Source organism: Gordonia jacobaea, assembly GCF_965344965.1.
GTDB classification, from domain to species: Bacteria; Actinomycetota; Actinomycetes; order Mycobacteriales; family Mycobacteriaceae; genus Gordonia; species Gordonia jacobaea.
The window spans coordinates 917,408-1,032,750 of the sequence record NZ_CBDRLS010000002.1 but is presented as its reverse complement, the minus strand read 5'-3'; the positions used below and the strand labels follow the sequence as shown (position 1 = coordinate 1,032,750).

Sequence of the window (115,343 nt, the reverse complement as noted above, 5' to 3'; positions counted from 1 at the left end):
AATGTCGCCAAGCAGGTGGAGATTCTGAGTCGCCATCACCTCGTCGGGCGGGCAGCGGCCGAGGCGCGCCTGCGAATCATCGGACTCTACTTCGATATTCGTACCGCACAGGTCTACGAGGTCAGCCAGACCGGTATCCACCTGGCAGGCGTCGGCCATCACGTGAGTGGTTTGCTGGACCGCGAAGTCGCTAGAACATCACCGAGCGAAAGTGTGTGATCAGCCGTCCGGCGTCGTCGAGGATGTGAAAGGCGATGCCGGGCGGCTGGCCGCGGTTCACGATGTCGTGGCCCTCGAAGGGCAGGTTCAGCGTCGACGAGACGCCGGGTGCGACGCACAGCGGGCGGTCGGCGAATCGGGTGACCGCCGGTGTGTGTGCGTGTCCACACAGGAACGCGACGATGTTGGGATGCGTGTCGACGAGGGCCGCGATGCGCTCCTCGCCGGTCTGGCGGATGCTGTCCATGAACGGCATTTCCAACGTGACCGGCGGATGGTGGAATGCGACGAACACCGGGGTGTCGGGTCCGTGCGCGGCGATCTCCGCAGACATCCACGCGAGCGTGTCGTCGTCGATGTAGCCGTCGTTGCGGCCCGGGATGGAACTGTCGACCACGACGAACAAGACGCCGTCGACGAGGCTCGACGAGTTGATCGGCGCAGATGATTCGGCCCGCAGAATGCCTGCGTTGAACGCAACGCGCTCGTCGTGGTTGCCCTCGGTGATGAGGATGGGCAGCGGGCTGTCGATGACGAGCGATGCCTCGCGGTACTCGCTCGGGCTGCCTTCGTCGGCTACGTCACCGGTGATCAGGAGGACATTGATGCCGTCCGCACGCGCGTTGATATAGCTCAACGTCGATTCGATTCGGGCGCGATTGAATCGGGTGCCGTTGAAATGCAGGTCGCTGATGTGCGCGACAACGAACACTGGCTCTCCCGGGGTTGGACACCACTGAACATAGCCAACAGAGTTCCCGATCGCGAAGCGAGGTCGGTGGGCGTGGCGAGAGACTCACTTATGGCGCCCATATGACCGATGACGGCGATCGTGTGCAACGTGGCATTCGGTGCAAAGTTCGCATTCGGGGCAGCGTTGCCATTCAGTGCAGCGTATGTGCGAACAACTTCCGAAGCTCGGCGAAGTGGTACTCGGAGGCGTCGTGGTTGTACGACGCGGTGTCGGCCATCGTGTAGCCGTGTTCTGCGCCCGGATAAACGGTTGCGGAGTGAGTGACGCCCGCGGTGATGAGAGCGTGCTCGAACTGGGCGATCGCTTCGGAGGGAAGCGAACGGTCGCGGTCGGCGTGCACGGCGAGCACCTGGGCGTCGACGTCCGCGAGGCGCAGATGCGGACTGCCTGACGACTGTGTGACCAACCCGCCCGTGTGGAACATGCCGAGAGCTGCGACGTCGTCGGGCCGGGTCGCCGCGGCGAGCAGGGCGAGTCTGCCGCCCGCGCAGTACCCCGTCACGCCGATCGGGCCTTTCGAGACGCCGGGTGTGGCCTTCAAGGCGTCGATATATGCGGAGAGGTCGGGTTCGGCGAGATCGTCGGTCAGAGCATGCACGCGCGGCATGGCCACGCTGAAGAACTCTTTGCGCGCGTCGGCGTCGAGGAGCTCGTCCTCCGGCGATGTTTCCTCCGCGGTGCCCCAGCGGTAGAAGACATTCGGAACCAGCACGACGTAGCCCCACGATGCGATGCGGTCGGCCATGCGGCGGGTCTGTGGGCGCAACCCGATGGCGTCGATGATGAAAAGCACGCCGGGGTAATCGGTTTCCGGGTTTTCACCGGCGGGATCGTCACCGGCGGGTCGGACGAGGTATGCCTCCGCGTCGCCGTCGGCGGCCGCGACGGTGATGTACTTCCCGACGGTGTCGTGGGTGATGGTCATCTTCGGTGTCCTGTCGCTGGTGCGGGTGGGCCTGTCATCCGGTGTTTGTCAGAAGTTGTTTGTCAGAAGGTTCTGTCAGAGGTTTTTGTCAGAGGTCGCCCGGAAGCTTGTCGCGGCGGATTCCGCGCCAGCTCGGGTGGCGGAGGTGGCCGGTGCTCGTCCAGTCCATGAACCTGACCTCGCCGACGATCTTCGGTAGCACCCAGGTCGCGGTGGACGCGACGGGGCGGTCGAGCTTCTCCAGGAACGGACTTCGTGAGATCTCCAGTGGCTTGAGTTCTTCTGCAAGGCTTTTCAACGACGCCTCGGTGAATCCGGTGCCCACCCTGCCGACGTAGCGCAGCCCGGTCTCTTCTGGCAGCCCGACCAGCAGCGACCCGATGGCACCCTCACGATTGCCGCGACCGAGTCGGTAGCCGCCGATGACGACCTCGATGTCGCTCCAGTTCTTCTGCTTGCGCCACTGGCTACTTCGTCGCCCCTGTTGATATGTCGACGTCTTGCGTTTGGCGATGACGCCCTCGAGTCCGTGGTCGCGACTATGACGCACGGCAGCCGAGCCGGGAGCGGGTAGAAGCGGCGGAATCTCAACGTACGCAGACTCTTTGAATGCGGGCGCGAGAGCCTCCAGGAGTTGTCGACGCTCCGACCACGGTTTACGCAATAGCGATGTGCCGTTGAGATAGAGGATGTCGAAGAGGTACAGCTTGAGCGAGTACGCCTCCGCGGTATTGCTGCGTGAGGCAAGCAGGGTGAAGTTGGTATGCCCGGAGGAGTCCACGGCAACGACCTCGCCGTCGAGGACGACGTCGATGAGGCCGAGTTCGTCTGCCGCTGAGCGTAATTCGGGGAAGTCGTCGGTCATGTCGATTCCCGATCGCGAGGTGAGGCGAAAGTCTCCATCGATGGAGCGCAACAGAATTCGATACCCATCCCACTTGCCCTCGAACGCCCAGTCCCTGCCGTCGAGACGTTCAACAGGTTCGTCGGTGGCCAGCATCGGGCGCGGGTGTGTGAGGCTGTCGGGGAGGATGGGCCGCGGCTCGTCGCTCATCAGGTGCGCGAGCCAGTTCTTGTCGCCGGTCTTGATGAGCGCGTAGCGGCCCTGGATTCGCTCGCCGTGAAGGCGGACGATGACCTCCGACTCGCGCCACTTCTCGGTCTCGTATGTGCCGTGATCCCAGATCTCAACGTGCCCGGCGCCGTACTCCCCGCCGGGGATGTCGCCGGAGAAGTCGGCGTAGTCGAGCGGGTGATCCTCGGTGTGTACAGCCAGCCGGTTCTGACCCGAATCGGTCGGCAGGTTCTTCGGCACGGCCCAGGAGACGAGCACTCCGTCGCGCTCGAGCCGGAAGTCGTAGTGCAGGCGGCGAGCGTGATGTTCCTGGATCACGAAGATCGGTCCTGCCGACGCCGCGCTCACCGTGTCGTCGGAGTCCTCGGGGTCGCTCTCGTCGTCGCTGTCGGACGACTGCGCGCGGCGTCGACGATGCTCCTCATCGCCGAAGGGTTCCGGGGTTTTCGACGCATCGCGCTTGGCACGGTAGGTGCTCAGGTCGACGACCGGGCGCGCGCCGGCGTCCTCGACTTGCTCCTCGGAGTCGTCTGCGGAGTGCGCGGCGCCGCTGGTGTTTGTCGTCGCGTCGTCGGTGTCTGGTGAGTAGGGGTCGTCGAGGCCGTCGAGCAGATCGCCGTCGGCGGCGCGCTCGAGCACCTCGCCGAAGTGCAACTGTGTCAGTCCCGGACCGGCGAGTTCGTCCCACGTCCGCGGTGCGGCGACCCAGGGTTCTTCGCGTCCGCGCATGGAGTACGGCGCCAGCGTCGTCTTCGACGCGCTGTTCTGGCTCCAATCGATGAAGACACGGCCGGCGCGTTCGGACTTCGACATCGTTGCGGTGATCGTCTTCGGATGTGCCGCCGCGAGTGTCGAGGCGATCTCACGTGCAACAGTGCGTGCGGAATCCGGCGCAACGGGTCGGTCGAAACGCGCGTAGACGTGAATTCCCTTGCCGCCGCTGGTCACCGGATACGACGCAAGGCCCGCGCCGTCGAGCATCTCGTGCATCATCAGGGCCACCTGCGCGCATTCGTCGAGTGACACGTCGGGGCCCGGATCGAGGTCGAGGACGAGTCGATTCGCGCGGATCTCGCCGAGTCCCTTGGGGCCGGACTTCTCCGGATCGGCCTGCACGCCGGGCGGCGGGACGAGCCACTGGGGCGTGTGGAGTTCGAGCGCGGCCATCTGTGCCAGCCATACGAGAACGGCTGCAGAATCGGCCATCGCGTAGGTGATGGTGCGTCCGCTGTGTGCGACGGCGTGGCGGGGAATCCACTCGGGAACGCCGCTCGGTAGATCTTTCTCGAAGAAGGGCGTCGACTCGACGCCGTTGGGCCAGCGTTTGCGGGTGATCAGCCTGCCGCTCAGATGCGGAAGCATGGCGTCGGCGATGCGGGTGTAGTAGTCGACGACGTCGACCTTGCGCGTGCCGGTCGCGGGGTACAGCACCTTGCCCAAGTTGGTGAGAGCGATCGTGTGACCGTCGATCTCCAGGCTCTGGGAGGGCGCCATGAGTTCATTGTGCCCAGAATCTGGTCGCGTGCCCATATCCGGTGTTGGTACGCGGCCACTTTGCGACGTGACCGATGGCACAATGGTGCCCATGCGCTCGATCTGGAAGGGCGATCTGAGCTTTGGCCTGGTCAACGTGCCCGTCAAGGTGTATTCGGCGACGGAGAGTCACGACCGCAAGTCGTATCAGGTCGATTCGTCCGACGGCGCCCGCATCCGTTATCGCAGGGTGCGGGAGGGAACCGATACCGAGGTCGACTACTCCGACATCGCCAACGCCTATGAAACCGACAGTGGCGAGTCGGTGATCCTGACGAAGGACGACCTTGCGAGTCTGCCGGTGCAGAAGAGCCCGGAGATTTCGATCGTCGAGTTCGTACCCGTCGACCAGGTCGACCCGATCTACTTCGACAAGCCCTACTATCTCGAGCCGTCGTCGAAGTCTCCGAAGGCCTACGTGCTGCTGGCGAAGGCGTTGCAGGAGACCGACCGGTTGGCGATCGCGTCGTTCACCCTGCGCAACCGCACGCGCATGGCGGCGCTGAGGGTCATCGAACCCGGCGTGATGACCCTGCAGACACTGCTGTGGCCCGACGAGGTGCGCAAGCCCGACTTCGACTTCCTCGGCGACGACGTGCAGATCCGCGACCAGGAATTGAAGATGGCGTCGTCGTTGATCGACTCGATGGCCACCGACTACGACCCGGACGAGTTCTCCGACACCTACCAGGACGAACTGTCCAAGCTGATCGAGGCGAAAGCCGAAGGCGGCGAGGCATTTCCGGAGAGTGATGAGAAGGAAGAATCCGCCGACGAGGACTCCGACGTCGCGGATCTTCTTGCCGCACTGCGCGCTTCGGTGAAGGACAAGGGAGACGCGAGCGGCGGTTCATCGGACGCTGCAGACAAACCGCCCGCAAAGAAGGCCGCGGCGAAGAAGGCGCCGGCAAAGAAGGCTGCCGCCAAGAAAACTGCAGGCAAGAAGGCAACAGCCGACAAGGCAACGGCCGAGAAGTCCACAGCAGCCAAGAAGACGACCCGAAAGCGAGCGGCAAGTTGAGCGACGTACTGGATTTGCTCATCGTGGGAGCAGGGCTGTCGGGGATCGACGCCGCTTACCGGGTGACGGAGCGGAATCCGGGCTTGCGGTATCGGATCGTCGAACAGCGTGAACGTATCGGTGGCACGTGGGATCTGTTCCGCTATCCGGGAGTGCGGTCGGACTCCGACATCTTCACACTCAGTTTTCCGTTCCGGCCGTGGCGCGGAACGAAGACCATGGCGTCGGGTGCCGAGATTCGTGACTATCTCGAAGACACCGCCCGCGACACCGGGATCTACGACCAGATCGACTTCGGCGTCACGGTCACCGCAGCCGACTTCGACACCGCGTCCGACACCTGGACTGTCACGACCAGCGCGGGCGGCGAAAACCGCACGTACACAACGCGATTCCTCTATCTGTGTACCGGCTACTACCGATACGACGAGGCCTACACCCCCGACTTCGCAGGCGCCGAGGACTTCTCCGGAACCATCGTGCACCCGCAGTTCTGGCCCGAGGATCTCGACTACGCGGGCAAGAGCGTCGTCGTGATCGGCAGTGGCGCAACGGCTGTCACCCTCATCCCGAGTATGGCCGACCGCGCCGGTCATGTGACGATGCTGCAGCGTTCGCCGACGTACCTGTTCCCCGTCGGCTGGCAGGAGCCGACGACGCCCTGGATTCAGCGGTTGCTGCCGAGGCAGTGGGCACACGACGTGATCCGGTACCGCAACGCACTTGTGACGCTGTCGATCTACCTGTTCGCGCGGCGGTTTCCGCGTACGTCGCGAAAGCTGCTGCGGCAGATCGCGATCCGCAACCTGCCCAAGGGATACGACGTCGACACGCACTTCCGTCCGCGGTACAACCCGTGGGATGAGCGATTGTGCATCATCCCCGACGCCGACTTCTACAAGGCTCTCGGCTCCGACCATGCCGACGTGGTCACCGACCAGATCGACCGGTTCACGCCCGGCGGGATCAAGCTGGTGTCGGGCCAGGAGTTGCCCGCCGACATCATCGTGACCGCGACCGGACTCGAACTGCTCGCCTTCGGCGGCGCGCAGCTGTCGATCGACGGCGTCGAATTCAAGCCGCACGAGAAGTTCGCCTATCGCGGGTACATGCTCAACGACGTACCGAATCTGGCGTGGTCCATTGGCTACACCAACGCGTCGTGGACGTTGCGCGTCGATCTGACCAGTAAGGCGGTCGGTGATCTGATCGCGTACATGCGGACGCACGGATACACGTCTGCGGCGCCGACCGTCGGGTCGGCGACGCTGCCGGAGCACATGCTGTTCGCACTGGATGCGGGCTATGTCCGACGCGGTGCCGTCGCTCTCCCCAAGTCGTCGGATCAAGCGCCGTGGCAGGTCCGGCACAACCTGGTACTCGATGCCATCGATTCGCGTCGCTACGAGGTCACCGAAGCGATGGAGTTCCACACCGTCGGCGAGTCGGCGGCAAAAAGCGCTGGCTGAACGGGTGCGCTGACGGGCATCCTCGGGAGGTGACCATCACCGCCAGCGAGTCCCGGCTGCCGCGCGCTCTACGGCCATTGGCCGGCGCGCAGTTCCGTCGGCTCGTGGCCGGCCTCATCTTGGCGTTGTTCTCCGACGGCGTCTGGGCCATCGCACTGGTATGGCAGATCATCGAACTCGGTGGCGGCCCGACGCAGGTCGCGTGGGCGTCTGGTGTGTCGGCGGTGGGCATGATCGTCTCGACGCTCGCGGGCGGAGTGCTCGCCGACCGGGTCTCGCAACGATCGATCATCGTGGCGCTCGAAGTGGTCAAGATGGGTGTGTTCGGACTCGTCGGAGTGCTGTCGATCTTCGGGGTGCTCACCCTGCCGATGGTGGTGATCGCCGCGTTGCTCGGTGGAGTCACCACCGGTATGTACTACCCGGCCTACTCGGCGCTGCTTCCGCGGATCGTCTCGGCATCGGAGTTGCAGGCCGCCAACGGAATCGAAGGGTTCTCCCGGCCCGTCGTCTTTCAGGCGATCGGCCCGATGGTTGCCGGATTGATCGTGTCGGTTGCCGCGCCGGGACCGGCGGTCGTCGTTGCCGCGGTCGCGAGTATCTGTTCCGGCGCATGCTATCTCACGATGAAGCCGCTACCTCAGCGTCGAGAAGCGTTGCGGGGCAACCCGGCACGATCGGCGGTCACCGATCTGGTCGAGGGCTTCGGATACGTCCTGCGGACTCCGTGGTTATGGGCCACGTTGTTCTTCGCGACGTTGCTTGTGTTGGCAACGATGGGTCCGATCGAGGTGCTCGTTCCCTTCGCGCTGCGCGAACGCGTAGACGGTGGCGCGGGAGACCATGCGCTCGTCCTCGCCGCTTACGGGGCGGGAGCGGCGATCGGTTCGGCGTACTTCGCGTCGATCAGGATGCCTCGGCGATACCTCACCGTCATGTTCGTCATCTGGGGTCTGTCGAGCCTGTCGCTTGTTGTCATGGGCGTCGCCGAGCACACCTGGCTGTTCATCGTCGCCGGTGCATTGCTGGGATTCGGATTCGACGCCCCGTCGGTGCTGTGGGGAACATTGCTGCAGCGGCGGGTGCCGCCTGAGCTGTTGGGTCGGATCGCGAGTCTCGACTTCTTCGTCTCCGTCATTCTGATGCCGGTGTCGATGGCGATCGCCGCACCGCTGAGCAACGCCATCGGGCTTACCGCGGTGTTCGTGATCGGCGGCATTCTTCCAGTTCCAGCGGCAATCGCCTTCTACGTCGCCGCGCGACTCTGGCGCGACGAGATCGAGCATCCGTTGGACGACGCCGTGGTGGTGACGGCCCCGAGCGAGTCCTGAGTGGGATTGCGACAATGGATGCCATGCGCGAGATTGTGACCCTGGCTGCCGCCGCCACCTGGCGTACCCCGGTGATCGCGTGGCAGGGGCTACGAGCCAAGCGGAGCGTCGTCCGATTGCCGCAGGCCGAGGGCGACTTCGGGACCGTCGGCGACGCGTCGGATCCGAATTGTCTGCGCCTCGTGGTCCTCGGCGACAGTCTCGCGGGCGGCGTCGGGGTCGACAACCACCTCGACACCCTCGCCGGCGGAGTCGCGACACGGCTCGCCACCAGAGAGGGCCGCGCGGTGCAGTGGGTCGTTGCCGCACGAACTGGTTTCACCGCTGCGCAGGTGATGACACTGATCGACGACGCCGTGCTTGCACAGGCCGACGTCGTGGTCGTGTCCGTCGGGGCCAACGACGCGAAGAACATGCACACGGCCCGTCGGTGGCGTGACGAGCTGACTGCTTTGCTCGACGCCGTGTGCGCGGCGGCGGAGCGGGCCGAGATCGTGCTGCTGCCGGTGCCGATGCTGCAGATGTGCCCGGCGCTGCCGGGTGCGCTGGCCCAGACGCTGGGCATGCGTGCCGCGCAGTTCGACGCGATCGCAGACGACGTGGTCGCCGGATCCGGGCGAGTCCGCAGAATCATGCGCTTCGAGCCGTCCGGCGACGGATTGTTCGCCGCCGACGGATTCCATCCCTCCGCGGCGTTCCACGCGATCTACGCCGAGCAGATCGACGCCGCGCTGAGCGCCACTGATGGAGATTCTCCGGCGCGTCGCTGAGTCCTCGGCGGCGTGCATTCCCTCTTTTCGAGCGAATCCCTCGTGCTGTTGATCTATCACTGATAGAGTTCAGATCGTTGGAAAGTAACAACGATAGAAAACATCCTCTTGGAAGGAATCGCGATGCTCGCGACCTCGATCGGACTCATCCTCAGTTGGGCCGGCGCGCTGATGATCATTGCAGTCGGCTGCGCTTACCTGGCGAGGAACGAGAAGAATGCGGCCGGTTTCGGACTGCCGACGGCTCCGGCTCAGGACGCACGGGGCTGGTGGCAGGTGAAGGGCATTCGCGACGTCGTGACCGGACTACTCGTCATCGTCTTCACCTTCATCGCACTCGACTACCTCGGTGTTCTGGTCCTCGTGCTTGCCTTGATCCCGTTGGGGGACATGGTGATCGTGCTGACCAATCGGGGCAGCAAAGCAGCCGCCTACGGCATCCACGGCGCGACCGCACTTGCACTGATCGTCGCCGCAGTTCTGCTCTTTCTCTGATCCGACAATCAATCAACAAGACAATGGAGACCACAATGACCACCACCGCACCCGTATTCCGCAGCGCCAGTGACGATGTCGTCGGCAACGAGCGCGCGTCGATGCACCTGCTGTTCGACGCATCCGACACCGCAGGCGCGCTGAGCTCACTCGAAGTACGACTCGACGCGGGTGTCGACGGCGCCGCGCCTCACTTTCACCGGCAGTCGTCCGAGATGTTCTACGTCATCGAGGGTGGCCTGCGACTGATGGCCGGTGATGAGATCGTGACAGTCGAAGCTGGTGCGGCAGCGTCGATTCCACGACTCATGCCGCATGCCTTCGGTGCGGTGCCCGACGCTGCGGCACGCGTCCTGATCGTCCTCACGCCCGGCGTCGAACGATTCGAGTACTTCCGACTGCTTTCGCGAATCCAGGCGGGCGAGGCCACATTCGAGGAGTTGGCGGCTGCGCAGGAACCGTACGACAACCATTTCGTCGACGCGCCCGAGTGGTGGAGTGACCGCCAGAGCTCACGTGGTTGAGGAGTCGGTGTCCGGCGGCGCGATGAGATGGCGACGAGCGCCGTCGACGACGAGGTCGGTGAGAGTGCGCAGCAACGACGACCCGAGCTTCCAGTACTGCCAGTAGAGCGGCACGTCGACGTGGAGGTCGGTGAAGGTGACCACCCGGCCGCTGTCGAGGGCGTCGGCGATCTGCGCCAGAGGGACTGCGCCCCAACCCATTCCGGCTTCGATGGCACGGTGGTACTCGGTGGAGGCAGGGATGTACACGGCGGGCGGATCGAGTCGCTGTCCCGACATCATTCGGAGCACTCTGCGTTGCAGCTCGTCGTTGCGATCGAACTGCACCATCGGGGCCTTGGCGAGGGATTCGTCGTCGACGCCGTTGGGCATCCAGGTGTCGAGGAACTGCCCGGTGGCGACGGGTAGATAGCGCATGATGCCCAGCGGTCGCAGTGTGGTCCCCCGGATGGGCAGGGGATCGGAGGTGATGGCGCCCATCACCTCGCCGGTCACCAAACGCGAGCTGTTGACTGCTTCGTCGTCGCGGATCACTTCGACGGCAACTGGGTTCTCGCGGTGAAAGCGCGCGAGTGTGGGGAGGAGCCAGGTCGCGAGCGAGTCGGCGTTGGCGGCGATGGGTAGGTGGACGCGCGGGCGGTCGGTGAGTGAGGCGGTCACGGCGTCGTCGAGGTCGCCGGTCAGTTCGAGCTGAGCCTCGAGGGCGAGCAGATTCCACTGCTTGGCCATCCGTGCGAGCACCTCGCCGTCGCGCGTCGCGGTGATCGGCTTGGTGCGACGGACCAGGATGCGTCCGACGGAGACCTCGAGCGCCTTGATGCGTTGGCTGACCGCCGACGGTGTGATGTGCAGTTGCTCGGCCGCGGCGTCGAACGTGCCTGCGTCGAGTACCGCTGACAGCGTGCGTAGTGCGTCCGATCCGAGATCATCCACATAAGAGAGTCTAATGTTTCGACAGAAACATTCGCTGTACTTGTCAGCGACGTGCTCTTACGTTCGTGTCATGACGACATATCTCCTCGCAGCCATGATGGGGTTGCTCACCGGAGCGGGCTTGATCGTGGCCATCGGGCCGCAGAACATCTTCGTGCTGCAGCAGGGTGTGCGCCGTGTGCATGTGAATCCGGTGATCGCGGTGTGTGCGCTTTCCGACGTGGTCCTGATCGTCGCGGGGGTCGCGGGACTCGGCGCGTTGGTGTCGGCGCATCCTTCCGTGGTCACCGTCGCGAAGATCGCGGGCGGGGCGTACGTCATTGTCTTGGGGCTGCTGGCTGCGCGACGGTGTCTTCGGTCGAGCGAGGCCATCACGGCCAACGTCGACGAGGTGCGCACGGCCTCGCGCTGGGTGGCGATCGGGTCGGCGCTCGCGCTGACGTGGCTCAATCCGCACGTGTATCTCGATACGGTGCTCACGATGGGGGCGATCGCCAACAGTCACGGAAATGCGAAGTGGGCGTTCGCGATCGGCGCGTGCGCGGCGAGCGTGCTGTGGTTCACGTTGATCGGCCGCGGCGGGAGCAGGCTCGCCCCGCTGTTCGCCAAACCCCGTGCGTGGAAGATCCTCGACGGCATCGTGGCCGTGATCATGGTGGGCATGGGCGCTGCGCTGCTGTTCTCGGCGTGAGGTGGTCTCTTTCCGCTGATTGAGCCGGCCGCGAGCGGAGCGAGCAGCCGAGTCGAAATCACTTGGGGTGGTCTCGACAGGCTCGACCAGCGGGTTCAGCTCGACCAGCGGGTGCAGCTCGGCCGGCGGGGGGAGGCCCCTTCCCGCTAATTGAGCCGGCCGCGAGCGGAGCGAGTTGCCGAGTCGAAATCACTTGGGGTGGTCTCGACAAGCTCGACCAGCGGGTATGGCTCGACCAGCGGGTGCAGCTCGGCCGGCGGGTGGTCTCGACAAGCTCGACCAGCAGGTGCAGCTCGGCCGGGCGGGTGGTCTCGACAAGCTCGACCAGCGGGCAGGCGGGCTCAGGCCAGCCCGAGGCGGTAGGCGTAGGCGACGACGGCCGCGCGGTCGCGGCAGCCCGTCTTGGCGAGTATGTGGTTGATGTGCGTCTTGACGGTACTCACCCCCAGGACGAGTGTTCGGGCGATCTGTTGATTCGACAACCCCTGCGCGATCAGCGTGATGACCTCCGACTCGCGTTCGGTGAGGCCGTCGGGGTTGAGAGCGCGTGGATTGCCCTGGTCTGGCGTCGCCGATGTCCGAGACAGCAAGGCGCGCATCGCCTTTTCGTCGAGCAGGGAGCGGCCGGCCGCTGCCGAGAGGAGCGCTGACTCGATCGCCGTGGGGTCGGCGTCCTTGTTCAAGAAGCCGACGGCACCGGCGTCGAGTGCCTCGACGATCGTCGCGTCGTCGTCGTAGGTCGTCAATGCCACCGCGCGGGTCGTGGCCTCGGACGCGGCGAGTCGTCGAATTCCTTCGATCCCACCGATTCCCGGCATTCGAAGGTCGGTGAGAAGCACGTCGGGAGTCTGCTCGGCCACCAACGCGAGAGCATCTTCGGCCGACGACGCGACGCCGACCACGTCGAGAGAGTCGAACAATCCGAGCATCGAGCGCAACCCTTCGCGCACGACCGTCTGATCGTCGGCGATCACCACCCGTACTGTCATGAAGCCACCCGTACTGTCATGAACCCACCTGTACCGTCATGAACCAAACCGGACCGTCAGATCGAAACCCTGTGTGGTCGTACCGTATTCCAGCGATCCGCCCGCCGCAGTGATGCGTTCGGTCAATCCGGTCAGACCGTTGCCGCCGCTGGTGTGACAGCGGTCGACGAAGGTCGACGGGTCGCCGACCGAGCGCACCCGAACGAGTTGCGGTGTGAACTCGATACGTATGGGTGCGCCTGCGGCATGACGCATCGAGTTGGTGAGCCCCTCCATCAGCACCGCGCGCACGTCGTCGTGCCAGATCGCTGGCACAACGTCGACATCGCCGGACACTTCGACGTCGAGCCCCGCACCGGTTCGCAACTGCGCCAAGGTCTTCGGTAGCCAGTGGTCGAGTGGCTCCGACTCTCGCGTTGCGCTGTCGCGCAGTGATTCGACGGCGGTCTTCGCCTCACTGAGGCCATCACGCGCCAATGCGGTTGCGGTGCGCAGCTTTTCGGTCAGTTCCGCAGACGCGGACTCGCGCTCAGCCTGCAGAGTGGCGCCCTGCAGCGTGATGATGAGGCCCGAGAGTGTATGCGCGAGAACGTCGTGGAGTTGTGCGGAGATCTGGCGTTGCTGCTCGGCCAAGGCCGCCCGGGAGCGTTCGGCGGCAATGATCTCGCGTTGGGTGGCGGCAAGCTCTGCGGCTTCGCGTTGACGGCGCCGCAACTGCATGAAGGCGAAAACCGCTGCCGCGCTGGCGACATTGATACAGACAGCCCAGGCATTGTGGGTCTGCCACCACATCAGTATTCCCAGCGCGGTCAGCGATGGCGATGCGATGAGCGCCGACACGAGGACCGTCGTTTGCGACATCGCCGCCGCAGCAACGCCGATATAGGGCAGCCAGACCGTCGCGCCACCGTGAAATGCGAACGCTGCGACAACCGACGCCGCCACCGTGGCGATGGCGTGCAGGGCCGAGGCATGAGTGCTCCAACTCCGCGCATTCTTGTCGCGCAGCACCGAACGCAATAGCAACACCACCAAGACACAGGTGGCCATCCAGCCGATGGCGGTCGCCCAGATCGGCTGCTTGCCGGTGTCGGCGAACGCTGAGACCAGCACCGAGACCGCGACGATCCCGCGGATCAGCAGACGGTCCGTCGCCACCGGATCTTGACTCGTTGTCACATGGCAACCGTAATGTCGACGTCGGAGATCAGGGGCGTAGGAGTAGCACGATCCACCCGATTTCCACCCGGGTTCCACCCTCGGGTTGATGTTTCGCCTGCTCCGCGAGCCGATGCTCAAAGCATGAACATTGCAAGCACAGCAGTCATCACCGTCCTGGTCGTCGTCTTCATCCTGTACCGCCAGACGCGGGAACAACCACTCAAGGACAACTTGTTCAAGCTGCCGTTGATCATCGGGATCATCGGCGTCTTCGAAACCGCGCAGTATCTCGGCGGCGGACACCATGTCACTGTCGGCGCGACGGTGGCGGTCCTCGTCGGCTTCGTCGTCGCGGCGATTCTGGCGGTGCCGCGAGCGCACAGCATGCAGGTCTACCGCAATCCGGCAGGCGTGATGGTCCGCAAGGGAGGTGCGCTGACCATCGTGCTCTGGGTCGTCGCGATCGCGGCACACGTCGCCATCAGCCTGGTGGTGCCCGCCTTCTTCGGCGACGGCATACAGCACGGGATGGGCGGACTCGACGGCGCGAGCATCATGATCTACCTCGCGATCAGCCTCGGCGCGCAGGCCGCGGTCACCAGCGGGAAGGTCGCCGAGCATCACCGGACACACAGCGCCGCGACGCGGTGAGCGGGCGCCTCAGCTCCGACCCGCCGAGACGGCTTCGCGCGTCTCGGCGGGTTCGTCGTCGATCGGGATCTTGCGGATCTCGGTGCCCTCGATGTCGACGTTGGGCAGGATGCGGTTGAGCCAGCGGGGAATCTTCCACGCCCAGTCGCCCATCATCGTGATCACGGCGGGCACGACGGCCATGCGGATGATGAAGGCGTCGAAGAAGACCGCGGCGGCCAGTGCGAAGCCCATCATCTTCGCGATCGTGTCGGGCGCGAGCATGAAGGCGGAGAACACCGAGATCATGATGACCGCAGCAGAGGCGACCACGCGCGCTCCGTGCTGGTAGCCGACGATCACCGAATCCTTCGCCGACAGCCCGTGCACGTACTCCTCGCGCATTCGGGTCACGAGGAAGACCTGGTAGTCCATCGCGAGTCCGAACACCACGCCGATCAGGAAGATCGGCAGGAACGAGATGATCGGCTTGGTGTGTTCGATCAGTCCGAGGTGGCCCTCCTGGAAGATCCACACCGTCGCACCGAACGTCGCGCACACCGAGAACAAGAAACCGATGGTCGCCGTCAGCGGCACGAGCAGCGACCGGAACACGATGGTCAGGATGATGAAGGCGAGCCCGACCACCACGATGAGGAACGGCAGCAGCGCGCTGCTGAGCTTGCTCGAGATATCCGACATGATGGCCGTCTGGCCGCCGACATTGACGGTCGCGCCACCGGGTTTCGACGACCCGTAGTCACGTATCTGATCCATCAGCGTGTGCGTCTCGGGGCCCGAGGGAGACTTCGCCGGAGTGACCGAGATCAGCGCGGCCGTCGCACCCTGCTGGGGGTTCTGCTTGTTCTGGCCGTTGCCGATCCAGACGATCTGCTCGGGGTTGGCGACGTTCGGCAGTGTCTTCACCTGAGCGACAACCGCATTGGCTGCGGGAGCGATGTCTCCGTTCGACGCGTCGCTGACGACGACGAGTAGCGGCCCGTTCACGCCTTCGCCGAAGCCGCGTTCGAGGAGCTTGGTGGCCGCGTACTCCTTGTCGCCGGTCGAGTCCATGCCGAGTTGCATGCTCGACATCGGGATCGCGGCGATGCCGAGCAGCACGAGACCGACGAGTGCGACGGGCAGCGGGAACCGGGTGATGAAGCGGGCGACGCGGAGACCGTTGGACGGTTTCGAATCCGGTTCGTCGCCGTGACGCAGGCCGGGAATGCGGGGGCTGAAGGCAAACCTGCCGAACGCGCCGAGCAGTGCGGGGATCAACGTGATGGCACCGAGCACCGCGACCACGACGGCCAGTCCCGCCGAGATACCCATCTGCGTGATGAAGGGGATGCCGACGACGCTCAGCGCACACACGGCGATCACGACGGTCAGACCAGCGAACACCACTGCGGAGCCTGCGGTTCCCACGGCTCTGCCGGCAGCGGCCTCACGCGATCCGCCGAGATTCAGCTCGGATCGATACCTCGACACGATGAACAGCGCGTAGTCGATGGAGACCGCGATCCCGAGCATCGTGATGATCGTGGTGGCACTCTGCTGGACGTCGAAGATCTTGGCGCTCAACGTGACGAGCAGCATGGTGATGCCGACACCGAAGATGCCGGTGACGATCGGGATGAACGCGGCCACGATGGACGCGAACGCGATGATCATGACGATGAACGCGATCACGAAGCCCAGCAGCTCAGACACTCCGCCCTGCTGAAAGACCTGCATCAGCGAGCCGGTGCCCTCGACCTGTAACCCGTTGCCGCGGAACTCGGCGAGCAGATCCTCGAACTGCGCCATGTCGTCGTGGGTCAGTTCGTTGGCCCGGATGTCCTGCCTGATCTGGATCAGCCCGACCTTGCCGTTGTCGCCGAGGACCTTCGGGGCGATGGCGGGATTGGCCTTGGCGGCCGTCACCGGATTGACGACGGTCTGTGGCTCGATGACCTTGGGTAGCGTTCGAGCTTTGGCGACGAGTGCGTCGATCTGGCCCATGTGGTTCTCGAGACCGTCGTCGGCTTCGACGAGAATGCTGGTCGACGAATTCAACTGCTGATCGTTTGCCGCCGGGAAGTCTTGCTTCATCACCGACATCGCGCGATCGGAGTCGGTGCCGGGGAGCTCGAAATTGGTGGCGAAAGTCGGTTTGAGTACGCCGACGAGAGCACCGAGAACGATCAATACGACGATCCACGCGCTGATCACGATCCACTTGTGGCGGAATGCCGAACGCCCGAGCTTGTACAACCAGATAGCCATCTGAACCCTTTGATATCCCCGACTGGTCGCACGCCAGAGTAACGAGAGTCGACCTCGGATGCTGTCTGTGACTACGGTCATGGCCGCCGATAACGCGGTGTGAGGCGGGTCATACGCTGTGGAGTATGCCGTCACCACTCTTCGGGCGTGCCCGCCAGAACGACATCTACCAAGCGGGAGTACACGGTCGTACACCCGTCGTACCGACCGATTTCGACGAACTCGAACGCCGAGCGCGAGCGGGGATGTCCGATCGGGCCTGGGCGTACATCGCCGGCGGGGCAGGCGGGGGTCGAACAATGGCCGCGAACCGCAGCGCTCTTGATCGACGCGCAATCGTGCCGCGGGTGTTGCGCGACGTCTCCGAGCGGACGCTGGAAATCGAGCTGTTCGGCGACCGGCTCCCCGCACCGATCCTGTTCGCACCTGTCGGAGCAGGAGATCTCGTCGCGCGCGGGGCCGACAGGATGATCGGTCACGCCGCAGCAGAACTGGGACTTCCGTACATATTCTCCAACCAGGGCGGAGTTCGGATGGAGGACGTCGCCGCGGAGATGGACCTCGTACGGCCCGGCGCGCCGCGATGGTTTCAGCTCTACTGGTCGACCGACGACGACCTCGTCGACAGTCTGCTGCAGCGTGCCGAAGGCGTCGGAGCGTCGGCCGTCGCCGTAACTCTTGATACGACGATGCTCGGTTGGCGACCACGTGACCTCAACATCGGGTCGTTACCGTTCGCGCGCGGGGAAGGTATCGCGCAGTACACCTCGGACCCGCGGTTCAGCGAGATCGTCTCCGAGCGTGCTGCCCAGGGGAGTTCGGAACGTCCCGAGATCTCGCTCGGCGCGTTGCGCACCCTGTTCAGCATTGCGAAGAACACCCCGGGATCGCTGCTGCGCAACATCATTCGCCCCGAGCCGCGCGTGGGAGTGCAGACCTTCCTCGACATCTACTCGCGACCGTCGCTGAGTTGGACGGAGATCGAGAGTCTGCGCGAGCGCACGTCGCTGCCGGTCGTTCTCAAGGGCGTACTGCATCCCGACGACGCGCGGCGTGCCGTCGACTCGGGTGTCGACGGCATCATCGTCTCCAACCATGGTGGCCGTCAGATCGACGGTGCCATCAGTTCCGTCGACGCTCTCGCCGCGATAGCGCCTGTCGTCGATGGGCGGATCAAGGTGCTCGCCGACTCGGGAATCTATTCCGGCGCAGACGTTTTCAAGGTGCTCGCGCTCGGCGCCGACGCGGCATGTATCGGGCGTCCGCACATGTACGGGCTCGCCCTCGCAGGTGCCGACGGTGCTCGCGATGCCGTTGCGAACATCATCGCCGAACTCGACCTGACACTTGGTCTCGCCGGTCACACGAGCGTCGACGAACTCACGCCGGAGGCGTTGGCGACGCTCGTGTGAGGGCTGGCGGCCGCGGATAGGATCTCTCTATGAGGCACCACCGACGCGATGAGCCGTGTCGATGTTGGTGATCCGCGATCTCGGTGAGCTCGTCGCCGAACGAGGAACCGATCGCTACGACATCGGTGGCGCCAAACCACGGACGATCCTTGCCGTGCTGTGTGCGCATGCCGGGCATCCGGTGTCTGCCGCGACGCTCATCGCGGAAGTCTGGGGTCCGGATGCGCCGGAACGGACTCAGCGCGCGTTGGAGTCGCAGATCTGGCGGCTCCGCAAGGCACTCTCACCGCGGGGCGAGGCATCGGTGATCGTCACCGACCGGGCTGGATATCGCCTCGACCTCTCCGAGGCCGCCGTTGATTCCGTTGACTTCGACTCCGCTGCGAGCGCGGCACTCGACGAGTCCGGCACCGCGACCATCGACGACCTCGACGATGTGCTGCGGCGCTGGCGTGGCGAGCCATTCACCACTGCGATCTCCACACCCACCGTCGATCAGGCACGGCGACGATTGATCTCCGTCCGCGCGGCGGTCTTGGGCCGCCGTGCCGATCTCCTTCTCGCCGCAGGCGACGCCGACCGTGCTCTCGGAGAAGCGCAGGCATTGATCACCCTGGACCCGCTCGATGAGCACGCATGGTCGGTCAAGATCGCGGCGTTGGCGGCGGGCGGTCAACGGGCCGAGGCGCTCACCGCCTATCGCGACATCCGGGAACTGCTCGCCACCGAACTGGGCGTGGAACCGGGCGCGCAGGTGCGTGCCGCGCAACTGCACGTGCTCGACGACCACAGTCGCGCGGTACGACGCGTACGGCTGCCGTCGCAGCACACGTCCTTCGTCGGGCGAGAGGCCGAACTCTCCATGGTGGTCGGCCTCCTCGACGTCGAGCGTGCCGTCGCCATCACCGGCATCCCCGGCGTCGGCGCGACACGCCTCGCGATCGAGGCGGCAAGGCGCGCGGCGGATTCCTTCGACGACGGCGTCTGGTACATCGGTCTGCGCGGCGATGCCGACGTCGCGACGACGATCACCGAGACCATGCGGATTCAGCCATCGGCTGACGCGGGCACCGCCCTCGATCAGGTGTGCAACCACCTGTCGGCCATGTCTGTACTTCTCGTCCTCGACCGTGTGTCGGAGTCGGAACTGGGTCGAGACGGATTGGTAGACAAAGACATTGACACGATTCTACGACGCTGCGCCGCCGTGACCGTGCTCGCGGTCGGCGTACCGAGCGGGGTCGACGGTGAACACGTGGTGACCGTCCACCCGTTACCGACAGGGGCACCCGGCGATACGTTGTCGCCTGCACACCTTCTGCTCGTGGACCGGATTCGAAGCGCCACTGGCCAATTCGACGTCGGGGCGGACGACCGGGGCGACCTCGACCGGATCTGCCGCGCGATGGGCGGCCTCCCACTTGGCCTGGAGCTCGCTGCTGCCCGCACCGTGACCTTCTCGATCGCCGAGGTGGCCGATCAACTCGACACCGCGGTGCCCGAACCAGTGACGCGGGCGTTCGCGCTCGCCTTCGACGCGATGGACGACGATCTGTTCGATCGCTTCACCCGGCTCACTGCACTGCGCAATCCATTCACCGCCGCGCTCGCGGAAGCGGTCTGCGACAGCCCATCGATCGCCGATGACCTGAGCGAGTTGGCGCGGCGCTCACTGTTGTGGCGTATACGCGGGACTCGTTACCGTCCAACGCGTTTCACGATCCCGCACAGCGTTGCCGACCACGCTCGCGCGAAGCGCCCTGACAAGTCAGTCGCTGCGTCGCGGGCGCGTGACGCAGCGATCGTCGAACTCTTGGCAGCCACTCCGATGCGTATCACCGCGCATTCGGCACGTGACCTCGCGCGCGTCGACGACGACCACAGCAGTGTGATGGCGTTCTGCGAATCAGTCGTGATCGACCCGGTCCTCCTCGATTCGCACATCGACCTCCTCGAAAGACTCGGCGCCTACTGGTTCTTTCGCCGTCGGTTGGCTGACGGGATCCGAGTTCTGCGTCTGGCATCGGCCACTGTCGCCGACGGTGCATGCAGTCCGCGGACTTCGGCCATGGTCGCTCTGGCGCTGGGTTCGGCACTCGCCTTCAGTCAGAACACCGACGAGGCGCACCAGCACCTCACGGCGTACACACCCGACGAACTCGAGTCCCTCATCGTGCCCGGCGACCGTGACCCGGACACGCATACAGTCCGCCTTGCTCTGGCGTCGTTGGCGGCATGGACCGGCGACGACCACGCCGTCGCGGCCGACTACGCCGAGTGGGCCGCGACCACCATCGAAGGACGAGACGTCGACACCGCACCAACGGTCATCGCTGCTCAGGCCCTGTGCGCGGTGATCGCCGGTGACCTCGCGCAGGCTCTCGACATGGCGCACACAGCGCTCGCCCTCGGCACCGAACGCGGCGATCCGCTTGCCACCTATCTTGCCGCCGTGATGCTGGGCATCGCGGCACTGGTCTCCGGCGACACCCGAATGGGCCTGCGATGGAATGACCAGGCCTTTCGTTCATACCTCGAATGCGGGGGCGTCCAGATCTGCGATTCGATGGAGCAGCGTGGCAACCATCTGTCGGCCGCAGGCGAGATCGGGCGGGCGGGTCGGGCATTCGCGGTTTCGCGTCGCTACGCCGTCGATGCCGGGCTCGAGTGGCCACGGAGTCCGTTCACGCGCGATTCGTTGCGCACCTGCAGAGAGACCGATCCGACGGAGTTCGAGAACGGGTGGCACGCCGGGTGGGGCGATGCAGGCGACGCACTGACCACTAACGATCACCAGGTCTTTTCCGGGATGTGAGCGTTTTGTGAGGACCTCGGGGTCTCGTAGGTGGCACCACACGACACCAGATCCCGGAGGTTCAGATGACGCAGCGACTGGCATTCGCCAACGAGGAGTTCGACGGTCAGTTCGGCCGCACCCTGATGGCGGCGGCCGTCGGCGCAGCCGATCTGGGTGAGGCGTACACGACTGCCGGCGAGATCGGCGGAAAATACCACCCGCAGCGGTGGTACGAGCGGTGGTTGGCTCGCGCTGAGTCGGTGCGTGACGCGGCAGAACAGGCACATGCCGGTGGGCATCTCGTGACAGCCCACCAGTGCTACCTCAGGGCCTCGGAGTACTACCGCCAGGCCTATTTCTACCTGCGCACCGACCTCGACGACGAGCGGCTCCAGGAGGCCTACCAGGCTCACTGCAAGACCTTTGCGCAGGCAATGGCGCTGTTGCCACATACCGCCAGCCCTGTCACCGCAGCCGAAGTGGCCATCCCCTTCGTCTCGTCGGGCGATCGGATCGACATCCACGGCTGGCTGTTTCGGCCGGTTGCAGACGATCGTCGGCGGCCGACCATCGTCATGCCCTGTGGCTACGATTCCACCGCCGAATCGGGGTGGGGCTTCGCGCAGGGCGCCTTGGCACGCGGCTACAACGTGCTCTCCGTCGAGGGACCCGGACAGGGGTCGATGCTCATCGTCGACCGCGTGTACTTCCGACCCGACTACGAGACAGTGCTTTCGCAGATCGTCGATTGGCTCGTCACAGTGCCCGGCGTCGACGACCGCCGACTCGTCGCCGAAGGACGCTCATTCGCCGGCTACCTGGTACCCCGCGGCGTCGCGGGGGAGAATCGCATTGCTGCGATGATCTGCGATCCCGCGCAGCCCGACATGGGTGCCAAGATTCCCGCGGGTTGGAGGGGTCGTATCGCGGCACCGCTGATGACCGTGCTGAGCCGGGTCAGTCGCGAACGCGCCGACTTCTTCGGCTCCCGCATGGCTTGCCACGGGGTGCGAACCATCGCCCAGTACTTCCGCGAGCTGAAGACCTTCACCATGCTCGACCGGGCGAGCGAGATCAGTTGTCCCACAATGATCGTCGAATCTCACGGCGACCCGGTCGGCGGGCAGGGCAAGCTGCTGTTCGACGCACTCGACGTCGAGTCCAAACAACTCTTCGCCCCTGATGTACGTACCGGCATCTCCGGCCATTGCGGTGGTCTCGGCCAGCGCGTCTGGGACGGCGTCGTCTACGACTGGCTCGACGGTGTACTCGCCGGCAGCGTCGACCTCAGACCAGTGGTCGGTCGGTGCGGATACGACGTCGCACGTCGGCGAGCAGAACGTTGAACGGGAACTGCTGCAACGGTTTCGGAAGGTGGCGCACGACGCGTCGAACAATCGCGTTGTGCACGTCGAAGACTGTCTGCTGCCGCGGGGTGAACTCGACGTCCATCTTGTCGCGGAAGTCTTCGGGCAAGAATCCGATCGTCATGATGTACGACCACCAACCGCCGAGCCGTGACACGACCGGGCCAGCGAACTCCATGCGCGCGATCGCCAGCAGATGTTCCCGGATCGGCGGATCGATCTCGAGCGTGGAAATGGTTTTCTGCCAATAGGTTTCGAAGTCCGCGCGAGTTGCGGGCCACATGTGCTGCGGTACCTGCAAGGTGGTGCCCATGACCGCGCCCGCACGGTAGGTCTCCTCCGAGATGATCGACGGATCGCCGTAGATGCGTTGGACGTCTTCCCAACCCTTGTACAGACAGGCGGCAACCCAGAGTTGCAGGGCCGGATCGAACGCGTTGTAGGTGACCGGACTGTCGGGAGTGGAGTGGACCCTGGCGTGTGCCCGACCGACCGCCCGCCGGTACGCCCTACGGTCCGACGGCGAACCCATGGCGGCGACGGCGAGATAGCTCAGGGTGGTCCTCGTACGTTTGACCGGATGCTTGAAGAGGTTTCCCGAGTCGACGCGACTCTCGTAGACGCCGTAGCCGACGGCCGGCATCGCCAGTTGCATGATCACGTTCGCCGGGCCGGCGAGTGCTGCGGCGCCGAGCATCGTGAGATCAGAGCTGTCGATCTCGTCGCGCGCAGTTGCCGGGTGGTCGGACTGCGTGTCGGGCACCGTCATCGCAGCGGCTCCTATCTGGTAACGTCCGTTGCCTGATTCAACGCCGGTATTGCGGCAGATGTCAAGATGGTCTGCGTGAGCGAAGAACTGCGGACCTACAGCGGGGTGAAGGGCGATGAGCGCGTTGCGCGTCGACGCACCGCCCTCATGGATGCCGCGCTCGAGGTGCTCGGCGGGCAGCCGCCGCAGTCGGTCACGGTTCGTGGGGTGTGTGGCGCGGCGTCGCTCAATCCGCGCTACTTCTACGAGAGCTTCGAGACGGTAGACGCGCTGGTCGCGGCCACCTACGACCGCGTGATCGACGAGATTTCGCACGATGCGCTCGCGGCCTTCGCCACCGGCGACGACGTCGGCGACAAGGTTCGTGCCGCCGTCGCGACCATCGTTTCGATCATCGACTCCGACCGTCGCAAAGGACGACTGCTGTTCTCGCCGATGCTGACGAGTCCCGTCCTTGCCGCCAAGCGACGCGATTCGACGGCCGTGTTCGCGGCCATCACGCTCGACACCGCTTCCGCGGCACTGCACACCGCTCCCAGTCCACAGGCCGTAGGGGCTGCGCAATTCCAGGTCGGAGGACTCGCACGCCTGCTGTCTTCGTGGCTCGACGACGAGGTGCCGCTGGGTCGAGACGAGGTCGTCGACCTCAGCGTCGCATTGATGATGTCGCTGGTGCCTGCGGTGACGCGGAGGGGATAGGGATATGTTGGATGCCATGAGTAGCGGCGTCGACGATGCGGAAGTGGAGGAGCAGACCGGGCGTTGGCGCGATTTCGGCGAGCCCGAGTTGCCCGTTCCGCTCGCGGCTGCGCTCGCGGCTTTCGCTGAGCACGGCTACCACGGCACGTCCGTGCGCGAGATCGCCGCGCGGGCAAACCTGTCCGTTCCGGGGCTCTATCACCACTATCCGTCGAAGCAGTCACTACTGCAGGGCCTGCTCGACAGGACGATGACCGACCTGCTCGCGCGGTCGGAGCAGGCCGTTGCCGAGGCTGGGCCAGAACCGGTCGACCAATTCGACGCGGTCGTCGAGTCGTTGTTGCGCTTCCATATGTACCGGCGTGAGCAGGCATTCGTCGGATCGACCGAGATTCGCAGTCTCGACAGCTCGTACAAGCAGACCTACATCGGTCTTCGTGACCGTCAGCAGCGGATGGTCGACGAGATCGTGTTCGCCGGGGTCGAGGCCGGCGACTTCCGCACGAGCTATCCCAAGGATGCTGCGCGTGCGGTCACCACGATGTGTGTCGGCGTCTCGACCTGGTTCAAGCTGGACGGCGAACTGGGACCGGACGAGCTGATCGCGCGCAATCTGGACTTGTCGAGGGCGACCGTCGGATACGTTGAGCGCTGAAGCGCTTCGCGGCTCGATGGGTTGACCTGAGTCGACGGTCTCTGGCAGTCTTGGGCCACCGAACGAACGCTCGGTCGGAACGATCGGGCGTGGAGTTCGAGTTGAACCTGCGTGGCACCCCGAGGATGGAGACCCTGATGGCAGTGGAACTGGGCTATTCGCCCGAGGTTGACGATCTGGTGAAGAGGACGACCGCATTCATCCACGAGGTCGTGCTGCCGATCGAGAATGCGAACGACGGCGACATCACCGCGGCAGGCGGCGACGATCTGCGGCGTGATCTCAATAGTCAGGCCAAGGAGTTGGGTATCTTCGCGCCGCACGCCCCCGTCGAGTTGGGTGGTCACGGACTCTCGATGTCGGATCGGGTGCCGGTCTTCGAGGCGGGCGGATACTCGACGTTCGGGCCGGCCGCGCTGCACATCGGAGCCCCCGACGAGGGCAATGTGCACATGCTCGCCCACATCGCCGACGACGAGCAGAAGCTCAAATACCTTGCGCCACTTGCCAGTGGCGAGGTGCGTTCGGCGTTCGCGATGACCGAGCCCGCGCCGGGAGCCGGCTCGGATCCCAACCAACTGCGCACAGAGGCGACCAAGGTCGACGGCGGCTGGAAGATCAACGGCGAGAAGCGATTCATCACCGGAGCCGAGGGCGCAGGCTTCTACATCATCATGGCGCGCACCGCCGGGGCGCCCGGCGACCGTGGCGGGGCAACGATGTTCCTGGCGCCCGGAGACACGCCCGGCATCGAGGTCACGCGCCACATCCACACCACCGATCGCGCGATGATCGGCGGCCACTGCGAGGTGCGATTCACCGATGTCTTCGTTCCCGATGCCGATGTGCTCGGTGAGGTCGACCAGGGTTATCGCTACGCCCAGGTGCGGCTGGGTCCGGCGCGCATGACCCACGTCATGCGCTGGCTCGGAGTGGCGGTGCGCTGTCACGAGGTTGGCGTCGACTACGTCGCACACCGCAACGGATTCGGCGGAACCCTCGGCGATCTCGGCATGATCCAACAGATGGTTGCCGACAACGAGATCGACCTCGCGGCGTCGCGTGCACTGTTGGTCAAGGCTTGCTACGAACTCGATCAGGGGCGTCACGCGTCGTCGGAGACCTCGATCGCCAAGACCTTCGCCGCAGAGGCCTATCTGCGGGTCGTCGACCGTTCGATCCAGATGTGCGGTGGGCTCGGCGTTTCCGACGACCTGCCGCTCGCACGGCTGCAACGCGAACTGCGTCCCTTCCGCATCTACGACGGCCCGTCTGAGGTGCACCGCTGGGCACTTGCACGCAGAGCCGTCGGGCGTGCGCGCAAGAATCGCGCGTCGACGCAGCAGGGAGAGAACGCGTGAGCACCGCGGAGCTGGTACTCGAACCGCAAGTCCTACAACGCTTTCTGGTCGACAACGGAGTCGACGTCGCGGGGCCGCTCGACGTCGAGTTGATCAGCGGCGGAAAGTCGAATCTCACCTTCATGGTCTCCGACGGCGTGCACCGCTGGGTTGCGCGCAGGCCACCGACAGGTGGCCTCACACCCTCGGCGCACGACATGGGCCGGGAATGGGCTGTCACATCGGCACTTTCGCGTACCGACGTCCCGGTTGCCACGCCGGTCGCCTTCGACGCCGACGGCTCGGTGCTCGGTGCGCCGTGCACCATCGTCGAATTCGTCGACGGGACGGTGATCCGGACGGGCGACGACCTCGCGGTACTTTCCGACGACGAGGTGGCACGCAATGCGGAGGGGCTGATCTCGACCCTCGCCGCGCTGCACGCCGTCGACTTCGAGGCGGTAGGACTCGGGGAGTTCGGTAGGCCAACGGGTTTCGCGGGTAGGCAGGTGAAGCTGTGGGCCAGGCAGTGGTCGCACGTCCGCGGCAGGGATCTGCCCGACGTCGATCGGCTCGTCGACGCACTCGGTGAGCGGGTACCCGAGCAGGCGCGTGCGACCGTTGTGCATGGCGACTACCGCGTCGACAACACGATCCTCTCGACCGATGACCCGGGAACTGTTGCCGCAGTGGTCGATTGGGAGATGTCGACGCTCGGCGATCCGATCACCGACGTCGCCCTGATGTGCGTCTACCGCACGCCCGTCTTCGATCGGGTTCTCGGATTCGACGGCGCGTGGACCAGTGACCGCTACCCGTCGGCCGATGCGATGGCCCAGCGGTACGCGACACTGACCGGGAACGACCTCGGCGACTGGCCGTTCTACCTCGGGCTGGCCAACCTGAAGCTGGGTGTGATCGCCGAGGGCATCAGCCATCGCGCACGTGCGGGCGCGGCGTCGGAAGGCGCAGAGCACGCAGCGGAGGCGACGGGCGAATTCATTGCCGCGGGGCTCGCCGCGCTGGGCTAGCGTCGGGCCGAAACGTTCAGCGGAACGTCGGCGTTCAGCGGAACGTCGCGATGCCGCCGTCGCGGTCGACGAGGTGGGCGTGTTCGTTGAGTGACATCACCGAGGTCCCGCTTCGGCCGACGAGGAGTTTGGTCACCGATGCGTTGACCATCGTGCGAGCCATCGCAGGCCAGCGGTGCGGCGGCACTCCCCACAGTTCGGCGATCACCTGAGTGATGGTGCCCGCCGACGACACGACGAGGACGGTCTGCCCGCTGCCCGCCAACTCGGCTGCACGCTCGCCCGCGCCGGTGACCCGCGAGCGGAACTCTGGATAGGTTTCGCCGGAGCCGGGTGGCGTGGTCGCGCCCTCGGCCTCCGCCATGCTCGTCTGGTCGATCCAGTGCGCGAGGCCTGCGTCGAGGCGCTGCTGATACGACTTCTGATCGGCGAACTCGTCCGGGGTCGCTGCGCCGACGAGCGCGGGCAGTTCGTACTCATTCCAGGACGGGTCGACGATCGGTTCCGGTGCGGAGTCGAGTCGGGCGAGAACGCCGGCGAGCGTCTCGGTCTGTCGGGCGAGGTCGCCGCTGATCGCGGCGGTGACACCGTTGATCTGTGCGGACAGCAGGGTTCCGGTGAGGCCCGCCTGGACCCGACCGGTGTCGGTGAGGCCGGGGCCGGGGTTGCTCACGGCTGCGGCTGAGTCGTCGGCGGGCGCGTCTCCGGTTGGTGCGCTGTCAGCGACTCCGTACGCGGACGGGTTGGCCTGGCCATGTCGTACGAGGTAGATGACTCCCATGGTCGTAGAGCCTATGCGGTCGAGGAACGATGACTTCCGGGTGGCGTACAGGTCGGTCTGTGTATGGCGTCAACGTTGTTCATCACGCTGCCCGTCGACGACACTGCGCGCTCGCGCAGGTTCTTCGAGAGCATCGGTTTCCGCACCGACGAATGGTTCTGCGACGCCGGAACAGTCTGTCTCCCGATCAACGAGCGCACGATGCTGGTGCTGCTCGCCGCCCAGCGGTTCGCGGGATACTCCGCGGCGGGTCGGGGCGCGCGGTTCTGTGCCGGCACGTCGCGCGAGGTGGTCCTCGCGTTCTCGGCGTCGTCGCGTCACGAAGTCGACGACATGGCCGACACCGCGCTGGCGAACGGCGCGACCGCGCTGCGTGAGCCCGACGACCACGGCTTCACCTACAGCCGCAGCTTCTGCGATCCCGACGGCCACGCCTGGGAGATCGTGTGGATGAACCCGGGCTCGATCCCCGAGGCTGGGTGATCTCGACAAGCTCGATCAGCGGTGGGGACTCGATCAGCGGTGGGGGCTCGACCGGCGGGTGGGCGCCCCTTTCCCGCTGATTGAGCTGGCCGCGAGCGGAGCGAGCTGCCAAGTCGAAATCACCTGAGGTGGTCTCGACAGGCCTCACCAGCGGGTGCAGCTCGACCGGGTGGGTGATCTCGACAGGCTCGATCAGCGGTGGGGGCTCGATCAGCGGGTGAGGCGCTCGATCAGTGCCAGGGGCTCGGCTGGGTGCGGGGCGGCGCGTCGTACGGGGTTGCGGGCAGGCCGAAGCGGGCGAAGTCGGTGGCGAGGTCGTCGCCGAAGAAAGCGACGACGTGCGTGACGCCGGGTGCTGAGTCGGGGCCCGCCGTGCCGAGTTCGAGAACCTGGAGTTGGAACGGGCGGTGCACGCCGTCGGGTTCGCGCATGTAGAGGCCGAATGCGGGTTGCCCGTTCGCGATGGTCGGTATGAGGATCTGGTCGCCCGCCTTCTCTGCGGGACAGTTGTGTCGGATGAGCGTACCGATCGCAGCCGGACCCTGGTACCAACCGGTGAAGGGCGGCATTTCCCAGATCGCCTTGTCGGTGAACATGTCGGCGATGGCGTCGACGTCGTACCGCTCGAACGCCGAGACATACCGTGCAAGCAGCTCACGTTTGGCGTCGTCGGTGATCTCTTCTGTCGAATCGTGCTGTGGCGCAGCATTCTTGAGTTGCTCGCGGGCGCGCTGCAGAAGGCTGTTCACGGTTGCGGTCGTGACGCCGATGGTGTCGGCCACCTCGGCGGCTCGCCACTGCAGGACGTCGCGCAGGATCAAGACGGCTCGCTGCCGCTCGGGCAGGTGCTGTAGCGCCGCGATGAATGCGAGGCGGATCGACTCGCGTGCACCGACGACGTAGGCGGGGTCGGCGTCGTCGCCGGGAGAGATCTCGTCGACGGCGCCCGCGTACGGCTCGAGCCACGGGACCTCGCCGTCGGTCTCGAGTGTGTCGGTGGGGTCGAAGGCGTCGCCGCCGAGCCCAGAGGGCAGCGGCCTGCGTTGTTTGCTCTGCAGTGCGGTCAGGCACGTGTTGGTCGCGATTTTGTGCAGCCACGTCCGTACCGATGCGCGGCCGTCGAACTTGTCGTACGCGCGCCAGGCCCTGAGGTAGGTGTCCTGGGTGAGGTCTTCTGCGTCGTGGTGCGACCCCATCATTCGATAGCAGTGGGCCAGGATCTCGCGGCGCAACGGCTCGGTCGCGGCGTGGAATTCGGCGTCGCCCGTGGTGGACGACTCGCTGGAAAGATGCGCAGTGGTGGCGGTCTGCGGGGGCATGTGATCAAGGTTACGACAGGGCACCGACAAGCTCTACGGCTGAAAACGTTCGATAGACGCGCAGGTCGGGTTCCTATCCCGATCGAAGGGGAACGCGACTTTTGCGCGCGGTGCGTCTAACCCGCGACGCCGCGCTCTCGGCGGCCTATTCTCGCCGGTGGACGCCTCTGCCGAGCGCGCGAAGTGGTCTGTGACCTGCGGCAAGGCTTGTGCAAGGGAGTTGCGGGCCGCTGCGATCAGTTGCTAGCTTCGTGCTCATGACGAGCGAGCACGACCGCGCCTTGGCGCAGATCTCAGAGGTGACCTACGTGATCACCGCTCTGGGTTGTCGTCTGCCGTTCGCCCGTGTGCTGTGTTGTCGCCGAATGCGTTGATCCGAGTTCTTCACTCTTCACCAACCTTCCGCATTCCACGCGAATCCTCCGCGATCATCGTCGACTGCCTGCCGTGCACATCGTTGCCGGACGCGTAGACCAATAGCTCGCGGCGCCACGATGTTGCGCGCCACGGATTCGCTGCACCGACACCTAGGGACACCAAGTCATGACCGCAACCGTTGATCAGCCCATCCGCACCGCTACGCTTTCCTCACCGGTCCGACGGCCGGCCGCACGTCCGATCCCACGCAGGTCGACGCCACGGCCGACGCCTGTGCCAGGACTCGAACCACGTAGCGTCCGGAGAGGGGGGCGGCCGATTCAGATCGCGACACCGCGCCTCGAGCTCTCCGACAAACCCGCAGCGCTCGTATTGCGCACCGCTCGACTCTCCGGCCCGATTTTCCGCGACGACGCCGCAGAGGCAACAGGATTGTCGATCTCGACCGTGAATCGCCAGGTCGGCGCGCTGCTGAAGGCGGGTCTCCTACGTGAACGCGCCGACCTCGCGCCCGCCGGGGCCATCGGACGTCCGCGCCTGCCGTTCGAGATCAACGTGACCGACTTCCTGACTCTCGGTATCCACATCGGATACAAGGTCACCTCGATCACCACCCACGACCTGCTACACCGCGTCGTCGGTGCCATCCAGATCCCGACGCCGATCGCCGAGACCCCCGAGCAGACGCTGACCGCCATCGGCGACAGCGCACGTCGCTTCGTCGGACGCTGGTCGAATCGTCGAGTGCTGTGGGCCGGTGTCGCGATCGGTGGCCGTGTTGCCGAGGGCGGCTTCGTCGACCATCCGCGTCTCGGGTGGTCGGATGCCCCGGTGGGCAACATCATCGCCGAAGCCGTCGGGCTGCCCGTCTCGGTCGCGTCGCACGTCGAAGCGATGGCAGCTGCCGAACTCGTGGTGAACCCCAGCGACAAGCGCTCGAGCTTCCTCTACTTCTACGCGCGTGAGATGGTCGGCATCGCGTTCAGCGTCGACGGCGCTGTGCACACACCGACCGCGGGCCCGCCGGTGATCGGGCACTTCCCGACTGGGGCGACCACCCTGCTCGACCCGCGGCACACCGGTCGACTCGAGCCGACCGCCAGTGACACCGGCGTTGTCGAGGCCGCGCTCGCACTCGGACTCGACGTGACCGACATCGAGGGTGTGCACGCGCTCGCCCGCAGCGGTGACGCAACCGCCCGCGCGCTTCTCGAAGAGCGCGCGACGGTCCTTGGCCGTGCGGTGGCGCTGATGGCCGACATCTTCAACCCCGACCACATCATCCTCGGCGGGCAGGCGTTCACGGACAATCCGTCGACGCTGCCGCTGGTTGCCACAGCGATCCGCGAGACCTCGGTATCGCCCAAACGCGATGTCCGTGTGTCTCATTCGGGTGTGACGGTGCAGCAGCAGGCGGCGGGAGCCGTCTCGCTCGACGCCGTCTACGGCGATCCGCTCGAGGCGCTCGCCGCGACAGCATAAGGGGGCTCGCCGGCGCGGCGTGCGCCAGCGAGCCTTGCGTTGATGCTCAGTCGGTGGTGCGGCGCGCGTAGTTGCGCAGCGCGAACGGCATGAACAGCAGCGTGAGCACGACGGCCCAGATCAGCGTCGACAACTCCGGGTAGCGCAATGGGAGTGCGGCGTCGGCTCCCGCAGCGGGTCCGTTGCCCCAGAGCACGCGCATCGCCTGGATGAGTGACGAGATGGGGTTCCACTCGGCGATGGTCCGCAGCCACGGCTGCATCGCCTCGGTGGGCACGAACGCGTTGGAGACGAACGTCAGCGGGAACAGCACGGAGAACATGAACCCGTTGACCGCTTCGACCGAGCGCAGCCACGAGCCGATCATGACGCCGAACCAGATCATCGCGAATCCGAACACCAGCACCAGCAGGAAGCCGAGGGTTCCCTCCCACACCGATGTGGTGATCCGCCAGCCGATGATCACGCCTGTCAGCGCCATCACGACGATGCCGATCGACGAGTGCAGCAGGCTCGCGATGCTGCGTCCGATCAGCACGGCCGATCGTCGGATAGGCAGCGACCGGAAGCGGTCGATGATGCCCTTCTCGATGTCGGCGGTGATGCCGGTGGCGACGATGAACGCGGTGAACACGATCGTCTGACCCATGATGCCGGGCAGCAGGTACTGCTTGTAATTGATTGCCGGGTTGCCCGCGCTGATCGCCGGTCCGAAGACATAGGCGAACAGCACGACGAACATGATCGGCTGGATCGTCACGTCGGAGAGCATCTCCGGCATGCGTCGAGTGTGGATCATGTTGCGCTTTACCATGATCCACGCCTGTTGCCAGACGTTCGTCGGGTGGATCGGCGGGCGTTCGACCAGTTGGGATGTCAGCGATGTGGTGCTCATCGGATGTCTCCGCTCGAGGTGGGGGTGGCGTTGTCGGTGGCGTTGTCGGCGTCGGGATCGTCGTCGGTGGTCTCGGCGCGGTGGCCGGTGAGGGAGAGGAAGACGTCGTCGAGGCTCGGTCGGGCGAGACCGATGTCGTCGACGGTGATTCCCGACTCGTCGAACCAGCCCGCGATGCGGGTGAGGTCGGCGAGGCCCGAGGCCGACGACGTCAGCGTGCGTGCGGTCTCGTCGATGAATACCTCGCCGCCGTTGCGGCGCAACAGATCTTGCGCCGCAGGCAGTGACGCGGCGTTGGACACGGTGATGACCACACTTGCCGCGCCTGCGCGTTCCTTGAGTTGCAGCGGTGTGCCCTCGGCGATGACGCGACCCTTGTCGATGACGACGATGTTGTCGGCCAGTTGGTCGGCTTCTTCGAGATACTGCGTGGTGAGCACCAGCGTGGTGCCACCCGCCACCAGGCGTCGGAGAACGTCCCAGAGCTCGGCGCGGCTGCGTGGGTCGAGGCCCGTCGTCGGCTCGTCGAGGAACAGGACCGGGGGTGCGGCGAGCAGGCTGACGGCGAGGTCGAGACGTCGGCGCATGCCGCCGGAGTAGGCGCGGACCTGTTTGTCGGCGGCGTCGGTCAGTGAGAACTGTTCGAGGAGTTCATCGGTGCGTGCTGCCAACGCCTTTCGGGTGATGCCGTACAGGCCCCCGACCATCCGCAGATTCTCGCGGCCGGTGAGGATCTCGTCGACCGTGGCGGCCTGACCGGTGAGCCCCATGTTGCGGCGCACCATCTCCGGGTCGGTGCGGACGTCGAATCCGGCGATGCGGGCGGTGCCGCTCGTCGGAAGCGAGAGTGTCGTCATCATCCGCACGATCGTCGTCTTGCCTGCGCCGTTTGGACCGAGCAAACCGAGAACCGAGCCCGTGGGCACGCTGAAGCTGACGTCGTCGACGGCGGTGAAGTCGTCGAAGCGTTTGACGAGATTGGTGGCCTCGACGGCGAGATCGAGGACGGCGTCGGGGGCGGTGGGGCGCGGGCCTGCGGAGGCTGGGGGTGCTGGCTGGCTCATGGTTCCTCACGGTATCGGGCGAGTCGGACATCGGCGACTGAGTTTCTGGGGCCGGGTGGTGTGAACGGCCTACGGGTGTCGACTCGGGCGGGCACCGAAACTCATCGGTCGATCCTCAAGTGCGTGGATCAATAGTCCACTTCTCCGCTACTGCGGTTAAACTCGCTCAGGTGACGGCGATCAAAGTGCGCGATGCCGCGACGCTACTCGGGGTCAGCGACGACACCATTCGACGCTGGCTGGCCTCCGGTGAGCTCGAGCCGGGCGGAGGCGAGGCTGTCGCGACCGTCGACGGCGTAGGCCTCGCAGAGCTTGCGCGTCGCAGGTCGCGCGTACCCGATGACGACGGCACCGGCGTCCTTCGGTCGGCGCGCAACAGGTTCACCGGTCTCGTGACGGAGCTGATCGTCGACACCGTGATGGCTCAGGTGACTCTGCAGTGCGGGCCGTTCGAGGTCACGTCGTTGATGAGTGCCGAGGCCGCGCGCGAACTCCAACTCGAGCCCGGCGTCGTCGCCACCGCGGTGGTCAAGGCGACGACGGTGATCGTCGAACGTCCCGATCCGAACAAGTGACCCGCGTGCGCGGGAGAGAAGTGAGAACTGCTGTGTCATCTCGTGCTGGGTCGTCTCGTGCTGGGTCGTCTCGTGCTGTACCGGTTCGTCGTCTACTCGCTGTCTGCGCGGCGCTCATCGCCGTGATCGCCGCCGTCGCCGGGTGTTCGTCGGACAGCAATTCGTCGGGCAGTGCTTCTTCGAGTGCGAGCGGGCAGAAGGTGACTCTCAACGTGTACGCCGCAGCGTCGTTGAAGAAGACCTTCACCGAGCTGGCCGACGCGTTCGAGAAGGCGCACTCCGACGTCGACGTGAAGCTCAACTTCGCGGGGTCGTCGGCGTTGGTCACCCAGATCAATCAGGGTGCTGACGCCGACGTGATCGCCACCGCGGATGAGCGGACGATGCAGAAGCTCGGCGACAAGGCGGTCGACCCGGCGATCTTCGCCACCAATACGTTGGTGATCGCCACGGCTCCGGGAAATCCGAAGCAGATCAACGGATTTGCGAGTCTGAAGAATGCCGACGTGAAGACGGTCGTCTGTGCACCGGAGGTCCCGTGCGGGGCGGCGACGGTGACGGTCGAGAAGAACACGGGTGTCGAGCTATCGCCGGTGAGTCAGGAAACGTCGGTCACCTCCGTGCTGACGAAGGTGACCTCCGGTGAGGCCGACGCCGGTCTCGTGTACGTGACGGACGCGAAGTCGGCTGGTGACAAGGTTTCCACCGTCGACGATCCGGCCTTCGCCACGGTGGTCAACAAGTATCCGATCGCAACGGTCAAGGGCACCAAGCATTCCGAGCAGGCGGCACAGTTCAAGGACATGGTGACAGGTCAGACGGGACAGGAGATCCTGGCTGCCGCAGGCTTCAAGCCCGCGACCTCCTGAGCAAGCCATGCGTCGGATTCCGCTGTGGGTGTATGTCCCTGCCATCCTCGGAATCTGCTTCATCCTGATCGGTCCGCTCGCGATCATTGTCCGGATGCCGTGGGGGGACTTCTGGGGCTCCATCACCTCGCAGGCATCCCTCGACGCTCTGCGGCTCGGCGTGCTCACCGCGGTGACAAGCACTCTGATATGCGTGATCCTCGGCGTGCCGATCGCCTTCGTCTTCGCTCGGTTTCAGGGGGCCGCTGTCCGCGTGCTGCGCGCAATGGTGTTGCTGCCCTTGGTGTTGCCACCGGTGGTCGGTGGTATCGCGCTGCTGTACGCACTCGGCCGCTACGGAATCGTCGGTCAGTATCTGGACCGGGCGGGCATCCAATTGGCGTTCACCACGGCCGGTGTGGTTGTCGCGCAGACGTTTGTCGCAATGCCGTTCCTTGTCCTGAGTGTCGAGGGCGCGTTGCGGTCGGCCGGAGCAGACTACGAACAGGTCGCAGCGACGCTGGGAGCGAGCCCGACCAGGACTCTGTGGAAAGTCACACTGCCGCTGGTCTTTCCGGCGCTGACAGCAGGTGCGGTACTGGCCTTTGCGCGAGCTCTCGGCGAGTTCGGCGCGACCATCACCTTCGCGGGTAACCTGCCGGGAACCACTCAGACGGCACCACTGAAGATCTACCTCGACTCGATCAACGATCCGATCGAGGCTCTCCCGCTGTCTCTGGTGCTCATGGGTGTCGCGCTGATCGTCGTCATCGCTGTGCATCTACGACGGGCCCCGGCGGTGGGTGCGTGAGCGGCCTGCGGGCGTCGATCCGTTGTGCGACGCCGTTTCTCGAGATCGACCTCGACGTCGCGGATGGGGAGACCTGCGCGATACTCGGACCCAACGGATCGGGTAAGAGCACCACCCTCGCCGTGCTGGCAGGGCTGCGCCGCACCGACGACTCGACGGTCGACTACGACGGCCGCAGTCTGCAGGACGAGAAAAGCTTTGTGCCACCGCATCGCCGGTCGGTGGTGCTGCTCGCTCAGCAGCCGCGTCTGTTCCCCCACATGAGCGTCGCGCGCAACGTCGCATTCGGGCCGGAGTCCGCGGGTTTGTCGCGGAAAGAGGTTGCGGCCCGTACCGAACGATGGCTCGCCGCAGTCGGTGTCGCCGAGTTCGCCGACCGTTCCCCGAAACAACTGTCGGGTGGACAGGCACAGCGCGTCGCGATCGCACGCGCTCTCGCGACCGAGCCCGACGTACTACTCCTCGACGAGCCCTTCGCTGCGCTCGATGTGGATGTGGCACAACAGATGCGCACGCTGTTGCGGTCGCTGATCGCCGAGCGGAAGGGCTGCACGGTGCTCGTCACACACGACCTCGTCGACGCCGTGGCACTCGCCGACGATGTCGTGATCATCGAGCATGGCCGGGTCGTCGGACGTGGTCCGACACGAGAGGTGTTGCGGCGTCCGGAAACAGCGTTCGCCGCCGCACTCACGGGTCTCAACATGTTCGTCGGAACCTTTCAGGCGCCCGCAACCGTCATCGGAGTCGACGGCGGCAGCGTAACGGGCGTGTCGGCAGACGCGAGCAGGCCTGGTGTCGGAGCGGTGGCCACCTTCTCACCGCGCGCGGTGGCGCTGTATCTCGATGCGCCGCAGGGAAGTCCGCGCACGGTCTTGAGCGGAACGGTCTCGGAGGTCATGCCCCAGGGCGATCACGCGATCGTGCGCTGCGACGTTGCCGGGCAGGTGATCTCGGCGGAGGTGACATGGGGCGCCGTCGGAGATCTCGCACTCGGTGCCGGCCGCGAGGTCTATCTGGTCATCAAGGCGAACGAGGTGCGCGTCTACGAGGCGACGTCTTCGGCCGAGCCGTCGGATGTGGACTCAGACCCGGACTCGGCCTCGTCTCCTGACTCTGCCTCGTCTCCTGACTTGGCATCCGATTCGTAATATTTGTTGGCGTCCAACACCTTTGCGCGCAGCCGCCGGTACCCGCGGACCGACAGCGGGGAGATCGACCGCACGTAGAAGCGGTCATCATCGGCGAGATCGTCGGCCACCGGCTCGCTGATCAGAGTCGTGCCCGGTCGGGCCGAACCGCACAGGCGTGCCGCGATGTTCACCGGCTCACCGAAGACATCGCCGAGTCGGGAGAGTACCTGCCCGCGCGCGAGTCCCACGCGCAGTGCCGGGATGGGTTTGTCGTCGCTGAGGTGGTGTATCGCTAGCGCTGCCTGTGCCGCGGCCTCCGATGAGGTGAACGTGAACATCACGCCGTCGCCGAGGGTCTTGACGACGTGGCCGCGGTACCGGGCCACCACGTCGAAGGTGCGGTCCTCGAACGTCTCGAGTAGATGCTCGAGCTCGTCGAGAGGGGTACGTCGAGACAGGCTGGTGTATCCGACGATGTCGGCGAACCCGACGACGAGCTCCATCCGCTCGTCGGATTCGCGGGATTCGTCGCGGGTCATGGACATGTCGAGGTGCCTGCGCCAGATCAACTGCTGCATCACGCCCAAGGCATTCGCCATCTGATCGCGGGTCCATGGAACGTCTGGATTGCGTTCGAGTTCGGTCAACTGGTCGGCCTGCCACTCGGCGAGGCGCGACATCGTCTGGCCGATCGCACGTGCGGTGGCGACCTGCGCGATCTCGGGCATGGTGTGCTCGGAGTCGGCAAAGAGTCCGAGTGCCTTCACCTCTTCCGCCGTGAAGATCTTGTCGGGTGTCGACTGACGCGCGAAACCGAAAGCGTTCCAGATCTTTTCGGCATACTCGGGAGAGAGTCCCAGCTCTTCCACGAGTTCGTCGCGCGTGTATCGCGGCTCGGGAGCGCTCAGTCCCGAACGTTCCTGGTCACTCACGGACGCCCCCCGCCCATGCCGTGCTGCTGTGCATGAGTCAACGGTAGCGGTTCGCCGACCTCATAGTCCCAGGACGCCCTTCATCAGGTAGGCCATCTCGGCTGCGAAGTCGGGGCGGGCGGTGCCGCGGCGCATACGCACGGCGTCGTTGACGATCGACAGCGCGGCGTGCACCGCGACCGCGCGCTGATCGGGCCGAACGTCGGGTTGGATCTGGCCGAGGAGATCGATCCAGCGTCTGACGTAGCGGCGCTGGACATCGAGCAGCTCGGCCGCGGCCTCCTGCCCGGCGAAGACCGCCGAGCTGTTGAACGCCACGGAGAGGTCGGGCGTGGACGTGATCACGGTGACGTAGGAGTCGACGAGGAGCCCGAGGAGTTTGGCGGGGTCGGCGGTGGTCGACTGTGCGGCCATGACACCGGTCTCGAGTCGCATGGCGCTGCGTTGGCCGATGCCGAGCAGGATGGCGAGCTTCGACGAAAAGTGTTTGTAGACACTGGGTCCGGTGATTCCGACGGCAGCGCCGATGTCGTCGACCCCCACGTCGGCGTATCCGTGATCGGCGAAGAGCGTGGCCGCGGCGTCGAGGATCTCGTCACGCCGCGACGACGAGAGGCCTGCGATGGTGGGCTCGGCAGGTAGGTCGGGTGCGGTTGCGGGGTGCAGGTCGAGCAGGCGCTCGGTGAGTATGACGAGTTCGGCGCGCGCACGGGCCGCAGACATCCGCGAGTTGTGTACCGCGAGGCTGCCCGCGACGCTCAATGCCGCCCAACCCAGTGAGCGGGCCTCGCGGTCGGACAGGCCGGGACGCTCACTGACGATCGCAGTCGCCCAGCGTGCCAGGACCTGCTGGGTGCGCAGGACCATCTGCTTGTTCTGGTCCTCCGACAGATAGTTGCTCGTCCACCGCCACAGCGACACCGATTCGGGGTGGTGCACGCCGAGGTCGCAGAGCGCGTTGATCAGCTCACTCAGGGGGCGCTGACCGTCGCCGAGGGTGCGGTCGGTGCATGCCTCGAGGTCGTCGACACCCGCGAGCACGGCCGCGGACAGCAACGCCTGCTTGTCGTCGAAGTGTCGATAGACCGACGGCGCGGTCACGCCCGAGGCACGGGCGATATCGGCAACCGAGACATGCGGGTAGCCACGATCGAGGAACAGTGCCGCGGCATGGTCGACCAACTGCCGTTTGCGGTCGGCAGGCCGTGAGCGGCGTGGCTTCTGAGTAGACATTGTTAATCGACCTTAGCTCAGATCTGTCCGCTTCCGCGACTAGTTGACCACCTGCTATAGCCAAAGAAGTGATCCCGCGTTAGCCTCGTAGGGTAACCATCGCTGGTTCATGTGAAAGGAACATTCGTGCCTGATCAAGCATTCATCTACGAGGCGATCCGTACGCCGCGTGGCAAGCAGCGCGGTGGCTCGCTGCACAGCATCAAGCCCGTCGACCTCGCGTCCGGCCTCATCAACGAGGTTCTCGCACGTCACGGCAGCCTCGACCCGGCCGACATCAACGACGTCATCCTCGGCGTCGTCTCGCCGGTCGGCGAGCAGGGCGGCGTCATCTCGCGTACCGCAGCCCTCAACAGCGGCCTGCCCGAGACCGTCCCCGGCACCCAGATCGACCGCTTCTGCGCGTCGGGCCTCGAAGCCACCAACCTCGCAGCGGCCAAGGTCGCGTCCGGCTTCGACGACCTCGTGCTCGCCGGCGGCGTCGAGTCGATGTCGCGTGTCCCGATGGGCAGCGACGGCGGCGCACTCTTCATGGACCCGACCACCGCGTACGACAACTACATCGTGCCGCAGGGCATCGGTGCCGACCTCATCGCGACGATCGAGGGATTCAGCCGCGAAGACGTCGACGCCTTCGCAGCCGAGTCGCAGGAGCGCGCCGAAAACGCTTGGAACGGTGGATACTTCGCCAAGTCGGTTGTCCCGGTTCGTGACATCAACGGCGTGATCGTGCTCGATCACGACGAGCATCGTCGTCCGGGTTCGACCGTCGAGTCGCTCGGCAAGCTCAAGCCGGCGTTCGCCGCGCTCGCCGAGATGGCAGGCTTCGACGACGTCGCGCTGCAGAAGTACCACAGCGTCGAGAAGATCGACCACGTTCACACCGGCGGCAACAGCTCCGGCATCGTCGACGGTGCGTCGCTTGTCCTCATCGGTAGCGAAGAGGCAGGCAAGCGCAACGGTCTGACCCCGCGCGGGCGCGTCGTCTCCTTCGCCGAGATCGGTTCCGAGCCCACCATCATGCTCACCGGTCCCACCCCGGCCACCGAGCTGGCGCTGAAGAAGGCCGGACTGACCGTCGACGACATCGACGTCTTCGAGCTGAACGAGGCGTTCGCGGCCGTCGTCTTGAAGTGGATGAAGGACCTGAACATCCCGCACGAGAAGGTCAACCGCAACGGTGGCGCCATCGCCATGGGTCACCCGCTGGGTGCAACCGGCGCGATGATCTTCGGCACCTGCCTCGACGAGCTCGAGCGCACCGGCGGCCGCTACGGCCTGATCACCCTGTGTATCGGCGGCGGCATGGGCGTCGCGACCGTCATCGAGCGTCTCTGACCAACAGAAGGACTTTCAAAAGCAATGAGTGACAACATGATTGGCTGGGAGAAGGACGCCGACGGCGTTGTCGTCCTCACCATGGACGACAAGGCGCAGGGCGCCAACACGATGAACGACACGTTCATCGCCTCGATCGCGGCGACCGTCGATCGTCTCGAGGCCGAGAAGGACGACATCACCGGTGTCGTCATCACCTCGGCGAAGAAGACCTTCTTCGCAGGCGGCGACCTCAAGGACATGACCGCGGAGCGGACGCAGTCCAAGGAAGAGATCGCCGCGTCGATCACCGAGCGCACCAACGGCATGAAGACCGTGCTGCGTCGCCTGGAGAAGCTGGGCAAGCCCGTTGTGGCGGCCATCAACGGCGCTGCCCTCGGCGGTGGCCTCGAACTCGCGCTGCACACCCACTACCGCGTCATCGCCGACGTGAAGGGTGCTGTCGTCGGCCTGCCCGAGGTCACCCTCGGCCTGCTGCCCGGTGGCGGCGGCGTCGTGCGTACCGTCCGCCTGCTCGGTATGCAGAACGCGCTGATGGGCGTGCTGCTGCAGGGTCCGCGCTTCAACGCGACCAAGGCCAAGGAGACCGGCCTGGTCGACGAGGTCGTCGGATCGGTCGAGGAGCTACTGCCCGCCGCGAAGGCGTGGATCAAGGAGAACCCCGAGGCACAGCAGCCGTGGGACAAGAAGGGCTACAAGATCCCGGGTGGTGCACCGACCAACCCGTCGGTCGCGGCCAACCTGCCCGCGTTCCCCGCTCTGCTGCGTAAGCAGATCAAGGGCGCGAACATGCCTGCGCCGCGCGCCATCCTGGCCGCTGCCATCGAAGGTGCCTACGTCGACGTCGACACCGCCGACCTCGTCGAGACCCGCTACTTTGTCTCGCTGGTCACCGGCCAGGTCGCGCAGAACATGATCAAGGCGTTCTTCTTCGACCTGCAGACCATCAACAACGGCGGCTCGCGTCCCGAGGGCTACCCGAAGTGGCAGGCCAAGAAGGTCGGCGTGATCGGTGCCGGAATGATGGGCGCCGCAATCGCTTACGTGTCGGCCAAGGCCGGCATCGACGTTGTCCTCAAGGACGTGTCGCTGGAGAACGCGGAGAAGGGCAAGGGCTACGCGGTCAAGCTCGAGGAGAAGGCACTCTCCCGCGGCAAGACCACCCAGGAGAAGAGCGACGCGCTGCTCGGTCGGATTCAGCCGACCGGCGATGCCGCCGACTTCAAGGGCGTCGACCTGGTCATCGAGGCCGCTTTCGAGTCGGTCGAGGTGAAGAACAAGGTGTTCCAGGAGATCGAGGACGTCGTCGAACCCGACGCAGTGCTCGGCTCGAACACCTCGACGCTGCCGATCACCATCCTCGCCGAGGGCGTGAAGCGCTCCGAGGACTTCATCGGAATCCACTTCTTCTCGCCGGTCGACAAGATGCCGCTGGTCGAGATCATCCGCGGTGAGAAGACCTCGGATGCTGTGCTGGCCAAGGTGATCGACTACACGCTGCAGATCCGCAAGACCCCGATCGTCGTTCACGACAGCCGCGGGTTCTTCACCAGCCGCGTCATCGGTACGTTCATCAACGAGGCCATCGCCGCCGTCGGTGAGGGCATCGAGCCCGCGTTCATCGAGCATGCGGGCACGCAGGCCGGCTACCCGGCAGCGCCGCTGCAGCTGTCCGACGAGCTCAACCTCGTCCTGATGCAGAAGATCCGCAAGTCCAGCGAGGACGGCGCGAAGGCCGAGGGCAAGGAACTGCCTCAGCACGGCTCCTTCGAGGTCATCGACTACCTGGTCGACGAGGGTCGTCCGGGCAAGAAGGAAGGCGCGGGCTTCTACGAGTACGACGAGAACGGCAAGCGTGTCCGGCTGTGGCCGGGTCTGCGTGACCACTTCAAGTCGGGCAGCACCGAGATCCCGTTCGAGGACATGCAGGAGCGCATGCTCTTCGCCGAGGCCCTCGAGACCGTCAAGTGCTTCGACGAGGGTGTCCTCGACTCCGTCGCCGACGCCAACATCGGCTCGATCTTCGGCATCGGCTTCCCCGCGTGGACCGGTGGCGTGATCCAGTACATCAACCAGTACGAGGGTGGACTGCAGGGCTTCGTCGACCGCTCGCGCGACCTGGCCAAGAAGTACGGATCGCACTTCGAGCCGCCTGCCTCGCTCGTCGAGAAGGCCGCCAAGGGCGAGAAGTACTGAGCTCTCTGATCTGGCCGGGTCCCTGATCTGGCTGAGTCTGAAGTAACCCACACGAGGTGGGGGAGGAACTTTTTCCTCCCCCACCTTTTGTGTTCGCTACCCAGTCGGCGGGATGGAGCGCCCAGTCGGCGGGATGAGGCGCCCAGTCGGCGGGATGAGAGATCAGTCGGCGACGAAGTAGGTCCCGGATACTGCGAAACCGTAGAGTCCGTTGCCCTCGCGCTGACGTCGAATCACGTAGCGGCCGGGCGCGATTCCCGTGGCGCCGTGCTCCGGGTGTATCAGGAAGGCGGCTCGCGAGGTCTCGATGATGCCCAGCGCGAGTCCCTCGGCATCCTGCACCGGCGACAACCAGGTGCAGGTGCCCTCGTCGGCGACGAGCGAGTGCGGGTTACCGCCTGCGGCGCTACGGAGAAGTTCGACGCCCTCGCGGCGGACGTGAGTCGTGTGCGTCCATGGCCGCGTCACGATTGCGGAGCGCACCATCGACAACGGAACGATCATGAGATCGCCCTGCGCTTGTGGTCCGGAGATGACGGGGATCCTGATGCTGCGGTCGAGATGGTCAAGGACATCGAGTCCGCTGACCGTGGTGAGGTCGTCGAGAGTGATGATCGAATTCATTTGTGCACCTTGGGTTGTGGGAGTGTCGGATTGTTGGGGAAACAAGGAATAGAGCGTGGCGTCAGGTCCTTCGCTGCAGGTTCGCGTACTGCGGGGCGGTGAGCCCGTAGGTCCACGCCGCAGCGTCGAGAGCGTTGTGTGTCCAGCCCGGGACTTGTAGGCCGTAGCGTCGTCGGGTGCCGTCGCGTTCGCGAGAACCGTTGACCACCAACAGAATCTTTGCGTTCGTGCGCCAGGCGCTCGGTGTCGAGTACAGCTCGAGCGGGTGGCCGGGATTTCCGGGATCGTCGGATCGGTCGACGAGTCGGAGTCCCGCGGCACCGATGTAGGCGTCCCACCCGATCCGTTCGATCGCTGTGCGTCGAACCTCGATGTTGCGCTCGTTGTCGATGCGTTCGGGTGTCGGGTCGGTGATCACCCAGTCCGGGACGAGGGTGCCGTGTACGGCGTAAACGGCTGCGCCGTCGCGGAATTCGAGGGCCGCATGGCTGTCATGGTGGAGCCTGCGTTGACTGTGTGTGCCTTCCGGGGTGGGCTCGGTGTGAATGGCGACGGGGCGCTCGGCGAGGATGCAGACGTCGTCGAACGGCCACCACCAACCTGTCGATGCACACAGGGCGTTCTGCAATTGCAACAGATCGGAGTCGCAGTCGGTGACGTGAAGGAGCCCGAGCCGTCGAGCGGCGTCGACGTGGGCGAGTCGGTGTGCTTCCTGCTGCCCATACCATGTGATGACGCCGGGAAACGACGGCACAAGGCGTCGAATAGCGACGACCACCGATCCGAACAGGCTGGTGTGCAACGAGTCTCGGATACCTGCGCCGATCACGGATCGTAGACCGATGCCTTCGGCCAGGCATTCGTCGAGCGTCATCGTCAATGCGCGTACGACGTCTGGTGGAGCGATCCCATACTGCGAGCGCAGCGAACCGGAGAGTGTGGATTCGACGCGACGCCGCGAATTCGAGAGTAGCCCTGCGATACAACGATTGGCCCGGGATTCGATGTTACGGGTGACGGCGGACGTCGCGTCGAGGATCAGTGGTACCGCGGCCTGCGGCGAGTCGGTCCACACAAACTCGGGTGGAGACTTGTCGACACGCGAATAAAGTTCCGCGACAGCGGCTTCCGTGGTCGTCCGGTCAGCCGGAGCGGTGTCGAGGCCGTATGCGAGCCACCGGTGGCGAAGCGCCGAGAGATCGGAGGCTTCGAAGCGAGGGTGGTGCGGGGTGCGAGGGTGGTGATGAGTGTCGGCGCCGGAGAAGGCCGGGCCGAGTGGTGCGGCGCTCACGCGAGAGTGGCGGAATCCGCCTTTCCGTTGATCATGGTGATCAAGAGTGGCACGCGATGGCATCTCGCGCAACCCCTGCTGCCTGGTCGGTGCTTTCGCGCAAAGGGTGTGTTCCCGAGATACGACAACGTATCTCGGGAACACATCCGCTACGCGGCAACGGGTTTGCCCGCGATCACCCAGGCTCAGTCGGTGCCGGGCTCGGCGTCGCTGAGCGCCACCACGAACTTGGTGCCGTACGGCGCATCCTGCACCAGACGCAAGCGCGCCAGTGCGGGGTGGGCGTCGAGCACGCGACCGGCGTTGGCCAACGAACGCAGCGCAGCGGTTTCCGCGCGTGCGGTCTCCAACTTGGCCAGCCCGCGTGCCTTGGCAGTGACCAATTCGGTTGCTGCCGAACGGATCTCGGTGGGAAGGATCACGTCCTTGACCACCACGTCGAGCACCTCGATGCCCGCAGCGCGGCCAGCACGTGCGGTTGCGGCGATGATCGACGCGGTGTCGACGGTGTCGGCTCGGGTGATCACCTCATCGACGGTCACGGCCGCGCAGACTCCACGCAACGCCACCTGCGCGGCGAGATAGACCGACGCCCACGGATCGCTGGCCCGCTCGGTGAACGCGACCGCCTCGACAACCGACGCGCGGACGGCCATCGTGACGCGCAGCGACACGGAGTCGGACGTCAGGATGTCCTGCGGAGCGAGGGTCATGACCCGTTCACCCATGTCGACGAACGTGTATGCGGCGCCCCTGCGCGTGCGGTACTCGCCGGGCGAAAGTTCGCGGGAGAGTTCGCCATTGCGGTACTCGAGTCCCTTGTACCCGATGGGTACGGAGATCTTGGGGAACCACCGCTTGGCAGGCTTGGTCGCCAGGCGGAGTTCGGTGAAAGCAGACATGATGCGAACCTCCCTTCGTTTGTCGCGCATGTCGTGTGTGCAAGTAGTTGCTAGCTGTGTATTCGGTTGTGGCGCAGATTGTTCGGCAGGCGACGCCGCCCGCGGGAGATCGCGTCGATGGGGTCGGCCGCCGACCGACCGAAGTCGGACGTCGGACGACCGCAGGACCGGCGTCGACTTTGGGTTCCCGGGGGCGGTGTCTGGTGAGGAGTTGAACCTCGGGCTGTAAGAGCCCTGCCATTTCCGTGAATGGTGCTCGAGAGTCCAACGCGCAGAACATGATCGCCGGTACCCCGGGATCGGCTGCTCTCTCGTGCGAGAGGTAACGATGCCAGAGCGGGTTGGGCGGGGGCAACGGGTTTTACGGGCGGAGTTGGGGCTGGGGTGGGGTGGTTTCGACTTCGGTGCTCGCTGCGCTCGCGCCGGCTCAACCAGCGGAGGGGTGCCCTCAGCGCGTGGGGGTGGGGTGGTTTCGACTTCGGTGCTCGCAAGCTCGCGCCGGCTCAACCAGCGGATAGGCTCGACCAGCGGGGCGGGTCGCGCTCAACCAGCGGACACAGGCGGGTCAGCGCGCGAGGAACGCGGCGACTGTCGACTCGAATGCCTCTTTGGCCTCGATCATCACCCAGTGTCCGCAGTGGGGGAAGACGTGCAGCTCGGCGTCGGGGATGAGACGCATGGGGGCGAGGGCCATGTCGGGTGGACTCACGCGGTCGTCGCGGCCCCAGGTGAGCAGTGTGGGGCAGGAGATCTTGTGCATCATCGCCCAGTAGGGCGGGACGTCGGAGGTTGCGAGGAACTGCTGTTGCATCTCGAACGACGCCGAGCCGTACATCGCGCGGCCGGTGGCGAGTGCTTCGGGATTCATCGCAGCCTCCCACCGCTCGGTGATGAGTTGTTCGGTGACGAGGTCCTTGTCGTAGACCATCGCGCGGAGCCAGCGGATCAGCTTGTCGCGGTCGGGATCGTCGGCGAACTCTTGGAGTAGCCGCAATCCTTCACTTGGGCTCGGGCTGAACAGGTTTGGCCCGACGCCACCGATGGTGACGAGTTTCTCGACGCGGTCGGGTTTGCGAATCGCGAGATTGACTCCGACGACGCCACCCATCGAGTTGCCGATCATCGGTGCGGTGGCGATCCCGAGCGCATCCATGAACGCGAGCACGGACTTGCCTGCGGTGAGCACCGGCATGCCCTCCCACGGGTCGCTGACGCCGAAGCCGGGGAACTCCAGGACGAAGCAGTGGTGTGTCTCCGCGAAGACCCCGAGGTTGCCGCGATAGTTGCGCCAACCCGTCACGCCGGGGCCGGAGCCGTGAAGCAGGATCAGCGGCGGTGCGCTGGGGTCGCCCGCTTCGTGATAGCGCAGCACGCCGTTGTCGGTGCTCAGTTCGCGTCTGGTCTCGTCGTAGGTGACATCCACACGATCAGACTAGAACGTGTTCTAGTTTCTTGTCACGAGTTGGGATGCTCAGGTGCCCAGGGATTCGGCGTCCTCCTCGCCGAAGCGCTCTTCGAGCAGTTCGGGCGAGACGTCGAAGTCGATTTCCTCGACGGGGCGGCCGCGTGCCGATTCGATGGCGCTGAGTCGACGCTGCGCGCGGTCGGCGGCGTAGGAGAGGAACTCGGAGTTGTCGATTCCGAACGGCGGCTCGTCGAACTGCGCGTTGACCCACTCGATCATCCCGAGCGCGAGCGGCATCAGTTCGCCCATCCGAACGCCGACCGCCTCCCACAGACTGTCGTCGGCCGCGACATGGCGACGGCACGTGAAGGTGCCCCACGCCATGTGGCGACGCTCGTCGTCGCCGATGAACTTGATGATCCGTTGCATGCCGGGCAGGATTCCGCGCCTGGTGCAGATCCGCTGCCAGGCGTAGTAACCGGTCAGAGCGAGTGAGCCCTCGATGACGTGGTTGTAGGTGACGCTGGCGCGGATCTGGTTGAGCGGCGACGGATCGTTGTCGAGGCGGTGAAGCGATTCGGGGAGTTCTTCGTAGAAGAGCTGTCGGTAGTAGGGGTTGTCGGCGACGTAGGGGTTCAGGTCGTCGGTGAGGCCGATCGCGTCCATCCAGAGGCGGAAGACCTCGGTGTGCTTGGCCTCTTCGAAGCAGAACTGCGACAGGTACATCTCGTCGCCGAACCGTCCCTCGGCGGCCATCGCCTTCATGAACGGCTGGATGTCTTGGGTCACCGCCTCCTCGCCCGCGACGAACTGCGCGACGAGAAACGTTGCGCTGCGCTGTTGTTCGGCGTCGAGCTCGTACCAATCGGCGGCGTCTCGGGACATGTCGATGGCCGTGGGGTCCCAGAACCGAGCGTTGCCCTTCACGAAAAGACGCAGCGGTAGGGATTGCCAGTTGAGGCCGCCGCGACGCAGTGACGCGAAATCCTGACGCGCGATGGATGGGCGGTCGGCGAGCGTCATGGCGCGCCGATCAACGATCGTTCGGAACTCATATGCTGACGTTAGCGCCGCGATCGAACCAGACCGGTTGGATTGCGCGAACTCTCAGGTTACTCACGCGTCACTTGCGTCGCCGATCGCGAGTGCGTTCTCGCTACGGGGTGGCCCCTTCCGGGTGGTCTCACCCTGGGCGGTCTCACTCTTGCGCGACAGCGCGCTCGGCCACCAGATTCGTCGCCCGATGTCGATCGACAGCGCGGGTACGAGCAACGTGCGCACGATGAGCGTGTCGATCAGGACGCCGAACGCCACGAGAAACGCCACCTGGGCGAGGAACAGCAGCGGGATCACGGCAAGCGACGCGAACGTCGCGGCGAGCACGACACCCGCCGAGGTGATCACGCCGCCGGTCGCGGTCAGCCCGCGGATCACACCCTGGCGCGTGCCATGAGTCTTCGATTCCTCGCGTACGCGTGTCATCAGGAAGATGTTGTAGTCGATGCCAAGCGCGACAAGGAACACGAACGCGAACAGCGGCACGACGGGGTCTGCGCCTGGGAAACCGAACGGTCCGTTGAAGAGCAACGCCGCGACGCCGAGCGTCGTCGCGAACGACAGCACAGTGGTGCCGAGCAGGATGACCGGCGCAACGATGCTGCGTAGCAGCAGGATCAACACCGCGAGCACCACGAGCAGCACGATCGGGATGATCAGATTGCGGTCGTGTTCTGCGGTGGTGCGAGTGTCGAGGTCGGTGGCCGTCGTTCCGCCCACGACGGCGTTCGCGTTGTCGATCGGATGAACGCGCTCGCGTATCCGCACGACGGTGTCCTGCGCTGCGAGCGAGTCGGCGTTGTCGGTCAGCGTTGCCTCGATGGCCACGCGGTTGTCGCGAACCACCGGGGTCTGGCCCGCGGTGTAGACCTGTGCCTGCGCGACGCCGTCGACGCTCTTCACGGCGTCGAGAACCGTCGGGGCCTGCGGGGCGTCGACGATGATCCACGTCGGTGAGCCGCTGCCCGCGTCGAAGTGGCGCGCCTGGACGTCGGCGCCTTCGACGGACTCGACGGTGCCGAGGAAGAAGTCGGTCTGGGCGATGCCGTCGGAGCGGAACATCGGGGCGAATGCGGCTCCGATGAGCAGCACGATCAGGGTGGATGCCCAGATGGCTCGGGGTTTGGCAGCGACCTTTTCGGCGATCCTGTGCCAGAAGCGGTGCGTCGAGGTCTCGGTGCCCGACTCGGCGAGGTGGGGTCGGACAGGCCAGAATGCGGTTCGGCCGAGGAGCGCGAGAACCGCGGGCAGGAAGGTCATCGACGCCAGGAACGAGGCCACGATGCCGATCGCGGCAACCGGGCCGAGGCTGCGATTGGAGTTGAGGTCGGAGAACAGCAGGCACAGCACTCCGAGGATCACCGTGCCAGCCGACGCCGCGACCGGCTCGATCGTCGCTCGCCACGCGACCTTGATCGCCTGATACTTGTCTGCTGTCTGAGTCAGCTCCTCACGGAAGCGAGACACCAGGAGGAGTGCGTAGTCGGTTGCGGCGCCGAACACGAGGATGAACAGAATGCCCTGGCTCTGACCGTTGAGCTCGAAAACGCCCTGCTTGGTCAAGAAGTAGATGGCACCGGACGCGAGTCCGAGCGCGAAGACCGCCGAGATGATGACGACAAACGGGAGGATGGGGCTGCGGTAAACGATGACGAGAATGACGATCACCACCGCGCCCGCGACGAGCAGGAGAAGGCCGTCGATACCCGCGAAGGCCTCGCCGAGGTCGGCGACCTGCCCGGCAGGACCGGTGACGTAGACGCTCAGTCCGTTGGGCGGATTCGCCAGGAGATCGCGGAGCTTCTCGACGGTGTCGGCAGGCTCGCCCGCAGTCGAGATCGGCACGATGAGTTCGGCTGCCTTGCCGTCGGCGGAGCGGATCGCCGGTGAGAATGCCTTCCCGAATCCCTCGGTCCCGGCGAGCGGCGTGATGGTGTCGGTCAGGTAGGTCGCGTCGGCGTCGGTGAATCCCGACGAACGTTCGGCGACAACGATCGCGGGGATGTAGCTGGTGTCCTGAAACTTCGCGAGTTCGTCGTTGACGCGGGTCGACTCGGCCGAGGCCGGCAGGAACGCGGTGTTGTCGTTGGTGGAGACCGAAGCGAGCTTGCCCGCGAACGGTCCGGTGAACGAACCGACGACGATCCAGGCGAGGATGCCGAGTGCCGGGATGAGCCAGCGGAGACGAGAGGTCGACGACGCGGTCCGCTGCGGGGTGGCCATGCCGTCTATCTTGGCACGCTGCCCGAAATGCCCGGCCGAGTCAGGGGGCCGAACGGCTCAGTCGGACGAGCGCTTCGACGAGACGAGCAGCGTGACAAGGCGGATGCCGAGGCCGATCAGGGCGAAGCTGCTCGCCATCTGGATCGACACGAAGATGCGCGCTGGTTGCGACGCCGCCGCGATGTCGCCGAAGCCTGTGGTCGTGAACACCGTCAGGCTGAAGTAGAGCGCGTCGACTCGCGTGAGTCGGAGATTGAAGCTGTCGGTGCCGTACTCGGAGAGCAGGAAGTACGTGGTGGCGAAGGCGACGATATAGAACGTCGCGAGTGCTGCGATCATCTCGACGGCTGTCGCGACCGGATACGGCGACCGGATGAAATGTCGAATCTCCCAGCCGCAGAACGCGGTCAGCAGCAGTGCCCCCACGACAAGGCCGATGAACTTGGCGTCGTTGTCCTGGTTGATCGGCAGCAGGAAATAGCCGACGAGCAACACCAACCCCGCGAGCGCCGGACGCAGAAGTGCGCTCGCGAGGCGTGGGCCACTGATCGCCGAGTTGCCGCCGGAACTCGGAGACTTACCAGATGCGGACACGGTCCACATCGGGCAGGAACAACTCGTCGCCCTCGGCGACGTCGAACGCGTCGTAGAAGGCGTCGATGTTGCGAACCACACCGTTGCAACGGAATTCGGGCGGGGAGTGGGGATCGATGGAGAGTCGACGGATCGCCTCGGCGTCGCGGGTCTTGGTGCGCCAGATCTGCGCCCAGCTGTAGAACACACGCTGGATGCCGGTCAATTCGTCGATGACCGGGGGCTCGGTGCCCTCGGTGGCGAGGCGGTAGGCGACGAGTGCGATCGACAGTCCGCCGAGGTCGCCGATGTTCTCACCGATGGTGAACTCGCCGTTGACCTTGTACTTGTCGTCGAGTCCCTCGGGGGTGAACTCGCCGTACTGCTCGATCAATGCCTTTGTGCGCTTGGAGAATTCGGTGCGGTCGGCATCGCTCCACCAGTCGACGAGATTGCCGTCGCCGTCGTACTTGGCACCCTGGTCGTCGAATCCGTGTCCGATCTCGTGGCCGATCACCGCGCCGATCCCGCCGTAGTTGGCGGCATCGTCGGCGTCGGGATCGAAGAACGGCGGCTGCAGAATCGCCGCGGGAAAGACGATCTCGTTCATGCCGGGGTTGTAGTAGGCGTTGACCGTCTGCGGCGTCATGAACCACTCGCCACGGTCGACGGGCGAACCGATCTTCGAGAACTCGCGCTCGTTCTCGAATGATGCTGCGCGCGCGTAGTTTCCGATGAGATCGCCACGATCGACCGACAGTGCGCTGTAGTCGCGCCACTGTGCGGGGTAACCGATCTTGGGGGTGAACTTCTCGAGCTTGACCAACGCGCGCTCGCGGGTCGACGGCGTCATCCAGGGGAGGTCGGAGATGTTCTGGCGGTACGCCGCAACGAGGTTGGCGATCAGCTCGTCCATCCGGGCCTTGGCCTCGGGTGGGAAGTGCTCCTCGACATAGAGCTTGCCGACGGCGAATCCCATTGCGCCCTCGACGAATCCGACGCCGCGCTTCCAGCGGTCGCGGATGGTCTCGGCTCCGGTGAGGGTGCGGCCGTAGAAAGCGAAGTTCTCGTCGACGAACTCCGACGACAGGTACGACGCGGCCGAGTGCAGCAGCCGCCAGGTCAGCCACGTCTTCCAGTGCTCGAGCGGCGACTCGGCGAACAGGGTGGTGACGTCGTCGATGAACGACGGCTGACTGACCACGACCTCCGCGAACGTGACGTCTCCGACGGTCCCGAGGCCGCCGAACCACTCGTGGATGTCGAAACCCGAAGCGAGCGAATCGAACTCGCCGAGCGAGAAGAGATTGTAGGTGAGGTCGGCGTCGCGGCGTCGAACCACGTCCCAGTGATGGCCCGCGATGGCGGTCTCGAGGTTGAGGACGGTGGTCGCGCGCTGGTCGGCGTCGTCGTAGCCTGCGAGCGCGAACATCCGCGAGACGTGATCGCGGTATGCCTCACGGGTTTCCGCGTGGTTGTCGTCGCGGTAGTACGACTCGTCGGGCAGTCCGAGACCCGATTGCACCACGTGCACCAGGTATCGATCGGATTGCTTGGCGTCGGTGTCGACGTAGAAACCGAAGAGTCCGCCGACGCCGTGGCGCTGTAGGCGACCGATGCGGCCGGAGAGTTCGTCGGTCGAGGTGACCGCTTCGATGGCTTCGATCTCACCGCGGATCGGACCGATCCCGAGTGCCTCGATGTGGTCGGTGTCCATGAACGACCCGAAGAGATCACCGATCTTCTGGGCGTCGGAACCGCTCGGCGGATCGGCCTTCGCGCATGCGGTGATGATGTCGCGGACGTTCTCCTCCGCGCGGTCACGCAACACGTGGAACGCTCCGTCGACGGAACGGTCGTCGGGGATCTCGTGGGTGTCGAGCCACTTGCCGTTGACGTGGGCGAACAGGTCGTCCTGAACGCGGACGGCGTCGTCGACCCACTCGAGGTCGATGCCGGAGGGAAGGGAATCGGTCTTCGAAGCAGTCACGGCACCCATCCTGTCACGCCGCCCGGCTACCTTCAGTTGAGTTACGGCTCTCCGAGTGCTTTGTCCATGGCCCAGATCAGAATCTCGGCGGGTCCATCTCCCGCGTCCGTCCGCAGCGTGGCCCCGGAGGTGTCGACGCCGCGCGCAGCGTCGCCTGCCATAAGGGTGACTTCGGCGGCCTGATCTGTTGCGGACAGGACGGCCCGGCCGTCGACGACGAGGACATGGGTGAACCGGGCGTCGGGGATGCCGACCGAGGCGCCCGGTGCGATACGGACGGCGAAAAGCGTCGCGGCGCGGTTGCTGATCGTGATCGCGGCATCGACCGACGGGTCGCCCGACGCCACGGCGACGAGATCGCCCCCGGCGAGTGCTGCGGAGATGTCGCGCTGCTCGTACGACGGCGTGATGCCGTACTCGTCGGGTACCAGCCACATCTGTATGTAGTGGACCGGTTCGGAACCCGATTCGTGCAGGTCAGGCCACGGATCGTTGCGTTCGGTGTGGTCGATGCCGGAGCCGGCGCTCATTCGTTGGGCGAGACCGGGATGGACGACGCCGGTGTGACCTGCGGAGTCCGTGTGCACCAACGTGCCGGAGACCACCCACGTGACGATTTCAGAATCCGAATGATGGTGGGCATCGAATCCATGTCCGGGTAGTAAAACTTCTTCATTGCATGCAATGAGAAGTCCATGATGGGTGTTTGATGGATCGTAATGATCGCCGAATGAGAACGAGTGACGGGAGGTCAACCAATCGGTCGACGTCACCTCCCGGACTTCGGCCCGGAGCACCGTGAAGACCATGACCCATTATGGGCATCGGCTCTGACGCGGAGTTCAGGCCGCCACCGCGCTGCAGCAGAGGTTGACTCCGGCGTGGCTGAGGGTTCAGACCTCCTCGTCGACTCCGGTCCGCGAGACGACGATTCCGACGGCGAGAAGCTCATCGACCCGGCCACCGCGAAGTCCCTGGCCGACGCCCCCGATCGCACAGCCGACCGTGACACTGACGGGGGCCGAGACGAGATCGTGACTAGTCCGAGTTCCGACCGCAAGCAGGTTGATGGTGTTACTCGTGTGACTAAAGTGAAGAATGGGACTATGAAGTATTGCTTGCGGTGGGTAGCTCTTGTTGCCTGCGTAGTCCTCGTCGGTGCCGGTGGTTTCGTCACCTGGCGAATGGTCACGAGCGGTCCAGACACCGGTGCCGCGGCGGCGGTCAGCGAGTTCGCCAGCGCACTGAGCAGGAAAGACGCCACCGCAGCAGCGTCGTTCACCACCGCCCCCGGACAGGCGGCGGATGCCCTGACGCAGACCGTTACCGCGATGAACCCTCAATCGATCGACGTCGACGTCGACAAGCCGGAGGAGTACAGCGACGGCACCGCGTCGTTCAATCTGAAGACCACCTGGCGGTGGGACAAGGACCGCTCGTTCGAGTCGGCGACGTCGGGTACTGCTCGGCACCTGAGTTCCGGCTGGAAGATCACGTGGGATCCCGGTCTCCTGGCCCAGGGGTTGCCCGTCGGTGGCAACCTCCGTGAGATCCGGACCGATGCGCGGCCGGCCCCGACGGTCAACAGCGTGTCCGGCAAGCCGTTCATGGTGTTGGCGCCGGTCAACGAGATCATTCTCGACCCGGCCAAGACCAAGGATCTGCAAGCGTCGGTGCGCGGACTCTCGCGGACGCTGGCGCCGATCGCGCCGTTGATCACCCCCGAGGTGATCAACGCGAAGCTCGCGGCGACACCGGACAAGCCGATCGTCGCGGTGACACTGCGCGATCCCGACATGGGTGTGATGACCAGCGATCCTGCCGCGGTTCCCGGAGTCTCGGTGAACAAGACCGGCATGCTCGTCATGGCCGACCGTCGACTCTCGTCGCCCCTGGAACCGGCACTGACCAACTACTGGCAGGCTATCCGCGACGCGACGGCCGGATGGCAGGTCCAGATGGTCGGCCCCGGTCTCGCGCCGCGCAAGCTCGCGGGTGAGCAGGGGCCTCCTGGTCCCGACGTGGCGACGTCGATCAACCAGCAGGTGCAGTTGACCCTCGGTGATGCGGCCGTCGAGGTCGGGCAACCCGCGACCATCATGGCGCTCGACGCCGGGTCGGGCCGGATTCTCGGGCTTGCGCAGAACGACTACGCGGCCGAGCGCGGCAACAGCGTCGACCAGGCGTATCCCGTCGGCGCGACACTCGATCCCGTCTTCTCGGCCGTCGACAAGGCCACGTCGCAGAAGCAGTCGTCGAACAAGGAGTCGTCGGACACGGCGCTCGACAGGCTGGGGCTCGGCGTCACCTTCACGGTTCCCGGTGCGTCGACGCCGACGACACCGAAGCCAGGTGTCGCGACCATCGACTATCGACCACAGTCGGCGACGGCGACCATGCTGAACATGGCCGCGCTCGGTGTGTCGATGGCACGCGCTGACGCGGGGGATCAGAGCTCGGTTGCTCCCGCAGTCATCTCGGGAGCGCCGACCAAGGTCGACGGAGGTTCGCTCGGCGCGATCGACAAGTCGGTGAGCGCACCGATCCTCGCGGCGATGACGACAACGGCCAAGACCGGCGACGCCAGTGACCTGACCCGCGCGCCCGGCCTGAAAGCGCTGGTCGGAACCAACGGACCGCAGGGTCCGGGCTGGTTCGTCGGCATTCAGGGCGGCAAGGTCATCGTGATCTACACCGAGGGTGAGAAGTCGGGGACCGCTGCGCTACAGGTCGCTCAGAAGTACTTCCGCATCGCGTAGGCGACGATCGCGCGCCAGCCGAGCATGAACAGGCCGAGCGCGATGGTCGCGACGATGATGAAGCTCAGAGCGACGCCCTGGTGCAGCAGGTAGCGCAGCACCATGCCGATCGCGACGGTGCAGATCCAGATCACCAGACCTGACGGGATGATGCGGGCCGGTCGGAAGTCGCTGCCGAACCATTCACTCGATCGGACGTGCGCGTAGACGTAGGCAATCGACCAGCCCGCGGCGGTGGCGACCAGGAACGGCCACAGGGTCTGCAACACTCCGATCAGCGCGAAGCCGTCGTGGTGATTCGCCCTGCCGATCAGTACGAACACGACGACGGCGACGGCGTCGCAGAGCGCTGCCGCGGCCAGCGGAAACGTCGTCGAGTGCCGACTGCTGGTCGGATCGCTCACGTCAGACTTCGACATGGGTATCCACGGTAGCGCCACCCACCGTCGACGACGTGCTGCGGGTCGCGGGGTGGGGCTTTCATGAGGGGGGCGGCTCGGGCCCCAACTCCTTCTGCCCGGGATTCGCGGCCGGGTCGAAGTCGCCCGACTCGACGTCGCGATCGATCTCCTCGCCGATCGAATCGTCGGTTCGGATACGCGACCGGAACAGGAAGAACACGACGATCCACCCGATCAAGGCGATGAACACATAGCTGATGATGCGGTAGACGAGCACCGCTGTCAGCGCGTCGGCGGCAGGCATCCCCGCGCTGGTCAGCGCCGGGACGAGCACGGCGTCGACCACACCGATGCCTCCGGGTAGCAGCGGGATGGCGGTACCGACCGCCTTGCCCGCCGCGTAGGCGACCATCAGTCCGGAGATGCTCGGATGAGCCCCGACCGCCCAGCACGCGAACATCAGACATGCGACGTCGGCGATCCAGTTGAACAAGCTCCACGCGAAGGCGACGCTGGTGTCGCGGCGCGTGAGCTGGACGGCCCGCAGCTGTTCGAGTGTCTCCAGCAGCCGCGCCACCCCGTGATCGGCCGGCTTGCTACGTACCTGGTTGATCCAGCCGAGTACACGTTCGCCGGTCGACTGCAACGACTCCGGATGGCTGGCGAGGTACTGCAGCACGACAGCCACCGCGATGAATCCGACCGCGGAGAAGACCACCGAGAACGGGCTGGTCTTGGCGCCCGCGAGCAGTGCGCCCCCGAAGCCGAGCACCGCGAGCCCCACACCCGCGAGCAGTCCGGACATGACGACCTGCCACGACGCGATGACGGGCGTGGCGCCCCATTTTCGGGTCTCGCGGTAGGTAAAGGCAGGCGCGAGCACCTGACCGCCCGGCAGCGTCTGGCTGACCGAGTTCGCGGCCAGCACCACCGACAACGACTTCCACTCGGACACACGGACACCCGCCGAGCGCAGCAGCGCACGCTGTACCTGCGCAAAGCTGTCCATCGAGAGCAATGCGGCGACGATGCACGCGACGAGCCACACCCAATCGAGATCACCGATTCGGTGCGCGGCCTCTTCGAGTTTCGGCCAGATCAGCACGATCTCGACCGCCAGGACGACCACCACGACCGCCACCAGCACCCACCGAACCCACCAGAAGCGTGAGCGCGTGGCGGTGCGGTGGACCGCCGGTGTATCCGACGTCATACGGCCAAGGGTAACGACAGCTAGTGTGACTTCCGTGGACCATGCCGCTCGAACGAACGACGGATATCCCGAAGATGCAGAAGCGGGTGCGTCGGGCAGGTCGCTGGCCGAGCTCGACCGATCCAAGGTCCACCCGTTTGTTCGTGCCACAGCCGAGTGGGTCTGGCGGCTCCTGCTGATCCTCCTCGCCATCTACGTCCTCGGGCGTCTGTTCCTGCAATTCGACGAGGTACTCGTTCCGGTTGCGCTGGCGATTCTGGTGTCGGCATTCCTCGTGCCTGGCGTCGACTGGCTCGATCGGAAGGGTCTGCCACGGTCGCTCGCCGTCGTCGTGATGATGCTGGTCGCGCTCGGTGTCGTTGCGACCGTCCTGACGTTTGTCGGCCGAGCGTTCGTCCACGGATTCCCCGCACTGACCGCCGAGATCACGGTCACCATCGACCGCACCCGGGAGTGGTTGGTCGACGGCCCACTCGACGTCGACGAATCGCAGGTGCGCAACCTCGGGTCGAACATCATCAACCTGATGGAGCACAACCAGGCCAAACTCGCCGGTGGTGCCGTCGCCACGGCGACGACGGCGACCGAACTGGTCACCGGCGCGTTGCTGATGGTATTCCTGACGATCTTCTTCCTCTACGGCGGCGGTCAGATCTGGGAGTTCTGCTGCCGACTCGTACCTCGCAATACCCGAGGTCGGGTCGCTGCCGCGGGAGTCGCGGGCTTCGGCACCCTGGTCGGCTACGTGCGTGCGACGGTGATCGTCGCCCTCGTCGACGCCGTGTGTATCGGCATCGGGCTGGCGATCCTGCGCGTTCCGCTGGCCCTGCCGCTGGCAACGGTGATCTTCCTGTTCTCGTTCATACCGATCGTCGGCGCACTGATCAGTGGTTCACTCGCCGTCGTGATCGCGCTGGTCACGCAGGGCTGGCTGACCGCCGTGATCGTATTGGCCATCCTCGTCGGCGTGATGCAGCTCGAAGGCCATGTGCTGCAACCGTTCCTGCTCGGCAGGTCGGTGCGACTGCATCCCGTCGCGGTGATCCTTGCCATCGCCGCGGGCATCGTCGGGGCCGGAATCATCGGCGGTCTGTTCGCCGTACCGATCATCGCGTTCGCGAATACCGCCGTGCGATATCTCGCGGGCCACCGCAACCTGCCGATCTCGAGTGGTGAGGGTTCGTATCACTACGCCGAACCCGACGAACCTCATTGGGACAACCGAGATCTCGATGCCGCGACCGCCTCGGCGGGCGTCGCGGTCGAGGAGGGCGTCGGTGTCCCGAAAGCCGACGCCGAGGCCGACGTCGAGCGAGGGCTCGACGGTGATGGTGCTCGCGTGGACGACACGGGAGACACGGCAACCGACGACACAGCGCCCGCGAAGGACCCCGACGAGACGTCATGAGAAGTGATCCGGTCACGCCGCTCTGGCGCGGCGCGCAGGTGCTGCGACTGTTGTCGTACCTCTACGCGCTCGGGTTCCGGATCGCGATCGACGACGACCTGTTGCACCCGGGTGTGACGTGGGTGTTGTTCGGATTGCTCACCGCGTGGACCGTGGCCTGCGGCATCGCGTATTACGTTGGCTTCGGCCGCAATTGGTATTGGGTCGGCGCGGAATTGGTGATCGCCTGCGCACTCATGTTGTCGACATCGTATGTGGCCAGCGAATCGTGGGCGCTGAACAATCAGACATGGCCGACTACGTTGTGGGCCACCAACTCGGTGATCTCCGCGGCACTGCTCGGCGGGCCGATCGTCGGCCTCGTTGCAGGTCTGGTCGTCGGCGGCACAAGCGCTTTCGTCAAGGGCTGGCTCGACCTCAACTTCGGTCGCAACGCGACGATCCTCGTGATGATGGCGTCCGGCGTCGCGGTGGGACTCGCGGCGGTCAACGCCCGTCGGGCGCAGGCGGAGTTGGCCGCTGCTGCGCGCGTCGCGGCGGCTGCGACCGAACGCGAGAGACTGTCCCGCGAGGTGCATGACGGTGTGCTTCAGGTACTTTCGTTCATCTCCAAACGTGGGCGTGAGATAGGCGGTCCGACAGCGCAACTCGCCGACCTCGCGGCAACTCAGGAGGTGGCCTTGCGTCGCCTGATCTCCGATGTCGACGTCGGAGGTGAATCGACGTGTGGGACTGCGGATCTGACCGCGCTGCTGCGTGCTGCCGGTGGTGACGCCGCCGCGGTGAGCGCGCCCGCGGACCCGGTGATCATCGACGCGACGACGGCACGCGAGATCAGCGCTGCGGTGATCAACGCACTCGACAACGTCACACATCACGCGGGTGCGGGGGCGCGGGCCTACGTACTCCTCGAAGACCTCGACGACACCGTGGTCGTGAGTGTCCGCGACGACGGTGTGGGTATCGCGGCGGGACGGCTCGACGAGGCGCGTCGCGCCGGCAGGCTCGGCGTCGCGCAGTCCATCGTCGCGAGAATCGAATCGCTCGGTGGCACAGCGACACTCGACTCCGACGAGGGAATAGGCACGGAGTGGGAACTGACGGTACCGGTGACGCGGGAGAAGAGATGAGCGATACGCAAGATGCCAGCCAACTGCGGGTGATGGTTGTCGACGACCATCCGATGTGGCGGGACGGGGTGGCGCGCGATCTCTCCGACGCGGGGTTCGAGATCGTGGCGACTGCCGATTCGTCCGGCGCGGCGGGGCGTCGTGCCGGTGCGGTGCGACCCGACGTCGTGCTCATGGACATGCAACTGCCCGACGGCAACGGGGCGGAGGCCACCGCGGCGGTCCTCGAGGTGTCGCCGAAGACGCGGGTGTTGGTCTTGTCGGCATCCGACGAGCGCGACGACGTCCTCGACGCCGTAAAGGCCGGCGCGAGTGGCTATCTGGTCAAGAGTGCGTCGAAAGAGGAACTGATCGACGCGGTGCGGGCGACCGCGGCTGGCCAGGCGGTCTTCACGCCGGGACTCGCGGGTCTCGTACTCGGTGAATTCCGGCGCATGTCGTCAGAACCCGACCGCGCACCGCAGACTCCGGTGCTCACCGAGCGCGAAACCGAGGTGCTGCGCTACGTCGCAAAGGGCATGAGCGCCAAGCAGATTGCCCGGAAGCTGACCTTGAGCCACCGGACCGTCGAGAATCACGTGCAGTCGACGTTGCGCAAACTACAGCTCGGCAACCGTGTCGAACTCGCGCGGTACGCGATCGAGCACGGGATCGACGACGAGTGAGCCGACCTGCTACTCGCCGGAACGGCTGCGGCGCAACAACTCCTGCACGCTGATCTGCCGGTTCTCGCCTGGCGTCTCTTCGGCGCGTGCGTGGCGATCCGACCGACTCGGTCCATCGTCGGGGCGCGAACGCCGGGGCGGCGTCGTACGGGTCTGATGTTCCTCGCTCGGTGCGACGGGTGGCTGCGCTCGGCGCGCCGCGTCGGGGGAGAGTCCACGCTCCATCGGCGACTGTGCACCCTCGGGTGCGCGTTGCTGCGTTGCCCGCGCCCGCGCCTGCTCCGGCGACAGTGACGCGACGAGCGGACGCTTGCCGGTCTTGTCGAGATCGGGGCGTCGACCCAGCGGCGACGGGCCCGTGGCGCCTGACTGCGGCTGGTTCAGGCGGATGCCGCCCTCGCCGAGCATCCACCCGCCGGTGTCGGGACGATCGGACTTCTGACGACGCGGTGACGGCGGGCGAGCCGAGCGCGTAGAACGTACCGGCTCGATCTCGTCGAGCGTCTGTGCGGGACGCTGGTCGCGCAGGGCAGGGCGTCGGCCCGACGGCGGCTGCGACGGCCCGCTGCGCGCTGTCGGCTGAGCTGCAGGTTGGGCAGCAGGAGGTTGGGCGGCCGGCTGCGCAGCGCGACGCTGCATCGGTTGCGGCGCCGGGGCCGGCTGGGGTGCGGGGGTTGGCCGCGGCGCCGAACCGGCGCGCATGGAGCGTGTGGCCGCGCCCGCCGAGACCGTTGCGGCGGCACGCGGAGCTGCCCGCATGGCGGTCGTCGGTACCTCGGAGATCAGCGTGCCCGCGCGCATACCCTGCGTGCCGGCGCCCGCACCGGCGACCTTGGAGTCGGGCTCGTCGTCGAGGATCGTCTCGCCGAGGCCGATCTTGCGCTGCAAGGTCTTCATCCAGCGCGGTGCCCACCAGCAGTCGTCACCGAGCAGCTTCATCGTCGACGGCACCAGCAACATGCGGATGATGGTCGCGTCGAGGATGAGGGCCGCGATCATGCCGTACGCGATGTACTTCATCATCACGATGTCGGACAGACCGAAGGCGCCCGTCACGACGATGAGAATCGCAGCCGCCGCGGTGATGATCCGACCCGTGTGTGCTGTACCGACGCGGACCGCTTCCGTGGTGCTCGCGCCCTTCTGTCTGGCTTCGACCATGCGGGACAACAGGAATATCTCGTAGTCCGTGGACAAACCGAACACGATCGCGATGATCAGCACCAAGACGGCCGCAAACAGCGGGCCGGGCGTGAAGTTGGCGATCGACGCGCCGTGACCGTCGACGAAGATCCACGTCAAGATGCCCAGCGTCGCCGCGAGGCCCAGCGCCGACATCAGTGCTGCCTTGATCGGTAGCACCAGCGATCCGAACGCCAGGAACATCAGCAGTCCGGTGACCAAGACGAGCAGGATCGCCATGAGGGGCAGTCGGGTGAGCAGGGCGTCGATGGAGTCCTGCACGAGTGCCGGAGTTCCGGCCACCCACATCTGGATGCCCGCGGGTTTGTCGATGGCGCGCAGGTCCTTGACGGCCGCGCCGGCGGTATCGCGATTGACCAGACCCGCCGACATCTGGATGACCTGCGGACCGTTGAAGCCGTAGGTCCCGGTGAGCGCGCCGTCGTCGGCCGACGGGCTGAACTGCTTGGTGAAGCCGGGGATCTTGTTGGCCTCGTCGGCGATCTGCTGGATCTTGGTGCCGCTGTCGGGGTCGTTGACGTCGTAGGAGATGACGAGCTTGACCTCTTCGGTGCGTTCCTTCGGGAACGCCTTGTCGAAGTCCTCCTGCGCGACACGGCTCGGGTTGTCCGGCGGCAGATAAGCCTCGCTGATGCCGCCGAACTTGATGCCGCCGATCGGGATGGTGAGGACGAGCAGGATCAGGACGGTCGGCACCGCGGTGGCGACGGGGTGGCGCATGACCCACCCCGACAGGCGGCCCCAGAAGCCGTTCTCGATCTCAGCCTTGGTCTTGGTGCGCCGGAGGAACGGCAACCCGAAGGCGTCGATCTTCGGTCCGAGGATGCTCAGGATGGCCGGCAGCACCGTGATCGAGAGGATCGCGGCCAACGACACCGAGAAGATCGCGCCGTACGCGACGGACTTCAAGAAGCCCTGCGGCATCATCAGCAGACATGCGATGGCGGCGACGATGATGGTCGCCGAGAAGACCACGGTTTGTCCCGCGGTCATCACGGTTCTTCGTACCGCGGCCTTGGTGCTGTAGCCCTCTGCGAGTTCTTCTCTGAATCTGCTGACGATGAACAGGCCGTAGTCGATCGCGATGCCGAGGCCGATCAGGGTGACCACCGACTGCGCGAAGATATTGAGCTCGGTGAGCTGGGCGATGATGTTCATGATGCCCAGCGAGCCCGCGATGGTCAGACCGCCGATGAACACCGGGAGACAGGCGGCGATGACACCGCCGAAGATGAAGAACAACATCACCGCGACCAGCGGAAGCGCGATGACCTCGGCGCGTCGGATGTCGTCGTCCATGCCGCTGGCCATCGCTCCTGCGACGGGCTGGAGGCCGGCCAACTGGAATCGGGTGCCCTCGAGACCGTACTTACCGGGATCGTCGACGACGCCCTGCAGGAACGGTTCGATCTTCTGGTAGTTCGCGAGCACCGAGGTGTCGTCGTTGCCCGCGACGCCGATGCTGATGAAGGCCTGCTTCTTGTCCGCGGTGAACGTCCGCGACCTGATGGTGTCCTGCGCCGCCTTCTGCGCGACCGTGTCGTCCTTCAGATAGAAGGGGTCGATGATCTCGTGGTTGTTGCGCAGCGCGTTCTCGTAGGCCTGCTGATCGGTCGAATCGGGAGCCTCGGCTGCTCGCTGCACCACATCGGGATGCTGCTGCAGCAGATCGTCGACGACCTTCTCGACCTTGGTGCCGAACTCCTTGTCGTCGACCTGCGTGCCTGCGGGCGGGGTGATGAGGAGGATGACGTCGGAGCGATGGTCGCGGCCGAAGGCGGTGTCGGCGACGACCGAACCCTTCGACGACTGGGCGGTCGGGTCGAACCAGCCGCTCTGCGACAGGTGGTTGCCGAGGCCGAGTCCGTAGAGGCCGAGGCCGCCCATGATGGCGACCAACACCGCGATGACGGCAAAGCGCATCCGGAAGACGAATGTTCCGATGGCTCCGAACACGCCGACTCCTTTCGGGAGAGTCTCGCCGAGATAGTTGCCGAGATTGTTTCAGTGGTGCCTGAGTGCTTGCTGAGGTTTGGCTCTTGGTGTTTCGGGCTGGGTTTGCGGTCCGAGCGGACTGTTCTCTCAGCGGAGAAGTGCGCGCAGCGGTCGGAACGGGGTGAGCCACGCGCCGTCGTCTGGCAGCGAATCGAGCCCGATCCGAGGCAGCGGCTCCCGGAACACACCGGGTATCTCCTCGAGATCGACGAACTCGAGTCCGTCCGTCGACAGCGCCCAGCTCACGTGTTCGCGGAACCCGATGACCGTGACCGGAACGCCTTCGGCTGCGATCTCGATCAGTGGATCCCGAAACGCCTGACCGTCTGCGGACGCGACGATAAGCCCGGCTAACCCAACAGTGTGCCTGCGAAGCTCGATGTGGTCGAGCATGTCGGAGTCCACATCGCTGTCCTCGGACAGTTTCGGCTTGGCGAAGACCGCGTACCCGACGTTGCGTAACGCGTCGACCCACGGCCGCACGACGTCGGCGCTACCAGGCACGATGTTGGTGAAGACCGTCGCCTCGGGTTCGATCTGGACCGCGGTGTCCGACGTCGTCGAAATGTCGTCGACATCACTATCGCCGTCGAGAGCATCGTCATCATCGATCGCACTGTCATCAGCGTTGTCGTCGCCGACCGACCGATCGTAGGCCGCGACGGCCGCCTGTGCCGAGATGTCGGCGGTGCGCTGGAGTAGCCAGCGGCCGAGCGCGTCGAACCGCGGTCGGTGCGCCGCCGTCGGCCGTCCGCCGAGAATGGACCCGAGGCCCATGTCCATGTTGGGTGCGTCCCAGACCAGAAGGACGCGCTGCGCGCCGCTCTGTCCGGAGATCGTGTCGGCGAAGCGTGCGGCCGTGCCACGGGTGTCGGTCATGAGCCATCGCCGCCTGTCGGGATCTCTGGAGATTCAGGGGTTTCTGGAGATTCTGGGTTGTCTGAGCCCTCAGCCGTCGCCTTCTCACGGGGTCGGACATAGACGAACTCGTTGACCTCGCGGCCCTCGCGTTCTGCGCGACCTTCGAACTTGGTGGTCGGACGCTCGAGCGAGACCGGCACCGCAGTGGTCGCGGGTACGACGTGGACCCGCTCGGGATTCTGCGTCGCAAGGATTTCGGCGATCCACTCCGCGTAGTCCGCATGGTCGGTGGCGATATGCAGGACGCCGCCGGGCCGGAGTCGGTCAGCCATGAGTTCGATGGTGCCTCGTTGGACGAAGCGGCGCTTGTGATGGCGCGATTTGGGCCAGGGGTCGGGAAAGAAGAGGCGAATCGCGGTGAGCGATCCGGACGGGATGAGTTCACGCAACACGACGACGCCGTCGCCGCGGATCATGCGCACATTGGTCAGGCCTGCGCGGTCGACGAGCCCGACGAGCTGTGCCAGGCCCGGCTTGTAGACCTCGACGGCGATCACGTCGACGTCGGGTTCGTCCGCCGCCATCGCGGCCGTCGAGATGCCGGTTCCGCTGCCGATCTCGAGCACGCGCGGTGCCTCACGCCCGAACAGCGCGTCGAAGTCGATGGGTGGTTCCGGGGTCTGGGCCGGGTCGGTTGCCAGGTCGCGACCGAGCACCGGCCACAGCGTCTCCCAGTTGCGCTGCTGGCCCGGCGTCAGCGAGCCGCGGCGGAAGCGGAAGCTGGTCACGCGCGGGTAGAGGCGTGACGCGTCGCCTTGGCCGTCGGCCGGTCCGGGGGAGGAGTTCACCGGTCCATCGTGGCCCATCGGGTCGGTCATGCACACGTCGACACCCGCTTGTGCAATCTGCTGCGCCACCTCACCCAACTGCGACTACCCTTCCACCAGGGAAGATCGGCCGGTCTCGAGTGGGGGTGAGTGCGTGATCGATCCAACGGGTCCGCTCGCTCGCGCACTGTCGTCGGGATCGATCGGGCAGCTCGTCGCGCCCGATTCGCCCGCTTTCGGCACGCTCGACGCCGCCGCGCGACGCTACGTGCAGCCACTGTCGGTTGCGGTGGTCGGTCGGCGCGGGGTGGGTCGCGACACCATGGCGCGTGCGTTGTGTGAGCGGTTCGGGGTCGCGGCATTCGTGGCCGAGCGTGGGTCGGGCGTCCTCGCCGGAGCCGATCTTCGAGTGCATGTGCTCGCCGGAGCGCCGCGACGTGCCGACCACGACATGCTCGCCGCCTCGCCACGCGAGCGGACCGTCGTCGTCCTCGGAAAGGCCGACACACTCGCAGCCGATGCCGCAGACAGGCTGGTCCGCGTCGCGAGTGAGTCACTCGCCAGGCCGGTCGTCGCGGTCTCGCAGTTGTCGGCGTGCAGCACAGTGTCCGACGACGAGTTCGAGTTCCTCCGCACACTCGCCGCCGACGGTGAGGCGATGCCGTCGATGTCCGGCCACTTTCTCGCGCCCGCACGGCCTCAATTGCAGATGCGCGCCGACCTGATTCGACGCCTCGACGCCGCTGGTATCGGGCGAGCGCTGACTCTTCTGGCCGTCGACGATCTGTCGGCCGCCACCGCGGCGGCACTCACCAGATACTTACGAGCGACAAGCGGATTCGACGCTCTGCGCGACGCGATCGAGACGTGCATGCCCGCGGTCGCTGCCCACCGGGGTGCGCAGGTGCGTGCATCGCTCGAGCTGGCCGCGGCAGCCGGCGCCGACCGCGACAGCGTCGAACGGCTCCTGCAGACGGGAGGTGTGTGACGTGGGCTCCGAGTTGTCGACGCTCGACGCCGGTCTCGTTCCTCTGTGTCGGGTCGCCGTGGCCGCCGCCGAAGGTGTCGACGTCGAGCCTCTCGTGGAGGCGTGTCGGGCGGTCGCGGCTGCGAAAGAGGGCACTGCAGGTTCGGCCATCGACTTCGTGACGTTCGATCCGAACCGCGACCTGGCGGGCGCCCGCGCTGCGGTGCTGGTCATCGATCCGGCATCGGCGGTCGTCGACGACGAGGATCTTGCCGCGCTGCGGGAGCTGACCTCGGCGGTGGAGCATGTTGCTCTGGTCTGTTGCCGCATCGAGTCGTTCTGGGATTGGCCGCGGATCGTGCGTGGATATCGGTCAGAACTCGATCCCGCCGGAGCACTACCGGTCTTCGCGGTGTCGGCAGCCGCGGCACTCGCGGGCGCCGTCGACGAGTCGGGGATCGGCGATCTGCTCGACTGGTTCGCGACACCGAACGCCGAGCCCACCGTTCGCACCCCGCAACCGAAAACTCCGCAACCGAAAACCCCGCAAGCACCGACCGCTGTGGATTCCGACGACCGCGTCGACCCCGACGCCTTGGCCATCCGTCGAGCACGACTACTGGCGCTCAGAGACAGGGGACGGGCGGACAGGCTGGCATCGCTTCGCGCGGGAATCGTCCGCGTGCGTGCGCAGAGCAGCGCCGACATCACGGCGCGGGTCCGTGCGCTCGTCGCGCGCGCCGAACACCGCGGCGCCACGACCACCGGCTCCGACCTCGAGGCCGACGCCGCCTGGCTCGACCGCGAGATCGACGGTCTCGTCACCGACCTCGACGCCATCACCGACACCCGACTCGACGCCGTCGCGTCGTCGACGCTCGTCGGACTCGACGTCGACGATCCGCCCGCACACCGAGACGACGAGCCGATCGTTGTGCGTCGCGATCTGCCGTCCGGGCGACGCACGGGCGAGGACGCGATGCTGCTGCTGATCGGTGCGTCGACGGGTATCGGAATCGGCAGACTCGCGGTCGCTCCGCTGGCCTCGGTGCACACCCTGCAGTGGATCAGCATGCCCGCGGCGCTCCTGCTCGGACTCGCGGTGGCGGTGTGGGTGATCCGGATGCGGCGCGCGGCAACCGTGCGCGCGCAGGTGCGTACCTGGGTCAACGACGTTCTCGCCGACGTTCGCGCCCGGGTAGAACGTCGGGTTGCCATGCAGCTCACCGAGGCGGAATCGCGCATCGGCGGCCAGGTGCTGCGCGCCTACGATCGCCAGGGTCGTCGAATCGCCGACGAGGTCGCCGAGATCGATCAACGTCTCAGAGAGCTCCGCGCGGCGGGTGGGGCAGTCAGTGGGGGTAGGCAGTGAACATCGACTCGTTCGACTTCGGAGACGTATCCGGTGAGGAGCACCGGGACTGGGCCGGTCTCACCGAGCCGGGGTCGCAGCCCGATTCGCCCGCCGACAACCTGCTGATGCACGACGACGGCCGCATCTGGGACCTCGGCCCCGCAGACGTCGACACCGACGCAGACGGGGTGGCCGATTCGTTGACTCGCAGTGGTCCCGGGGGCCTGACGGTGTACACCGACAGTGACCACGACGGTCAGGTCGATCGCATCACACAGGTGGGCTCCGACGGCTCGTTCGCCTCCCAAACACTCGACCGCGACACCGGCATCTGGGTTGCCACGGACTCCGGCAGACTCGAGTGAGTGGGTTCGCATAGAGCAGAAAGTCCTGGTGGCAGTGGGTTGCAAGTCCTCGGAAATCCGACATCGGTCACCTTGCAAGCCCCCTCCGGGGTGTGCGAATGTGGCCTATACCGCATCTCGTAACCCCAGGCCCTAGCGCACGCTCGGTCACAGTATCCTGGGGATAAGCAACCCATACGGGGCGGCCAATGCGGGTCGCCACCTCGGAGGAGGAAATATGACCGCCGCCACGATTCCGGGTCTGGAACCCGGCACCGCTCCGACTAAACACGAAGCGCTGTTGGCATGGGTGGCCGAGGTCGCCGAGCTCACTCAGCCCGACCGTGTGGTCTGGTCCGACGGCAGCGACGAGGAGTGGGATCGTCTCACCGCTGAACTCGTCGAGTCGGGCACGCTGCTCAAGTTGAACGAAGAGCACAAGCCCAATTCCTACCTGGCCAAGTCCGATCCCGCCGATGTCGCGCGCGTCGAATCGCGCACCTTCATCTGCTCCGAGCGTGAAGAAGATGCGGGTCCCACGAACAACTGGGTCGCGCCCGACGAGATGCGCGCCACCCTCACGCCCCTCTTCCGTGGCAGCATGCGCGGCCGCACGATGTACGTCATCCCGTTCTGCATGGGTCCGCTCGGCTCCGACGACCCGAAGCTCGGCGTCGAATTGACCGACTCCGCCTACGTCGTGCTCTCGATGAAGATCATGACCCGCGTCGGTCCCGAGGTGCTGCGCCTGCTCGGCGACGACGGCTTCTTCGTCAAGGGCCTGCACTCGGTCGGCGCTCCGCTCGAGCCCGGTCAGGCCGACGTCGCATGGCCGTGCAACCCGAACAAGTACATCACCCACTTCCCCGAGACCCGCGAGATCTTGTCGTACGGATCGGGTTACGGCGGCAACGCGCTCCTGGGCAAGAAGTGCTACGCGCTGCGCATCGCGTCGGTGATCGCGCGTGACGAGGGCTGGATGGCCGAGCACATGCTGATCCTGAAGCTGACCAGCCCGGAGAACAAGGTCTACTTCGTCGCCGCTGCGTTCCCGAGCGCGTGTGGCAAGACCAACCTGGCAATGATCCAGCCGACCATCCCGGGCTGGAAGGCCGAGACCGTCGGCGACGACATCGCCTGGATGCGCTTCGGCGACGACGGTCGTCTCTACGCGATCAACCCCGAGTTCGGCTTCTTTGGTGTGGCACCGGGCACCAGCATGGACTCCAACCCGAACGCGATGAAGACCATCGACGCCGGAAACACCCTGTACACCAACGTCGCCGAGACCGACGACGGCGACATCTGGTGGGAGGGAATCGGAGGCGAGAAGCCTGCGCACCTGACCGACTGGCTGGGACGTAGCTGGACGCCCGATTCGGATGAGCCTGCGGCACACCCGAATTCGCGCTACTGCACACCGATCTCGCAGTGCCCCTCGCTGGCCGAGGAGTGGGACGACCCCCAGGGTGTGCCGATCTCGGCGATCCTGTTCGGTGGTCGTCGCAAGACCACGGTGCCTCTCGTGACCGAGGCCCGCGACTGGCAGAACGGCGTCTTCATGGGTGCCACGGTCGGCTCCGAGCAGACCGCCGCCGCCGAGGGCAAGGTGGGCACCGTCCGCCGCGACCCGATGGCCATGCTGCCGTTCATGGGCTACCACGTCGGCGACTACTTCCAGCACTGGATCAACCTGGGCAAGAACGCTGATGCGTCGAAGCTCCCGAAGGTCTTCTACGTCAACTGGTTCCGTCGCGGCGACGACGGCCGCTTCCTGTGGCCGGGATTCGGCGAGAACAGCCGCGTGCTGAAGTGGATCATCGGCCGCATCGAGGGCGAGAACGAAGGCGTGCAGACGCCGGTCGGCATCGTCGCGAAGCCGGAGGAGATCGACGTCTCCGGGCTCGACGTCCCCACCGAGGATCTCGAGGCGGCACTCGCCGTCGATCCCGACGAGTGGCGTCGTGAGCTCCCGTTGATCGAAGAACTCTTCGAGTTCGTCGGCGAAAAGCTCCCGACAAGCCTGCAGGATGAGCTCGACGCCCTCAAGCAGCGGCTGGCCTGATCTCACCTTCTGTCACATCTGTAACTGAGGTATCGTTGCCCCCTATGAGTCTTCGCTCGTGGGGGGCAACGGTCGTCTCTGCGCTTTTGGGTACATCAGTTCTCCTCGGCATATCCGGTATGTCCGCCGGAACTGCGCATTCTGCGACGCCGATCATCGCGCGCTACACCGACACTGCCTACGTCAGTGGCGTACCGACATTCGGGGCGATCTCGGGCATCGATCGGATCGGCGCCAACCGATTCGCGATGATCTCGACCGACGTCGGCCGCGGCGGACCAGCACGCTTCTTCACAAGCCAGTTCAGCTACACCTCGGGTGCCGCGGGCTTCACGTCGAATCCCGGAATCGACGGCGGAGGTGTGCTGCTGGGCCCTGGCAACATTCCGCCGCTGCCGGGTTCGGCACAGTACGAGGGAATCCGCGCCACGAGCGGTGGTTACGTCGTCGTCAGTGGTGGCGACCATCAGTTCGTGCGGCTGCAGAGCGCAGGGCCGGTGGCCACCTACATTCGTGACCTCGGGCTGCCCGCGGCGTGGCGGCCATCGAAGAAGTCGGGTCTCGCCGGTCAGCGTGGACTCACCGGCGTCGCTGTGGGACCACGCGGGCAGATCAGCGTGATCACGGCGGGAGGTCTCCGTCAGGACCCCGCAACGTCGGCGCGGTTGCTGACGTTCGGAAAGACCAACTCCGAGTTCGTGTATCGCACCGATCCGGGCAAGAGCGCTGCCGACGTCCTCGCGGTCAACAACACCGACTTCCTCGTCCTCGAGCGCGGTAAAGGCCGCAGCACGGCGATCTACTGGGCGACGACCCGTGGCGCCGATCAGGTCGGCGGGAGGGCCAACCTCTCGGGTGCCGAGAAGCCGATGCCCAAGCAGTCGATCTTCAACACCGACGGCACACCCCGACTCTCGACGGGCAACATGTCGTCGATGGCGTGGGGTAACTGGCAGCCCGATCTGCCGTGGCAGGACTTCCGCACCCGCACCCTGTTCGTCGTCACGAACAACGCCTTCGCCGGGCCGACCAGGGTGCACTCCTTCGAGGTCCAGCTGCCCCGCTGACGCGTCGTCGCGGCAACCCTGAGATCTCAGGGTGTTGTGGGGAAACACTGTAGGGGAATCACCCGATGGCAATGCGGTGCCATTTTTGGCACGGTTAAGCCATGACATCAGAGCAGGGCGCGAGCGCGGGCGCCGAGGATCTCGTCAAAACTTACGGATCAGGTGACACGGAGGTCCACGCACTGCGTGGCGTCACGCTGTCGTTCCGGTCCGGCGAGTTCACCGCCATCATGGGGCCGTCCGGCTCGGGGAAGTCGACCCTGATGCATTGCCTCGCCGGACTCGACGTCGCGACGAGCGGTCACGTCCACATCGGCGACACAGATCTGACGGGCCTGTCCGACAAGAAGATGACGCTGCTGCGACGTGACCGCATCGGCTTCGTGTTCCAGTCGTTCAACCTCGTCCCGACTCTGACCGCCGCTGAGAACATCACGCTGCCGTCCGACATCGCAGGGCGCAAGGTCGACAAGGACTGGTACGACACGGTGATCAGCCGACTCGGTATCGGCGACCGACTCGATCACCTGCCCAGCGAGCTCTCCGGCGGTCAGCAACAGCGTGTCGCCTGTGCGCGTGCACTCGTCGGGAGGCCCGCGATCATCTTCGGCGACGAACCGACCGGAAACCTCGACTCCCGATCGTCGGGAGAGGTGCTGTCCATCCTGCGTGCGGCGACCGACGAGTTCGGTCAGACCGTCGTCATCGTGACGCACGACCCGCGAGCGGCGTCGTATGCCGACCGCGTCGTCTTCCTCGCCGACGGCAAGATCGTCCGCGAACTACCCCGGCCCACGGCCGACGACGTGTTCGAGGTGATGAAGAATCTCGACGACGTTCCCGCGGGCGATTCCGGCTCGGATGCCGGTGCGACTGCTGATGTGACTGACGGCGCAGAACTGGGCAAGCATGAATCCGGCTCTGTCGCACCGGAATCCGGCGTCGGCCGGCACGCTGCGGACGCCGGGTCCGGTGCGGATTCGACGCAGGCGGGCTGACACATGGCCTCGTCCTCGGTGATGCGGAAGGTATCGCTGCGCAATCTGGGTGCGCACAAACTGCGACTCGCGCTGACGGTCTTCTCGATCGTGTTGGGTACCGCGTTCGTCGCGGGGTCGATCGTGTTCACGTCGACCATCTCGCAGGCCTTCAACTCGATCTTCGACAACGCGGCACCCGGTGTGTCCGTCGAAGTGACCCCGGAGGATTCCAACTCCGCCGGGGTGTCGAAGTCGGTTGTCGACCAACTGAACTCACAGAAGAAAGAGCTCGGTATCGACAAGCTGTCGACCAACTACTCGGGCCTGGTGACCATTGCCGATTCGAGCGGCAAGGCACTGCAAACCGGTGGGGCGCCGAGCATTGGTTCGGCGTACATCCCGCCGAACGAGTCGCTGTCTCCCGACGACGGAAAGCTGCTGCCCGGCGGACGTGCACCGACCGGATACCAGGAAGTGGTCCTCAACGAATCGGCGGCGGAGAAGGGTGATCTCAAGGTCGGTTCGCAGACGAAAGTGGTTGTCGGACAGGGCTCGAGCCAGCCAATGGACGTCACGGTCGTGGGTATCAGCCAGCTCACGGGCGACACCGGCGGATTCGTGAACGTGCAGTTCGAACGCGAAGCGGCAAGCCAACTGCTCTCCGACGGTGAGCATGTCGCGACCGTCGACATGTCCGCCGTCGCGGGCGTCAGCGACACCGAACTGCGCGATCGCGTCCAGAAGCTCCTCGCGTCGGATGCGCTCAAGGTCCGTACCGGCGATCAGGTGCGCCAGGACGAGAAGGACCGCGTCAACCAGTTCCTCACCATCTTCACCGGCATCCTGCTCGCCTTCGCCGCCATCGGTCTGGTGGTTGGCACATTCATCATCTACAACACCTTCTCGATGATTGTGGCGCAACGCAATCGGGAGCTCGCGTTGCTGCGTGCGGTGGGCGCCACCGAGCGCCAGGTGTCGCGATCGGTGTTGTTCGAGGCGTTCGTCGTCGGTGTGATCGGTGGACTCGTCGGTCTCGGTGTCGGCATCGGGCTGGCGGCTGCGCTCAAGGCCATCACGTCGTCGACGTCGGGGCTGCCGCAGGCGTCGCTCAACGTGAGCGTGTGGGCGGTACTCGCGGCACTCTTCGTCGGCGTCGTGGTGACGATGGTCAGCGCGTGGGTTCCCGCGGTACGTGCGGCACGAGTGCCGCCCGTCGAGGCGATGCGCGCCAGCGACGCCGAGCGCGCGTCGTCGTTGCGCAACCGCACGATCGCCGGAGTGGTGTTCGGTGTGATCGCCGTCGTCGCGATCGTGTGGGGTGCCATGGGGGAGGGCATGCTGCGTGCGATCATCGTCGGTCTCGGCGCGGGCGCCGCGATTCTGGCGGCCGTACTCGCGGGCCCGGCATTACTGCAGCCCGTCGTCGGTGTGCTCGGACGAGTGATCGGCGCACCCTTCGGGTCGATCGGCTACCTGGCCCGCACCAACGCGATGCGCAATCCACGACGCAGCTCCGCGACAGCCTTCGCGCTGACACTCGGGCTGATCCTCGTGGCCGTGATCGGCACGCTCGGTACATCATTCAAGGGCACCGTCGACACCGCCGTCGACACGGGAATCACCGCCGACTACATCGTGACCGGCACCAACAATCTGCCGATCTCGCCAGCCGTCGCCGAGGCCGTGAAAGGTGTGAAGGGCGTCGAGGATTCGGTCAGTTTCGGTGTGGCGCAGGCGCGGGTCGGCGACACCAAGGTCAGTGGCTTCTCGCCACTCGGCGGCCAGATCAGTTCCGTCACCAACATCGACATGCTCGACGGTGCGTCGGACAGACTCCCGGACGACGGGATGTTCGTCAGCCAGCGCACGAGCAACGACAGGGGCTGGAAGCGCGGTGACACAGTCACTTTCACCTCGTCGCTCGGTCAGCAGGTTCCCACGCGGGTCGACGGCGTGTACGCCGACAACGAGACGTTGCAGCCGTGGCTCGTTGGCAGCAAGGTCTACGAGTCACTGATGCCCGAGCCTGCGCGGATGAGCTTCGGAGTGTTCGTCAAGGCGAAGCCCGGCGTCGACTCGTCAACGCTACGAACAGATCTCGAGAACGCGACCAGTTCGTACCTCACGGTGCAGGTGCAGGATCGTGAACAGTTCAAGAGCAGTGTGTCGCAGCAGATCGACCAGATGCTCGGCGTCCTGTACGCGATGCTCGGGTTGGCATTGGTCATCGCGATCCTCGGCATCGTCAACACGCTGGCGCTGTCGGTGGTGGAGCGACGCCGCGAGATCGGAATGCTCCGAGCCGTCGGCATGGTGCGCGGTCAGGTTCGACGCAGCATCTACCTCGAGTCGGTGTTCATCGCCATCTATGGTGCGCTCGTCGGTGTGGTGATCGGCGTGGTCGTCGGGTGGGCGCTGGTGCGTACGCTTGCACGCTGGGGACTCGGCGATCCGGTCCTGCCGTGGACGCTCATCATCGTGACGCTGATCGGAGCGGGCGTCGTCGGAGTGCTCGCCGCGCTGTGGCCCGCCAACCGCGCCGCGCGCACCCGACCACTCGAGGCGATCGCCGAGGCGTGAGCGGCGAGCCCTGGGCGGCGGGTCCGGGGCGGCGAGCCCGGGGCGCGCAGATGTCCAGCGATCCGTATGACAGTTCCGCCCGAAATCGGCGCTGACTGTCATACGGATCGGTCTGGCACACGGCGCGGCCCGATCGCCGGAGCTGTGCTGTCCAGAGTGAGGGGTCTTGGACCAGTCCCGCATGTGGCGACAGGCGGTTTGGCACAATCGGCGCCATGACGCGACCACCCGAGGACCCGAACGACCCGGCCGAGCACCCGCACACCCGGGCGTTCGACCCCAACGAGGACCCTTCGGCGGGCGGCGACCCGACGGCGCGCACCGAGGCCTACTCGCAACACGATCCCTACGCCAACCAGCCGTACGGGGACCAGCAGCCGTACGGGGACCAGCAGCACGGGTACAGCGACCAGGGCTATCCCGATCAGGGCTATGGCGACCAGGGCTACGGCCAGCAGGGCTACCCCGACCAGGGCTACGGCCGGCAGGGCTACGGGAACGAGCAGCAGCCAGGGCAGGACCCCGACTCGTCGGGCGGCGGGAAACGCACCGCGATCCTGGTGGTGGCGATCATCGCGGTCATCGCTCTGATCGCCGTCGTCGCCTATGCGATCATCCGCAGTTCCGGAGGCGACGGCGGCACGGCCGCGACCACCGCGCCCGCGACCACCACGGTGACCACGACGCCCACCACGACGACGACCGAGGAAACCACCACCGAGGAGACCACCACCACGACAACACCCGCGCCGGCGGCAGGGGCGGTGACCTACCAGATCACCGGCAACGGCGACGTCGTCGCACTGCGGTTCCGCAAGGGCAACGACTACGAGATCGTCGCGGCGACCGGAACCCCGTGGTCACGGCAGGCCACCGTCACGGGCACCGACGCGGAACTCACCGCAGTCGTCGTGCGTGGCCCGGTGACCTGCAACATCCTTCGCGGTGAGGAACTGCTCGCCTCGGCGACCAGCAACGGCGGCACACTGCGCTGCGCAGCGGGGCTCGGCTGAGCACAGGGACGCCCAAGCCTCAGCGCGGTTCGAGCACCAGCACCAGGTTCGTCGCCGCAACCTCGCGCACCAGCGGTATGCGCAGCACCCACCACGCCCAGCTCGGCAGGTAGCGCGGGAACGCGGCGACCAGCCGTGCGCGGCCGCGTCGGGAGCGAGCCCACCGCAGACCGTCGTCGGCGGTCACGGCGAACAGCGACGTCCCGAACAGGTTCTTCGGCGGATGCCCGTTGCGCCGCGTGTACCAGCGCGCGGCCCGGGCGCCGCCGAAGTAGTGCCGCAGACCCATTTCGTGTCCACCGAACGGACCCCACCACAGCGTGTAACTGATGATCACGATGCCGCCAGGACGGGTCACCCGCAGCATCTCGTCGGCCATCTCCCACGGCGCAGGCGTGTGTTCGACGACGTTCGACGAGATGCAGATGTCGATAGAGCCGTCGGCGAATGGCATCTGCTGGCCCGACGCCCGCACCGATCCCCGATGTTCGAGACCTCCCGCATGCATCTCGGACGGGTCGGGTTCCACCGACAGATACGACGCCCCGCGCTGGCGGAACGCGTCGGCGAAGTAGCCGGGACCGCCGCCGACGTCGAGCACCACGGCACCGTCGAGCTCGGCGAAGGCTCCAACGAGGTCGGCGGTGTCGTCGGCGAGGGCGCGGTAGAAGCGGGCGGGATCGGACTGCTCGAAGCGGAAGTCGTTGAGCAGCCCCGCCGCGCGTGCGAGCGTGGCGATTCGGGCCATCCCGGCGTCGGCACGTGTCGTGGTCGAGCCCGCCGTCGAGGAGTCTGTGGTCGTTCTCGGTCGCGGCACGTCGGAGATGCTACCGGGGTGGGTGCGTAGCATTGTCGGCGATGAACACCCCGTCCGACGTCGTGCTGCTGTGCTGGCGCGATACCCGCCACCCCCAGGGTGGAGGCAGCGAAACCTACCTCGAGCGGGTCGGTGCGGAACTCTCTCGACGCGGAATGCGCGTCACCTACCTGACGTCGACGTACCCGGGTGCCTTGCGCACCGAGGACCGCGACGGCATGCGCTTCGTACGCGCAGGCGGACGGATCACCGTGTATCCGGCCATCCTGGCCGTGCTCGTCGCCGGTCGGCTGGGCTTCGGTCCGCTTGCGGGAGTCTCGCCCGTCGCCATCGTCGACACACAGAACGGCATCCCGTTCTTCGCGACACTGGTCTCGTCGTCGCCGACCATCGTGCTCGTGCATCACTGTCACAGAGAGCAGTGGCCGGTGGCCGGCCGTTTCCTCGGCAGGCTGGGATGGTTCCTCGAGTCGCGGGTGTCGCCGCGGGTCCACCGTCGCAACCGGTATGTGACGGTGTCGGCGCCGTCGGCGCGCGAGCTCGTCGAACTCGGTGTCGACGACGACCGGATCACCGTGGTGCACAACGGAATCGACCCGACGCCTGACTCGGAGGTGCCGGTACCGCGTGACGATCACGGGCCGGCTCGGCTGTGCGTGCTCTCGCGCCTCGTCCCGCACAAGCAGGTCGAGGATGCGCTGCGGGTTCTTGCCGACCTGCACCGCGCGGGCGAGCGAGAGGTGCATCTCGATGTCATCGGCGACGGTTGGTGGTCGTCTCGATTGCGTTCGGCAGCAAGCGAACTCGGTGTCGGGCGGCTCGTCACCTTTCACGGTCACGTGTCGAACGATCGCAAGTATCAGATCCTCGCCGAGGCCGACGTGCACCTGATGCCGTCGCGCAAGGAGGGGTGGGGGCTAGCGGTGATCGAAGCCGCACAGATGGGTGTGCCGACCATTGGCTACCGCCACGCCACCGGGCTCGCCGAATCGATCGACGACGCCGAGACCGGACTTCTCGTCGACGGCGTCGACGAGATGCTCTCTGCCACAAGAAAACTCCTCGACAATCCGGCCGAACGCAACCGCCTCGGAGTGGCCGCACGCGAACGGGCGCAACGCTATTCGTGGTCGGCGACGGCCGACGGCTTCATGTCGGTCTTCGATCAGTCCTCGCGTGGCTGAACCTCACTGCGAGCCCGACGGCGCCGTAGCGGCCACAGCGCAGCAACACCGCCGCAGATGATCAGCGCAGCCCAGACAAGGTGTGCCGTGTAGGCAGCCACGCGCGCTGTGCTGGAGGCGTCGCCGACGTCGGCCGGGTCGCCGATACGGAACAGGACGAGATCGTGGCCGCGGAAGACGACGTCCGCGCGGCCAGCCAGCGTGGCCGGTATGTCGGGTTGAGCTGTGCCCGAAAGATTTTCGACGAGCACCCAGCCGACGCCGAGCCGAGCGAGAGTTGTCGGGTCACCACCGGTGCGCAGCGTCTCGGTCACCTGCTGTGCGCGCGGTGTCGCCTCGTCGATGGTCGCGCCGTCGACGACGAGTTCGCCCGATTCGACGACGGGGGCGCGCAGCATGCGTGCGGCCGGATCGAGTGATGGCGAGTCGGTGAAGGGGTACTGCCGCACGGTGCCTGGAGGCCATAGCGCGACGTCGCCCGCGTCGGCGGGAACGAGTTGCGCAACGCGCGCCCAGTCATCGGGATACTGCACCGTCGAGAGTCGTCCGCCGACTCCCCACGCGAGGTCGGGCAGCGGTGCCACGACGAGAAGAACCACTGCCGCGAGCGCGAAACCCGAAGGGACGAGGTCACGTAACCGCCACACCGCGGCAGCGCTCGCCACCGCGACGATAGGCATCACCAGCGCCACGAACTTCGACGAATCGCGCAGCAGCCCGCCGCCCGGAATCGCGGAGACGACCCCCGCGAGCGCGCCGCTGCCCGGTCCGAAGGCCGTGATCGCCAGACCAACGACCACCACAACACCGAGTACGGCAAGGGCTCGTACGAGGGGAGCGTCGACAAGTAGTTCGCGCCTGCGCCACAACGTGATCGACCCGACCCCGACGACTGCGATCAGGCAGACCGTCGCGACCGCTGCCCACCAGAACGTGCGGCTCGCAGGTGCGGCGTCGGCGTTCCAGATACCGCCGAGACCAAGCACCGTGCCGAGCGGTCCGAGCCCTGGTTCGGACCGTAACCCGAAGGCGCGCACCCCCGCAGTGCCGTCCGTCGAGGTCGACGCAGAGGTCAGCAGCGCGGCCACCAGCCACGGCAGCGCCGACAACACCCACGCCGCCAGCACCCCGATCAGCCGCCGCGCGCGCACGCAGACCACCGCAACCACGAGGCCGAACAGTGAACCGCTCGGCGTGAATCCGGCGACGGCGAGGAGTGCCGCCAATACACACCAGCGGCGCATCGACGCTGTGTCACGGTATCGCGCAGCGGCAAGCGCGATCCATCCCAGCGCGCCGTACCCGACGAGGAGCCCCCAGTGGCCCTGGAGAAGTCGTTCTGCGACAAAGGGATTCCACAGCGAGACGATCGTGGCCGCGACGGCGCCGGTCCGGCCGGCGCCGGGTACGAGATGCGCCGCGAGCCTGCCGTATCCGACACCACCGATCGTCAGTGCCGCGAACAGGATTGCCGTGACGAGGAATCCGCCGTCGACCACCGAACTCCCCAGTGCCACAGCCCAATCCTGCGGAACGGCACGCGGTGGTAGGTCGCCGATCCCCAACGTCGTGTCGGTCATGTACGACCGAGGCGTCGAGACCGCGTCGCGGTAGAGCAGATATCCCGGGCGCAGCAGCGGACCGAGGATCAGCGCGGTCAACGCCGCGCTGATCACCCAGAGCGTCGGCAGCAACCGGTGCATGGCGTGCCGTGTGATCTGGGTCCGGTGATCTGAGTCCGGCGAACTCAGTAGTGGTAGGTGTCCGACGGTGCCGACGCGTGGCCGGGATCGACCTCGTACTCCGTGCCGGTCACCCCGTACGCGCGGGCGAGGTCGAGGATCTTGGTCGCGCGGGCGATACGGGGAAGGTCGGAGCCGTTGCGGATCTCGCCGCCGTCGGCCTCGAACTCGGCGAAGAACTCTTTCGCCCAGGTGATCTCGTCGATCGACGGCGTGAGGCCCTCGTTCACCGGAGCGCACTGATCAGGTGTCAGACAGATCTTGCCGGTCATGCCGAATTCGACGCTGACGGCCGTCGCCTCACTGAGCTTGAGCGCACTCGATCCCACCGTGGGGCCGTCGATGGCGCTGGGTAGGTGTGCCGCCTTCGCCGCGATGGTGAACCGCGAGCGCGCGTACGCCAGTGTCATCGGGTTGTCGCCGAAGCCGGTGTCGCGGCGGAAGTCTCCGATACCGAACGCCAGCCGGAAGGTGCCCTTCGCCGACGCGATCTCACTGATGCGTTCGAGCCCGCGTGCCGTCTCGACCAGTGCGACGATCGGCACGTCGGGGAGCCGCTTGGCGGTCTCGGTGACGTGGTCGACTGACTCGACCATCGCGAGCATCACGCCGCCGATCGGGGTCTTCGAGAGCGCCTCGAGGTCGTCGGCCCACCACGGGGTGCCGAAGCCGTTGACACGCACCCAGTCGCCTGCGCCGCCGGGAAGGGGGTTGCCGTCGGGGCCGGTGCCGGGATCGCTGGTCAACCATTGGACGACGTTGTCGCGCGCGGTGAGCTTGTCCTTGGGCGCGACCGCATCCTCGATGTCGAGCACGACGATATCGGCGCGCGACCGCGCAGCGTGTGCGAATCGATTGTGCTGGGCGCCGTTGACCAACAGCCAGCTACGCGCGAGAACCGGGTCGATGCGAAAGCCGACGTCGGTGCTCTCGACGTCGGTCTGCGTGTTCTGGTCATACATCGCTGTCTATCGTTTCACACCGGAGAGGCACACTTGACCACATGGTGCGTTCCCCCGTCGTCGATGCAGTCGGGTGGGTTGCTGTCGGTTCGATGCTCGCGAACGTCTGCTCGTACGCGGTCCATCTCGGTGCTGGTCGCTGGTGGCTGACGCCTGCGGAGTACGGCGAACTGGCCGTGGCGCTCTCGGCACAGTTGGTGCTCACCGTTCCCGCGCTCGCGCTGCAGGCCGTGGTTGCGCGCGAAGTCGTTCACGGCCGCGATGACCTGCGGATACGTACTCTCATCATGCGGTGTGCGCTCGCCGTCGCGGTACTTGCGGTCATCGCCGTACCGGTCGTCTCCGCGGTCGCGTCGACGTCGTGGACACTCACCGCGGCAGGGCTGGCGGCCGCGCCGCTGCTGACCGTCGTCGGCGGTGGTCAGGGTGTGCTGCAGGGGCGTCGACGATTCCGAACGCTCGGGGTCGTCCTTGCGGCGGTCGGGGTGGTGCGCGCTGCTCCGACCATCGCGGCACTGGCCGCGGGTGCCGGACCGGCAGGAGCGCTGCTCGCCGGAGCGGTGGGGACCGCCGTCGCCGCTGCGGTCGTGTGGGGCCTCGCCGGCGCACGCATGCCCGCCGGGAGCACGTCTGGTGCCGGACTGCCGGGTGCTGGCCTGTCGACCGTCGTCCGGGCGTCGCAGGTGCAACTGGTCCTCGTCGTCGCGGTCTCGCTCGACGTGCTGCTCTCGCGCACCGTCCTCGACCCGCGTGATGCGGGCGTCTACGCCTTCGGCGCCATCGCGACGAAAGTGGCCTTCTGGTTGCCACAGGCGGTCGGCGTCGTCTTCTATCCGCAACTCGCCGACCCGGCGTCGTCTGGTCGGTCACTGCGCCAAGCGGTCGGGGTGGTTGCCGCGATCGGGTTGGTGATCACGGTGCTCGGCGCCCTCGCCGGACCACTGCTGCCCACGCTGATCGGCGACGACTATCGGGAGTTGACCGACCTGCTCGGACTGTTCGCCTACACCGGCGCGGCGTTCGCGGTGCTACAGGTGGCCCTGCTCGCGGCCATTGCGCACGACCGCACCCGCATTTCGATCCTCGCCTGGCTCTTCCTTGCCATCGAGGCCGCCGCGATCCTTCTACTCGGGCACAGCGTGATGCGGCTCGCGGTGATCGCCGCTGTCGCCGCGACAGTCTCCGCGGTCACGACGACTCTTGTGGCCCTTCGGGTTTCGCATCAGGCTCCGGATCGTCGTGTGTCCGACGGTGCGGTTGGTCGTCATGCCTCCGACGGCGCGGTCGGTGATCGTCGACCCAGCGCTGCCACCGACCCGGGAACGTGAGCAGGGCACCCGCGATCAGCGCCAGCGCACCGACGATGCCCGCGATCAGTGGCACCACGCGCCCCCAGATGGTGACGGGTCCGGCGAGCGACGCCGCGTCGTCAGCCATCGCGCGCTGCGTCGAGCCGTCGAAGCCGAACGTCGCGCGCAGGTTGGTGAGCGCGACACCCGAGTCTGCGCCACCCGAGTCTGGGCCTTGAGATCCATCAGAACCGGCAACGCGGTATGTCTGTTCGACGTCGACGCGTTCGTCGAGGATCACGCCGGTCGCGGCGTCGACCGAGATGTCCCACTTAGCCCGATGGTGCAGGGTCGCGGTGAATTGTCGGTTCGGGTCACCGTCGGTGATGCCGAACCACGACGCCGGTCGCGTGATGCGCGTGGCCGGGGTGCCCGCCGGGGTTCCGGAGCCGATGGCGGCGAGGTCGGTGTCGGGGATCTCGGCGCGATACCGGATTGCGGTACGGCCGCCCACCTGCGACTCCCCGGCGTCGACGAGCGGGACCGTTCGACGCGTGGTGACGTCGAAGTAGCGGGCGCCCGACGTCGGCGGATCGAAGGGCAGCACGTAGGTGTAGCCACGACGATCCGACGCCTGGACCGGCGCGGAGTTGCTGTCGTACTGAATCTCGGAGTTGCCCCGCGTTCCGCCGACGGCCCCGAGGTCGGGCAGCGCCGAGCGACGGTTCAGCGTGACGCGGTCCCGGACAGCCGACACCGTCGGGGAGGTGCACGCGTCGGCACCCTCGGTGGGCGCGACCTCGCTGCCCGGTCGAGCGGCGTCGGACTCGGATTCCCTGCCGTCGAGCCAGATGCGATCGGCCTGCACCGATGCGCCGGCCTGCAGCGTGACCCGTCGTGCATCGGCGGGACGCACCGCCACCACGCGCTGCTGGCGCACGAGCGTCGCGTCGAGGACACGTGCGCGCGGTGTGTTCAGCGAGCAGCGGTCGAGGATCTGCGCGTGCTCGTCGTCGGACATTCCGGCCGTCGACACCGTTGTCTGATCGGTGCTGAGCGGGATGGTGCGGAGGCGATCGACGAACAGCGTCGGCAACGCGATGGTCACCGCGATCAGGAATGCGCCGAGAAAGATGAGGGTCGGGCCGATGAGATCGGCCGTGCTGAATCGGCTCGCGGTGGGGGCGCCCGGGGTGGGTGAACTCGGGGTCCGGGCCTGCGACATGGGCACGACACTACTGTTCGGGTGCTGTTCGCCTGTCGGGTGCCGGTTCGGTGGCCGCATACGCGTCGTGCGAAGGTCCGTATCCTGGGCTGGTGCCAGAGCCATCGACGACGCAGATCACCTCGTCGTCGAGTGGCCCGGCGCGCAGATTCTTTCCGCAACTCGAGGGCATGCGTGCGGTTGCTGCACTCGGGGTGCTCACCACGCACGTCGCCTTCCAGACGGGTGCCGTCGCGCTTCCCGTGATCGGCCCGATCCTGGGCAGACTCGATCTCGCCGTCGCACTGTTCTTCGCGCTGTCGGGGTTTCTGCTGTGGCGGCCGTGGGTCGCGAGCGCGCACGGCTGGTCGGGTGCGGGCCGGTCGGATCGCGCGGCGCACCCGCCGATACATCGCTACCTGCGCCACCGGGTGGTGCGCATCTGGCCCGCCTACCTCGTCGTCGTGGTCGTCGTGTTGACTCTGCTGCCCGAGGCGCAGGGCGCCGACGCGACGGTGTGGTTCGCCAATCTGACGCTCACGCAGGTGTTTGTCCCGCTGTCGCTGACCGCGGGCCTGACCCAGATGTGGAGTCTCTCGGTCGAGGTCGCGTTCTACCTGCTCCTACCGATCCTGGGATTCGCGTTGTTCGCACTGCGCGGCCGCAGCGTGTCCGCCCGCATCCCGGTGCTGGTCGCGCTCGGCGCGGTGAGCCTGACCTGGGGATGGATCGCCGAACTCCTTCCGACACCCGACGGCGTCGAACCGACGAACTGGGTGGTCGGGCATCTTCCGTGGTTCATCGCTGGATTGGTGCTCGCCGAGGTGGCGGGTGCCGACGAACTGGGCCAGCCGACTCGCTTCACCCGGGTTGTCGCCGCGGTCGGCGCACGACGCAGACTGATGCTCGTCGTGTTCGTCGTCGCGTATGGACTGGCGTGCACACCTCTCGCGGGACCGACGGGACTCGGAGATCTCGAGCCTACGCAGTTCGCCGTGAAGACCACGCTGGGGGCGATCTGCGGTTTCACGCTGCTCGCGCCGCTGATCTGTTCGGATGGTCGGGCGGGGGTGCTGTCCCGGCTGTCCGACCGACCGTTCCCGTTCCTGACCTCGCCGGGGATGCTCGCGCTCGGGCGGTGGTCGTACGGCATCTTCATCTGGCATGTGGCCGTGCTCGCCGTGGTGTTCGGGCTGTTCGGGATCGTCCCGTTCACCGGCCACACCGCGGTGGTCTGGATCATCACCGCGGTTCTCAGTATTGGGATCTCGGCGGCGAGTTACGCGTTCGTCGAGGAGCCGTCGCGCAACTGGCTGCGCTCTCGGGAAGCGCGGCGTCGAGGAGCAACACCTATCCAGCGGGAGAGCACGTCTCGCCAGGGCTCCGGCACAGCAGAGACAAGTACCGACCAGACGGTGCTCGCGACCGCGACAAACGCGGGAAGCTGAACCCACCACGCGAATCCGTTGTACCCGGACTCGGCATGCCACGGAGCCGCCGCGAGTCCGATGGTCGCCGCCAGCATCGCGACAAAGGTCAGTACCACACGGGCTTTCGGATTCAGTGCCGCAACGGTTGCGCCGACGACCACGGAGATCGCTAGGCCCCACCATCCCGTCAGCAGCCAGGACGCGGCCAGCCAGCCGACACCGGCGCACGCCACCATGGATATCGACGCCTCGCCGGTCGGCTCGGGCGCCGTGTCGGGGTCTCGTCGAGTGCGAATCGGCCATAGGGCAAGCGCGAAAAGCAGTGCGAGTAAGACGAATCCGACGAGCAGCGCCCAGCGGTACGGAGTGTCGTAGCGGAACTCGAGAGCGACGGTTCCCGACGCTCCGGCCGGAACCTCCCACCCCTGCTGCCAGCCGTTCACGACGACCGGCCGCAACTCGGTACCTCCTGACCCAGCGCTTCCTGACCCGGTGCCCCCCAGGCGCGCAACCCATCCGGGATTCTCGCTCTCGGGAACGACGAGGAGCCGCGCGGCGTCCGCGGCGTCGACCTGTACCGAACGCGACGTCGACGACCACGTGAGGACGCGCGGCATCTCGCTTGAATGTGGCTGTGTAGCAGTGCTGTTCGACGACGCTGGTGTGCCATAGCCGCCGCCGGCGTCGAGTCCGACGGTGTTGACAGTGAAAGCGTTGCCGGGATTCGCCGACAGTTCCTGCTCGCCCGCACCGAGACGCATGGTCGGCGTGCAGGGAGTCGCGATCACCGGTTCGCCCCGGCGAAGTGCTCCGGCGGTGGTCTGGATCTTCATTCCGGTTACCTGACCTGACACCGTGATTCCCACGCCGCCGTCGCATCCGACGGAGATCGGGCGTTCGTCGTCGAGCGGGGGTGCTTGCGGGGCGGGTTCCACCAACACCTCGGCTATCCCTGTCGGTGCGACGCTGGTGAACCCAAGGCTGTTGACGTCGATGAGGTCTCGTCGTGCAAGCACTGTCAGCGAAATACGGTCGGTGACTGCGGGATTGAGCTCGACGACGCCGTCACTTCCGACCGTGCGTTCCTGTGGGCCGGTTCCGAGGTCGACCGACACGCGTGTCGGTGCCGCGGGATAGTCGCGCGGAAGCACGAGGCGCAGACGATCGACGCGTTGCGGCGTGGGCAGCGAAATGTCGAGTCGGGGGCGGGACTTTCGGCCGGGTTTGCCATCGTCCTTGTCATCGTCGCGTGCGGTCCACACGGTTGTCGGGTCGCCGTCGACCGCGGCCTGCGCGGAGCCTCTCGTGTCCGACACCGACGACGGCCCACGTGCTGTCACGGTTCCCGGACGAGCAAGTAGCGCGTTGAGTGCGTCGCCCGGTTTCGGCCTGAGCACCATCACGGGTGCGACGGTCGTCGGCTGCGGCACCGACAGCGCGCGCGTCATGACCCCGGGCGTCTCGGGTGAGAGGCCGAGTCCGCCAGCGCATCTCACGACATCGGTAGCGGGGTCACCCGGGGTGTTGTCGAGCAGGCAGCTCGAGCGGCCCGAGAGTTCTTGGGAGAGGACCCAACTCGATACCTTCGTATCCGACTGCAGTGTCGGCAGCACCACGCGGTGGCGAATGGTGAGCGGTATGCCCGACGAGAGGTCGGTGAGTGCCACCTCGCCGAGCGCGAACTGGTTTCCGGCAGAGCCATTCTCGGTACTGATGGCGCGGATCTGAATCCAGCGGGTCGGGCCGCTGGGCACGGTCACCGTCACCGGGTTGTTCGGCTCGACACCCTGCGCGACGGTCGTGCCCGCCTCGGTGGTGACCAGAATCGACGACACGTCCTCGCCGAGCGCCTTCGCGGTGGTGAGCCGGACGGCGAGATCGCTCCGCGGACGGGTGAAATCGATGCGCATCCACTGCCCGACCGCAGACGACAGCCCGCTGCTTGCCCATGCCGTCGACGCGTCGCCGTCGAACGCGGCGGCAGGCGAGCTCGCGGGCGACGTCTGGCCCGGCTGGGTGGCGTCCGACGCCGAGCCCGACGTCGAGACCGATACCTCGCCGGGCGCGTTGTCGAGAAGCCACTGTCCCTCGACGAGGGGCTGGCCGTCGACCGGGTAGTCGGGCGCGGCGTTCTGGGTTCGGCGTGCATCGCCGGGTGCCCGGATGGCAGAGCTGTGGTCGTCGACGCGGCCGAAGTCGGTTTCGCGATCGGCGGGGGTGTCGGTGACCACGAGCGGGGCATTTCCCAGACCGGCGCGGACGGCGTCGGATTCGAGGAGCGACGGGCCGAGCGGGGCCATGCCGAGTCGCGCACGCAGATCTTGCACCGCGGCAATCGATTCCGGGCCGCCCGAGATACGGGTTGCGGTCGAGGTGTCCGTCAGTACCGGACCGGTGCCCGGGAATGACGCGACGTCGGAGTTACTGCTGTGGTCGACCGCGAAGATCTGAATGGCGGGCATGTCGGGTCGTAACCCGTTGTCTCGCACAACACCTCGCGCCGATGGTGGGCCGACCCGCGGGCCGAACGTCGCGACACGGCGGAGACCCGGGGAGCCCGTGAGCGTCTGTTGGGCTAGCAGTGGGCGGGCCGACCGTGATGTCTCCGGGTCGAGATCGGCTCGTAGAACGACGAAGTCGATGCCCTGACCGGCGAGTGTCGCGGCAAGTCCTGGCGAGGGGCGCCCGGCTGCGATGTCGCGTTGCACGGAGTCCATGGCGCGGATCGCCCCCGGCGGTGTCAGGGGTATCGCATCGCGTACCGCCCACGGCGTCGTCGACAGCGGTTGGAGCGGTTCGTCGCGGGTGAGTCCCCAGAGCTGATCGGCGAACGGGGCACCGGGCACCACGAGCGCCCGACCGGGATGTGCTGCGTTGTTGTTGTTGCCGTCTGGGTCATCTCCGTCGGCATGGTCGCGCAGCCAGTCGGCGGTTTGCTGCCAGTATCCGGGGATCGCGCGGTAGGTGCCGTCCGGGGCCAACTGCCCGGTCCACACCAGCGAGCCCGCACCGATCAGGGCGACGACGAGGACCATGGTCGCGGCGACCGGACGCGAACGCTCGGGATGGGCGAACGCGGAGAACGTCTCCCGCGCCGACGCCGTGCTCGGAAGTGGCACGCGGGCGAGAAGATGCGCGAACCCGAGGACCAGCGGGATTCTGATGAACGGCTCGAACTTGTGGATGTTGCGGAGGAAGGCGCCGGGACCGTCGAGGAAGGCGCGGATCGGTTCGGCGATCGGCGACCCCAGGCCGCCCGCGTAGCCCACGCACATCAGGACGAGGCCGACGACGAGGATGGTGACCCAGCGTCCTCGAAACGGCATGCGGCGCATGCACAGTCCGGCAAGTCCCGCTGCCGCCAGTGTCCCGGTGGCGAGTACCGCCGCGGGTTGCGTCGTCAGCACGGCACCCGCCACGCGCTCGGGCGAGACGAACGGCGTCCACGAGCTGGTCCCGCGCAGCACCTCCGTGAGCGACGTCCATTCCGTTGTCACACGCGAGGATTCGATGAAGTCGAGGAACGGGGGCGACACGCGCGACAGGATCAGCAGCGGCACCACCCACCACGCACACGCGAGCACCAGCGCGCCCGCCCACGCGACGCCGAACCGCAGGCCACGGCGAGTGGTCTCGACTCGGGTGCTCGCTTCGCTCGCGCCCGGCTCGACCAGCGGGTGGGCCTTCCCGCTGATTGAGCGCCCCCGCCCGCTGATTGAGCCCCGACCGCTGATTGAGCTTGTCGAAATCACCCACCACACCACGGCGACGCCGAGCGCGGCGAGGGTGGCCACGGCGTTCACCGCACCCATCAGCGCCACCGCGACCGCCGACCGGCACGCGTCGCGCCACAGCGGGTACGGCGACGGCCGATCGGCGTCGAGCGCCCGCACCACCGGGATCAACACCCACGGTGCGAGCATCATCGGCAGTGTCTCCGACGAGATCGAGCCAAGCGTCGTCAACACTCGTGGGCTCAACACAAAGACCAGTGCGGCCAGAAGCCGGGAACCCGGTGAGCCGACCCGCAGCAGTTCGGCGAGACGCACGATTCCCACGAATCCGACGGTCAGCAGGATGGCCCACCACAGACGCTGGGTGATCCACGGAGGAATGTGCGCCAACTCGCCGACGGCAAAGAACGCGCCATGCGGGAAGAAGTAGCCGTACGCCTGATTCTGTACCTGGCCCATCGGAGCGGTCGACGTCCACAGATGAGCGGCCCGTGCCAGGAAGCCGAGAGGGTCGGCGGTGAGGTCGAGTTTGGTGTCGGCGGAGATGCGCCCGGGCGACTGCAGCAGGCTGACGATCAGCGCGACACCGAAGACGATGCCGACGCCGCGTCGACTCATTGTCCGATCCGCCGAGTGGGCTTCACGAGCCGAGCGGGCCTTACCAGCCGAGCGGTCGGGGGACCTCAGATGCCGCGTGATTCGATGCGAGATTGTCCGATGCGAGGTGCGCTCACTTGTCGTCGGCGTTCTGGCGTGAGCCGTAGTCGACGGACCCCTGCACGAAACCGCTGTTGGGGTTGATGTTGTTGACATCGGTCGACGGGCTGTTCTCCGACGCGATCGCTCCGCCGAGGAATACCGCACCCAGGCCGACGATGATGCCGGCGATACCAGCCACGGCTCCGGCGATCAGTCGGTTGTTGCGCATGCGGACGAAACTACCATTTCGCCGGTCGACTTCAGACGGTGATCTCCGGGCGTGGCTCCGACTCGCACTTGGCGGGGACTATGAAGACCGGACGGTGACAGTGCTTGAGGACGCGTTCCGCCACGGACGATCGAAGAAGAGCCTTGAAACCGGTGGCGCCGCGAGTCCCCGTCACCAGCAGGTCGGCATCCAACGAGTCCGCAGCCGCGATGAGCGCCGACCAGACCGTCGAATCCGCTTCGACCAGTGTTCCCGTGGCATCCAGGCCCCACTCGGTCGCGAGTGCGACGCCGCGCGCATTGGTCTCGGTTGCCTCCCGCTCGAGCGCCTCGTCGACTTCGATTTCTGCCCTTGTGTCCAGGTACGGCTGCATCCCGGCCGCCAGCGACGAGACCCGGGGAGCGCTCATGGCCCCGGGTTCCCACGCGGTTACGACGTGCGCGACGCGTGCCTGGAGGAAACGTGCTGCGTATCGGATGGCGCGATCGGCATTGGGCGATCCGTCGTATGCGATCAGAAGAGTCTGGCCGGGACGGGAGTTCTCGTGCTGGGTCTTTTCGCGCTGGTCAGCGCCACCGGGGCCATGTGGGCCGGTGGGGGAGGGTGACGACCCCGCAGCCATGGGGGAATCGTACATGCCAGACTCGGTACATGCGCCTTGATCGACGACGTTTCACAGGTGTCCGGACGGCTGGTGTGGTGCTCGCTGTCGCTGCAACGCTGACGGCATGCCAGACCGGCTCGTCCGGTGGTGGATCGTCGGTGACGTCGGCGTACGCCTCGACTCCCTCATCGCAGAGCGTCGCCTCGTCATCCGCGGCGTCGCCTGCAGTGGCACCTAACGCGTGTGGGGCGCCCGAGCTTTCGCGAATGACGTTGCGACAGAAGCTCGCTCAGCTCATCGTCGTCGGCGTCACGGGAACTGCCGACGCCACGCAGGTGGTGCAACGTGAGCACATCGGCGGCATCTTCGTCGGAAGCTGGACCGACAAGTCGATCCTGACCAGCGGTGCAGCCGCCCGGCTCTCGCGCTCGCAGCCATTCCCGTTGATGGTGACCGTCGACCAGGAGGGCGGCCGCGTGTCGCGGCTGTCGTCGCTCGGCATCGACAGCCCGTCGGCGCGCGAGCTGGCTCAGACCAAGACGCCGGCCCAGGTGCGCACCCTTGCGGCGTCGATCGGCGGTCAGCTCAAGCGGCTCGGTATCACCGTCGACTTCGCGCCCGACGCCGATGTGAGCGACGAGAGCGCCGACGAGGTGATCGGCGATCGCTCGTTCAGCAACGATCCCCAGGTCGTCACCCAGTACGCGGGCGCCTTCGCCGCGGGACTCGAGGACGCGGGCATCATGCCGGTCTACAAGCACTTCCCCGGCCACGGCCACGGCTCGGGCGACTCGCACTCCGGGGTGGTGCGCACACCGCCGCTGTCGTCACTGATCACCAGCGACCTCGTGCCGTACAAGACGCTTCTGCGCAACCCCGGCAACGCGGGTGTGATGGTCGGGCACCTGATCGTGCCGGGACTCACCGGACCCGAGACGCCCGCGAGTATCAGTGCCCGTGCGATGACCATGCTGCGAACGGGCAAGCCCTACGGGGGTCCCGCGTTCAACGGAGTCGTGTTCTCCGACGACCTGTCGGGTATGGCCGCCATCAGCCAGCGCTATCCGATCGAGCAGGCCGCGCTGATGTCCATCAAGGCCGGTGGCGACATCGCGCTCTGGATCACCACCGACCGCGTCTCGTCGGTGCTCGACTCGATGCAGAGCGCGGTGACCGCCGGCACGCTCACGCAGGCTCGCGTCGACCGGTCCGTCGTGCGAATCCTGCGCGCGAAGGGCGTACTGCGCTGCTGAGAGTGGCGGTTGTTCCGCCGCGCAAACTTACTCACTGGTAAAATTAGTGGGTAACCCAACATGTGCAGTGCCGCAAAGAGGAGATGAGTGATGGCAGGCGGAACCAAGCGTCTCCCGCGCGCGGTTCGCGAGCAACAGATGCTCGACGCCGCGGTGAAGGTGTTCTCGGAGAACGGGTTCCGCGAGACCTCGATGGACTCGATTGCGGCAGAAGCGCAAATCAGCAAGCCGATGCTCTACCTGTACTACGGCTCCAAGGACGAACTCTTCAGTGCGTGCATCGCGCGTGAGTCCGGAAGATTCATCGACGCGATGGCGATCGGCTTCGATCCCACCCTGCGACAGCGTGATCAGGCCCGCACGGTGGTCCGTGAGTTCCTGGGATACGTCGACCAGCACCGCCAGTCGTGGAAGGTGCTCTACCGCGTCGCCATCGGCACGGCCAACTTCGCGCAGATCGTGCGGGACAGTCGCGATCGTGTCACCGACATGGTCGCCGAACTGATCCGCCGCGGGACAACTGTGGAGGGCGCGAGCGATATCGATTTCGAACTCACCGCGGTGGCACTCGTCGGTGCAGGTGAGGCTGTCGCCGACCGCATCTCGGAGGGCGACGTCGATATCGATACGGCCACCGACCTTCTCGTCGGCATCACCTGGCGTGGCCTGAAGGGTGTCGGGCGCGGCACCGTGGCCGGCGGGAGCGTCGACGCCGAGGACTCCGGCGCGCAGGCCTGACCGCCACGCGCGCACGCTGTTTCAGGCGCCGATACACAAGAGCCGATGCACATAGAACACAACACCGCCGCCCGCACTTCGTAGAGTGCGGGCGGCGGTGTCGTGTCGGGTGGGCGCTGCTCAGGCGTCTCGCGTGGTGGCGGTCAGGTACGGATATCCCTTGCGCCGGTTGAGAATTGCGATGTCGAAGTTGCCGGACGATTTCCCGCCGACCCCGTCGATGCGTCGAACATAGAGGTTGACCTTCGCCGGAAGCAGGATCGGCTTGCCCCACTTCACCGCGTAGGTGACGTGGTCTGGCAGCTGTGGCTCGACGTTGGCGATTGCCGCTGCGGCACTCCACATTCCGTGCGCGATGGCCTTGGGGAAGCCGAAAGCCTTGGCGCTCAGGTCGCTCATGTGGATCGGGTTGCGGTCGCCCGATGCCGCGGCGTACTCGCGGATGCGGCCGAGATCAACCGACAGGATCGCGTTCGGCGGTGGCGGAGCCTGCTCACGCGGCGCGGGGCCGCGAGGTTCGTCGGACAGGCTGGTGCGCTGCTGCGAGAGAAACGTCGCCACCTGGCGTGTGACCGGCTCGGTGCCGACGCTGAACTCCGACACCATGTCGACGAGAATGCCCTTGCGGTGTTCGCGCAGATTCTCGGCATGCGTCTCGATGGTCAGCGGCTCGTCGACGCCGATCGGACGGAACCGCTCGACGGTGTTCTCCAGATGCACCGAACCGACTGCGCCGAAAGGGAAGTCGCCGTCGGTCATGATCTTCATCGCGAGCGGGAACTGCAGGACGAACGGGTACGTGATCGGCAGCACCGGACCGAACTGCTGGCCGGTCGCGAGGGTGTACGCCTGCAGTCGGTCGGGGTCGACACGCACGTTCTCGAGGCGATACCGCCTGTCCGGTAGCGGAGTATCGGGACGCACCGGTCCCGACTTGCCGATCACCGGGAGCATCGCGGTGACAGCCTTCGAGTACACGTCGAGCGTGCTCGGCGGGCCGTCGAGTGTGATCGTCTTGCTCATCAGGCCCCCAGGAATCCCTGGCCGCAGACGCGAACCACGTTGCCGGTGATGGCATTGCTCGCCGGGTTGGCGAAGTAGGCGACGGTCTCCGCGACGTCGACGGTCTGGCCACCCTGCTGCAGCGAGCTCATCAGGCGGCCGGCCTCACGGGTGGCGAGCGGAATCGCGGCGGTCATCTTGGTCTCGATGAAGCCCGGCGCCACCGCGTTGATGGTGATGCCCTTCTTCTTGAGGATCGGCGAGTACGCGTCGACGAGGCCGATGACACCGGCCTTCGACGCGCCGTAGTTGGTCTGGCCGCGGTTGCCCGCGATACCCGCGATGGAGCTGACGTCGACGACCGCACCGCCCGAGCGCAACGCATCCTTCTCGACGAGCGCGTTGACAAGTGACTGCGGCGCAACGAGATTGACCGAGATCACCGAGTTCCAGCGGCCGTCGTCCATGTTGGCGAGCAGCTTGTCGCGGGTGATTCCGGCGTTGTTGACGATGATGTCGATGCCGCCGTGACGCTCGAGTGCGTGCTCGGCGAGCTTGCTGCCCGCGTCGGGTGCGCTCACGTCGAGCGGGAATGCCGTTCCGTTGACCTTGTTCGCGGTCTCGGCGAGTGCTTCACCGGCGGCGGGGATGTCGGCGCAGATGACGTGGGCGCCGTCGCGCGCGAGCACCTCTGCGATGGTCGCGCCGATGCCGCGTGCCGCTCCGGTGACAACCGCGACCTTGCCGTCGAGCGGCTTGTCCCAGTTCGACGGTGCAACCGAATCGTCTTCGTCGACGCGGATCACCTGGGCGTCGACGAACGCCGACTTGGCCGAGAGCACGAAGCGCAGCGTCGACTCGAGTCCTGTCACACCGGTCTTGGCGTCGGGGGAGACGTAGACGAGCTGAACGGTCGAACCCTTCAGCAGTTCCTTGCCGAGCGAGCGTGTGAAGCCCTCGAGCGCGCGCTGGGCGACATGCTCGTCGGGGTCGTCGATCAGCTCGGGCGTGGTGCCGAGTACGACGAATCGCGCGCAGGCCGCCGTCGAGCGCATGACCGGCTGGAAGAACTCGTACAGCGCGCTGAGATCGGCTGCCTTCTTGATGCCCGTCGCGTCGAAGACCAGGCCGCCGTACTTGTCGGCGCTGCGACCCGTGGTCGCGTTGTGGATCAGGGTGTAGTCAGGAGTGGAGAGGATCTCGCGGATCGGCTCGACGAGTCGGCCGTTGCCGCCGAGTAGCACCGGGCCCGGAAGCGGCGGCTCCGACGGCTTGTACCGACGCAGGGTCGGGGGCACCGGGAGTCCTGCCTGCTTGGCAATGAACGATCCGGGGCCGGAATGGACAAAACTCGAATACAGACCGGCGGTTCCGTTGGAAGCCACGTGAATCTCCTCTGATCGTGATGTGCGGCTCATGTGCAGGTGAATCGATGAGTCGGTTGTCGGGTAGTCGACGGACCCGGGGTCCGAAGCAGTTCGACAACTAACTTACTCTGGAGTAAGAATACGCTATAAGTGTCAACCCTCATCCCTGGGAGATCCAAGTGGCTTACACACCCAAGACTCGCGACGAGCGTCCGGTCGCGATCCTCGGCGGCAACCGCATTCCGTTCGCGCGTCAGGACAAGGCATACGCCAAGGTCGGCAACCAAGACATGTTCACCGCGGCCCTCGATGGCCTGGTCGGCCGCTTCAACCTCCAGGGTGAACGCCTCGGCATGGTCGCGGGCGGAGCGGTCCTCAAGCACTCTCGTGATTTCAATCTCATCCGCGAATGCGTGCTCGGCTCGCCGCTCTCGCCGTACACCCCCGCCTTCGACATCCAGCAGGCGTGCGGCACCGGTCTGCAGGCGATCACCGCTGTCGCGGACGGCATCGCACGCGGACGTTACGACGTCGCCGTCGGTGGCGGCGTCGACACCACGTCCGACGCCCCGATCGGTGTCTCCGAGGACCTTCGTCTGTCGCTGCTCGAGGTCAACCGTGCGCGGTCGCCCAAGGACCAGGTGCTCGGGATTCTGAAGGCGCTGCCCAACCTGGGTATCGAGATCCCCAAGAACGGCGAGCCGCGCACCGGCATGTCGATGGGCGAGCACGCGGCCATCACCGCCAAGGAATTCGGCATCAAGCGCGCCGACCAGGACGAACTGGCCGCGGCGAGCCACCAGAAGATGGCAGCCGCGTACGACGCGGGCTTCTTCGACGACCTCATCACCCCGTACCAGGGCCTGATCCGCGACCAGAACCTGCGCGGCGACTCGACCGTCGAGAAGCTCGCCAAGCTCAAGCCGGTCTTCGGTGTCTCGCTGGGCGATGCCACGATGACCGCGGGTAACTCGACGCCGCTCACCGACGGTGCGTCGACCGTGCTGCTGTCGTCCGACGAGTGGGCACAGGAGAAGGGCCTGCCTGTGCTGGCCTACTTCGTCGACTCCGAGACCGCGGCCGTCGACTACGTCAACGGTCCCGACGGACTGCTGATGGCTCCCACCTACGCGATCCCGCGTCTGCTCAAGCGCAACGGACTGACGCTGCAGGACTTCGACTTCTACGAGATCCACGAGGCGTTCGCGTCGGTCGTGCTCGCGACGCTGCAGGCGTTCGAGAGCGAGGAGTACTGCAAGGAGCGCCTCGGGCTCGACTCCGCGCTCGGCTCGATCGACCGCAGCAAGCTCAACGTCAACGGCTCCTCGCTGGCTGCGGGCCATCCGTTCGCGGCGACCGGTGGTCGGATCGTGGCTCAGGCCGCCAAGCAGATCAAGGCCAACGGTGGCGGTCGTGCACTCATCTCGATCTGTGCCGCGGGCGGCCAGGGCGTCACCGCGATCATCGAGGGCTGAGTTCTTCCCCCGATTGATCGAGTCTCCCTCCCGTCAGATTCGTCAAAGGTTTTCCAACCGAGATGTAACGAATCGGAATGCAGGGTAGATATACGTGTTAGCTCCGGTTGAGCTGTCAGACCCCCGACCCGACAGCTCATCCGGAGCGCCTGCTTTTCCCAGGTCAAATGCTCTCATCTGCAGCGTGAGACCTGATGGAGTCAGCGGAGCCCACCTCGCCCGCGTCTGAAATGTCCTGTATGACTGACAAAGTGTTCCCCGCCTCCGCACGTCGACGACGTATGGGGGCGCGGCTGATCACGGGTGTGGTGCTTCTCACATCGCTGGTTTTGGCCGTCGATCTGGTCGTCACGAACTCACATTCGGCGCGTGGCGCGACCACAGCGGGCCTCGACGTCGGCAACCTCTCACGCACGCAGTTGACCCCGTCGCTCACGCAATTACAGAAGCGAGCCGCGCAGCCCGTCACCGTCAGGACCCCGTCGGGAACCGCGGTGGTGGCGCCGCACGAACTCGGACTCACCTTCGACGCCGATGCGACCGCCGAGCGTCTGATGCGGCAACCGCGCAGCCTCTTCGACCGCGTGGCGTCGTTGTTCGGACGCACACGCGACGTCGAACCGGTCGTCAACGTCGATCGGACGCGCTTGAACGCGACGCTCGATGCACGCAAGGCCGATCTGGAGAAGGCCGCCGTCGAGGGTGGTGTTCGTTACCGCGGTGCCACTCCGGTCGCGGAGATGCCGAGCAAGGGTCTCCGCGTCGTGCGCGAGCGTGCTGCCGACGAGTTGGCCGACCACTGGCTCGACGACACCGGTCCGATCGATCTCCCCATGGAGCCGTTCTCGCCGACGGTGTCGGCCGATACGGTGCGTCGAACGGTCGACGGCCCGGCCACCCGCGCGACGTCGGCGTCGCTGGCCGTCACTGGAACCGACGGGGCGCGGACGCGGTTGAGCCCCGACGATCTGGGCGCGGTGCTGCGCTTTGTGGCCGACGGTCGCGGTGGACTCGTTGTCCGCGCCGACGAGAAGGCGGTGTCGAAACGTGTGGGCGCAGATCTGGGCCGTACCGAGCGAGCACCCGTCAGCGCGACGTTCCGGTTGAGCGGCGGCAGCCCGCAGGTCGTGCCCGCCCGCGACGGCGCACGGATCGACTGGCGAAAGACGACACAGACCATCGTCGACGCCGCGCTGGCCGACGATCGGCCCGACACGGTGAGCGCCACCTACCAGGTGCGCACACCGAAGGTGACGACCGACAAGGCCAAGAGTCTCGGTGTGAAGGAAGTGGTCTCGGAGTTCACCACGGGCGGCTTCTCGTCGGCGTCCGGCGAGAACATCAGGCTGGTGGCCGAGCAGGTCGACGGTGCCGTGGTGCTGCCCGGCGAGACGTTCTCGCTCAATTCCTACACCGGACCACGCGGTGAGGCGCAGGGCTACGTGACGTCGACGATCATCGATCACGGCAGGCCGTCGAAGGCGGTCGGCGGTGGGATTTCGCAGTTCGCGACGACGCTGTACAACGCGTCGTACTTCGCAGGCCTCGAAGACGTCGACCACACCGAGCACAGCTACTATATCTCGCGTTATCCGGAGGCGCGTGAGGCGACGGTCTTCGAAGGCGCGATCGATCTCGTCTTCCGAAACAACACCCGCCACGGAATCCTGATCGAGACCGGCTGGACGACCTCGGGTGTGACCGTACGCATGTGGAGCACCAAGACGGTCGACGTCGAGTCGATCACCGGCGACCGCTACGCCTACACCTCGCCCTCGGTGGTGGAGTTGCCGCGCGGCGACGACTGCTTGGCCGACAACGGGATTCGTGGCTTCACGACGTCGAACACGCGGGTCATCTCCGACGCCGCCACCGGCGCCGAGATCAGCAGGCACACCCGCACGGTGAAGTACGACCCCGAGCCGATCGTCCGCTGCGTCTGACCGTCGACCGTGCGCTCGAGACTGCCGACTGGGCGCTCGAGACTGCCGACTGGGCGCTCGAGACCGTCGACTGTGCGCTCGGGAGCGTCGACTGGGCATCTCGCGCCAGGGATTTCACACCAGGGCGACAGCGACCACGAGCGCGACGAGTGCTGTCGTCTGCAGTGAGATGCGCGCCGGAAGCAGGGAATCCCAACGGGTTTGGAGTTCGCGAGCGTCGTCGGGCAGGGTTCCACCCAGTGCGACCGCCTTCTGCAGGGCGTTGATCGGCTTCGCCGCAGTTGCGTAGAGGCCCAGCCACAGCACCAATGCGATGGTGGCGACGAGCGTTGCGGCTGCGGCGGCGTAGTGAGCAGTGATCAGTGAAATCACTGATGCGACAACAGCACTCACCAGTCCGGTGATGCCGGCGACGGGCAGCCGTCGGTCGCCGAAGTAGTGGCCCCAGCCTGCGACGGACGTCATCGTCGCATCGTCGAGCTCGGCAAGCACCGACTTCATGATGACGCCACCGAAGACGTCGATGCCGTAGATGATCGCGTTGGTGAGGATCGAGATCCCGGCGACGATCTGGATGATTGCTGAACTCATGACCTGCTCCTGATGGGGTGCTGATTCCGGCGACCTGTCATGAATCTAACAGCGATAGATTTGCATATCAATGACAGTTTCGGATGACGATGATAAATTGAAGCCATGGGTGCTCAGGAACGGCGTGCTCGTGAGCGGGCAGCTCGGCACGAGAAGGTGATCGACGCAGCGCGGACGCTCGCCGAACGCGAGGGATGGGCAGCGGTCACGACGCGGCGGCTCGCCGACGAGATCGAATACACCCCGCCCGTCCTGTATCAGCACTTTCCCGACGGTCGCGATGGGATCGTGACTGCCGTTGCGCTGCAGGGATTTTCAGAGTTTGCGCGCGCCGCTGACGCTGCGCTCAGCAACGCCGACGAGCCCGTCGCGGCGCTGGTGGACTGCTATGTCGCCTTCGCCGAGAAGCATCCGGCCACCTACGAGGCGATGTTCGCGTTACCTGTCGGGGTCACGTTCGCTGCCGACGACACCCCGGAGGTCATGCGTGATGCGTTCGCGCCGTTCCTACGCGCGCTGGGCCAGGATGACCCAGACGTCGGTGTCGACGCCGAATTGCTGTGGTCATCCCTGCACGGCATGTGCACGCTCGCGCGTCAGCACCGCCTCGATCCCGCGCTGGTCTCGCAGCGACGCGACCGTCTCGTCGCGATGTTCACCGATCGGGCATCGTGAACCGATCGGGCGCCGTGAACCTCTGACGATCCGCGCTCCCGAGCGATCGCTCGGCCCCACTGTTATCCGCGACACAGTACGTCGTAGGCTGTCGACGTGGATATCAACGGAGCAAGTGCAATCGTGACGGGTGGGGCGTCGGGCATCGGCGCCGCAGTGGTTCGCCAGTTGGCTGCCAAGGGCGCGAAGGTCGTCGTCGCCGACCTCAACGCCGACAAGGGTGGACTGCTGGCCAAGGAAGTGGGCGGCGAGTTCGTCTCGGTCGACGTCACCGACACCGCCGAGATCGAAACCGCTGTCAACCAGGCGAGCGAGCTCGGCCCGCTCCGCGTGCTGGTCAACTCGGCGGGCATCGGCTGGGCGCAGCGCACCGTCGGCAAGGACGGCGAATTCGCGTCGGCGCACAACCTCGACGCATACAAGAAGGTCATCGCGATCAACCTGATCGGCACCTTCGACGCCATTCGTCTCGCGGCCACCGCGATGAGCCGCCTCGAGCCCACCGAGACCGGTGAGCGCGGCGCGATCGTCTCCATGGCCAGTGTCGCGGCATTCGACGGCCAGATCGGTCAGGCCGCCTACTCGTCGTCGAAGGGTGGCGTCGTGGGCATGACGCTCCCGGTCGCGCGCGACCTGTCTGCTGTCGGCATCCGCGTCAACACCGTGGCTCCCGGCCTGATCGACACCCCGATCTACGGCTCGGGCCCCGACTCCGACGCATTCAAGGCCAACCTCGGCAAGAACGTCCTGTTCCCGAAGCGACTCGGCGAACCGGACGAGCTCGCCTCGATGGTCATCGAATTGGTCAGCAACTCTTACATGAACGCCGAGGTCGTCCGCGTCGACGGCGGCATCCGGATGCCACCGAAGTAGTAGACGGCGTCGGGTCACCCCGGACCACTCTCACAGGGCGAGAACTCCCACCGCACGAGTTGGCGGTGGGAGTTCTCGCGTCTCAAGCTGGTGTCGGCCCTGGCCGACGCGGCGTGCGCGGATCACACTGGACCCGTGGGCGATCCGCGCTTCTTCCGGATGACGAGTCGCTGGCGTCTGCCCTTCGCCCGAACCGCCGTCTTCGACGCGTTGGCCGACGCCGATGCCTATCCGACGTGGTGGCCGCAGGTTCACGACGTCCACCGCGTCGACGAACGGTCGGGTACTGCGAGACTGCGTTCGCTTCTCCCGATGTCGTTGTACGTCAGTGCGGTCGAAGAAGTTCGCGATCCCCGACGCGGAATCCTCCGCGCGACCCTTGCCGGTGATCTCGTCGGCTGGAGTCAGTGGTGTGTGTCGCAGACAGACGACGTCACCACCGCGGACTTCACTCAGGAAGTGTTGCTCCGCAAGAAGACCCCCGCCTGGCTACTGGCAGCGTGTCGCCCACTGTTGGCGCTCAACCACTCTCACATGATGCGCGCGGGCAACAACGGTCTGATTCGACGACTCGGTGAGGCCGGCTGAACTCCACGCGGACGGATCGATCCGCGGCGTTGCCGGGTGGCGGCTGCCACTCGGATCTGGAGAATGTGTGTCCAATCGATAAAAGTGGGTGCTGCAGCACCCACATCCTTCGATTCAACACACATTCAGGACCTGTCCGCAGCGGTGCTGGCCGACCGGCCGGAAAAGCCCCAGAACCAATACCGCGGCCCCGCAACCGAATCCGGTTGCGGGGCCGCAGTATTGGTTTGTGGCGCTTGTCGATCAGCGGATCAGAAAGCCGCTTCGTCGAGCTCCATCACGTCGTTGTCGATGTTCTCGACGACGCCGCGGACCGAGGTCAGCAGCGGCAGCATGTTCTTGGCGAAGAAGCTCGCAACCGCGACCTTGCCGTCGTAGAACGCCTTGTCGCCATCGGCGGCACCCTCGTCGAGCTTGGTCAGCGCAACCTCGGCCTGCTTGAGCAGCAGCCAGCCGATGAGCAGATCGCCGACGGCCATGAGGTAGCGCACGGAGCCGAGGCCGACCTTGTAGAGCTGCGTCGCGTCTTCCTGCGCGCCCATGAGGTAGCCGGTCAGCGTTGCGGTCATCGACTGCACGTCCTCGAGTGCGGTCTTCAGCAGCGCGCGCTCGGTCTTGAGGCGACCGTTGCCTGCCTCCGAGTCGATGAACGTCTGGATCTGGCCCGCGACGTGTGCGAGCGCCTGGCCCTTGTCGCGAATGATCTTGCGGAAGAAGAAGTCCTGCGCCTGGATGGCCGTGGTGCCCTCGTAGAGCGAGTCGATCTTCGAGTCACGGATGTACTGCTCGACCGGGTAGTCCTGCAGGAAGCCGGAGCCGCCGTAGGTCTGCAGCGACTCGGTCAGCGTGCCGTAGGCGCGCTCGGAGCCGACGCCCTTGACGATCGGCAGGAGCAGGTCGTTGACGCGGTGAGCCATGGCGGCATCGGCGCCGGAGACGATCTGGGCAGCAGCCTCGTCCTGGTGCGACGCGGTGTAGAGGTACACGGCGCGCAGGCCCTCTGCGTATGCCTTCTGAGTCATCAGCGCACGACGCACGTCCGGGTGATGCGTGATGGTCACGCGCGGAGCGGTCTTGTCGGTCATCTGGGTCATGTCAGCACCCTGGACACGCTCCTTGGCGTAGTCGAGTGCGTTGAGGTAACCGGTCGACAGGGTCGAGATCGCCTTGGTGCCCACCATCATTCGAGCGTGCTCGATGACGTCGAACATCTGCGCAATGCCCTTGTGGACCTCGCCGACGAGCCAGCCCTTGGCCGGAACGCCGTGCTGGCCGAAGGTGACCTCACACGTGGCCGAGACCTTCAGGCCCATCTTGTGCTCGACGTTGGTGACGAAGGCGCCGTTACGCTCTCCGAGCTCACCGGTCTCGTGGTCGAAGTGGAACTTCGGAACGAAGAACAGCGAGAGGCCCTTGGTGCCGGGACCCGCGCCCTCGGGGCGAGCGAGTACCAGGTGGAAGAGGTTCTCGGTCATGTCCTGATCGCCCGAGGTGATGAAGCGCTTCACACCGTCGATGTGCCAGGTGCCGTCTTCCTGCTCCGTTGCCTTGGTGCGGCCTGCGCCGACATCCGATCCGGCGTCGGGCTCGGTCAGCACCATGGTGGCGCCCCAGCCGCGCTCGGCGCAGATCTCGGCCCACTTCTTCTGCTCATCGGTGCCGTTGTTGTAGAAGATCTCCGAGAATCCTGCGCCCGCGGAGTACATGAACAGAGCGGGGTTGGCGCCGAGCACCATCTCGCCGAGCGCCCAGTACAGCGATCGCGGAGCGGGCATGCCGCCGAGGTCCTCGTGCAGACCCACCTTGTCCCAGCCGGCCTCGATGTAAGCGTTGTACGACTTCTTGAACGCCTCGGGGATCGTGACGCTGTGCGTCTCCGGGTCGAAGGTCGGGGGATTGCGGTCGCCCTCGGCGAACGAGTCGGCGATGACGCCCTCGGACAGGTTCTTCACCTCACGGAGCATGTCGACGGCGGTCTCGTGATCGAGATCGCCGAACTCTCCGGACTCGAGGACCTTGTCGAGTTCGAACACGTCGAAGAGGTTGAACTGCAGGTCGCGCATATTGCTCTTGTAATGACCCATTGCTGGTTCCTTCTACTAGACCTGGCATATAAGCCGCGGGCTGACGATCGTCGGGCGTGTCGAGGTGAGCGTCGGGAAAGCGCATGGTCTGGACGTTGACGCGGACACCAAGTTACTCGCCAGTAACCCCAGTTTACCGCGAGGCGCAACACACTCACAACCTCAGCACATGTGAGCGTGCTCGCAATTGCAAGCAGTGCGGTAAGAAGTCTCGACGCAGGTCGGTCAGAGACCTTCGCGCAGGTAGGACAGGTCGGCGGGTATGCCTTCCGCGGGTGTTTCGAGAATCAGCGGCGCGTCGGCGATGCGGGCGACCTCGACGAGGACCTCGGGATCGATGTGACCCGACTCCAGATTGGCGTGGCGGTCGCGGCCCGAGTCGAACTCGTCGCGCGAGTTGTTCAGGTGAACCAGGTCGATACGGCCGGTGATGGCACGCACGCGCTCGACCAGGCCGACGAGGTCTTCGCCGCCGGCCCACGCGTGGCAGGTATCGAGACAGAATCCGGCCTGCTCGAAATCGCCGACCGCATCCCATAGCCGGTCGATGGCCTCGAGGGTTCTGGCCATGGCGTGATAGCCGCCCGCGGTGTTCTCGATGAGGATCGGAACACCGAAGCCGCCCTTGTCCTGCTGACGGTCGAAAAGCTTGCGCCAGTTGGCAAATCCCTCTGCGGCGTCTTCGCCATCGCGAAGGTGGCCGCCATGAACGACGAGGCCGAAGGCCCCCAAGTCGGCTGCGGCGTCGGCTTGCTGTTCGACGGCCTTGCGGGACGGCATCCGGAGTCGGTTGTTCAGACTCGCGACGTTGATCTGATAGCTCGAATGGACGACGACGTCGATGGGCGACTCACGGATCTGCTGGGCCTCCGGATGTGGCTGAGGCTTCTTCCAGCTCTGCGGGTCGGTGACGAACATCTGGAAGACGTCGATACCGAGTTCTTCTGCGGTCTCGAGTGGTGCGGCGTCTTCACGCAGGTGGGCTCCGATGCGCATGAAACCAACGATAGTGAACCGCTCGCTGGTGACTTTCGCGGGCAGCGTGGCGCGTGCTCAGTCGTGGCAACTGCTCAGTCGTGCGTGTGCTCAGTCGCCGAGTCCCGGCTCGGTTTCGATGGTGATCGGAACGCCGCTGGCGATCAACAGCCGGCACGGCGCCTCGGTGTCGCGGTAGAGGTGTAGCCACTCGTGACCCGAGCCGTGCTCGTAGACCTTGTCCAGCGCGCGGTTGAGTCGGGCCTCCGCCTCTTTGGTGATCAGGTACCGCTGATCGCCGTAGCGGAGAAAACGATTGGGCATGAAACCTCCCGGCGCCTACTGCCACATCGCTGTGATGCGCATCACCAGTCTAGGAAGTCTTTGCTGTGGATGCGCCATCAACGGGTGGCAAACACCCCGTAACCGCCCGGTGTTCACTAGGCTGACAAACAGTTAAGGATGGACGTCGTTCCATCGTGTTTGTCGAGTGCGATGCGTCAGCACCTCATTCGACCGATGGAATCAGGATTGTCCGCTTGAGCGTAGAAGACGCGGTACGGCCTCCGAGGCGAGGCGCAGGCGACGACGATTCGGACGAGCCGGCAACGATGGCGCCTGTTCTCGACGACGTCGCCGACGCTGCGGAACTCGAAGCCGAGCCGGAGAAGCGGCGCGACCTGACCATGGTCAGACGCATCGCCATCGTGGCGTGGGTTGCGTTCATGGCCTACGAATTCTCCGTCTACGGCCTCGCCTTCGACCGCACGCGCCTGATCGTGCTGCTGTGTCTCGGGCTGTTCGCCGCGAGCATCGGCCGCCGCCGCGCGATCACCGTGCTCATCGACTGGGCGCCGTTCGCGCTCATCCTGATTCTCTACGACTGGACGCGGGACGTCGCGCGGATCGTCGACATGCCGACGCACTGGCACCTCGCCGCCGACGTCGACCATGCGATGTTCGGCGTGGTGCCGACAGTCTGGCTGCAGGGCCACCTGAAAGAAGCGTCGGCGCCGTGGTGGGAGATCGTCACCAGCGTCGTCTACATGTCGTACTTCGTGGTGCCATACGCCGTCGCCGCTGTGCTGTGGTTGCGCGACCGTTCGTCGTGGCGTCGTTTCGCGGCGTGCTTCGTGGCAGCGACGTTCCTCGGACTTGTCGGCTACACGCTTGTGCCTGCCGCGCCGCCCTGGGCTGCTGCACGGTGTACCGCCGAGCAGGTTGTCGACGGTCCGCGCGACGCCGAGTGCATGACGACACCTGAGGCGACGACGCCGGGCGGCATCCTCGGTCCGACCGACCCGCAGCATCCGGGCGCACAGCCCTACGTCGAGCGCATTTCGGCGCGCGGCTGGGAGTACCTCAATATCCACGTGGCGTCGAACCTGATCGAGGTGGGGCAGGGCAAAGCCAACCTCGTCGCGGCGATCCCGTCGCTGCACGCGGGCCTGACCATGCTGCTTGCCCTGTTCATGTGGCCACGGGTGAAAGCTCTGGGCAAAACGCTGTTCATGGGGTACGCGTTCGCGATGGCGTTCACGCTCGTCTACACCGCGGAGCACTACGTCTTCGACATATTGCTCGGATGGGCACTGGCCGCGTTCGTGATCGCCGTCTACACGCTGATCGACCGCCGATTCATCCTCCCGCGTCAACGACGCCGCGCCGAGCAGGAGAGCGCCGAGCAGGAAAGTGGTGCGCCCGCCTGAGCGCTCACGCGCCGGTATTCTGGTCGCCGTGGCCGCATCGCGTAGACGGGTGAGTGGTCGCCGACGTTTCGTACAGCGCTTGGCGGCGAGGCCCGCACGTATTGGCTTCGCGGGGCTGCTCGTGTTTGCCGTCGTCGTGATGCACGGACTCCTCGGCCCGACCCATGCCGAGTCCCGCGCGATGCCTCCCGCGCACGCCGAGATGCAGATGATGCAGTCGGCTGGTGCCGACGCGGGCATGTCGTCTGGCGATCATTGCGCCGTCCTCGGGCATCACTGTCTGTCGCTGCGCGCCATCGACTTTCCCACCATCGAGCCCGCGATTGTCGCAATCCTGGTGTTCGCCGCACTACTGCTCGCGATGGCTGCGGTATGGATGCCAGCTGTTCGCCAGCTCGGCCGTCCGCCTCCGTGGGCTATCCGTGATCACTTGTGTCTGAACGTGATTCGCTGCTGACTCGACGACGCCAGGTCCCGCTTGCACCGGGGCCGAGTCCAGCAGGTCACCACAGACAAGGAAACCAGTATGTCCAGCAACACAATTCGTCGTACCCGCATGCTCGCTGCCTGCGCTGGTGTCGCCGTAGTCGTCGGGATCGCGGGCTGTTCGACGTCCGAGAGCGGGTCTGACAACGCATCCGGAAAGGCGTCGTCGACCAGTACGGACGCGAGCCGAAACGCCTCGTCATCGCAGAGTGCGTCGGCTGAATCGACCACGCACAACGCCGCCGACGTGACGTTCAACCAGATGATGATCCCCCATCATCAGCAGGCCATCGCCATGGCCGATCTCGTACCGTCGCGCACCGACAACACCGCGGTTCGCGAGTTGGCGACGCAGATCAAGAACGCCCAACAACCCGAGATCAACCAGATGACCGAGCGGTTGAGGTCGTGGGGTGTCTCGACAACTCCCGAATCGCAGAGCGCCCAGGACCACGGCTCCATGGACCACGGCTCTATGGATCACGGTTCGATGGATATGGGTGACGGTGCCGGGGGCATGGGCATGATGTCCGAGCAGGAGATGACTGCCATGGAGAATGCACGCGGCCAGGAGTTCGACACACTCTGGCTGAACGGAATGATCGCGCATCACCAGGGTGCTATCGACATGGCCAAGACCGAGCTGGCCGACGGGATCGACCCTTCGTCGCGAGCGCTTGCGGAGCAGATCACGACGTCGCAGCAAGCCGAGATCGACCGCATGCGCTCAATGCTCGGGCAGTGAATTCGACGGCCGGATCGGCGAGTAGGTCGGCGACTGGGTCGGGAATGATTCGGCCGTGAGAAGAGTCGACGGTCGGTGGGTGCACGCGGTGCGCTCGCCGACCGTCGTGCTCAATCCCGCCGCAGCGGCAACCGCATCAGGTAGACCTGGTATCCCACCGACACCGAGTACGTGAAGTACAGCGTGCTGCCCTGAGACCACGGGTGGATAAAGGGCGCGTATCCGGTCAGCGGGTTGTTCATCGGCACGACCAACTCACCAGACGTCCAGGGGCCAACCGGGTCGTCGGCGGTCCGCATCACCACACCGTTATCGCTCTGGCCCAGCGAGATGAACTTACCGAGATAGCTGTTGTAGGCCACCGACATCTCGCCGGTCGGTGCGGGCATGACCGGGGTTGCCGCAGATGGGTTGCCGCGCACCCAGTTCCCGTAGGAGAAGTAGTCGTAGGCGCCGAGGTTCTCGATGTCCTTGGCGTTCACCCGCGCGACGTACACCGCGCCGAAGCGGCCGTCGGGAGTGCCGTAGGTGTAAACGGTGTCGCCGACCTTGAGGAACGCCGTCATCTGGAATTTCTTGTTTCCTCCGCCGTTGGGGCGGAAGGCGTTCAGTGCGCGCCAGTTGTTGCCGTTGTCGTCTGACGCGACGAGTCCCGACCAGTTGGTGTACCAGACTCCCGGCTGTCCCCAGTGCTTGACCGACATCACGCTCATGTACTGCCTGCCGTTCGCGGCGACACCCGCAGTCGGGATGATCGTGATCTCCTTGCGTAGATCAGGCTTCAGAAGGCGTTTGGCCTGTCTCGGGGGACCGGCGTGGCTGGTGAAGGTCATGCCGTCGGAGAGGTTGCGGTCGGTGCTGCGGAGCAGTGCGTTGGACTGCCAGTACCAGAGCTGTCCGTAGAGCAACGACCACCCGTTGAACGTCTGGGTGTCGCCGAACGCGGCGAGGATCTCGCCCTTGCCGTTGTCCCACATCGTGCCGAGGTCGGTGCCGTAGATGTTGTAGCGGCCAGGGGTGTCGTTGATCGAACCGGGTCCGGTCAGGCGCGCAACTGTGGTCGCTGCGCCCGCGGCGTAGGTGGCGGCCGGTGCTGTCGGAGCCACCACCGTGCCGATGGTTACGGTCGTCGCAGCGACTGCGACGACGGTCGCCATGACTCTTCTTCGCGCCGCCACGCGCACCTTCCGACCACTCCAGCCCAGTGACATGGCGTGACCCTATCAAGACCTAACGGTTACATCTCGTTGTAATGAGCGGTTCTCTCCGATTAGCAGACAATTACGCCTCACGATATCGATCGGTGAGATCGACGCTGGTGAAATCGATCTCCGCGGCGGCATTGTTGACCGCGGTGACAGTCCCTATTCCGAACATTCCGTGCGAATCAAACAGTCCAGCGGTACCGATGGAAATGCCGTCACTCTCGATGTGACTGTCCGCCTCGACGCCCACCCAGTCGCCCTGCGGGAGACGAGCAAGTTCGACGGTGAGGTCGCAGTTGATGAAGCCGATACCGCTCGATCCCCAGTTCGTGACAAGACTCGTCGACTCCGCAGCGGTCACCGCCTTCACGAAAGCTGTCACTTGTTCGCCGTCGATTGCGGGCAGCGGATGCGACCAGAGCCGCTTGCGCCCACCGTTCTGATGCGCGCCCATGTCGGTGTTCCACGCGCCGTTCGACGCCCCCGCGGCGTCAGGGGCATCTGCTTCTGGGACGCCTGCTTCTGGGGTGTCCGACGAGAAGCGAGACATGACATCCGAGTCGCCGATGGGCTCGGTCGGCGGTCGGAAGGTGACGGCCTCGTCGGGCCGCCGCCACCGCGTGCCCGGCGGGTTCGCAGACGTCCGGAGGAACACCGTCGTCGCCCGCGCCACGACGACCTCTTCGGCGCTCGAGTCGCCGGCATCCGAGTCGCCGGTGCTCGCGACCCCAAACTGCACTACGTCGAGCTCTGCGACCCTGATTCGACGACCCGCGCGGACGATTCGGCCGCGGGTGAATGTCGGTACCTCTCGCGCCACTTTGAACATGTCGATCGTGAACCGCGCAGGTCGAAAACCGTCCTCGCCGAACTGCTGCTCGACGCGGTGCGCGGCAAGAGCGCACACCGCGGGCCCGTTGAGCGTGCCGGGAGCCCAGAGGCTCAATGCATACGAGGTGGGGGTCACGACGTCGTGGTCGGACGACGCTGCTGAGCTGTACGGGGTGAAAAATGCGCGGGTTTTTGCCACGAATCACTCTTACTCGGACACAGACGCGTGCACGGAACCGCCCCCTCGAGCAACGCGCTTTCACTCAGTTGCGTCTGAATCCCGTCACAACGACCGCTGCGGGGATAAGGTAAGCGCATGACCTTTGCGCCGTATGCAAAACAGATCCCTGACGAATTGATCAGCTCTATTCGGACCGCCATGATCGTGACATCGATCATCGGCATCGTGCTCGGCATCATCGCGGTTGTGTGGCCTTCGGCAACGGTGGTCGTGCTCGCGGTTCTCTTCGGTATTGCGCTCATCGTTGCGGGCCTTTTCCGCATCTATGTGGCGTTCGCTGCAAAGGTCCTCGGTACGGGCTGGCGCATCCTTACCGGAATACTTGGCTTTCTGGTTCTGGTCATGGGCATCATTGCCCTGTTCAGCCCTGCGAATGCCGTCTGGTTCCTCGCGCTCTTCATCGGTTTCGCTTGGCTTTTCGACGGAATCGGCGACCTCGTGACCGCGTTCTCGAAGACCGCGCACGCCCCGACCTGGTACCTCATCCTCACCGGCGTGATCTCGATCCTGGCAGGTCTCGTGCTGCTGATCGGCTCGTCGATGTGGGCGTTGAGCGTGCTGGTGTGGGTCGCGGGAATCTTCCTCATCGTGATCTCGGTGATCACGCTGTTCAACCTTCCCAAGAAGGTCTCCGACCAGGCGGTCTGACCCGCTTTTCGTTGGACGGCCGGTGTGGGACTCAGTCGTGCCAGGGGGCGATGGGATTGCCCTGCCAGCGGGTGTGCGCGGGCACTACGTCGCCACGCATGACCAACGACGCAGGGCCGACGGTCGCCGATTCGCCGAGGCCGGACGCGGGTAGCGCGACACAATGCGGTCCGAGCGTTGCGCCGTCGGCGAGAACCACGCGGTCGATGGCCATGACCCGATCGTGGAACAGGTGCGTCTGGACGACGCAGCCGCGCTCGACGGTCGCGCCCGCACCGAGCGACACGAGGTCGGCCTCGGGGAGCCAATAGGTTTCGCACCACACGCCCTTGCCGATCTGGGCTCCGAGAAGCCTGAGCCACACATTGAGGACCGGAGTTCCGGTCGCGGCGTTGGCAAACCACGGTGCCGCAACGGTTTCGACGAAGGCGTCGGAAAGCTCGTTGCGCCACACGAACGAACTCCACAGCGGATGCTCGGACACCTCGATCCGGCCGACGACGGCCCACTTCGCCGCTGCGGCAATGCAACACGCGATGGCACCGCACAGGATCAACAGCAGGCCGCTGACCAGACCGGCGATCACGTAGTTCGCCTGTTGGGCGATGTACTGCAGGCTCAGCAGCATGAAGATGCCGAGTCCGAACGAGATCATCACCGGGATCAGTCGCAGCGTCTCGATCACTGCGCGTGCCACTTTGAGGCGCACGGGCGGATCGAAGGTCCTCGACGTGTCGGTTGTCGCGGCGGTGCGTCGAAGTCGAATCGGTGGACTACCAAGCCAACTCGACCCCGACTTGGCTCGGTCGGGTGCGGCCGACAGCACGGCGACGAGACCGTTCTTCGGTACCTTGCGGCCTGGCGCTGCCATTCCGGAGTTGCCGAGGAACGAGCGTTTGCCGATCTTGACGTCGTCGATGTGCATCCAGCCGCCGCCGAGTTCGTACGACGCGACCATGGTGTCGTCGGCGAGGAACGCGCCGTCGGCGATGGTCGTGAATTTCGGCAGCACCAGCGCCGTCGAAATCTCGGTGCCTTTGCCGACTTTTGCGCCGAGAATGCGGAACCACCACGGTGTCAGCAGGCCGGCGTAGAGCGGGAACAAATAGGTGCGGGCGGAGTCGAGCAGTCGCTCGGTCATCCACACCTGCCACCCGACGCGCGAACGCACCGGGTGATAGCCATTCTCGAGACCCAGTGACATCGCGCGCACGAGGATTGCGGTGATCGCGGCGAACACCGCGAGGCTGACGATGGTCGCGGCGGGTAGCAGGATCAGCGAACGGATTGCGACGTCGCGGAGCCGGTCGGCGTGCAGCGCCCATGTCCCGATGACGAGCAGCCCGACACCCAGGGAGATCAGTGGAATGGCAGCAAGAACCATCGACGACAGCCCGTAGAGCGGCACCCAGATGCTTGCGCGACGGGGGCGGTGATCCGGCCACGAATGCGTTGCCTTACCGATCTTCACCGCGGGCGATCCGGCCCAGTGCTGCCCGGCCTTGACTCGACCGAACACCGCAGATCCGGGGCTGACCTCAGCATCCTTGCCGACGACGGCGCCGGGGGCGAGCGTCGACCGCGCACCGATCGTCGCACCGCGCTTGATCACGATCTCGCCGATGTGGACGAGGTCGCCGTCGATCCACCAGCCCGCGACGTCGACCTCTGGTTCGACGGATGCGCCGTCGCCGATGGTCAGTTTTCCGGTCACAGGTGGAATCGTGTGCAGGTCGACGCCGCGCCCGACGGACGAGCCGAGCGCGCGTGCCAGATAGATCATCCACGGCGCACCCGACAGGTTGGCGGCGCCACTGGCGACGAGCAGACGCTCGGCGACCCAGAGTCGAATGTGCACGTTGCCGCCGCGAGGATAGGTGCCCGACTCGACGCCGCCGAGCAAGATGCGCGATCCGATCGCGGCAATGACCATCCGGCCGGGCGGCGTGATGAAGATGAGGAACGCGACGAGCACGACCCACCAGTTGACCTCGACGAGCCAGGGGACTGACACGTCGAGCCTGCGGGCGGCCCACGCACCGATGTTGTTGACGACGCCGAGCCACGTCGCCCATTGCAGTCCGGTCAGCGTCGACAGCGGAACCGACAGGAGTAGTTGCGCGACACCGGTGGCGGCAGGGGTCGGTTTCACCTCACGCGGGTCGACGACCTCCGCGGCCGTCGTCTCGCCGAGGAACTCCGCGAGTGAGCCCAACCGCGGGTGGTCGTAGAGGTCGGCGACGGTGATCTCGGGGTAGCGCTCGCGCACTGCCGTCACCAACTGCGCCGCGGCGAGCGAGCCGCCGCCCTCGGCAAAGAAATCGGTCCCGGCACTCGTCACGGTCGCGCCGAGAACATCTGTCCACCTCGCAGCCAGCCACGCTTCGGTGCTGCTGAGGTCGCTTGCGTCTTCGTCTTCGGAGTTGTCGGTACCCGGTAGCGGCCACGGGAGTGCGTCGCGGTCGACCTTGCCGGACGTCCTGGTCGGCAGTTCGTCGACGAGCGCGAGTCGTGGCACCATCGGTGCCGGAAGTTGTTCTGCGAGAAGGCTATGCGCGTTGGCGACGTCGAACTCGGGGTCGGCGGAGACGAGGTAGCCGACGAGCAAACTGTTGCCCGCGGCTGTCTTTCGGACCGCGGTCGCCGCGCCGCTCACCCCGGGCAGGTGCTGGAGTGCGTTGTCGATCTCGCCCAGTTCGATTCGCCTGCCGCCGACCTTGACCTGATCGTCGGCGCGACCTCCGAACACCAGACCCTCACGGTCGAGGCGTACCAGATCGCCGCTTCGATAGGCGCGGTCCCAGCCGAGAGTTGGCATGGGAGCGTACTTTTCAGCATCCTTGGCCGGGTCGAGATAGTGCGCGAGCCCGACGCCGCCGATGATCAGCTCACCGGTTTCTCCTTCGGCAACGGGCAGTCCGTCGGCTCCGACGACGGCGAGATCCCAACCGGGTAGCGGCAATCCGATGCGGACCGGGCCGGGGCCACCCAGGAGAGCCGCACATGCGACGACTGTCGCCTCGGTGGGGCCATAGGTGTTCCACACTTCGCGGCCATCGACGGCGAGCCGGTCGGCGAGTTCGGGCGGACACGCCTCGCCACCGAAGATCAACAGTCGGACGGCTTCGAGCGCCTCCGGTGGCCAGAGTGATGCGAGGGTCGGCACCGTCGACACGACGGTGATGTCGCGGGCGACGAGCCACGGGCCGAGGTCCATGCCGCTACGCACCAGCGACCGAGGTGCGGGAACCAGGCATGCGCCGTGACGCCACGCGAGCCACATCTCCTCGCACGAGGCGTCGAAGGCTACGGACAGGCCTGCGAGTACCCGGTCGCCGGGGCCGAGCGGTTCGTCGCGGCAGAACATCGTCGCCTCGGCGTCGACGAATGCGGCGGCGTTGCGATGCGTGACCGCGACGCCCTTGGGGGTTCCGGTCGATCCCGACGTGAAGATGATCCACGCGTCGTCCCCAGGGGTCGGGCGGTTGGCGTCCGATGAGGCGGCCGTGGATGTTGATTCCGGGGCTGTCGGGTCAGGAGTGAGGGAATCAGCGGCGGGGTCGGGGGATGCGTCGGCCGTGACGTGTATCCCCGCTGCGTCTGTGACGTGAATTCCCTCAGCGTCGGCGATGGCGTCGACCTTCGCTTCACCGAAGACCAGCGTCGCGCGTTCTTCCGGATCGTCTGCGTCGACCGGAACGTAGGCGGCTCCCGCGTAGAGCACCGACAAGATAGCGGTGTAGAGGTCGCGTGAACCTGACGGCATCCGGATGCCGACTCGCGAACCACGACGCACCCCGAGCTGCTCCAACCGTGCCGCGCCGCGTCGTACCACCGCGGTGAGCTGCGCATATGTGAGGATTTGGTCGCCGTCGTCGATGGCGGGAGCGTCGGGGTACCGCGCGGCGGAGGCGTCGAGGATGTCGCACAATGTGCGTGGCGGTGCCGCCTGAGCCGACAGTAGAAACTCGGAGGGAATGGAATTGGGCAACCCGAGAGGACGCGAATCCGTGTCAGTCACGCCGGGTACCGCCGATTCTCGAGTGTGAATGTTGACCCTGATGCGGATGCGTACGCATCACATGGTGTCGCTGACATGGCTGCTGTGGAGTGTCCTAGCTCTCTGATTTGCGCGGCTGGTGAGATCGCGCTCGGAAATCCCGGCGCCAGACTGTCGGTCTCCCGAAACGGGTGTAGCTTCACATTCATCGGTTCCGAACACACTGTAGGTAGTTGCACTGTAGATATCTCACCGTGGGAAACCTCGCGGGAGCACTCTGTGCAGGAATACTAGCCAAGGGAATTCGGCCCGTGGTTGCCGTCGACGCCGCCACACGATTCTGATCGCGCATCACTTTCTCGCGGTTGGGTTGGGGTGAGGAGAAACAGCATGCCAATTGTGCATCACCGAAAGGCGAGTGCGCTCTCGTACCCACTGTGGTTTGCGACTCGTGCACTCTTGAAACCAACGCTCGCGGTGTGGCCGTTGAACAGGCCAGGGTTGGCCGGACTCTTCTTGATCGATCGTCTGTTCGCCGGAGCGCCAGAACCGAGACACGTCGTTCGTGAGCAGATGGAACTCGCAGGCCGACCCACAGAGGTGGTCATGCCGAGCGGACCGTCGCGGCGCGACGCCGATACCGCGATCCTCTACCTCCACGGCGGTGCATTCGTCGTCGGAGGTCTGGGAACACACCGCTCGATTGTCGCCCGACTCGCGAAGGCGTGCGCGTTGCCGGTCTTCTCGCTCGAGTACCGCCAGCTACCGAAGGCGGGCGTCGGGACATCGGTCGACGACGCCATGGCCGCCTACCGCGAACTGCTCAGCGAGCGCGGATATCGACGGCTGATCGTCGCGGGCGACTCCGCGGGCGGCTTCTTGGCGATGAAGGTCGCCGAGGGCACCTACACGGCCGGTCTGCCGACACCGGTGGCCCTCATCGGGTTCTCCCCGCTCCTTGACCTCGACCTGGGCACCAACCCCGACCGCTGTAGCCGTTCCGACGCCTATCTGCCGATGAGCAAGATGGCGCGCCTCGTCCCGCTGCTCGACAGGGGGCCGATCCCGCTGCGCGGTGCACGCCGCGCCGCCGACATCGACGCCGAGGCGTTCCCACCGACGGTGATGATCACGGCAGAGAACGAGATGCTCGAAGCCGACGTGATCGAACTGATCGAACGGCTCGACGAGGCGGGAGTCGACGCCGTCGCGCACAGCTACTCCTGGCAGGTGCACGCGTTCCCGGTCATGAACGCCCGCCACACCGAGACGCTGCACGCCGTCGAGACCACCGCCGCCTTCACCACGCAGGCGGTCCGCGACGCCAAGGCCGCCGACGAGCGCGACGCCAAGGCGGTCGGCTGAGCGGACGCCGCTGGTCGAGCTAGCCGTCGCTGGTAGAGCTGCGCCCGCTGGTCGAGCGGCTTCCGCTGGTCGAGCGGCTTCCGCTGGTCGAGCTTGTCGAGACCACCCCACCGCTGGTCGAGCCCTCACCGCTGGTCGAGCTGCCCCCGCTGGTCGAGCCCCCACCGCTGGTCGAGCCTGTCGAGACCACCCCGCCGCTGGTCGAGCTGCGCCCGCTGGTTGAGCCGAGCCCGCTGGTCGAGCTTGTCGAGACCACTCCCCGCGGCGTCGAACGCCCAACCTCCCGGTCGTCGACGTAACCGCGGCGTCGAACTGCCATAGTGGAGAGGCGCGGCAGACATCCCGCGCGGCGTCGAGAAACAGGTGGTGGACAACGGTGAGTGCGACTGCGTCACATTCGACTGGTGCAAGCAAGACCAAGACGGTCGGTGAGCTCTTCGGCTTCGACAGACTGATCGACGACCAGGAGCGGGCGATCATCGACACCGTCCGCGACTTCGGCGCCAAACGTCTGCGCCCCCACGTCGGCCAGTGGTTCGAGGACGGCACGCTTCCCGTCCGAGACCTCGCCCGCGAGTTCGGCAAGCTCGGCCTGTTCGGCATGCACCTCGAGGGATACGGCTGCGCCGGAACGTCGGCGACCGAGTACGGACTGGCCTGCCTGGAGGTCGAGGCCGTCGACTCCGGTCTGCGCAGCTTCATGTCGGTGCAGGGATCGCTCGCGATGTTCGCGATCCGCGCCTTCGGCAGCGAAGAACACCGCGAAGAATGGCTGCCCAAGATGGCTGCGGGCGAGGCGATTGGTTGCTTCGGCCTGACCGAACCCGACTTCGGCTCGAACCCGGCGGGCATGCGGACCGTCGCAAAACGCGATGGCGACGACTGGGTCATCAACGGTTCCAAGATGTGGATCACCAACGGCAGTGTCGCCGACGTTGCGATCGTGTGGGCGCGCACCGATCTCGAAGAGGGATCGCGCGGAATTCGCGGATTCGTCGTCCCCACGGATACCCGCGGCTTCCGGTCGATGGTCGTCAAGCACAAGCTGTCGCTGCGGGCATCGATCACCGCCGAGTTGTCCTTCGAGGACATGCGGTTGCCGGCTTCGGCGATGCTGCCCGAGGTGACCGGACTCAAGGGTCCGCTGAGTTGCTTGAACGAAGCGCGGTTCGGCATCGTCTTCGGTGTCGTCGGCGCCGCGCGCGACTGTCTGGAGAGCGCGCTCTCCTACACCGCTGACCGCGAGGTCTTCGACAAGCCGCTGTCGGGGTACCAGATCAGCCAGACCAAGATCGCAGACATGGCACTCGAGGTGGGCAAGGCATTCCTGCTCGCCATCCAGTTGGGGCGCATCAAGGACGAGAGCAAGATCGCACCCGAGCAGATCAGCCTCGGCAAACTCAACAACGTCCGCGAAGCGATTGCCGTTG

Annotated in this window: 95 protein-coding genes and 2 pseudogenes (2 of these 97 running past the window's edge); 52 read left to right on the top strand and 45 right to left on the bottom strand. The window is 65.9% G+C overall.

Features of this window, described 5'->3' with window-relative positions; genetic code table 11:
- Window positions 1-219 carry the end of a SulP family inorganic anion transporter gene (locus ACRVY7_RS10775; RefSeq protein WP_431817043.1) on the top strand. 2,106 nt of this gene lie to the left of the window's left edge, so only the last 219 of its 2,325 coding nucleotides appear in the window; its start codon lies beyond the left edge, outside the window; its stop codon occupies window positions 217-219.
- Here the strand turns inward: ACRVY7_RS10775 and ACRVY7_RS10770 are convergent.
- From ACRVY7_RS10770 to ACRVY7_RS10760, 3 genes are all read right to left on the bottom strand, one after another.
- Window positions 191-931, bottom strand: a complete 741-nt coding sequence (locus tag ACRVY7_RS10770; protein WP_431817042.1) for a metallophosphoesterase — start codon at window positions 929-931, stop codon at window positions 191-193. The genes ACRVY7_RS10775 and ACRVY7_RS10770 overlap by 29 nt on opposite strands.
- Window positions 932-1,103: 172 nt before the next feature.
- Complete coding sequence (locus ACRVY7_RS10765) at window positions 1,104-1,898, bottom strand: dienelactone hydrolase family protein (protein WP_431817041.1); 795 nt, start codon at window positions 1,896-1,898, stop codon at window positions 1,104-1,106.
- An 88-nt stretch (window positions 1,899-1,986) separates the two neighbouring features.
- Window positions 1,987-4,467 (bottom strand): ATP-dependent DNA ligase, encoded by a 2,481-nt coding sequence (locus tag ACRVY7_RS10760; RefSeq protein ID WP_431817040.1) that lies wholly within the window; start codon window positions 4,465-4,467, stop codon window positions 1,987-1,989.
- A 91-nt stretch (window positions 4,468-4,558) separates the two neighbouring features.
- On the opposite strand from ACRVY7_RS10760, the gene ku reads away from it, so the two are divergent.
- The 6 genes from ku to ACRVY7_RS10730 all read left to right on the top strand — a co-directional run bounded on the left by ku (window position 4,559) and on the right by ACRVY7_RS10730 (window position 10,116).
- Window positions 4,559-5,527, top strand: a complete 969-nt coding sequence (gene ku / locus ACRVY7_RS10755) for a non-homologous end joining protein Ku (RefSeq protein ID WP_488184314.1) — start codon at window positions 4,559-4,561, stop codon at window positions 5,525-5,527.
- Window positions 5,524-6,996, top strand: coding sequence for a flavin-containing monooxygenase (locus ACRVY7_RS10750; RefSeq protein WP_431817039.1), 1,473 nt, complete (start codon window positions 5,524-5,526; stop codon window positions 6,994-6,996). Before ku ends, ACRVY7_RS10750 begins: the two co-directional genes overlap by 4 nt.
- A gap of 29 nt (window positions 6,997-7,025) precedes the next feature.
- Window positions 7,026-8,327, top strand: a complete 1,302-nt coding sequence (locus ACRVY7_RS10745) for an MFS transporter (RefSeq protein WP_049699400.1) — start codon at window positions 7,026-7,028, stop codon at window positions 8,325-8,327.
- Between the two features lie 23 nt (window positions 8,328-8,350).
- Complete coding sequence (locus tag ACRVY7_RS10740; RefSeq protein WP_431817038.1) at window positions 8,351-9,097, top strand: SGNH/GDSL hydrolase family protein; 747 nt, start codon at window positions 8,351-8,353, stop codon at window positions 9,095-9,097.
- Window positions 9,098-9,220: 123 nt separating this feature from the next.
- Window positions 9,221-9,592 (top strand): DUF4267 domain-containing protein, encoded by a 372-nt coding sequence (locus ACRVY7_RS10735; RefSeq protein WP_431817037.1) that lies wholly within the window; start codon window positions 9,221-9,223, stop codon window positions 9,590-9,592.
- 35 nt (window positions 9,593-9,627) lie between these two features.
- Entirely contained in the window at window positions 9,628-10,116 is a 489-nt protein-coding gene (locus ACRVY7_RS10730; RefSeq protein WP_431817036.1) for a cupin domain-containing protein, read from the top strand.
- Here ACRVY7_RS10730 and ACRVY7_RS10725 read toward each other — a convergent pair.
- On the bottom strand, window positions 10,105-11,049 hold the full coding sequence (locus ACRVY7_RS10725) for a LysR family transcriptional regulator ArgP (protein WP_431817035.1): 945 nt from the start codon (window positions 11,047-11,049) through the stop codon (window positions 10,105-10,107). The two genes, ACRVY7_RS10730 and ACRVY7_RS10725, sit on opposite strands and share 12 nt — an antisense overlap.
- 70 nt (window positions 11,050-11,119) lie before the next feature.
- On the opposite strand from ACRVY7_RS10725, the gene ACRVY7_RS10720 reads away from it, so the two are divergent.
- Window positions 11,120-11,740, top strand: coding sequence for a LysE/ArgO family amino acid transporter (locus ACRVY7_RS10720; protein ID WP_431817034.1), 621 nt, complete (start codon window positions 11,120-11,122; stop codon window positions 11,738-11,740).
- 341 nt (window positions 11,741-12,081) lie between these two features.
- Here the strand turns inward: ACRVY7_RS10720 and ACRVY7_RS10715 are convergent, their stop codons facing one another.
- Together ACRVY7_RS10715 and ACRVY7_RS10710 are read right to left on the bottom strand one after the other, a co-directional pair.
- Window positions 12,082-12,729, bottom strand: a complete 648-nt coding sequence (locus tag ACRVY7_RS10715; RefSeq protein ID WP_431817033.1) for a response regulator — start codon at window positions 12,727-12,729, stop codon at window positions 12,082-12,084.
- Between the two features lie 36 nt (window positions 12,730-12,765).
- Window positions 12,766-13,908 (bottom strand): sensor histidine kinase, encoded by a 1,143-nt coding sequence (locus ACRVY7_RS10710; protein ID WP_431817032.1) that lies wholly within the window; start codon window positions 13,906-13,908, stop codon window positions 12,766-12,768.
- 123 nt (window positions 13,909-14,031) lie between these two features.
- On the opposite strand from ACRVY7_RS10710, the gene ACRVY7_RS10705 reads away from it, so the two are divergent.
- On the top strand, window positions 14,032-14,541 hold the full coding sequence (locus ACRVY7_RS10705; RefSeq protein WP_431817031.1) for a hypothetical protein: 510 nt from the start codon (window positions 14,032-14,034) through the stop codon (window positions 14,539-14,541).
- Between the two features lie 9 nt (window positions 14,542-14,550).
- Here ACRVY7_RS10705 and ACRVY7_RS10700 read toward each other — a convergent pair whose 3' ends face one another.
- Window positions 14,551-16,791, bottom strand: coding sequence for an MMPL family transporter (locus ACRVY7_RS10700; RefSeq protein ID WP_431817030.1), 2,241 nt, complete (start codon window positions 16,789-16,791; stop codon window positions 14,551-14,553).
- Window positions 16,792-16,916: 125 nt separating this feature from the next.
- Here ACRVY7_RS10700 and ACRVY7_RS10695 point away from each other — a divergent pair, with 125 nt between their 5' ends.
- The 3 genes from ACRVY7_RS10695 to ACRVY7_RS10685 all read left to right on the top strand — a co-directional run bounded on the left by ACRVY7_RS10695 (window position 16,917) and on the right by ACRVY7_RS10685 (window position 22,346).
- A complete protein-coding gene (locus ACRVY7_RS10695; protein WP_431817029.1) occupies window positions 16,917-18,203 on the top strand; it encodes an alpha-hydroxy-acid oxidizing protein in 1,287 nt (428 codons plus the stop codon).
- Window positions 18,204-18,264: 61 nt separating this feature from the next.
- Complete coding sequence (locus ACRVY7_RS10690) at window positions 18,265-21,018, top strand: AfsR/SARP family transcriptional regulator (protein WP_431817028.1); 2,754 nt, start codon at window positions 18,265-18,267, stop codon at window positions 21,016-21,018.
- Window positions 21,019-21,083: 65 nt separating this feature from the next.
- Window positions 21,084-22,346 (top strand): alpha/beta hydrolase family protein, encoded by a 1,263-nt coding sequence (locus ACRVY7_RS10685; RefSeq protein WP_431817027.1) that lies wholly within the window; start codon window positions 21,084-21,086, stop codon window positions 22,344-22,346.
- Here ACRVY7_RS10685 and ACRVY7_RS10680 read toward each other — a convergent pair.
- Window positions 22,288-23,136 (bottom strand): oxygenase MpaB family protein, encoded by an 849-nt coding sequence (locus tag ACRVY7_RS10680; RefSeq protein ID WP_431817026.1) that lies wholly within the window; start codon window positions 23,134-23,136, stop codon window positions 22,288-22,290. The two genes, ACRVY7_RS10685 and ACRVY7_RS10680, sit on opposite strands and share 59 nt — an antisense overlap.
- A 66-nt stretch (window positions 23,137-23,202) precedes the next feature.
- On the opposite strand from ACRVY7_RS10680, the gene ACRVY7_RS10675 reads away from it, so the two are divergent.
- The 4 genes from ACRVY7_RS10675 to ACRVY7_RS10660 all read left to right on the top strand — a co-directional run bounded on the left by ACRVY7_RS10675 (window position 23,203) and on the right by ACRVY7_RS10660 (window position 26,861).
- Window positions 23,203-23,835, top strand: coding sequence for a TetR/AcrR family transcriptional regulator (locus ACRVY7_RS10675; protein WP_431817025.1), 633 nt, complete (start codon window positions 23,203-23,205; stop codon window positions 23,833-23,835).
- Window positions 23,836-23,839: 4 nt separating this feature from the next.
- On the top strand, window positions 23,840-24,490 hold the full coding sequence (locus tag ACRVY7_RS10670; RefSeq protein WP_064864115.1) for a TetR/AcrR family transcriptional regulator: 651 nt from the start codon (window positions 23,840-23,842) through the stop codon (window positions 24,488-24,490).
- Window positions 24,491-24,627: 137 nt separating this feature from the next.
- Complete coding sequence (locus tag ACRVY7_RS10665; protein WP_431817024.1) at window positions 24,628-25,851, top strand: acyl-CoA dehydrogenase family protein; 1,224 nt, start codon at window positions 24,628-24,630, stop codon at window positions 25,849-25,851.
- A complete protein-coding gene (locus ACRVY7_RS10660) occupies window positions 25,848-26,861 on the top strand; it encodes a phosphotransferase family protein (protein WP_431817023.1) in 1,014 nt (337 codons plus the stop codon). Before ACRVY7_RS10665 ends, ACRVY7_RS10660 begins: the two co-directional genes overlap by 4 nt.
- Window positions 26,862-26,895: 34 nt before the next feature.
- On the opposite strand, the gene ACRVY7_RS10655 is transcribed toward ACRVY7_RS10660, so the two are convergent.
- The gene (locus tag ACRVY7_RS10655; protein WP_431817022.1) at window positions 26,896-27,642 is read right to left on the bottom strand and encodes a histidine phosphatase family protein; all 747 of its coding nucleotides are present in this window, start codon (window positions 27,640-27,642) and stop codon (window positions 26,896-26,898) included.
- 63 nt (window positions 27,643-27,705) lie between these two features.
- Here ACRVY7_RS10655 and ACRVY7_RS10650 point away from each other — a divergent pair, with 63 nt between their 5' ends.
- Complete coding sequence (locus tag ACRVY7_RS10650; RefSeq protein WP_431817021.1) at window positions 27,706-28,125, top strand: VOC family protein; 420 nt, start codon at window positions 27,706-27,708, stop codon at window positions 28,123-28,125.
- Between the two features lie 230 nt (window positions 28,126-28,355).
- On the opposite strand, the gene ACRVY7_RS10645 is transcribed toward ACRVY7_RS10650, so the two are convergent.
- Window positions 28,356-29,444 (bottom strand): sigma-70 family RNA polymerase sigma factor, encoded by a 1,089-nt coding sequence (locus ACRVY7_RS10645; RefSeq protein ID WP_049699415.1) that lies wholly within the window; start codon window positions 29,442-29,444, stop codon window positions 28,356-28,358.
- 543 nt (window positions 29,445-29,987) lie between these two features.
- Here ACRVY7_RS10645 and ACRVY7_RS10640 point away from each other — a divergent pair.
- On the top strand, window positions 29,988-31,304 hold the full coding sequence (locus ACRVY7_RS10640) for an ROK family protein (RefSeq protein WP_431817020.1): 1,317 nt from the start codon (window positions 29,988-29,990) through the stop codon (window positions 31,302-31,304).
- A gap of 46 nt (window positions 31,305-31,350) precedes the next feature.
- Here ACRVY7_RS10640 and ACRVY7_RS10635 read toward each other — a convergent pair whose 3' ends face one another.
- Both ACRVY7_RS10635 and ACRVY7_RS10630 read right to left on the bottom strand, forming a co-directional pair.
- Entirely contained in the window at window positions 31,351-32,199 is an 849-nt protein-coding gene (locus tag ACRVY7_RS10635) for an ABC transporter permease (RefSeq protein ID WP_049699416.1), read from the bottom strand.
- Window positions 32,196-33,263, bottom strand: coding sequence for an ATP-binding cassette domain-containing protein (locus ACRVY7_RS10630; RefSeq protein WP_270486213.1), 1,068 nt, complete (start codon window positions 33,261-33,263; stop codon window positions 32,196-32,198). The genes ACRVY7_RS10635 and ACRVY7_RS10630 overlap by 4 nt, the downstream gene beginning before the upstream one ends.
- Before the next feature lie 170 nt (window positions 33,264-33,433).
- Here ACRVY7_RS10630 and ACRVY7_RS10625 point away from each other — a divergent pair, with 170 nt between their 5' ends.
- Genes ACRVY7_RS10625 through ACRVY7_RS10610 form a run of 4 tightly spaced genes read left to right on the top strand, consistent with a single transcriptional unit; the run spans window position 33,434 to window position 36,648 of the window.
- Window positions 33,434-33,838, top strand: a complete 405-nt coding sequence (locus ACRVY7_RS10625) for a TOBE domain-containing protein (protein ID WP_049700332.1) — start codon at window positions 33,434-33,436, stop codon at window positions 33,836-33,838.
- Window positions 33,839-33,870: 32 nt separating this feature from the next.
- A complete protein-coding gene (gene modA, locus ACRVY7_RS10620) occupies window positions 33,871-34,707 on the top strand; it encodes a molybdate ABC transporter substrate-binding protein (RefSeq protein WP_431817019.1) in 837 nt (278 codons plus the stop codon).
- 7 nt (window positions 34,708-34,714) lie between these two features.
- Complete coding sequence (locus ACRVY7_RS10615; RefSeq protein WP_431817018.1) at window positions 34,715-35,497, top strand: ABC transporter permease; 783 nt, start codon at window positions 34,715-34,717, stop codon at window positions 35,495-35,497.
- On the top strand, window positions 35,494-36,648 hold the full coding sequence (locus tag ACRVY7_RS10610; protein WP_431817017.1) for a sulfate/molybdate ABC transporter ATP-binding protein: 1,155 nt from the start codon (window positions 35,494-35,496) through the stop codon (window positions 36,646-36,648). Before ACRVY7_RS10615 ends, ACRVY7_RS10610 begins: the two co-directional genes overlap by 4 nt.
- Here the strand turns inward: ACRVY7_RS10610 and ACRVY7_RS10605 are convergent.
- Entirely contained in the window at window positions 36,543-37,562 is a 1,020-nt protein-coding gene (locus ACRVY7_RS10605) for an adenylate/guanylate cyclase domain-containing protein (RefSeq protein ID WP_082938104.1), read from the bottom strand. The genes ACRVY7_RS10610 and ACRVY7_RS10605 overlap by 106 nt on opposite strands.
- 60 nt (window positions 37,563-37,622) lie before the next feature.
- Window positions 37,623-38,795 carry a TetR/AcrR family transcriptional regulator gene (locus ACRVY7_RS10600; RefSeq protein WP_431817016.1) on the bottom strand — a complete coding sequence of 391 codons (1,173 nt, stop codon included), beginning with the start codon at window positions 38,793-38,795 and terminating at the stop codon, window positions 37,623-37,625.
- 126 nt (window positions 38,796-38,921) lie between these two features.
- Between ACRVY7_RS10600 and ACRVY7_RS10595 the strand changes: the two genes are divergently transcribed.
- Both ACRVY7_RS10595 and ACRVY7_RS10590 read left to right on the top strand, forming a co-directional pair.
- Complete coding sequence (locus tag ACRVY7_RS10595; protein WP_039856095.1) at window positions 38,922-40,133, top strand: acetyl-CoA C-acetyltransferase; 1,212 nt, start codon at window positions 38,922-38,924, stop codon at window positions 40,131-40,133.
- Between the two features lie 24 nt (window positions 40,134-40,157).
- Window positions 40,158-42,329 carry a 3-hydroxyacyl-CoA dehydrogenase NAD-binding domain-containing protein gene (locus ACRVY7_RS10590; protein ID WP_064864133.1) on the top strand — a complete coding sequence of 724 codons (2,172 nt, stop codon included), beginning with the start codon at window positions 40,158-40,160 and terminating at the stop codon, window positions 42,327-42,329.
- Window positions 42,330-42,491: 162 nt separating this feature from the next.
- Here the strand turns inward: ACRVY7_RS10590 and ACRVY7_RS10585 are convergent, their stop codons facing one another.
- From ACRVY7_RS10585 to ACRVY7_RS10545, 9 genes are all read right to left on the bottom strand, one after another.
- Entirely contained in the window at window positions 42,492-42,953 is a 462-nt protein-coding gene (locus tag ACRVY7_RS10585; RefSeq protein WP_431817015.1) for a DUF8820 family protein, read from the bottom strand.
- A gap of 61 nt (window positions 42,954-43,014) precedes the next feature.
- Window positions 43,015-44,244: a DUF6745 domain-containing protein gene (locus tag ACRVY7_RS10580; RefSeq protein ID WP_431817014.1), complete on the bottom strand. Its 1,230-nt coding sequence runs from the start codon at window positions 44,242-44,244 to the stop codon at window positions 43,015-43,017.
- Window positions 44,245-44,429: 185 nt separating this feature from the next.
- The gene (locus tag ACRVY7_RS10575; RefSeq protein ID WP_431817013.1) at window positions 44,430-45,146 is read right to left on the bottom strand and encodes a slipin family protein; all 717 of its coding nucleotides are present in this window, start codon (window positions 45,144-45,146) and stop codon (window positions 44,430-44,432) included.
- Between the two features lie 565 nt (window positions 45,147-45,711).
- A complete protein-coding gene (locus tag ACRVY7_RS10570; protein WP_431817012.1) occupies window positions 45,712-46,569 on the bottom strand; it encodes an alpha/beta fold hydrolase in 858 nt (285 codons plus the stop codon).
- Between the two features lie 48 nt (window positions 46,570-46,617).
- Window positions 46,618-47,574, bottom strand: coding sequence for a R2-like ligand-binding oxidase (locus ACRVY7_RS10565; RefSeq protein ID WP_431817011.1), 957 nt, complete (start codon window positions 47,572-47,574; stop codon window positions 46,618-46,620).
- A 93-nt stretch (window positions 47,575-47,667) separates the two neighbouring features.
- Window positions 47,668-49,830: an MMPL family transporter gene (locus tag ACRVY7_RS10560; RefSeq protein WP_431817010.1), complete on the bottom strand. Its 2,163-nt coding sequence runs from the start codon at window positions 49,828-49,830 to the stop codon at window positions 47,668-47,670.
- Between the two features lie 57 nt (window positions 49,831-49,887).
- Entirely contained in the window at window positions 49,888-50,433 is a 546-nt protein-coding gene (locus ACRVY7_RS10555; protein WP_049700343.1) for a potassium channel family protein, read from the bottom strand.
- The gene (locus ACRVY7_RS10550) at window positions 50,408-52,402 is read right to left on the bottom strand and encodes a M13 family metallopeptidase (RefSeq protein ID WP_431817009.1); all 1,995 of its coding nucleotides are present in this window, start codon (window positions 52,400-52,402) and stop codon (window positions 50,408-50,410) included. Before ACRVY7_RS10550 ends, ACRVY7_RS10555 begins: the two co-directional genes overlap by 26 nt.
- A 32-nt stretch (window positions 52,403-52,434) precedes the next feature.
- Window positions 52,435-53,202 (bottom strand): pirin family protein, encoded by a 768-nt coding sequence (locus ACRVY7_RS10545; protein WP_431817008.1) that lies wholly within the window; start codon window positions 53,200-53,202, stop codon window positions 52,435-52,437.
- A 297-nt stretch (window positions 53,203-53,499) separates the two neighbouring features.
- On the opposite strand from ACRVY7_RS10545, the gene ACRVY7_RS10540 reads away from it, so the two are divergent.
- Window positions 53,500-55,152: an NTF2-like N-terminal transpeptidase domain-containing protein gene (locus tag ACRVY7_RS10540; RefSeq protein ID WP_431817077.1), complete on the top strand. Its 1,653-nt coding sequence runs from the start codon at window positions 53,500-53,502 to the stop codon at window positions 55,150-55,152.
- On the opposite strand, the gene ACRVY7_RS10535 is transcribed toward ACRVY7_RS10540, so the two are convergent.
- Window positions 55,128-55,571: a DUF3054 domain-containing protein gene (locus ACRVY7_RS10535; RefSeq protein ID WP_431817007.1), complete on the bottom strand. Its 444-nt coding sequence runs from the start codon at window positions 55,569-55,571 to the stop codon at window positions 55,128-55,130. The genes ACRVY7_RS10540 and ACRVY7_RS10535 overlap by 25 nt on opposite strands.
- Before the next feature lie 61 nt (window positions 55,572-55,632).
- Window positions 55,633-56,766 (bottom strand): lysylphosphatidylglycerol synthase transmembrane domain-containing protein, encoded by a 1,134-nt coding sequence (locus tag ACRVY7_RS10530; protein ID WP_049700347.1) that lies wholly within the window; start codon window positions 56,764-56,766, stop codon window positions 55,633-55,635.
- A 34-nt stretch (window positions 56,767-56,800) separates the two neighbouring features.
- Between ACRVY7_RS10530 and ACRVY7_RS10525 the strand changes: the two genes are divergently transcribed.
- Genes ACRVY7_RS10525 through ACRVY7_RS10515 form a run of 3 tightly spaced genes read left to right on the top strand, consistent with a single transcriptional unit; the run spans window position 56,801 to window position 59,969 of the window.
- On the top strand, window positions 56,801-58,174 hold the full coding sequence (locus ACRVY7_RS10525) for an AI-2E family transporter (protein WP_431817006.1): 1,374 nt from the start codon (window positions 56,801-56,803) through the stop codon (window positions 58,172-58,174).
- The gene (gene macS / locus ACRVY7_RS10520; protein ID WP_431817005.1) at window positions 58,171-59,304 is read left to right on the top strand and encodes a MacS family sensor histidine kinase; all 1,134 of its coding nucleotides are present in this window, start codon (window positions 58,171-58,173) and stop codon (window positions 59,302-59,304) included. The genes ACRVY7_RS10525 and macS overlap by 4 nt, the downstream gene beginning before the upstream one ends.
- A complete protein-coding gene (locus tag ACRVY7_RS10515) occupies window positions 59,301-59,969 on the top strand; it encodes a response regulator (RefSeq protein WP_049700350.1) in 669 nt (222 codons plus the stop codon). The genes macS and ACRVY7_RS10515 overlap by 4 nt, the downstream gene beginning before the upstream one ends.
- 9 nt (window positions 59,970-59,978) lie before the next feature.
- Here the strand turns inward: ACRVY7_RS10515 and ACRVY7_RS10510 are convergent, their stop codons facing one another.
- The 3 genes from ACRVY7_RS10510 to trmB form a co-directional block, all read right to left on the bottom strand.
- Complete coding sequence (locus tag ACRVY7_RS10510) at window positions 59,979-63,128, bottom strand: MMPL family transporter (protein ID WP_431817004.1); 3,150 nt, start codon at window positions 63,126-63,128, stop codon at window positions 59,979-59,981.
- A 126-nt stretch (window positions 63,129-63,254) separates the two neighbouring features.
- Window positions 63,255-64,046, bottom strand: coding sequence for an NYN domain-containing protein (locus ACRVY7_RS10505; RefSeq protein WP_431817003.1), 792 nt, complete (start codon window positions 64,044-64,046; stop codon window positions 63,255-63,257).
- Window positions 64,043-64,894 (bottom strand): tRNA (guanosine(46)-N7)-methyltransferase TrmB, encoded by an 852-nt coding sequence (trmB, locus tag ACRVY7_RS10500; RefSeq protein WP_064866418.1) that lies wholly within the window; start codon window positions 64,892-64,894, stop codon window positions 64,043-64,045. Before trmB ends, ACRVY7_RS10505 begins: the two co-directional genes overlap by 4 nt.
- Before the next feature lie 115 nt (window positions 64,895-65,009).
- Between trmB and ACRVY7_RS10495 the strand changes: the two genes are divergently transcribed.
- From ACRVY7_RS10495 to ACRVY7_RS10460, 8 genes are all read left to right on the top strand, one after another.
- Window positions 65,010-65,843: a hypothetical protein gene (locus ACRVY7_RS10495; protein ID WP_431817002.1), complete on the top strand. Its 834-nt coding sequence runs from the start codon at window positions 65,010-65,012 to the stop codon at window positions 65,841-65,843.
- Window position 65,844: 1 nt separating this feature from the next.
- Window positions 65,845-67,194 carry a hypothetical protein gene (locus ACRVY7_RS10490; RefSeq protein ID WP_431817001.1) on the top strand — a complete coding sequence of 450 codons (1,350 nt, stop codon included), beginning with the start codon at window positions 65,845-65,847 and terminating at the stop codon, window positions 67,192-67,194.
- Window positions 67,191-67,541 carry a DUF6802 family protein gene (locus ACRVY7_RS10485; RefSeq protein WP_049700355.1) on the top strand — a complete coding sequence of 117 codons (351 nt, stop codon included), beginning with the start codon at window positions 67,191-67,193 and terminating at the stop codon, window positions 67,539-67,541. The genes ACRVY7_RS10490 and ACRVY7_RS10485 overlap by 4 nt, the downstream gene beginning before the upstream one ends.
- A gap of 217 nt (window positions 67,542-67,758) precedes the next feature.
- Window positions 67,759-69,585, top strand: coding sequence for a phosphoenolpyruvate carboxykinase (GTP) (locus tag ACRVY7_RS10480; protein ID WP_049700356.1), 1,827 nt, complete (start codon window positions 67,759-67,761; stop codon window positions 69,583-69,585).
- A gap of 44 nt (window positions 69,586-69,629) precedes the next feature.
- Entirely contained in the window at window positions 69,630-70,652 is a 1,023-nt protein-coding gene (locus ACRVY7_RS10475) for an esterase-like activity of phytase family protein (protein ID WP_431817000.1), read from the top strand.
- A gap of 101 nt (window positions 70,653-70,753) precedes the next feature.
- Entirely contained in the window at window positions 70,754-71,650 is an 897-nt protein-coding gene (locus ACRVY7_RS10470; protein ID WP_431816999.1) for an ABC transporter ATP-binding protein, read from the top strand.
- A 3-nt stretch (window positions 71,651-71,653) separates the two neighbouring features.
- Window positions 71,654-74,212 (top strand): ABC transporter permease, encoded by a 2,559-nt coding sequence (locus ACRVY7_RS10465; RefSeq protein WP_431816998.1) that lies wholly within the window; start codon window positions 71,654-71,656, stop codon window positions 74,210-74,212.
- A gap of 215 nt (window positions 74,213-74,427) precedes the next feature.
- Window positions 74,428-75,225, top strand: a complete 798-nt coding sequence (locus tag ACRVY7_RS10460; protein ID WP_431816997.1) for a hypothetical protein — start codon at window positions 74,428-74,430, stop codon at window positions 75,223-75,225.
- A 19-nt stretch (window positions 75,226-75,244) separates the two neighbouring features.
- On the opposite strand, the gene ACRVY7_RS10455 is transcribed toward ACRVY7_RS10460, so the two are convergent.
- A complete protein-coding gene (locus ACRVY7_RS10455; RefSeq protein WP_431817076.1) occupies window positions 75,245-75,973 on the bottom strand; it encodes a class I SAM-dependent methyltransferase in 729 nt (242 codons plus the stop codon).
- Between the two features lie 110 nt (window positions 75,974-76,083).
- On the opposite strand from ACRVY7_RS10455, the gene ACRVY7_RS10450 reads away from it, so the two are divergent.
- The gene (locus ACRVY7_RS10450) at window positions 76,084-77,226 is read left to right on the top strand and encodes a glycosyltransferase family 4 protein (RefSeq protein WP_431816996.1); all 1,143 of its coding nucleotides are present in this window, start codon (window positions 76,084-76,086) and stop codon (window positions 77,224-77,226) included.
- Here the strand turns inward: ACRVY7_RS10450 and ACRVY7_RS10445 are convergent.
- Together ACRVY7_RS10445 and ACRVY7_RS10440 are read right to left on the bottom strand one after the other, a co-directional pair.
- Complete coding sequence (locus tag ACRVY7_RS10445) at window positions 77,208-78,929, bottom strand: MmpA family trehalose lipid delivery protein (protein WP_431816995.1); 1,722 nt, start codon at window positions 78,927-78,929, stop codon at window positions 77,208-77,210. The two genes, ACRVY7_RS10450 and ACRVY7_RS10445, sit on opposite strands and share 19 nt — an antisense overlap.
- Before the next feature lie 44 nt (window positions 78,930-78,973).
- A complete protein-coding gene (locus tag ACRVY7_RS10440; protein ID WP_049700363.1) occupies window positions 78,974-79,930 on the bottom strand; it encodes an HpcH/HpaI aldolase/citrate lyase family protein in 957 nt (318 codons plus the stop codon).
- Between the two features lie 41 nt (window positions 79,931-79,971).
- Between ACRVY7_RS10440 and ACRVY7_RS10435 the strand changes: the two genes are divergently transcribed.
- Window positions 79,972-81,258 carry a lipopolysaccharide biosynthesis protein gene (locus ACRVY7_RS10435; RefSeq protein ID WP_431816994.1) on the top strand — a complete coding sequence of 429 codons (1,287 nt, stop codon included), beginning with the start codon at window positions 79,972-79,974 and terminating at the stop codon, window positions 81,256-81,258.
- Window positions 81,259-81,268: 10 nt separating this feature from the next.
- Here ACRVY7_RS10435 and pgfA read toward each other — a convergent pair.
- Window positions 81,269-82,444 (bottom strand): annotated as a pseudogene (gene pgfA / locus ACRVY7_RS10430) (cell envelope lipid trafficking protein PgfA); the annotation flags it as partial.
- A 170-nt stretch (window positions 82,445-82,614) separates the two neighbouring features.
- On the opposite strand from pgfA, the pseudogene ACRVY7_RS10425 reads away from it, so the two are divergent.
- Window positions 82,615-83,688, top strand: a pseudogene (locus tag ACRVY7_RS10425) (acyltransferase family protein); the annotation flags it as partial.
- 14 nt (window positions 83,689-83,702) lie between these two features.
- On the opposite strand, the gene ACRVY7_RS10420 reads toward ACRVY7_RS10425, so the two are convergent.
- The 3 genes from ACRVY7_RS10420 to ACRVY7_RS10410 all read right to left on the bottom strand — a co-directional run bounded on the left by ACRVY7_RS10420 (window position 83,703) and on the right by ACRVY7_RS10410 (window position 89,152).
- Entirely contained in the window at window positions 83,703-88,205 is a 4,503-nt protein-coding gene (locus ACRVY7_RS10420; RefSeq protein WP_431816993.1) for an alpha-(1->3)-arabinofuranosyltransferase, read from the bottom strand.
- A 112-nt stretch (window positions 88,206-88,317) separates the two neighbouring features.
- Window positions 88,318-88,515 carry a DUF2613 domain-containing protein gene (locus ACRVY7_RS10415; RefSeq protein ID WP_005205438.1) on the bottom strand — a complete coding sequence of 66 codons (198 nt, stop codon included), beginning with the start codon at window positions 88,513-88,515 and terminating at the stop codon, window positions 88,318-88,320.
- Window positions 88,516-88,546: 31 nt separating this feature from the next.
- Complete coding sequence (locus tag ACRVY7_RS10410) at window positions 88,547-89,152, bottom strand: universal stress protein (RefSeq protein WP_431816992.1); 606 nt, start codon at window positions 89,150-89,152, stop codon at window positions 88,547-88,549.
- A gap of 233 nt (window positions 89,153-89,385) precedes the next feature.
- Here ACRVY7_RS10410 and ACRVY7_RS10405 point away from each other — a divergent pair, with 233 nt between their 5' ends.
- Together ACRVY7_RS10405 and ACRVY7_RS10400 are read left to right on the top strand one after the other, a co-directional pair.
- Complete coding sequence (locus ACRVY7_RS10405) at window positions 89,386-90,372, top strand: glycoside hydrolase family 3 N-terminal domain-containing protein (protein ID WP_431816991.1); 987 nt, start codon at window positions 89,386-89,388, stop codon at window positions 90,370-90,372.
- A 90-nt stretch (window positions 90,373-90,462) separates the two neighbouring features.
- Entirely contained in the window at window positions 90,463-91,110 is a 648-nt protein-coding gene (locus ACRVY7_RS10400) for a TetR/AcrR family transcriptional regulator (protein ID WP_049700367.1), read from the top strand.
- A 120-nt stretch (window positions 91,111-91,230) separates the two neighbouring features.
- Here the strand turns inward: ACRVY7_RS10400 and ACRVY7_RS10395 are convergent, their stop codons facing one another.
- Window positions 91,231-92,133, bottom strand: coding sequence for a MaoC family dehydratase (locus ACRVY7_RS10395; RefSeq protein WP_049700368.1), 903 nt, complete (start codon window positions 92,131-92,133; stop codon window positions 91,231-91,233).
- Window positions 92,133-93,497 (bottom strand): 3-oxoacyl-ACP reductase, encoded by a 1,365-nt coding sequence (locus tag ACRVY7_RS10390; protein ID WP_431816990.1) that lies wholly within the window; start codon window positions 93,495-93,497, stop codon window positions 92,133-92,135. Before ACRVY7_RS10390 ends, ACRVY7_RS10395 begins: the two co-directional genes overlap by 1 nt.
- Before the next feature lie 161 nt (window positions 93,498-93,658).
- On the opposite strand from ACRVY7_RS10390, the gene ACRVY7_RS10385 reads away from it, so the two are divergent.
- Together ACRVY7_RS10385 and ACRVY7_RS10380 are read left to right on the top strand one after the other, a co-directional pair.
- Complete coding sequence (locus ACRVY7_RS10385) at window positions 93,659-94,954, top strand: acetyl-CoA C-acetyltransferase (protein WP_064866406.1); 1,296 nt, start codon at window positions 93,659-93,661, stop codon at window positions 94,952-94,954.
- Between the two features lie 239 nt (window positions 94,955-95,193).
- The gene (locus ACRVY7_RS10380; RefSeq protein ID WP_431816989.1) at window positions 95,194-96,897 is read left to right on the top strand and encodes a VanW family protein; all 1,704 of its coding nucleotides are present in this window, start codon (window positions 95,194-95,196) and stop codon (window positions 96,895-96,897) included.
- A 114-nt stretch (window positions 96,898-97,011) separates the two neighbouring features.
- Here ACRVY7_RS10380 and ACRVY7_RS10375 read toward each other — a convergent pair whose 3' ends face one another.
- On the bottom strand, window positions 97,012-97,488 hold the full coding sequence (locus tag ACRVY7_RS10375) for a DUF1772 domain-containing protein (RefSeq protein WP_431816988.1): 477 nt from the start codon (window positions 97,486-97,488) through the stop codon (window positions 97,012-97,014).
- Between the two features lie 105 nt (window positions 97,489-97,593).
- On the opposite strand from ACRVY7_RS10375, the gene ACRVY7_RS10370 reads away from it, so the two are divergent.
- From ACRVY7_RS10370 to ACRVY7_RS10360, 3 genes are all read left to right on the top strand, one after another.
- Window positions 97,594-98,163: a TetR/AcrR family transcriptional regulator gene (locus ACRVY7_RS10370; RefSeq protein WP_431816987.1), complete on the top strand. Its 570-nt coding sequence runs from the start codon at window positions 97,594-97,596 to the stop codon at window positions 98,161-98,163.
- A 96-nt stretch (window positions 98,164-98,259) separates the two neighbouring features.
- Entirely contained in the window at window positions 98,260-99,036 is a 777-nt protein-coding gene (locus tag ACRVY7_RS10365; protein ID WP_064861972.1) for an SDR family NAD(P)-dependent oxidoreductase, read from the top strand.
- A gap of 135 nt (window positions 99,037-99,171) precedes the next feature.
- Window positions 99,172-99,624 (top strand): SRPBCC family protein, encoded by a 453-nt coding sequence (locus ACRVY7_RS10360; protein ID WP_231894038.1) that lies wholly within the window; start codon window positions 99,172-99,174, stop codon window positions 99,622-99,624.
- 251 nt (window positions 99,625-99,875) lie between these two features.
- Here the strand turns inward: ACRVY7_RS10360 and ACRVY7_RS10355 are convergent, their stop codons facing one another.
- The 3 genes from ACRVY7_RS10355 to ACRVY7_RS10345 all read right to left on the bottom strand — a co-directional run bounded on the left by ACRVY7_RS10355 (window position 99,876) and on the right by ACRVY7_RS10345 (window position 103,007).
- Window positions 99,876-101,708, bottom strand: coding sequence for an acyl-CoA dehydrogenase (locus ACRVY7_RS10355; protein WP_064867892.1), 1,833 nt, complete (start codon window positions 101,706-101,708; stop codon window positions 99,876-99,878).
- A 225-nt stretch (window positions 101,709-101,933) separates the two neighbouring features.
- Window positions 101,934-102,704, bottom strand: a complete 771-nt coding sequence (locus ACRVY7_RS10350; RefSeq protein WP_431816986.1) for a deoxyribonuclease IV — start codon at window positions 102,702-102,704, stop codon at window positions 101,934-101,936.
- Between the two features lie 90 nt (window positions 102,705-102,794).
- Window positions 102,795-103,007, bottom strand: a complete 213-nt coding sequence (locus tag ACRVY7_RS10345; RefSeq protein WP_049700375.1) for a hypothetical protein — start codon at window positions 103,005-103,007, stop codon at window positions 102,795-102,797.
- A gap of 287 nt (window positions 103,008-103,294) precedes the next feature.
- On the opposite strand from ACRVY7_RS10345, the gene ACRVY7_RS10340 reads away from it, so the two are divergent.
- From ACRVY7_RS10340 to ACRVY7_RS10330, 3 genes are all read left to right on the top strand, one after another.
- Window positions 103,295-104,392 (top strand): phosphatase PAP2 family protein, encoded by a 1,098-nt coding sequence (locus tag ACRVY7_RS10340; RefSeq protein ID WP_431817075.1) that lies wholly within the window; start codon window positions 103,295-103,297, stop codon window positions 104,390-104,392.
- Between the two features lie 28 nt (window positions 104,393-104,420).
- Window positions 104,421-104,849, top strand: coding sequence for a hypothetical protein (locus ACRVY7_RS10335; protein ID WP_431816985.1), 429 nt, complete (start codon window positions 104,421-104,423; stop codon window positions 104,847-104,849).
- Window positions 104,850-104,918: 69 nt separating this feature from the next.
- A complete protein-coding gene (locus ACRVY7_RS10330) occupies window positions 104,919-105,623 on the top strand; it encodes a DUF305 domain-containing protein (RefSeq protein ID WP_431816984.1) in 705 nt (234 codons plus the stop codon).
- A gap of 110 nt (window positions 105,624-105,733) precedes the next feature.
- Here ACRVY7_RS10330 and ACRVY7_RS10325 read toward each other — a convergent pair whose 3' ends face one another.
- The gene (locus ACRVY7_RS10325; protein ID WP_064867901.1) at window positions 105,734-106,780 is read right to left on the bottom strand and encodes a glycoside hydrolase family 183 protein; all 1,047 of its coding nucleotides are present in this window, start codon (window positions 106,778-106,780) and stop codon (window positions 105,734-105,736) included.
- Window positions 106,781-106,904: 124 nt separating this feature from the next.
- Window positions 106,905-107,858 (bottom strand): thioesterase family protein, encoded by a 954-nt coding sequence (locus ACRVY7_RS10320; protein ID WP_431816983.1) that lies wholly within the window; start codon window positions 107,856-107,858, stop codon window positions 106,905-106,907.
- Window positions 107,859-107,975: 117 nt separating this feature from the next.
- Here ACRVY7_RS10320 and ACRVY7_RS10315 point away from each other — a divergent pair, with 117 nt between their 5' ends.
- Complete coding sequence (locus ACRVY7_RS10315; protein ID WP_064867907.1) at window positions 107,976-108,548, top strand: HdeD family acid-resistance protein; 573 nt, start codon at window positions 107,976-107,978, stop codon at window positions 108,546-108,548.
- A 31-nt stretch (window positions 108,549-108,579) separates the two neighbouring features.
- Here ACRVY7_RS10315 and ACRVY7_RS10310 read toward each other — a convergent pair whose 3' ends face one another.
- Window positions 108,580-112,569 (bottom strand): Pls/PosA family non-ribosomal peptide synthetase, encoded by a 3,990-nt coding sequence (locus tag ACRVY7_RS10310; RefSeq protein ID WP_431816982.1) that lies wholly within the window; start codon window positions 112,567-112,569, stop codon window positions 108,580-108,582.
- A gap of 369 nt (window positions 112,570-112,938) precedes the next feature.
- Between ACRVY7_RS10310 and ACRVY7_RS10305 the strand changes: the two genes are divergently transcribed.
- Window positions 112,939-113,913 carry an alpha/beta hydrolase gene (locus ACRVY7_RS10305; RefSeq protein WP_049700379.1) on the top strand — a complete coding sequence of 325 codons (975 nt, stop codon included), beginning with the start codon at window positions 112,939-112,941 and terminating at the stop codon, window positions 113,911-113,913.
- A gap of 125 nt (window positions 113,914-114,038) precedes the next feature.
- On the opposite strand, the gene ACRVY7_RS10300 is transcribed toward ACRVY7_RS10305, so the two are convergent.
- Complete coding sequence (locus tag ACRVY7_RS10300) at window positions 114,039-114,254, bottom strand: hypothetical protein (RefSeq protein ID WP_431816981.1); 216 nt, start codon at window positions 114,252-114,254, stop codon at window positions 114,039-114,041.
- Window positions 114,255-114,289: 35 nt separating this feature from the next.
- Between ACRVY7_RS10300 and ACRVY7_RS10295 the strand changes: the two genes are divergently transcribed.
- On the top strand, window positions 114,290-115,343 hold the 5' portion of the coding sequence (locus tag ACRVY7_RS10295) for an acyl-CoA dehydrogenase family protein (protein ID WP_431816980.1). 164 nt of this gene lie beyond the right edge of the window; the window shows 1,054 of its 1,218 coding nt (coding positions 1-1,054); the start codon lies at window positions 114,290-114,292; its stop codon lies beyond the right edge, outside the window.

Excerpts from the sequence above, each read along its gene's own strand:
- ACRVY7_RS10765 (WP_431817041.1), bottom strand. The coding sequence starts at position 1,898 with ATGACCATCACCCACGACACCGTCGGGAAGTACATCACCGTCGCGGCC.
- ACRVY7_RS10760 (WP_431817040.1), bottom strand. The coding sequence starts at position 4,467 with ATGGCGCCCTCCCAGAGCCTGGAGATCGACGGTCACACGATCGCTCTC.
- ku (WP_488184314.1), top strand. The coding sequence starts at position 4,559 with ATGCGCTCGATCTGGAAGGGCGATCTGAGCTTTGGCCTGGTCAACGTG.
- ACRVY7_RS10740 (WP_431817038.1), top strand. The coding sequence starts at position 8,351 with ATGCGCGAGATTGTGACCCTGGCTGCCGCCGCCACCTGGCGTACCCCG.
- ACRVY7_RS10735 (WP_431817037.1), top strand. The coding sequence starts at position 9,221 with ATGCTCGCGACCTCGATCGGACTCATCCTCAGTTGGGCCGGCGCGCTG.
- ACRVY7_RS10730 (WP_431817036.1), top strand. The coding sequence starts at position 9,628 with ATGACCACCACCGCACCCGTATTCCGCAGCGCCAGTGACGATGTCGTC.
- ACRVY7_RS10720 (WP_431817034.1), top strand. The coding sequence starts at position 11,120 with ATGACGACATATCTCCTCGCAGCCATGATGGGGTTGCTCACCGGAGCG.
- ACRVY7_RS10715 (WP_431817033.1), bottom strand. The coding sequence starts at position 12,729 with ATGACAGTACGGGTGGTGATCGCCGACGATCAGACGGTCGTGCGCGAA.
- ACRVY7_RS10705 (WP_431817031.1), top strand. The coding sequence starts at position 14,032 with ATGAACATTGCAAGCACAGCAGTCATCACCGTCCTGGTCGTCGTCTTC.
- ACRVY7_RS10700 (WP_431817030.1), bottom strand. The coding sequence starts at position 16,791 with ATGGCTATCTGGTTGTACAAGCTCGGGCGTTCGGCATTCCGCCACAAG.
- ACRVY7_RS10695 (WP_431817029.1), top strand. The coding sequence starts at position 16,917 with ATGCCGTCACCACTCTTCGGGCGTGCCCGCCAGAACGACATCTACCAA.
- ACRVY7_RS10690 (WP_431817028.1), top strand. The coding sequence starts at position 18,265 with ATGTTGGTGATCCGCGATCTCGGTGAGCTCGTCGCCGAACGAGGAACC.
- ACRVY7_RS10685 (WP_431817027.1), top strand. The coding sequence starts at position 21,084 with ATGACGCAGCGACTGGCATTCGCCAACGAGGAGTTCGACGGTCAGTTC.
- ACRVY7_RS10680 (WP_431817026.1), bottom strand. The coding sequence starts at position 23,136 with ATGACGGTGCCCGACACGCAGTCCGACCACCCGGCAACTGCGCGCGAC.
- ACRVY7_RS10675 (WP_431817025.1), top strand. The coding sequence starts at position 23,203 with ATGGTCTGCGTGAGCGAAGAACTGCGGACCTACAGCGGGGTGAAGGGC.
- ACRVY7_RS10670 (WP_064864115.1), top strand. The coding sequence starts at position 23,840 with ATGTTGGATGCCATGAGTAGCGGCGTCGACGATGCGGAAGTGGAGGAG.
- ACRVY7_RS10665 (WP_431817024.1), top strand. The coding sequence starts at position 24,628 with ATGGCAGTGGAACTGGGCTATTCGCCCGAGGTTGACGATCTGGTGAAG.
- ACRVY7_RS10655 (WP_431817022.1), bottom strand. The coding sequence starts at position 27,642 with ATGGGAGTCATCTACCTCGTACGACATGGCCAGGCCAACCCGTCCGCG.
- ACRVY7_RS10650 (WP_431817021.1), top strand. The coding sequence starts at position 27,706 with ATGGCGTCAACGTTGTTCATCACGCTGCCCGTCGACGACACTGCGCGC.
- ACRVY7_RS10645 (WP_049699415.1), bottom strand. The coding sequence starts at position 29,444 with ATGCCCCCGCAGACCGCCACCACTGCGCATCTTTCCAGCGAGTCGTCC.
- ACRVY7_RS10640 (WP_431817020.1), top strand. The coding sequence starts at position 29,988 with ATGACCGCAACCGTTGATCAGCCCATCCGCACCGCTACGCTTTCCTCA.
- ACRVY7_RS10635 (WP_049699416.1), bottom strand. The coding sequence starts at position 32,199 with ATGAGCACCACATCGCTGACATCCCAACTGGTCGAACGCCCGCCGATC.
- ACRVY7_RS10630 (WP_270486213.1), bottom strand. The coding sequence starts at position 33,263 with ATGAGCCAGCCAGCACCCCCAGCCTCCGCAGGCCCGCGCCCCACCGCC.
- ACRVY7_RS10615 (WP_431817018.1), top strand. The coding sequence starts at position 34,715 with ATGCGTCGGATTCCGCTGTGGGTGTATGTCCCTGCCATCCTCGGAATC.
- ACRVY7_RS10600 (WP_431817016.1), bottom strand. The coding sequence starts at position 38,795 with ATGTCTACTCAGAAGCCACGCCGCTCACGGCCTGCCGACCGCAAACGG.
- ACRVY7_RS10590 (WP_064864133.1), top strand. The coding sequence starts at position 40,158 with ATGAGTGACAACATGATTGGCTGGGAGAAGGACGCCGACGGCGTTGTC.
- ACRVY7_RS10585 (WP_431817015.1), bottom strand. The coding sequence starts at position 42,953 with ATGAATTCGATCATCACTCTCGACGACCTCACCACGGTCAGCGGACTC.
- ACRVY7_RS10575 (WP_431817013.1), bottom strand. The coding sequence starts at position 45,146 with ATGTCTGCTTTCACCGAACTCCGCCTGGCGACCAAGCCTGCCAAGCGG.
- ACRVY7_RS10565 (WP_431817011.1), bottom strand. The coding sequence starts at position 47,574 with ATGACGCTCGCCGACCGCCCATCCATCGCGCGTCAGGATTTCGCGTCA.
- ACRVY7_RS10560 (WP_431817010.1), bottom strand. The coding sequence starts at position 49,830 with ATGGCCACCCCGCAGCGGACCGCGTCGTCGACCTCTCGTCTCCGCTGG.
- ACRVY7_RS10555 (WP_049700343.1), bottom strand. The coding sequence starts at position 50,433 with ATGTGGACCGTGTCCGCATCTGGTAAGTCTCCGAGTTCCGGCGGCAAC.
- ACRVY7_RS10550 (WP_431817009.1), bottom strand. The coding sequence starts at position 52,402 with ATGGGTGCCGTGACTGCTTCGAAGACCGATTCCCTTCCCTCCGGCATC.
- ACRVY7_RS10545 (WP_431817008.1), bottom strand. The coding sequence starts at position 53,202 with ATGGTCTTCACGGTGCTCCGGGCCGAAGTCCGGGAGGTGACGTCGACC.
- ACRVY7_RS10540 (WP_431817077.1), top strand. The coding sequence starts at position 53,500 with ATGAAGTATTGCTTGCGGTGGGTAGCTCTTGTTGCCTGCGTAGTCCTC.
- ACRVY7_RS10535 (WP_431817007.1), bottom strand. The coding sequence starts at position 55,571 with ATGTCGAAGTCTGACGTGAGCGATCCGACCAGCAGTCGGCACTCGACG.
- ACRVY7_RS10530 (WP_049700347.1), bottom strand. The coding sequence starts at position 56,766 with ATGACGTCGGATACACCGGCGGTCCACCGCACCGCCACGCGCTCACGC.
- macS (WP_431817005.1), top strand. The coding sequence starts at position 58,171 with ATGAGAAGTGATCCGGTCACGCCGCTCTGGCGCGGCGCGCAGGTGCTG.
- ACRVY7_RS10515 (WP_049700350.1), top strand. The coding sequence starts at position 59,301 with ATGAGCGATACGCAAGATGCCAGCCAACTGCGGGTGATGGTTGTCGAC.
- ACRVY7_RS10505 (WP_431817003.1), bottom strand. The coding sequence starts at position 64,046 with ATGACCGACACCCGTGGCACGGCCGCACGCTTCGCCGACACGATCTCC.
- trmB (WP_064866418.1), bottom strand. The coding sequence starts at position 64,894 with ATGGGCCACGATGGACCGGTGAACTCCTCCCCCGGACCGGCCGACGGC.
- ACRVY7_RS10480 (WP_049700356.1), top strand. The coding sequence starts at position 67,759 with ATGACCGCCGCCACGATTCCGGGTCTGGAACCCGGCACCGCTCCGACT.
- ACRVY7_RS10475 (WP_431817000.1), top strand. The coding sequence starts at position 69,630 with ATGAGTCTTCGCTCGTGGGGGGCAACGGTCGTCTCTGCGCTTTTGGGT.
- ACRVY7_RS10470 (WP_431816999.1), top strand. The coding sequence starts at position 70,754 with ATGACATCAGAGCAGGGCGCGAGCGCGGGCGCCGAGGATCTCGTCAAA.
- ACRVY7_RS10465 (WP_431816998.1), top strand. The coding sequence starts at position 71,654 with ATGGCCTCGTCCTCGGTGATGCGGAAGGTATCGCTGCGCAATCTGGGT.
- ACRVY7_RS10460 (WP_431816997.1), top strand. The coding sequence starts at position 74,428 with ATGACGCGACCACCCGAGGACCCGAACGACCCGGCCGAGCACCCGCAC.
- ACRVY7_RS10455 (WP_431817076.1), bottom strand. The coding sequence starts at position 75,973 with ATGGCCCGAATCGCCACGCTCGCACGCGCGGCGGGGCTGCTCAACGAC.
- ACRVY7_RS10450 (WP_431816996.1), top strand. The coding sequence starts at position 76,084 with ATGAACACCCCGTCCGACGTCGTGCTGCTGTGCTGGCGCGATACCCGC.
- ACRVY7_RS10445 (WP_431816995.1), bottom strand. The coding sequence starts at position 78,929 with ATGCACCGGTTGCTGCCGACGCTCTGGGTGATCAGCGCGGCGTTGACC.
- ACRVY7_RS10440 (WP_049700363.1), bottom strand. The coding sequence starts at position 79,930 with ATGTATGACCAGAACACGCAGACCGACGTCGAGAGCACCGACGTCGGC.
- ACRVY7_RS10435 (WP_431816994.1), top strand. The coding sequence starts at position 79,972 with ATGGTGCGTTCCCCCGTCGTCGATGCAGTCGGGTGGGTTGCTGTCGGT.
- ACRVY7_RS10420 (WP_431816993.1), bottom strand. The coding sequence starts at position 88,205 with ATGAGTCGACGCGGCGTCGGCATCGTCTTCGGTGTCGCGCTGATCGTC.
- ACRVY7_RS10415 (WP_005205438.1), bottom strand. The coding sequence starts at position 88,515 with ATGCGCAACAACCGACTGATCGCCGGAGCCGTGGCTGGTATCGCCGGC.
- ACRVY7_RS10410 (WP_431816992.1), bottom strand. The coding sequence starts at position 89,152 with ATGTACGATTCCCCCATGGCTGCGGGGTCGTCACCCTCCCCCACCGGC.
- ACRVY7_RS10405 (WP_431816991.1), top strand. The coding sequence starts at position 89,386 with ATGACGTTGCGACAGAAGCTCGCTCAGCTCATCGTCGTCGGCGTCACG.
- ACRVY7_RS10400 (WP_049700367.1), top strand. The coding sequence starts at position 90,463 with ATGGCAGGCGGAACCAAGCGTCTCCCGCGCGCGGTTCGCGAGCAACAG.
- ACRVY7_RS10395 (WP_049700368.1), bottom strand. The coding sequence starts at position 92,133 with ATGAGCAAGACGATCACACTCGACGGCCCGCCGAGCACGCTCGACGTG.
- ACRVY7_RS10380 (WP_431816989.1), top strand. The coding sequence starts at position 95,194 with ATGACTGACAAAGTGTTCCCCGCCTCCGCACGTCGACGACGTATGGGG.
- ACRVY7_RS10375 (WP_431816988.1), bottom strand. The coding sequence starts at position 97,488 with ATGAGTTCAGCAATCATCCAGATCGTCGCCGGGATCTCGATCCTCACC.
- ACRVY7_RS10370 (WP_431816987.1), top strand. The coding sequence starts at position 97,594 with ATGGGTGCTCAGGAACGGCGTGCTCGTGAGCGGGCAGCTCGGCACGAG.
- ACRVY7_RS10355 (WP_064867892.1), bottom strand. The coding sequence starts at position 101,708 with ATGGGTCATTACAAGAGCAATATGCGCGACCTGCAGTTCAACCTCTTC.
- ACRVY7_RS10350 (WP_431816986.1), bottom strand. The coding sequence starts at position 102,704 with ATGCGCATCGGAGCCCACCTGCGTGAAGACGCCGCACCACTCGAGACC.
- ACRVY7_RS10345 (WP_049700375.1), bottom strand. The coding sequence starts at position 103,007 with ATGCCCAATCGTTTTCTCCGCTACGGCGATCAGCGGTACCTGATCACC.
- ACRVY7_RS10340 (WP_431817075.1), top strand. The coding sequence starts at position 103,295 with ATGGCGCCTGTTCTCGACGACGTCGCCGACGCTGCGGAACTCGAAGCC.
- ACRVY7_RS10330 (WP_431816984.1), top strand. The coding sequence starts at position 104,919 with ATGTCCAGCAACACAATTCGTCGTACCCGCATGCTCGCTGCCTGCGCT.
- ACRVY7_RS10325 (WP_064867901.1), bottom strand. The coding sequence starts at position 106,780 with ATGGCGACCGTCGTCGCAGTCGCTGCGACGACCGTAACCATCGGCACG.
- ACRVY7_RS10315 (WP_064867907.1), top strand. The coding sequence starts at position 107,976 with ATGACCTTTGCGCCGTATGCAAAACAGATCCCTGACGAATTGATCAGC.
- ACRVY7_RS10305 (WP_049700379.1), top strand. The coding sequence starts at position 112,939 with ATGCCAATTGTGCATCACCGAAAGGCGAGTGCGCTCTCGTACCCACTG.
- ACRVY7_RS10300 (WP_431816981.1), bottom strand. The coding sequence starts at position 114,254 with ATGTCTGCCGCGCCTCTCCACTATGGCAGTTCGACGCCGCGGTTACGT.